This is a genomic window from Telluria mixta, assembly GCF_029223865.1.
Taxonomy (GTDB): domain Bacteria; phylum Pseudomonadota; class Gammaproteobacteria; order Burkholderiales; family Burkholderiaceae_D; genus Telluria; species Telluria mixta.
In genome coordinates this window covers 3598798-3714140 of the sequence record NZ_CP119520.1, presented here as the reverse complement: position 1 = coordinate 3714140, position 115343 = coordinate 3598798, and the positions used below count along the sequence as shown (strand labels likewise).

At 65.9% G+C, this 115343-nt stretch carries 94 protein-coding genes and 2 pseudogenes (2 of these 96 only partly in view); 47 read left to right on the top strand and 49 right to left on the bottom strand.

Translation table 11 applies throughout. The features are described from left to right. The 6 genes from P0M04_RS16515 to P0M04_RS16490 form a co-directional block, all read right to left on the bottom strand. A protein-coding gene (locus P0M04_RS16515) for a response regulator (RefSeq protein WP_259451487.1) crosses the window boundary here: on the bottom strand, positions 1 to 1768 show its 5' portion. It extends 1727 nt beyond the left edge of the window; only the first 1768 of its 3495 coding nucleotides appear in the window; it begins with the start codon at positions 1766 to 1768; its stop codon lies beyond the left edge, outside the window. A gap of 110 nt (positions 1769 to 1878) precedes the next feature. Then, positions 1879 to 4413 (bottom strand): excinuclease ABC subunit UvrA, encoded by a 2535-nt coding sequence (locus P0M04_RS16510; RefSeq protein ID WP_259451488.1) that lies wholly within the window; start codon positions 4411 to 4413, stop codon positions 1879 to 1881. Between the two features lie 49 nt (positions 4414 to 4462). Then, positions 4463 to 5551, bottom strand: coding sequence for an SDR family oxidoreductase (locus tag P0M04_RS16505; RefSeq protein WP_259451489.1), 1089 nt, complete (start codon positions 5549 to 5551; stop codon positions 4463 to 4465). Positions 5552 to 5619: 68 nt separating this feature from the next. After that, positions 5620 to 6543, bottom strand: a complete 924-nt coding sequence (locus P0M04_RS16500; protein ID WP_259451490.1) for an ABC transporter permease — start codon at positions 6541 to 6543, stop codon at positions 5620 to 5622. Further along, positions 6540 to 7637 (bottom strand): ABC transporter permease, encoded by a 1098-nt coding sequence (locus P0M04_RS16495; RefSeq protein ID WP_259451491.1) that lies wholly within the window; start codon positions 7635 to 7637, stop codon positions 6540 to 6542. The genes P0M04_RS16500 and P0M04_RS16495 overlap by 4 nt, the downstream gene beginning before the upstream one ends. Next, positions 7624 to 9177 carry an ABC transporter ATP-binding protein gene (locus tag P0M04_RS16490; protein ID WP_259451492.1) on the bottom strand — a complete coding sequence of 518 codons (1554 nt, stop codon included), beginning with the start codon at positions 9175 to 9177 and terminating at the stop codon, positions 7624 to 7626. The genes P0M04_RS16495 and P0M04_RS16490 overlap by 14 nt, the downstream gene beginning before the upstream one ends. Positions 9178 to 9406: 229 nt before the next feature. Between P0M04_RS16490 and P0M04_RS16485 the strand changes: the two genes are divergently transcribed. The 4 genes from P0M04_RS16485 to P0M04_RS16470 all read left to right on the top strand — a co-directional run bounded on the left by P0M04_RS16485 (position 9407) and on the right by P0M04_RS16470 (position 12653). Next, the gene (locus P0M04_RS16485) at positions 9407 to 10117 is read left to right on the top strand and encodes a GntR family transcriptional regulator (protein ID WP_259451493.1); all 711 of its coding nucleotides are present in this window, start codon (positions 9407 to 9409) and stop codon (positions 10115 to 10117) included. Between the two features lie 109 nt (positions 10118 to 10226). Beyond that, the gene (locus P0M04_RS16480) at positions 10227 to 11072 is read left to right on the top strand and encodes an outer envelope protein (protein WP_259451494.1); all 846 of its coding nucleotides are present in this window, start codon (positions 10227 to 10229) and stop codon (positions 11070 to 11072) included. A gap of 31 nt (positions 11073 to 11103) precedes the next feature. After that, positions 11104 to 12174: a BMP family ABC transporter substrate-binding protein gene (locus P0M04_RS16475; protein WP_259451495.1), complete on the top strand. Its 1071-nt coding sequence runs from the start codon at positions 11104 to 11106 to the stop codon at positions 12172 to 12174. Further along, complete coding sequence (locus tag P0M04_RS16470; RefSeq protein WP_259451496.1) at positions 12171 to 12653, top strand: nucleoside deaminase; 483 nt, start codon at positions 12171 to 12173, stop codon at positions 12651 to 12653. The genes P0M04_RS16475 and P0M04_RS16470 overlap by 4 nt, the downstream gene beginning before the upstream one ends. On the opposite strand, the gene P0M04_RS16465 is transcribed toward P0M04_RS16470, so the two are convergent. Continuing rightward, entirely contained in the window at positions 12601 to 13818 is a 1218-nt protein-coding gene (locus P0M04_RS16465) for a glycosyltransferase (protein ID WP_281042455.1), read from the bottom strand. The two genes, P0M04_RS16470 and P0M04_RS16465, sit on opposite strands and share 53 nt — an antisense overlap. A 192-nt stretch (positions 13819 to 14010) precedes the next feature. Here P0M04_RS16465 and P0M04_RS16460 point away from each other — a divergent pair, with 192 nt between their 5' ends. Further along, entirely contained in the window at positions 14011 to 15633 is a 1623-nt protein-coding gene (locus tag P0M04_RS16460; RefSeq protein WP_259451497.1) for an ABC-F family ATP-binding cassette domain-containing protein, read from the top strand. A gap of 47 nt (positions 15634 to 15680) precedes the next feature. Next, positions 15681 to 17660 (top strand): alpha/beta fold hydrolase, encoded by a 1980-nt coding sequence (locus P0M04_RS16455; protein WP_259451498.1) that lies wholly within the window; start codon positions 15681 to 15683, stop codon positions 17658 to 17660. Between the two features lie 16 nt (positions 17661 to 17676). Here the strand turns inward: P0M04_RS16455 and P0M04_RS16450 are convergent, their stop codons facing one another. Further along, on the bottom strand, positions 17677 to 18141 hold the full coding sequence (locus P0M04_RS16450) for a cyanophycin metabolism-associated DUF1854 family protein (RefSeq protein WP_259451499.1): 465 nt from the start codon (positions 18139 to 18141) through the stop codon (positions 17677 to 17679). A gap of 3 nt (positions 18142 to 18144) precedes the next feature. Continuing rightward, positions 18145 to 20433, bottom strand: coding sequence for a cyanophycin metabolism-associated ABC transporter (locus P0M04_RS16445; RefSeq protein ID WP_259451500.1), 2289 nt, complete (start codon positions 20431 to 20433; stop codon positions 18145 to 18147). A 340-nt stretch (positions 20434 to 20773) separates the two neighbouring features. On the opposite strand from P0M04_RS16445, the gene P0M04_RS16440 reads away from it, so the two are divergent. From P0M04_RS16440 to P0M04_RS16420, 5 genes are all read left to right on the top strand, one after another. After that, a complete protein-coding gene (locus tag P0M04_RS16440) occupies positions 20774 to 22951 on the top strand; it encodes a cyanophycin synthetase (protein WP_259451501.1) in 2178 nt (725 codons plus the stop codon). A gap of 58 nt (positions 22952 to 23009) precedes the next feature. Then, positions 23010 to 25580 carry a cyanophycin synthetase gene (gene cphA, locus P0M04_RS16435; protein ID WP_259451502.1) on the top strand — a complete coding sequence of 857 codons (2571 nt, stop codon included), beginning with the start codon at positions 23010 to 23012 and terminating at the stop codon, positions 25578 to 25580. Positions 25581 to 25746: 166 nt separating this feature from the next. Continuing rightward, complete coding sequence (locus P0M04_RS16430; RefSeq protein WP_056136654.1) at positions 25747 to 26115, top strand: hypothetical protein; 369 nt, start codon at positions 25747 to 25749, stop codon at positions 26113 to 26115. Between the two features lie 71 nt (positions 26116 to 26186). Next, positions 26187 to 26393 (top strand): hypothetical protein, encoded by a 207-nt coding sequence (locus P0M04_RS16425; protein ID WP_259451503.1) that lies wholly within the window; start codon positions 26187 to 26189, stop codon positions 26391 to 26393. 229 nt (positions 26394 to 26622) lie between these two features. Further along, complete coding sequence (locus P0M04_RS16420) at positions 26623 to 27657, top strand: acyltransferase family protein (protein WP_259451504.1); 1035 nt, start codon at positions 26623 to 26625, stop codon at positions 27655 to 27657. A gap of 582 nt (positions 27658 to 28239) precedes the next feature. Here the strand turns inward: P0M04_RS16420 and P0M04_RS16415 are convergent. Next, positions 28240 to 29318: pseudogene (locus tag P0M04_RS16415) on the bottom strand (acetyltransferase domain-containing protein). Between the two features lie 435 nt (positions 29319 to 29753). Here P0M04_RS16415 and P0M04_RS16410 point away from each other — a divergent pair. Then, a complete protein-coding gene (locus P0M04_RS16410; RefSeq protein WP_259451506.1) occupies positions 29754 to 30455 on the top strand; it encodes a HupE/UreJ family protein in 702 nt (233 codons plus the stop codon). Between the two features lie 10 nt (positions 30456 to 30465). Next, positions 30466 to 31050 (top strand): transmembrane anchor protein, encoded by a 585-nt coding sequence (locus P0M04_RS16405; RefSeq protein WP_259451507.1) that lies wholly within the window; start codon positions 30466 to 30468, stop codon positions 31048 to 31050. A 64-nt stretch (positions 31051 to 31114) separates the two neighbouring features. On the opposite strand, the gene P0M04_RS16400 is transcribed toward P0M04_RS16405, so the two are convergent. The 3 genes from P0M04_RS16400 to P0M04_RS16390 are packed head-to-tail and all read right to left on the bottom strand — an operon-like array spanning position 31115 to position 34442. Then, entirely contained in the window at positions 31115 to 31489 is a 375-nt protein-coding gene (locus P0M04_RS16400; RefSeq protein WP_259451508.1) for a hypothetical protein, read from the bottom strand. A 27-nt stretch (positions 31490 to 31516) separates the two neighbouring features. Continuing rightward, complete coding sequence (locus P0M04_RS16395) at positions 31517 to 32260, bottom strand: DUF4198 domain-containing protein (protein ID WP_259451509.1); 744 nt, start codon at positions 32258 to 32260, stop codon at positions 31517 to 31519. A 31-nt stretch (positions 32261 to 32291) separates the two neighbouring features. Continuing rightward, entirely contained in the window at positions 32292 to 34442 is a 2151-nt protein-coding gene (locus P0M04_RS16390; protein ID WP_259451510.1) for a TonB-dependent siderophore receptor, read from the bottom strand. A 927-nt stretch (positions 34443 to 35369) separates the two neighbouring features. Between P0M04_RS16390 and P0M04_RS16385 the strand changes: the two genes are divergently transcribed. From P0M04_RS16385 to P0M04_RS16355, 8 genes are all read left to right on the top strand, one after another. Continuing rightward, positions 35370 to 35627 (top strand): hypothetical protein, encoded by a 258-nt coding sequence (locus P0M04_RS16385; protein WP_259451511.1) that lies wholly within the window; start codon positions 35370 to 35372, stop codon positions 35625 to 35627. Then, positions 35624 to 37003, top strand: a complete 1380-nt coding sequence (locus P0M04_RS16380; protein ID WP_259451512.1) for a TolC family protein — start codon at positions 35624 to 35626, stop codon at positions 37001 to 37003. The genes P0M04_RS16385 and P0M04_RS16380 overlap by 4 nt, the downstream gene beginning before the upstream one ends. Continuing rightward, positions 37000 to 38391, top strand: coding sequence for a copper oxidase (locus tag P0M04_RS16375; RefSeq protein ID WP_259451513.1), 1392 nt, complete (start codon positions 37000 to 37002; stop codon positions 38389 to 38391). Before P0M04_RS16380 ends, P0M04_RS16375 begins: the two co-directional genes overlap by 4 nt. A 46-nt stretch (positions 38392 to 38437) precedes the next feature. After that, positions 38438 to 38788, top strand: a complete 351-nt coding sequence (locus tag P0M04_RS16370; protein ID WP_259451514.1) for a copper-binding protein — start codon at positions 38438 to 38440, stop codon at positions 38786 to 38788. 27 nt (positions 38789 to 38815) lie between these two features. Beyond that, positions 38816 to 39130 carry a copper resistance CopC family protein gene (locus P0M04_RS16365; RefSeq protein WP_281042443.1) on the top strand — a complete coding sequence of 105 codons (315 nt, stop codon included), beginning with the start codon at positions 38816 to 38818 and terminating at the stop codon, positions 39128 to 39130. Beyond that, on the top strand, positions 39127 to 39180 hold the full coding sequence (locus P0M04_RS32880) for a hypothetical protein (RefSeq protein WP_371877891.1): 54 nt from the start codon (positions 39127 to 39129) through the stop codon (positions 39178 to 39180). The genes P0M04_RS16365 and P0M04_RS32880 overlap by 4 nt, the downstream gene beginning before the upstream one ends. Next, the gene (locus P0M04_RS16360; protein ID WP_259451516.1) at positions 39180 to 40112 is read left to right on the top strand and encodes a CopD family protein; all 933 of its coding nucleotides are present in this window, start codon (positions 39180 to 39182) and stop codon (positions 40110 to 40112) included. The genes P0M04_RS32880 and P0M04_RS16360 overlap by 1 nt, the downstream gene beginning before the upstream one ends. Before the next feature lie 170 nt (positions 40113 to 40282). After that, positions 40283 to 42721 (top strand): TonB-dependent receptor plug domain-containing protein, encoded by a 2439-nt coding sequence (locus P0M04_RS16355; RefSeq protein ID WP_259451517.1) that lies wholly within the window; start codon positions 40283 to 40285, stop codon positions 42719 to 42721. 50 nt (positions 42722 to 42771) lie between these two features. On the opposite strand, the gene P0M04_RS16350 is transcribed toward P0M04_RS16355, so the two are convergent. From P0M04_RS16350 to P0M04_RS16270, 17 genes are all read right to left on the bottom strand, one after another. Next, positions 42772 to 43455 (bottom strand): hypothetical protein, encoded by a 684-nt coding sequence (locus tag P0M04_RS16350; protein ID WP_259451518.1) that lies wholly within the window; start codon positions 43453 to 43455, stop codon positions 42772 to 42774. Positions 43456 to 43589: 134 nt separating this feature from the next. Then, positions 43590 to 44516 carry a 2-hydroxyacid dehydrogenase gene (locus P0M04_RS16345; RefSeq protein ID WP_259451519.1) on the bottom strand — a complete coding sequence of 309 codons (927 nt, stop codon included), beginning with the start codon at positions 44514 to 44516 and terminating at the stop codon, positions 43590 to 43592. 5 nt (positions 44517 to 44521) lie between these two features. Then, on the bottom strand, positions 44522 to 45265 hold the full coding sequence (locus tag P0M04_RS16340; protein ID WP_259451520.1) for a cupin domain-containing protein: 744 nt from the start codon (positions 45263 to 45265) through the stop codon (positions 44522 to 44524). Between the two features lie 144 nt (positions 45266 to 45409). Then, positions 45410 to 47002, bottom strand: a complete 1593-nt coding sequence (locus tag P0M04_RS16335) for an ABC transporter substrate-binding protein (RefSeq protein WP_259451521.1) — start codon at positions 47000 to 47002, stop codon at positions 45410 to 45412. A 135-nt stretch (positions 47003 to 47137) separates the two neighbouring features. Continuing rightward, entirely contained in the window at positions 47138 to 47641 is a 504-nt protein-coding gene (locus tag P0M04_RS16330; protein WP_259451522.1) for an Lrp/AsnC family transcriptional regulator, read from the bottom strand. A gap of 16 nt (positions 47642 to 47657) precedes the next feature. After that, on the bottom strand, positions 47658 to 48998 hold the full coding sequence (locus P0M04_RS16325) for an aspartate aminotransferase family protein (RefSeq protein ID WP_259451523.1): 1341 nt from the start codon (positions 48996 to 48998) through the stop codon (positions 47658 to 47660). Beyond that, positions 48995 to 50059 carry a phosphotransferase gene (locus P0M04_RS16320; protein WP_259451524.1) on the bottom strand — a complete coding sequence of 355 codons (1065 nt, stop codon included), beginning with the start codon at positions 50057 to 50059 and terminating at the stop codon, positions 48995 to 48997. The genes P0M04_RS16325 and P0M04_RS16320 overlap by 4 nt, the downstream gene beginning before the upstream one ends. Continuing rightward, positions 50059 to 50748: a haloacid dehalogenase type II gene (locus P0M04_RS16315; protein WP_259451525.1), complete on the bottom strand. Its 690-nt coding sequence runs from the start codon at positions 50746 to 50748 to the stop codon at positions 50059 to 50061. The genes P0M04_RS16320 and P0M04_RS16315 overlap by 1 nt, the downstream gene beginning before the upstream one ends. Before the next feature lie 235 nt (positions 50749 to 50983). Next, positions 50984 to 52120: an NAD(P)/FAD-dependent oxidoreductase gene (locus P0M04_RS16310; RefSeq protein WP_259451526.1), complete on the bottom strand. Its 1137-nt coding sequence runs from the start codon at positions 52118 to 52120 to the stop codon at positions 50984 to 50986. Next, positions 52117 to 53493, bottom strand: coding sequence for an FAD/NAD(P)-dependent oxidoreductase (locus P0M04_RS16305; RefSeq protein WP_259451527.1), 1377 nt, complete (start codon positions 53491 to 53493; stop codon positions 52117 to 52119). The genes P0M04_RS16310 and P0M04_RS16305 overlap by 4 nt, the downstream gene beginning before the upstream one ends. Beyond that, positions 53475 to 53783, bottom strand: a complete 309-nt coding sequence (locus tag P0M04_RS16300) for a (2Fe-2S)-binding protein (protein WP_259451528.1) — start codon at positions 53781 to 53783, stop codon at positions 53475 to 53477. Before P0M04_RS16300 ends, P0M04_RS16305 begins: the two co-directional genes overlap by 19 nt. Continuing rightward, a complete protein-coding gene (locus tag P0M04_RS16295) occupies positions 53780 to 55624 on the bottom strand; it encodes an ABC transporter ATP-binding protein (RefSeq protein WP_259451529.1) in 1845 nt (614 codons plus the stop codon). The genes P0M04_RS16300 and P0M04_RS16295 overlap by 4 nt, the downstream gene beginning before the upstream one ends. A 1-nt stretch (position 55625) precedes the next feature. Continuing rightward, entirely contained in the window at positions 55626 to 56486 is an 861-nt protein-coding gene (locus P0M04_RS16290) for an ABC transporter permease (protein WP_371877368.1), read from the bottom strand. After that, the gene (locus tag P0M04_RS16285; protein WP_259451716.1) at positions 56483 to 57436 is read right to left on the bottom strand and encodes an ABC transporter permease; all 954 of its coding nucleotides are present in this window, start codon (positions 57434 to 57436) and stop codon (positions 56483 to 56485) included. Before P0M04_RS16285 ends, P0M04_RS16290 begins: the two co-directional genes overlap by 4 nt. A 19-nt stretch (positions 57437 to 57455) precedes the next feature. Continuing rightward, on the bottom strand, positions 57456 to 58733 hold the full coding sequence (locus tag P0M04_RS16280; RefSeq protein WP_259451530.1) for an NAD(P)/FAD-dependent oxidoreductase: 1278 nt from the start codon (positions 58731 to 58733) through the stop codon (positions 57456 to 57458). Positions 58734 to 58758: 25 nt separating this feature from the next. Continuing rightward, positions 58759 to 59430 (bottom strand): haloacid dehalogenase type II, encoded by a 672-nt coding sequence (locus P0M04_RS16275; RefSeq protein ID WP_259451531.1) that lies wholly within the window; start codon positions 59428 to 59430, stop codon positions 58759 to 58761. A 185-nt stretch (positions 59431 to 59615) separates the two neighbouring features. Then, positions 59616 to 61091, bottom strand: coding sequence for an aldehyde dehydrogenase family protein (locus P0M04_RS16270; RefSeq protein ID WP_259451532.1), 1476 nt, complete (start codon positions 61089 to 61091; stop codon positions 59616 to 59618). Positions 61092 to 61332: 241 nt separating this feature from the next. Between P0M04_RS16270 and P0M04_RS16265 the strand changes: the two genes are divergently transcribed. The 10 genes and pseudogenes from P0M04_RS16265 to P0M04_RS16220 all read left to right on the top strand — a co-directional run bounded on the left by P0M04_RS16265 (position 61333) and on the right by P0M04_RS16220 (position 75282). Then, positions 61333 to 62196 (top strand): GNAT family N-acetyltransferase, encoded by an 864-nt coding sequence (locus P0M04_RS16265; protein WP_259451533.1) that lies wholly within the window; start codon positions 61333 to 61335, stop codon positions 62194 to 62196. A gap of 107 nt (positions 62197 to 62303) precedes the next feature. After that, positions 62304 to 63164, top strand: a complete 861-nt coding sequence (locus tag P0M04_RS16260; RefSeq protein ID WP_259451534.1) for a GNAT family N-acetyltransferase — start codon at positions 62304 to 62306, stop codon at positions 63162 to 63164. A gap of 137 nt (positions 63165 to 63301) precedes the next feature. Then, positions 63302 to 64686, top strand: a pseudogene (locus P0M04_RS16255) (aspartate aminotransferase family protein). A gap of 98 nt (positions 64687 to 64784) precedes the next feature. Next, the gene (locus tag P0M04_RS16250) at positions 64785 to 65282 is read left to right on the top strand and encodes an Lrp/AsnC family transcriptional regulator (protein WP_259451536.1); all 498 of its coding nucleotides are present in this window, start codon (positions 64785 to 64787) and stop codon (positions 65280 to 65282) included. Positions 65283 to 65482: 200 nt separating this feature from the next. Beyond that, a complete protein-coding gene (locus tag P0M04_RS16245) occupies positions 65483 to 66598 on the top strand; it encodes a tartrate dehydrogenase (RefSeq protein ID WP_259451537.1) in 1116 nt (371 codons plus the stop codon). Between the two features lie 14 nt (positions 66599 to 66612). After that, positions 66613 to 68094: an NAD-dependent succinate-semialdehyde dehydrogenase gene (locus tag P0M04_RS16240; RefSeq protein ID WP_259451538.1), complete on the top strand. Its 1482-nt coding sequence runs from the start codon at positions 66613 to 66615 to the stop codon at positions 68092 to 68094. Continuing rightward, entirely contained in the window at positions 68091 to 69056 is a 966-nt protein-coding gene (locus P0M04_RS16235) for a M14 family metallopeptidase (protein ID WP_259451539.1), read from the top strand. The genes P0M04_RS16240 and P0M04_RS16235 overlap by 4 nt, the downstream gene beginning before the upstream one ends. Positions 69057 to 69071: 15 nt before the next feature. Continuing rightward, positions 69072 to 71018, top strand: a complete 1947-nt coding sequence (locus P0M04_RS16230; RefSeq protein WP_259451540.1) for a PepSY domain-containing protein — start codon at positions 69072 to 69074, stop codon at positions 71016 to 71018. Positions 71019 to 71564: 546 nt separating this feature from the next. Then, positions 71565 to 74117 (top strand): sensor domain-containing protein, encoded by a 2553-nt coding sequence (locus tag P0M04_RS16225; RefSeq protein ID WP_259451541.1) that lies wholly within the window; start codon positions 71565 to 71567, stop codon positions 74115 to 74117. 496 nt (positions 74118 to 74613) lie between these two features. Then, positions 74614 to 75282: a LuxR C-terminal-related transcriptional regulator gene (locus P0M04_RS16220; protein ID WP_259451542.1), complete on the top strand. Its 669-nt coding sequence runs from the start codon at positions 74614 to 74616 to the stop codon at positions 75280 to 75282. A 697-nt stretch (positions 75283 to 75979) separates the two neighbouring features. Here the strand turns inward: P0M04_RS16220 and P0M04_RS16215 are convergent. Continuing rightward, on the bottom strand, positions 75980 to 78136 hold the full coding sequence (locus tag P0M04_RS16215) for a TonB-dependent receptor (protein WP_259451543.1): 2157 nt from the start codon (positions 78134 to 78136) through the stop codon (positions 75980 to 75982). A gap of 539 nt (positions 78137 to 78675) precedes the next feature. Between P0M04_RS16215 and mutS the strand changes: the two genes are divergently transcribed. Both mutS and P0M04_RS16205 read left to right on the top strand, forming a co-directional pair. Further along, positions 78676 to 81285 carry a DNA mismatch repair protein MutS gene (gene mutS, locus P0M04_RS16210; protein WP_259451544.1) on the top strand — a complete coding sequence of 870 codons (2610 nt, stop codon included), beginning with the start codon at positions 78676 to 78678 and terminating at the stop codon, positions 81283 to 81285. Next, the gene (locus P0M04_RS16205; RefSeq protein ID WP_259451545.1) at positions 81285 to 82247 is read left to right on the top strand and encodes a hypothetical protein; all 963 of its coding nucleotides are present in this window, start codon (positions 81285 to 81287) and stop codon (positions 82245 to 82247) included. Before mutS ends, P0M04_RS16205 begins: the two co-directional genes overlap by 1 nt. A 45-nt stretch (positions 82248 to 82292) precedes the next feature. Here P0M04_RS16205 and P0M04_RS16200 read toward each other — a convergent pair whose 3' ends face one another. Then, positions 82293 to 82835 (bottom strand): FKBP-type peptidyl-prolyl cis-trans isomerase, encoded by a 543-nt coding sequence (locus P0M04_RS16200; protein ID WP_259451546.1) that lies wholly within the window; start codon positions 82833 to 82835, stop codon positions 82293 to 82295. An 80-nt stretch (positions 82836 to 82915) separates the two neighbouring features. On the opposite strand from P0M04_RS16200, the gene P0M04_RS16195 reads away from it, so the two are divergent. From P0M04_RS16195 to P0M04_RS16185, 3 genes are all read left to right on the top strand, one after another. Further along, complete coding sequence (locus P0M04_RS16195; RefSeq protein ID WP_259451547.1) at positions 82916 to 84052, top strand: cupin domain-containing protein; 1137 nt, start codon at positions 82916 to 82918, stop codon at positions 84050 to 84052. 2 nt (positions 84053 to 84054) lie between these two features. After that, positions 84055 to 84534, top strand: a complete 480-nt coding sequence (locus P0M04_RS16190) for a DUF7931 domain-containing protein (RefSeq protein WP_307727294.1) — start codon at positions 84055 to 84057, stop codon at positions 84532 to 84534. 276 nt (positions 84535 to 84810) lie between these two features. Next, positions 84811 to 85083, top strand: a complete 273-nt coding sequence (locus tag P0M04_RS16185; RefSeq protein ID WP_082439717.1) for a hypothetical protein — start codon at positions 84811 to 84813, stop codon at positions 85081 to 85083. 126 nt (positions 85084 to 85209) lie between these two features. On the opposite strand, the gene bamC is transcribed toward P0M04_RS16185, so the two are convergent. From bamC to P0M04_RS16140, 9 genes are all read right to left on the bottom strand, one after another. Next, a complete protein-coding gene (bamC, locus tag P0M04_RS16180) occupies positions 85210 to 86325 on the bottom strand; it encodes an NlpB/DapX family lipoprotein (RefSeq protein WP_259451548.1) in 1116 nt (371 codons plus the stop codon). 32 nt (positions 86326 to 86357) lie between these two features. Further along, positions 86358 to 87254 carry a 4-hydroxy-tetrahydrodipicolinate synthase gene (dapA, locus tag P0M04_RS16175; RefSeq protein ID WP_259451549.1) on the bottom strand — a complete coding sequence of 299 codons (897 nt, stop codon included), beginning with the start codon at positions 87252 to 87254 and terminating at the stop codon, positions 86358 to 86360. A gap of 101 nt (positions 87255 to 87355) precedes the next feature. Beyond that, the gene (locus P0M04_RS16170) at positions 87356 to 87910 is read right to left on the bottom strand and encodes a class I SAM-dependent methyltransferase (RefSeq protein ID WP_259451550.1); all 555 of its coding nucleotides are present in this window, start codon (positions 87908 to 87910) and stop codon (positions 87356 to 87358) included. Beyond that, positions 87910 to 89112, bottom strand: a complete 1203-nt coding sequence (locus tag P0M04_RS16165; RefSeq protein WP_259451551.1) for a tryptophan--tRNA ligase — start codon at positions 89110 to 89112, stop codon at positions 87910 to 87912. The genes P0M04_RS16170 and P0M04_RS16165 overlap by 1 nt, the downstream gene beginning before the upstream one ends. 7 nt (positions 89113 to 89119) lie before the next feature. Beyond that, positions 89120 to 89713 (bottom strand): site-2 protease family protein, encoded by a 594-nt coding sequence (locus P0M04_RS16160; protein ID WP_307727295.1) that lies wholly within the window; start codon positions 89711 to 89713, stop codon positions 89120 to 89122. A gap of 103 nt (positions 89714 to 89816) precedes the next feature. After that, entirely contained in the window at positions 89817 to 90440 is a 624-nt protein-coding gene (locus P0M04_RS16155; protein ID WP_036232849.1) for an L-threonylcarbamoyladenylate synthase, read from the bottom strand. After that, entirely contained in the window at positions 90437 to 91336 is a 900-nt protein-coding gene (gene htpX, locus P0M04_RS16150; protein ID WP_259451553.1) for a protease HtpX, read from the bottom strand. Before htpX ends, P0M04_RS16155 begins: the two co-directional genes overlap by 4 nt. Positions 91337 to 91546: 210 nt before the next feature. After that, the gene (locus tag P0M04_RS16145) at positions 91547 to 92377 is read right to left on the bottom strand and encodes a 3',5'-nucleoside bisphosphate phosphatase (RefSeq protein ID WP_259451554.1); all 831 of its coding nucleotides are present in this window, start codon (positions 92375 to 92377) and stop codon (positions 91547 to 91549) included. A gap of 57 nt (positions 92378 to 92434) precedes the next feature. Beyond that, positions 92435 to 93313 (bottom strand): alpha/beta fold hydrolase, encoded by an 879-nt coding sequence (locus P0M04_RS16140; RefSeq protein WP_259451555.1) that lies wholly within the window; start codon positions 93311 to 93313, stop codon positions 92435 to 92437. A gap of 143 nt (positions 93314 to 93456) precedes the next feature. Here P0M04_RS16140 and P0M04_RS16135 point away from each other — a divergent pair, with 143 nt between their 5' ends. The 4 genes from P0M04_RS16135 (at position 93457) to P0M04_RS16120 (ending at position 96202) form a co-directional block, all read left to right on the top strand. Beyond that, positions 93457 to 93981, top strand: a complete 525-nt coding sequence (locus P0M04_RS16135; RefSeq protein WP_259451556.1) for a gamma carbonic anhydrase family protein — start codon at positions 93457 to 93459, stop codon at positions 93979 to 93981. Between the two features lie 3 nt (positions 93982 to 93984). Beyond that, entirely contained in the window at positions 93985 to 94941 is a 957-nt protein-coding gene (hslO, locus tag P0M04_RS16130; RefSeq protein WP_259451557.1) for an Hsp33 family molecular chaperone HslO, read from the top strand. 111 nt (positions 94942 to 95052) lie between these two features. After that, positions 95053 to 95541, top strand: coding sequence for a Dps family protein (locus P0M04_RS16125; RefSeq protein ID WP_281042434.1), 489 nt, complete (start codon positions 95053 to 95055; stop codon positions 95539 to 95541). Positions 95542 to 95791: 250 nt separating this feature from the next. After that, positions 95792 to 96202 (top strand): PAAR domain-containing protein, encoded by a 411-nt coding sequence (locus P0M04_RS16120; protein ID WP_259451559.1) that lies wholly within the window; start codon positions 95792 to 95794, stop codon positions 96200 to 96202. A 72-nt stretch (positions 96203 to 96274) separates the two neighbouring features. Here P0M04_RS16120 and P0M04_RS16115 read toward each other — a convergent pair whose 3' ends face one another. From P0M04_RS16115 to pyrG, 5 genes are all read right to left on the bottom strand, one after another. Next, positions 96275 to 96553: a helix-turn-helix domain-containing transcriptional regulator gene (locus tag P0M04_RS16115; protein ID WP_259451560.1), complete on the bottom strand. Its 279-nt coding sequence runs from the start codon at positions 96551 to 96553 to the stop codon at positions 96275 to 96277. After that, positions 96550 to 96894, bottom strand: a complete 345-nt coding sequence (ftsB, locus tag P0M04_RS16110) for a cell division protein FtsB (protein WP_036232829.1) — start codon at positions 96892 to 96894, stop codon at positions 96550 to 96552. The genes P0M04_RS16115 and ftsB overlap by 4 nt, the downstream gene beginning before the upstream one ends. Positions 96895 to 96960: 66 nt before the next feature. Beyond that, positions 96961 to 98247: a phosphopyruvate hydratase gene (eno, locus tag P0M04_RS16105; RefSeq protein ID WP_105378336.1), complete on the bottom strand. Its 1287-nt coding sequence runs from the start codon at positions 98245 to 98247 to the stop codon at positions 96961 to 96963. 124 nt (positions 98248 to 98371) lie between these two features. Then, entirely contained in the window at positions 98372 to 99223 is an 852-nt protein-coding gene (gene kdsA, locus P0M04_RS16100) for a 3-deoxy-8-phosphooctulonate synthase (protein WP_105378337.1), read from the bottom strand. Then, a complete protein-coding gene (gene pyrG / locus P0M04_RS16095) occupies positions 99220 to 100899 on the bottom strand; it encodes a CTP synthase (protein WP_259451561.1) in 1680 nt (559 codons plus the stop codon). The genes kdsA and pyrG overlap by 4 nt, the downstream gene beginning before the upstream one ends. 156 nt (positions 100900 to 101055) lie before the next feature. On the opposite strand from pyrG, the gene P0M04_RS16090 reads away from it, so the two are divergent. From P0M04_RS16090 to P0M04_RS16075, 4 genes are all read left to right on the top strand, one after another. Then, complete coding sequence (locus P0M04_RS16090) at positions 101056 to 102174, top strand: YjgN family protein (RefSeq protein WP_259451562.1); 1119 nt, start codon at positions 101056 to 101058, stop codon at positions 102172 to 102174. Positions 102175 to 102184: 10 nt separating this feature from the next. After that, the gene (locus P0M04_RS16085; RefSeq protein WP_259451563.1) at positions 102185 to 103228 is read left to right on the top strand and encodes a M48 family metallopeptidase; all 1044 of its coding nucleotides are present in this window, start codon (positions 102185 to 102187) and stop codon (positions 103226 to 103228) included. A 206-nt stretch (positions 103229 to 103434) separates the two neighbouring features. After that, positions 103435 to 105129: a methyl-accepting chemotaxis protein gene (locus tag P0M04_RS16080; RefSeq protein WP_259451564.1), complete on the top strand. Its 1695-nt coding sequence runs from the start codon at positions 103435 to 103437 to the stop codon at positions 105127 to 105129. Between the two features lie 88 nt (positions 105130 to 105217). After that, positions 105218 to 105619 (top strand): PRC-barrel domain-containing protein, encoded by a 402-nt coding sequence (locus tag P0M04_RS16075; protein WP_259451565.1) that lies wholly within the window; start codon positions 105218 to 105220, stop codon positions 105617 to 105619. Here P0M04_RS16075 and P0M04_RS16070 read toward each other — a convergent pair whose 3' ends face one another. Further along, complete coding sequence (locus P0M04_RS16070) at positions 105620 to 106945, bottom strand: amidohydrolase (protein ID WP_259451566.1); 1326 nt, start codon at positions 106943 to 106945, stop codon at positions 105620 to 105622. It abuts the gene before it with no gap. A gap of 221 nt (positions 106946 to 107166) precedes the next feature. On the opposite strand from P0M04_RS16070, the gene P0M04_RS16065 reads away from it, so the two are divergent. Continuing rightward, a complete protein-coding gene (locus P0M04_RS16065; RefSeq protein ID WP_259451567.1) occupies positions 107167 to 108846 on the top strand; it encodes a methyl-accepting chemotaxis protein in 1680 nt (559 codons plus the stop codon). Here P0M04_RS16065 and leuA read toward each other — a convergent pair. Further along, on the bottom strand, positions 108843 to 110501 hold the full coding sequence (gene leuA, locus P0M04_RS16060) for a 2-isopropylmalate synthase (protein WP_259451568.1): 1659 nt from the start codon (positions 110499 to 110501) through the stop codon (positions 108843 to 108845). The genes P0M04_RS16065 and leuA overlap by 4 nt on opposite strands. Positions 110502 to 110854: 353 nt before the next feature. Continuing rightward, a complete protein-coding gene (locus P0M04_RS16055) occupies positions 110855 to 114043 on the bottom strand; it encodes an error-prone DNA polymerase (RefSeq protein ID WP_259451569.1) in 3189 nt (1062 codons plus the stop codon). 105 nt (positions 114044 to 114148) lie between these two features. Here P0M04_RS16055 and P0M04_RS16050 point away from each other — a divergent pair, with 105 nt between their 5' ends. Continuing rightward, a complete protein-coding gene (locus P0M04_RS16050; protein ID WP_259451570.1) occupies positions 114149 to 114931 on the top strand; it encodes a PhzF family phenazine biosynthesis protein in 783 nt (260 codons plus the stop codon). Between the two features lie 58 nt (positions 114932 to 114989). Beyond that, positions 114990 to 115343 carry the 5' portion of a VOC family protein gene (locus P0M04_RS16045; RefSeq protein ID WP_259451571.1) on the top strand. It continues 30 nt past the right edge of the window, so only the first 354 of its 384 coding nucleotides appear in the window; it begins with the start codon at positions 114990 to 114992; its stop codon lies off the right edge, out of view.

Sequence of the window (115343 nt, the reverse complement as noted above, 5' to 3'; positions counted from 1 at the left end):
TGAAGTCCAGGTGCTTCTGGCGCGCCAGCGGTTCGAACACGCGGGCCAGGCCCTCGATGACGCGGCGCAGGGGCAAGTCTTCCGGCACGAGTTCCAGCTTGCCGGCCTCGACCTTGGAAATGTCGAGGATGTCGTTGATCAGATTGAGCAGGTCATTACCGGCCGAATAGATCGTCTGGGCAAAGCGCACCTGCTCCTCGTTCAAGTTGCCGCCTGCATTGTCGGCCAGCAGCTTGGCAAGGATCAGCGACGAGTTCAATGGCGTGCGCAGTTCGTGCGACATGTTCGCAAGGAACTCGGACTTGTAGCGGCTCGCGCGCTCCAGTTCCAGCGCCCGCTCGCGCAACTGCTCCTGGGCTTGTACGAGCGCGCTGTTCTTGGTGTCGAGGTGGGCGGCCTGCTCGGCCAGCTGTTCGTTCGTCTGCTCCAGCTCGGCCTGCTGGTTTTCCAGCGCCGACTGCGATTCCTCCAGCGCGCGCGACTGTTCTTCCAGTTCCTCGTTGGCCGTGCGCAGCTCTTCCTGCTGCACCTGCAATTCCTCGTTCAGGGCCTGCTGCTCTTCCAGCGCGGCCTGCAGGCGCTGGCGGTGCAGCACGTTGGCAACGGCCGCGCCGACCGACGCGGCAATGGTTTCCATGAACTGGACGTCGCGCTCGCGCACGCCGTGCAGGAAGCCGATCTCGATGACGCCCTTGATCTTGCCGAAGTTCGACACGGGCGCGATCAGGAGTTCGCGCGGCGCCGTCTCGCCCAGCGCCGAGCCGACCTTGATGTAGTCCGGCGGCAGGTCGCGCAGGGTGACGATGCGGTTCTGTTCGGCGGCCTGCGCGGCCAGCGACTCGTTCGGCTGCATGATGCGGGCGCGGTCCGTGTCCGCATGCGCGAACCCGTAGGTGCCGATGCGGGTCAGCGTACCGTCCTCGGCGCGCACGTACATCGCGGCCACGACGCCGTTCAGGTAGTGCGCCACGTAATTCAGCACGGCATCGGCCAGCGGTTCCAGGCTGATGATGCCTGTCGTCTTCGCGATCATTTCCGCCTGGCCCGAGCGCAGCCACGCCTGTTGCATCAACTGCGTATTGTGGTCTTCCTCGTGCTGCAGGATGTCGCCGTACGACTTGGACAGCGCTTGCAGGTCGCGCCGGCCGAACACGGCCAGCAGGCCGGCGACGATCAGGCTGAACGCGAGGAAGGCGGCGACGGACCACGCGATGACGGAGCGCGACGTGGCATTCCGTTCCTGCAGGATCCGCTGCTCTTCCTGGATGAAATCGAGAAACTCGCGCCGGACCTGGTCGGTCAGGATCTTGCCGCGGCCGGTCTTGATGGTCTGGACGATCTCGACGAAGTCGGCCTTCCTGCCGCGCAGCGCGATCATCTCTTCGGCGAACGCCTGCCACTGGGCCTGCGCCGCGCGCACCCGCTCGATGCGGTCGAGCTGCGCCCGGTTGTCATCGACGAGCCGCTCGAGATTCTTCAACTCGGCATCCATGCGCGGCTTGGCCGCCAGGTAAGGCGCCAGGAAGTCGTCGTCGCCGGACAGCACGTAGCCGCGCATGCCGGCCTCCATGTCGGACGACAGACGGCTGACCTCGTTGGCGCGGCCGATCACGTGCTCGGAATGCTCGACCCAGCTCAGGACGTTGATGAGGTAGGCGATGATACCGACGAAGACGAGCGCGCTGAGCACGCCCATGCCCAGCGGCATGGCGACGTTGCGCGACAGGATGCGTCGGAATTGGTCACTATCGATACTCGAACCGGCCATGCTGTGTGGTTACTCTTGTGAAAAAAATATCCCAAGTGTAACGCAAGCAAAGGAACAGAGGCGTTCGCTTGAACGTGACTTTTTATCAAGTCGAAGACGTTGCGACGTATTTACGACAGGAATCGCCGAAGATACGGCGCCGTGCGGCTCCCCCTGGCCTTGGCGACTTGCGCCGGCGGTCCCTCCGCCATCACCTTGCCGCCGGCCTCGCCTGCGCCCGGACCGATGTCGATCATCCAGTCGCACGCGGCCACCACGCGCATCGTGTGCTCGACCATGATCACGGTGTTGCCCGCCTCGACGAGACGGTCGAGCTGGGCCAGCAGGCGGTCGGCGTCGAGCGGGTGCAGGCCCGTCGTCGGCTCGTCCAATACATAGAGTGTCCCGCCGCGGCCGGCACGCTGCAGTTCCGTCGCCAGCTTGATGCGCTGCGCCTCGCCGCCCGAGAGCTCCGTCGCACTTTGCCCCAGCCGCAGATAACCGAGCCCGACTTCGCGCAGCACCGACAGCGGCCGCGCGACGGCTTCTTCGTCCGCGAAGAACGCGTGCGCCTCGTCGACCGTCATGCCCAGCACGTCCGCGATGTTGCGGTCGTTGTAGCGGATCGCCAGCGTGTCGGCGTTGTAGCGCGCGCCACCGCACGTGGGGCAAGGCGCGTACACGCTCGGCAGGAACAACAGCTCGACCATGACGAAGCCCTCGCCCGCGCAATGCTCGCAACGGCCCTTGGCCACGTTGAACGAGAACCGTCCCGCGTCATAGCGGCGCTTCTTCGCGGCCGGCGTCGCCGCGAACAGCTTGCGCACCTGGTCGAACAGGCCCGTGTACGTGGCGAGGTTCGACCGCGGCGTGCGGCCGATCGGCTTCTGGTCCACGCGCACGAGGCGGCGGATGCCGTGCATGGGTCCCGCGATGTGGCCGACGGTCGGAATGTCGGCCTCGCGCTCCAGGTCCATGCCTTCCTCGGTCTCCTCGTCGGCCCCACCCTGGCCCAGCGCCGCGCCGACGAGGTCGACGAGCACCTGGCTCACGAGCGTCGACTTGCCGGAGCCGGAGACGCCCGTCACGCCCGTCATCACGCCGAGCGGGAAGCAGACGGCCAGGTCGTGCAGGTTGTTGCGCGTGACGCCTTCCAGCCGCAGCCAGCCGGCCGGCTCGCGCGGGGTCCGCTCCGGCGGGCGCACGGCGTCCTGCGCATCGGTGAACAGGTAACGCCGCGTGTGCGAGCCCGCCACGTCGCGCAGGCCGTCGGGTGGGCCGCTATATAAAATCTGCCCGCCCTTCTCGCCCGCCTGCGGGCCGACATCGACGATCCAGTCCGCGTGCCGGATCACATCGAGCGCGTGCTCGACGACGAACAGCGAATTACCGGCCGCCTTCAGGCGCGCGAGCGCGTCCAGCAGCGCTTCCGTGTCGGCCGGGTGCAGGCCGGCCGACGGCTCGTCCAGCACGTACACGACGCCGAACAGGTTCGATCGCACCTGCGTGGCCAGGCGCAGGCGCTGCAGCTCGCCCGGCGACAGGGTCGGCGTGCTGCGCTCCAGCGCGAGGTAGCCCAGGCCCAGCGCGAGCATCGTGTCGAGCCGCGCGCACAGGTCCGCCGCGATGCGCTGCGTGACGATCAGCTGCTCGGGATGTTTATCGGCACGCGCCTTGCCCTTGGGCGCCGTGCCCTCCGCGTAGGGCCGCAGCAGCGCCGCGAGCCGTTCGAGCGGAACGCGCGACAGGGTCATGATGTCCATGCCGGCAAATGTCACCGATAACGCTTCCTGGCGCAGGCGGCGGCCCTGGCACAGCGGGCATTCCTTGCTCACCATGTAGCGCATCACGCGCTTTTTCATCGACGCGCTTTCCGTGTTCGCGAACGTCTGCAGCACATAGCGGCGCGCGCCGCTGAACGTGCCCTGGTAGCTGGGCGTCTCCTTGCGCTTCAGGGCGCGGCGCGTTTCCTCGGGCGTGAGGCCCGCGTACACGGGCACGGTGGGCGTCTCGTCCGTGTACAGGATCCAGTCGCGGTCCTTCTTCGGCAAATCCCGCCACGGGGTGTCGACGTCGTAGCCCATCGTGACGAGGATGTCGCGCAGGTTCTGGCCATGCCACGCGGGCGGCCACGCGGCGACGGCGCGCTCGCGGATGGTAAGGCTGTCGTCCGGCACCATCGACTGCTCGGTCGCGTCGTACACGCGGCCCAGGCCCGAGCACTGCGGGCATGCGCCTTCGGCCGTGTTCGGGGAAAACGATTCGGCGTACAGCAGCTCCTGGCCGGGCGGGTAATCGCCGGCACGCGAATACAGCATGCGCAGGGAGTTCGACAGGGTCGACACGCTGCCGACGGACGAGCGCGTGGTCGGCGTGCCCCGCTGCTGCTGCAGGGCGACGGCGGGCGGCAGGCCGTCGATGTCGTCCACTTCCGGCACGGGCATCTGGTGGAACAGCCGGCGCGCGTACGGCGACACGGATTCCAGGTAGCGCCGCTGCGCTTCCGCGTACAGCGTGCCGAACGCGAGCGACGACTTGCCCGAGCCGGACACGCCCGTGAACACGACGAGCGCGTCGCGCGGGATGTCGAGGTCGACGTTCTTCAGGTTGTGCTCGCGCGCACCGCGGACGCGCACGTGGCCTGTCTTCGTTAATGGATCGCGCATGCCTCATTCAAGCATAGACAAACCTGGCGGTCCGTGCGCTGGCCCACCATCAGGGAATGAGCATCCGCGCCCGCAACTCGGCAAACAGGTCGTAGAACGAATCCTCGGTCGACTGCCACGCCGCGAAGCCGAGCCGGCGGCTGTTCGCCATGTCCGTCATCACTTCGATGGGACGGCCGAGATCGAGGTCCGTGTGCCACGGCGACACGAGCCGGTTCAGGTCCGCCTCGACGAGCTTGTGGCGCGTCGCGATCTCGCGCCAGACGGCGTGGTCGTTGGCCATCTCGGCTTCCAAAGGCCGCGTCTCGCCTTCGAAGCCGGCCGCCTGCACGCCGAACCATGCGGCCAGCCGGCGCCACAGCCAGCTCCAGCGGAAATAATCGCCATTCGTGATGTTGAAGGCTTCGTTGCGCGCGGCGTCGTGATCGGCGGCCCAGCGTAACTGCTGCGCGAGCATGCGCGCGTCGGTCACGTCGGACAGGCCTTCCCATTGCGCCCGCGAGCCGGGGAAGCGGAACGGCCGGCCCGTTTCCTTGCAGATCGACGCGTACACGGCCAGGGTCGTGCCCAGGTTCATCGCATTGCCGACCGCCATGCCGATGACCGTGTGCGGCCGGTGCACGGTCCAGGTAAAACGGTCGCGCGCGGCCGCCGCGTAGACTTCGTCCTCTTGCGCGTAATAAAAATTGTCGAGCGGCAGGCGCGGCTGGGATTCGCGCAGCGGCGTGTCGGGCAAGGTGCGCGAACTGGCATACGCCTCGAACGGGCCGAGATAATGCTTCAGGCCCGTCACGAGGGCCACGTGACGCAGCGTCTTGCGGCTGCTCAGCGCATCCAGCAGGTTGCGCACGAGGACGGCGTTGACGCGGATGTTTTCCGCCTCGCTGTCCTGCCGCATCCACGTCGTGATGAATACGTGGGTCGGGCCCGAATTGTCACCTCCGCCGAACGCGGTTGCCAGCGCTTCCCCGAGCCGCTCCGTATCCATCAGGTCGGCCGGCACGGGGATCAGGCCCGGCAGGTCGGCGGGTGGACGGCGCGCAAGACCGTACACGGTCCAGCCGTGGGCCAGCAGTTCCCGTGCCGTGGCATGGCCGCCGATGCCGCTGGCGCCCACGACGAGTGCGCTTCTTTGCATGTCCGCTTCTCCTCAATGATGGCAACCGCCATTCTTGCCTGCCCTGGAAAATCGCGGCGCGCCGTTGGCTAGTCGGCCTTGAAGTTCTGGCCCAGCGATACCGGCTTGTTCAGCAGGATCGTGCGCGGATCGCGGCAGATGACGACGAGGACGACGATCGTGGCCAGGTAGGGCAGCATCGACAGGAACTCGGACGGGATCGGGACGCCGAGGCCCTGGCCGTGGAATTGCAGCACCGTCACGCCGCCGAACAGATAAGCCCCGAGCAACAGCCCGCGCGGCTTCCACGTCGCGAACACGACCTGGGCCAGTGCGATCCAGCCGCGGCCGGCCGTCATGCCTTCGACCCACATCGGCGTCAGCGCCAGCGACAGGTAGGCGCCGCCGAGTCCCGCCAGCGCCCCGCCGGCCAGCACGGTCGCGTAGCGCAGCTTCACCACCGGCATGCCGATCGCATGGGCGCTGTGCGGCGCCTCGCCGACGGCGCGGATCAGCAGGCCCAGGCGCGTGCGCGCCAGCATCCAGCCCGTGAGCAGCACGAGCGCCAGCGATGCGTAGACCATCGCATCGAACGAGAACAGCAGCGGCCCGACGAACGGCAGGTCGGACAGCACGGGCAGGTGCAGTCGAGGCAGCGGCGCCACGGTCTGGCCGACGAGGTCGCGCCCGACAAACGCCGAGAGGCCGATGCCGAACAGCGTCAGCGCGAGGCCCGTCGCGACCTGGTTCGTCTGCAAGGTGAGCACGAGCACGCCGAACAGCAGCGCCATCGCCATGCCGGCGAGCAGCGCGGCGGCCAGGCCCAGGCCGGCGGAACCCGTGTGCAGCGTGACGGAAAAGCCGGCCACGGCGCCCACGAGCATGATGCCTTCCAGGCCCAGGTTGAGGACGCCGGAACGCTCGGCCACGAGCTCGCCCGTCGAAGCGAGGACGAGTGGGGTCGCGGCGCCCGCCGTGCTGGCGAGGAAGGCGACGAGGTATTCGGAATTCATGCAGTCTCCTTCGCGACGACGGGCACGGCCACCAGCGCGGGCGTGCGGGGCTTGATGCGGTAATGGATGAACAGGTCGGCCGCCAGCAGGTAGAACAGCAGCAGGCCCTGGAACAGGCCGGTGATGGCGGACGGCAGCTGGAGCTCGATCTGCGCCGTCTCGCCGCCGATATACAGCAGCGACATCAGCAGGCCCGCCAGCAGTACGCCGACCGGATGCAGGCGCCCGACGTAGGCGACGATGATGGCGGCGAAGCCGTAGCCGGGCGACACCGAGGCCTGCAGCTGGCCCAGCGGCCCCGCCACCTCGCCCACGCCCGCCACGCCGGCCAGCGCGCCGCTCGCCAGGAACGCGATCCACACGTTCTTCGGTTCGGAAAACCCGGCATACAGCGCGGCGGCCGGCGCCATGCCCGACACCTGCATGCGGTAGCCCGCGAAGCTGTGGCGGCAAAAGAACCACGCGCCCGCCACGGCCACGAGCGACAGCAGGAACGCCGCGTTCACGCGCAGGCCTTCCTTCAGCAGCGGCAGCATGGCGGCGTCGCCGAACATCTTCGATTGCGGGAAGTTGTAGCCGGCCGGATCGCGCACGGGGCCGTGCACGAGATAGCCGAGGAACAGGTACGCGACGTACACGAGCATCAGCGACACGAGGATCTCGCTCGTATTGAAGCGCGTGCGCAGCAGCGCGGGCACGGCCGCCCACGCGGCACCGCCTACGGCGCCGGCGAGGACCATCAGCGGCAGCAGCCACGGGCCCTCGGCACCGTCGAAGTACAGCGCGACGCAGCCGGCGGCCACGGCCCCCATCGTCAGCTGGCCGTCCGCGCCGATGTTGTGGACGTTGGCGCGAAAGCCGATGGCGAGGCCCACGCCGCACAGGGTCAAGGGAGTGGCCTTGAGCAGCAGTTCGCCGATGCCGTACCACGACGTGAGCGGTTGGACGAAGTACACGTAGAACGCATGCAGCGGCGCCTGGCCGAGGAACAGGAACAGCAGCGAGCCCGAGACGAGCATCGCGGCGGCGGCAATGAGCGGCGACGACAGCATCATCGCGCGCGATGGTTCGGGACGGGCTTCAAGCCGGGACATGGGACTCTCCTTCAACAGCGAAATCGCCGCCCATCCAGCGGCCGATCCGATCGACGGTGGTGGCGCTGGTAGCAACGGCGGGCGACAGGCGGCCCTTCGCCAGCACGGCGATGCGGTCGCACATCATGAACAGTTCGTCGAGTTCTTCCGACACGACAAGGACGGCCACACCCGCGTCGCGCAGGTCGATGATCGCCTGGCGGATCAGCATGGCGGCGCCGACGTCGACGCCCCACGTGGGCTGGGCGACGACCATCACCCTGGGTGCCAGGCGGATTTCGCGCCCGACGATGAATTTCTGCAGGTTGCCGCCCGAGAGGCTCGCGGCCGCGGACGACGGGCCGCCGCACTTGACCTTGAAGCGCTCGATGACGGCGGCGGCGAACGCGCGCACGGCGCTGCGCCGGATCACGCCGCCCGTCGCCATGCCGGCGTCCGGATTCAGGTAGCCGGTCAGCAGCGCATTGTCGGCCAGCGACAGCGCGGGCACGGCGCCACGGCCCAATCTCTCTTCCGGTACAAAGCCGAGCCCCAGCCGGCGGCGCGCGGCGGCATCCAGGCGGCCGGCGTCGTGGCCCAGCAGCCGGATCGACGCGGCGACGGGCGCCGGCCGCTCGCCCGAGATGGCCTTTAGAAGCTCCTGCTGGCCGTTGCCGGAGACGCCGGCCAGGCCGACGATCTCGCCGGCGCGCACGTCGAGGGAGATACCGCGCAAGGTGGTGCCGAACGGGTCCGCACTCGGCAGGTCGAGCGCGGCCAGTGCCAGCGCGACCTCGCCCGGCGCGCGCGGGGCCAGGGTGCAAGTGGGCAGGTCGCCGCCGATCATCAGTTCGGCCAGCGAGTGCGCCGTTTCCTCGCGCGGGACGGCGGTACCGGCCACACGGCCCGCGCGCAGCACAGTGGCGCGGTCGCACAGGGCCTGGATCTCATCGAGCTTGTGGCTGATGTAGAGGATGCTGACGCCTTCGTCGCGCAGGCGGCGCAGCGACACGAACAGCGTCTGCACGGCGTCCGGCGTGAGCACCGACGTCGGTTCGTCCATGATCAGGAGACGCGGCGACTGCAGCAGGCAGCGCACGATCTCCACGCGCTGGCGCTCGCCGACCGACATGCTGTGCACGAGCCGGTCCGGGTCGAGCGGCAGGCCGTATTGTTCGGAGACTGCGCGGATGCGCGGCGCAAGCAGCCGAGGCGTCGTCTTCTCGTCCAGCGCAAGCGCGATGTTCTCGGCGACCGTCAGGGTCTCGAACAGCGCGAAATGCTGGAACACCATGCCGATGCCGAGGCGGCGCGCGGCCGACGGCGAATCGATGCGTACCTGCCGGCCCTCCCACATGATCTCGCCGGCGTCCGGCTTCGTGACGCCGTAGATCATCTTCATGAGGGTGCTCTTGCCGGCCCCGTTCTCGCCCAGCACGGCGTGGATCTCGCCGGGCATGACCGTCAGGTTCACGTCCGCGTTGGCCACGACGGACGGGTAGATCTTCGAGATCCCGAGGAGCCGCAGGCGCGGCTCGTTTCGTTCGTGGGGATCGCTCATTCTGACTCCAATCGTTGTATACAAAACGTGGTTGTCGTTTGCAAGTTGCGTGCCCACCGCCCTTCGGGCCCATGGCGCACGATTTGTATACAAACCGCACCGCCGCGGCTCATCGCCTCACCGAAACCGGGCACGCGCCTGCCGCCGGTGCGGCGGATGCGTACGGACGCGCGTGTGCACGATTCCTGCTTTATATGTCGCCAATCGCATCCCTGATATGGAGACAAGCATGACTCACGCCGCCCCTTCCACACCGGCCCGCAAGCGCGGACTCACGGCCGTCGACGAGCGCATCTACCGCGCCGTCGTCAACGCCGTGATGAGCCACCGCCTGCCGCCCGGCACCCGCCTGGGCGAAGCGGACTTCTGCGCGCTGTACGACGTGAGCCGCACCACCGTGCGCAAGGCCCTGCAGCGCCTCGCGCACGACCACATCATCGAACTGCGCCCGAACCGCGGCGCCGTCGTGGCGTCGCCCACGCCGAAGGAGGCGCGCGACGTGTTCGCCGCGCGGCGCGCGCTCGAGCGCGAGATCGTGCCGCTGGTCGTACGGCGCGCGACGCCGGCGTCGCTGGGTGCGATCCGCACCGCCATCGAGGCCGAGGAAGCGGCACGCCATGGCGCCGACCGCGCCGCGTGGATCCGCCTGGGCGGCGAGTTCCACCTGCTGCTGGCGGAGCTGGCAGGGAACGCCGTGCTGCAGCGCTTCATGGCGGAGCTGGTGTCGCGCTGCTCGCTGATCATCGCGCTGTACGAAAACCCCGGTGTGCCCATGTGCGGCAACCACGACCACCACGACCTGCTCGCGCTGATCGAACGGGGCGACACCGACAAGGCCGTCGACCTGATCGAACACCACCTGCTCGACATCGAGGCGCGCCTGCACCTGGACGAACAGGACCGCAAGGTCAACCTCGCGGAAGCGCTGGGCGAGCGTTGAGCGGCCTGGCCCGCTACTTGCATAAGGATGAGATCGGGATTGCACCCAATCCCGTTCGTGATCGGATGCAATCTGTAATAGCCCCACCCCACCATAACAAGGAAACCGAATGAAGACGTCCGCCTGTTTCGCCCTTCTCGCCGCCTTCTGCACCACCGCCGCCCACGCCGCCGACTGGAGCGACACGTCGCTCAGCTGGCGCTACGGCACCAAGTTCTCCGAACCGTACAACGGCGAGGACATCAACAAGCACGTCATCAACTTCTCCAACGTCAGCGGCTACAAGTACGGCAAGAACTTCTTCAGCGTCGACTTCCTGCTCTCCGACTCGCACGATCCGTCCGCCGTGGGCGCATCGAGCGGCGCGCACGAAGCCTATGCGCTGTACCGCCACACGCTCGACCTGGGCAAGGTGACGGGCGCGAACCTGGCCTTCGGTCCGGTGCGCGGCGTCGGCGTGACCGGCGGCTTCGACGTCAACAGCAAGACGGACGCCGGCTACAACTCCAAGAAGCGCATGCTGGTGCTGGGCCCGACCCTGATGTTCGACGTCCCGGGCTTCCTCGACGTCAGCCTGCTCGCCCTGCGCGAGAGCAATGCGCCGTTCAACGGCTTCACGAGCATCTCCACCCCGCGCTACACGTACAAGACGCACGCGATGTTGACGGCCGCGTGGGGAATCCCGTTCACGCTGGGCGTGCCGCTGTCGTTCGAGGGCTTCGCCAACTACATCGGCACCAAGGGCCGCAACGAGTTCGGCGGCCCGACGGCCGTCGAGATCAACGTCGACATGCAGGTCATGTACGACCTGAGCCCGGCCATCGGCGCGGCGAAGAACACGCTGAAGGTCGGCCTCGAATACCAGTACTGGAAGAACAAGTTCGGCAACCCGGAAAGCGTCGCACCGGGCGCCACCGCGAAAACGCCGATGGTCCGCGCCGAATACCACTTCTGATCCGTCCACCATTCACTGAAAGAGGAACACCATGAACCGTCGCACACTGCTCGCCGCCGCTCTTCTCGCTTCCCTCACTGCCCTGAACGCGCACGCGGCCGATCCGCTGAAGGTCGCCTTCGTCTACGTCGGCCCCGTCGGCGACGCGGGCTGGACCTATGCCCACGAACAGGGCCGCCTCGCCATGGAAAAGGCGCTGGGCGGCAAGGTGGCCACCACCTATGTCGAGAACGTACCGGAAGGCGCGGACGCCGAACGCGTCATCCGCAAGCTCGCCGCCGACGGCAACAAGCTCGTCTTCACGACGTCGTTCGGCTTCATGAACCCGACGGAGAAAGTGGCGAAGGCCTTCCCGAACGTCGTGTTCGAGCATGCCACCGGCTTCAAGGTGGCGAAGAACCTCGGCGTGTACGAGACGCGCCAGTACGAAGGCACCTACCTGCAGGGCGTCATCGCCGCGAAGATGAGCAAGTCGGGCACGATCGGCTTCGTCGGCTCCTTCCCGGTGCCGGAAGTGATCCGCAACATCAACGCGTACACGCTCGGCGCGCAGAGCGTGAACCCGGCCATCAAGACGAAAGTCGTGTGGATCAACAGCTGGTACGACCCCGCCAAGGAGCGCCAGGCCGCCGAGACCCTGATCGCGCAGGGTGCCGACGTGCTCACGCAGAACACGGATTCGCCGGCCACCTTGCAGGTGGCGCAGGAAAAAGGCAAGTACGCGTTCGGCTGGGACTCCGACATGGCCCGCTTCGCACCGAAAGCGCACCTGACGGCGACGACGAATTCGTGGGGCGATTTCTACACCCGCACCGCGCAGTCCGTGATCGCGGGCACGTGGAAGAGCGCCGAAGTGCACGGCGGCCTGATGGAAGGCATGGTCAAGATGTCGCCGCTGAACGCCGTCATCCCCGCCGACACGGCCAAGCTGTTCGAGACGAAGAAGGCGGCGATCATCGGCGGCAAGCTCAAGCCGTTCCAGGGACCGCTGAAGGACCAGTCGGGTGCGGTCAAGGTCGCCGCCGGTTCGGAGATGTCGCTGGCGGACCTGAAAGGCATGAACTGGTACGTGCAGGGCGTGGAAGGCACCATTCCAAAATGAGCGTGCCGACCCCGCAGGACCAGGCGTTCCTGACCCGCGTGTTCGCGCTGGCGCAGCGCTCGCGCGACGAAGGCCATCATCCGTTCGCAGCGATGGTGGTCGGCGCCGACGGCACCGTCATCGCGGAGGCGATGAACGATTCGTCCACGGACCGCACGGCGCACGCGGAGATGAATGCCCTGCGCGCCGCCTCGCGCAAGTTCGGCCCGGCCGAACTGGCCGGTGCCACGCTGTACAGCAATGCGGAGCCGTGTGCGATGTGCGCGGGCGGCACCTACTGGAGCGGCGTGGGACGCGTCGTCTACGGCATGTCGGAAACGAGCCTGCTGGCGCTGACCGGCAGCGATCCGGAGAACCCGACGCTGTCCCTGCCCTGCCGCGACGTATTCGCGCGCGGGCAGAGGACGACGGAGGTGATCGGGCCGCTCAGGGAAAACGAGGCGCGGGAGGCGCATCGGGGGTTCTGGAACGCGACGTGAGAACGTCGCACATCCGGTCGATGCCAGCTCCGGGCTGGAATCGACCGGCCACCGCACGGGTCCGTTCCGCCAGTCCGGGCGCTCCCAGCAGATCGCCCAGCGCACGCACGAGCCGCCGTTCGTTCAACCGGGTTGCGGGCAGGCTCGCGGCGACACCCAGCGCCGTCACGCGCGCGCCATTGTCGAACTGGTCGTGCGCCAGCGGAACGACGAGTTGCGGCGCCCCCGCGCGCAGCGCCTCCGCGGTCGTGCCGATGCCGCCGTGGTGGACGAGCGCCGCCGCATGCGGCAGGAGTGCCCGCAGCGGCACATAGTCCTGCCACAGCATCGAGGGCGGCAGGTCGGCCGGCACCTGTTCGCGGTGCGGCGTGAGGAAGACCGCACGCCGGCCCAGGCGCGTGGCCGCCGCGAACGCGTCGCGGAAGTACGCGGCCGCCTGCGTGTTGCCGGTGCCGTGCGTGAACACGAGCGGCGGCGGGCCGGCCTGCAGGAACGCCTGTAAGTCGGCAGATAGCGTTGCATCCGCGTTCGGGTCGAACAAAGGAAAATCGCCGCGCACCAGCGGTTGCGGCCAGTCCGGCTGCGTGGGCGCGAACCAGTCGGGGAACAAGGTCAGCGACACATCGGGCACGGCCGCGATCCAGTCCATCAGCGACGGCACCGGTGGCAAGCCGTGCGCCGTGCGCGCCGCATTCACGTCCGCCAGCGCGACGGGGTCGATGAAACGCCTGCCTACCCAGCGCCAGAACGCCCGGCGCGCGGACAACGGCACCCAGGCCGGCACGCGCCACGGGCCCACCATCAATGGATCGTGCACGGTCATGAGGTTGGCCGGCGCGAGGTAGGCGGCCGCGATCTTCACACCCGGATGCGCCACGCGGCACAGGTCCGCCTCGGGCAGCGCGAGCGGATGCACGAGCAGTGTGCAGGGTTCCTCCCGCGGCAGCGCTTCGATGAAGGGAACGATGCGCGCCATCGCGGGCCGCGTCGCACGCCACACGACGCCGAAGCCGCGCGTGGGATGCCACAGGTCGGGGTCGCGCAGCACGGCCTCGTCGGCGGGCAGGCCCGTGAACGGCAATCCGGTCGGGCGCACCCACGGGCCATGCTGTTCGGGCGCGAGGAAACTCACGCGGTGGCCGCGTGCACGCAACGCGAGCGCCAGCGCGAGGAACGGGAACAGGTCGCCCGCCGAGCCGATCGTGACGACGACGTAGTGTTGGGTTTCGATGCGGATCTCCTGCTAGAATATGGAATCGATTCAAGGAGGATTCTACCCATGCGCCTGTAATGCCCGCCGTTCGTACGCAACGGCCTCGAAACCATCCCGGCTTTCATTGGCATTCAGGAGTCTCTCATGGCGCATCCTTACTTCGCGGCCCTGCACGGGGTCGACATCATCCTGCCCGACGGGCGCATCCTCTTCACGAACCTGCACGAATCGTTCGGTGCCGAGACGGTCGGCCTGATCGGCCATAACGGCAGCGGCAAGTCCACGCTCGGGCGCGTGCTCGCGGGCGACCTGCTGCCTTCCGCCGGACGCATCGAGCGGCCGGGGCGCATCCGTTACGTGGCACAGCAGACCGGGGCCACCTCCGCGTCTTCCCTGGCCGAAGTCGCGGGCCTGGACGCGCCGCTGGCCGCGCTGCGCCGGCTGGCGGATGGAGACGCACGCGACGAGGACTTCGACATCATCGGCGACCGCTGGGACCTGGAAGCGCGCTGGGAGGCGATGCTGGACGCGGCCGGACTTTCAGCAGCCGTGACACCAGCCGCGTTGTCCGGCGGCCAGCACACGCTGCTCGCGCTGATCGGCGCGTTTTGCTCGGACGCCGACCTGCTCGTGCTGGACGAACCGGGCAACCATCTCGACCTTGGCAACCGCGCCTTCCTCCTCGACCAGATGCGCGTGTGGCGCCAGTCCGGCCGCGGCCTGCTGCTCATCAGCCACGATCGCGAGTTGCTGGAGCACGTCGAGCGCACGCTGGAAGTCCACGCGGGCGACCTGCGGCGCTACGGCGGCGGATGGTCGCTCGTGGCCGAACAGCGCGAGGCGGAATTGGCCACAGCAGGTTCGAGGCTGGAACGGGCCCGCACGGAGCGGCGCCAGGGCGAGCAAAAGATGCGCGACCAGGCCGAGCGCGCCGCGCGCAAGAGCGCCCGCGGCGCGCGCGCCAAGGCGGATGGCGGCATGCCGAGGATCGTCCTGAACGCCCTGCCCCAGCGCGCCGAAAAGACGGACGGCGCGCGGCTTGAGCGCCATGCGCGCGAGCGGCAGGCGTTGCAGGATGACGTGGCGGACGCGTTCGCGACCTTCGATGCGCTGCACCAGCAGCCGGTCTTTCCGCAGCTGGACATTGCAATCCCGCCCGGCCAGACGGCGCTCGCATTCGATGGACTGGTCGCGCGGCACGGTCCCCGCCAGTCGCTGGACTGGCGCGTGCAAGGCGCCGCGCGGATCGCGATCACAGGGCCGAACGGCTGCGGCAAATCCACGCTGCTGCGCACGATTGCCGGAGAGATCACTCCGCAGTCCGGCACCGTGCACGGGTTGCCCGGCGTGCTGCTGGACCAGCATCTGGCCATGCTCGATCCGGCGCGCAGCCTGCTGGATCATTTCCCAACCTCGCACGACGCAGGCCGCCTGCGCCAGATGCTCGCGCTCGCGGGGCTGGGTCCGTCACGCATCCTGCGTCTCAGCGGAGAACTGAGCGGCGGCGAACGCATGCGCGGCGCGCTGCTGCAGGCCGTGCTGCGCGAACCGACGCCGAAACTGCTGATGCTGGACGAGCCGACGAACCACCTCGACCTCGCGAGCGTGGAGGCGCTGGAAGCGATGCTGAAATCGTGGCCGGGGGCGCTGGTGGTCGTATCGCATGACGGGCGCTTCCTGGAGAGACTGGCACTCACTCATCGCCTCGACTGGACGCCGGACGGGTGGCTCGGTGGCGACGCGGTTAAAAATGTTGTCGATAAATAACTGATCTTCTGGCAAGATCATGTCAATACCTCTACAAAGGAAAAGACATGCGGCCAGGGTGGAGCATCGCGCTGTTGGTGGTCGCTTCCGTGCGGATCTGTGCACCCGCTTGGGCACAGGGTTCGACGCTCCCACCGGTCGACGCCTTTTTCGGGAACAACGCGTTCGGCGGCGCCCAGTTGTCGCCCAGCGGGCGTTATCTGGCGATGCGCACGAATCGTGACGGCCTCCGCGATTTCCTCGCCGTGATCGATCTGGAGACGAAGGAGGCCAAGGCGGTCGCGTCCTTCACCGACCTCGATGTCGATAATTTCCGTTGGGTGAACGACAGCCGCCTCGTGTTCGATGTGCGCGATTCGGAATACGCCAGCGCCGACCAGGAGGGTGCACCCGGCCTGTTCGCCGTCGACCGTGACGGCGGTAACTACCTCCAGCTGGCGCAACGCAGCATCCGGCAACGCTCGCCGCAGCCGTGGAACACGTTCCTCCTCGCCCAGTCCGGCAGCCAGGATTCGGAATGGATCTACGTCGCGCGTCCCATGTTCGACAAGAACGACAAGTACTTCGGCACCCGGCTGCGCCGCCTCAACACGTTGACCGGAAAAGCCGAGGTAGGTCCCGAGCCGGATGTGGAAGTCAGCACCTTCATGCTCGATGCCAAAGGTGAGCCGCGGCTGGCCATGCTCTATGGCGACATCAAGACCGTCATGCATTATCGCGATCCGGCGACGGGAAAGTGGCGCGAAGTGGCCAGTTTCGACACCTACCGCGGCGCCAGGGATGCGATCAAGCCGCTCGGCTTCGGTCCCGACGGCACATTGTACGTGGTGGCCAACGCCGGGGAGGACACGGCATCCCTGCGCACTTTCGATTTCGCCGCCGGTACGGTGAACAAGGAGGCGGTCGTCGTCACGCGCGGCTACGACTTCGACGGCAGCCTGCTCGGCAACGGCAAGCTGCTGGGCGTGCGCGTCACCACCGATGCCGAGGCCGACGTCTGGTTCGACCCGGCGATGAAAGCACTCCAGGCGGCAGTGGACAAGGCCCTGCCCGGTGCGATCAACATGATCGACGCTCCGGCAAGGACCAGCGTGCCCTGGGTACTCGTGAAATCCTATTCCGACCGTCAGCCGCTGCGCTACCTCCTGTTCTACACCCAAACCGGCAAGCTGGAGCTGGTCGGCAATACCTATCCAAAGATCGACCCCACCCTTATGGGCCGGCAGGAAACGGTCCGGTTCAAGGCGCGCGACGGCCTCGACATCCCCGGACTGCTGACGCTGCCGCCCGGCGGCACGCGCAAGAACCTGCCGATGGTGGTGCTGGTGCACGGCGGGCCCTGGGTTCGCGGTGCCAGCTGGGGCTGGAATCCCGAGTCGCAATTCCTGGCGTCGCGCGGCTATGCCGTGCTGGAGGTGGAGTTCCGCGGCAGCACCGGTTTCGGCATGCATCATGTCGAGGCTGGCCTGAAGCAGTGGGGCCTGGCAATGCAGAACGACATCGCCGACGGCACGCGCTGGGCCATCGACCAGGGGATCGCCGATCCGAAGCGGATCTGCATCGCCGGCGCCAGCTACGGCGGCTACGCGACGCTGATGGGTCTCGTCAACGACCCCGACCTGTACCGTTGCGGTATCGACTGGATCGGGGTGACCGACATCGAACTGATGTACACCGGCACATGGTTTTCCAAACCCGAATTTTCGGAGGGTTACATGCGCTACGGCATGCCGTACCTGATCGGCGATCCGGTCAAGGATGCCGACCAGTTGAAGGCCACCTCGCCAATCCAGCAAGCCTCACGCATTCGCCAGCCCTTGCTGCTGGCCTATGGTGACGAGGACAAGCGAGTGCCCCTGTATCACGGCAAGAAATTCTATGCCGCCGTCAAACGCAACAACAAGCTGGTCGAATGGGTGACATACGCGGGCGAAGGTCATGGATGGTCGCTGGCGAAGAACCGGATCGATTTCTGGCAGCGCGTCGAGCGCTTCCTCGACCGCCACATCGGACCCGGCCGGCAGTAGCGGCGCGGTCCGGCACTTACAGGAACCGGTCGAGAATCTTCCGGCTCCCCTTGTCGATGCCGAACATGTCGCGGATGAGGAAGTGAATCCCGTGACTGTCCGCGATGAGCAGCGAGTACGTGCCCAGCCGGCGGATGTCTTCCTCGCCCTTGAGCACGAATTCCGTGTCGCCGCGGTCCGTCTTGACGGTCCACGTGCACGGCGTGGCATAGCTGGACACGCCCTTGATCGACAGGATCTCGGGCATGAACTCGCGGCCGTCGAGTTCTTCCGTGACGAGTGCACGGATGTCGGCCGGCATGGTCTCGAGGTCGTCAATCCACGCGGCTTCCTTCCCGCCGTCGCGCACGAGCGAGATGCCTTTCGACGGCGCCTGCACAGGGAACGAGCGCACGGGCACCACGCCGACGAATTCCTCGCCCTCGCCATTCGTCAGTACCAGCTTGCCGAACGCATCCCGGCGTAAAGTAAAAGTCGTCATCGTTCAGTCTTCCTTGCTGCCATCGTCGTCCGGGTCCTGGTCCACGTTGCGCGCCTGCGCCTCGTACAGGCGGAAATACGCGCCTTCGCGCGCCATCAGCTCGTCGTGGCTGCCCTCTTCCACCACCTGGCCGCGGTCCAGCACGACGAGGCGGTCGGCACGGTGCAGCGTGGACAGACGGTGCGCGATGGCGATCGTCGTGCGGCCCTGCACGAGGTTGTCCAGCGCCTTCTGGATTTCCTTTTCCGTTTCCGAGTCGACGGAAGACGTCGCTTCGTCCAGGATCAGGATCGGCGGGTCGATGAGGAGTGCGCGCGCGATCGAGATGCGCTGGCGCTCGCCGCCGGACAGGCCCTGGCCCCGCTCCCCGACCATCGAGTCATAGCCCTGCGGCAGGCGCAGGATGAATTCGTGGGCGTGCGCGGCGCGGGCGGCGGCGATGATCTCTTCGCGCGTCGCATCCGGCTTGCCGTAGGCGATGTTTTCCGCGATGGTGCCGAAGAACAGGAACGGCTCCTGTAGCACGAGGCCGATGTGGCGGCGGTAATCCGCGACGGCGAAGCTGCGGATGTCGCGGCCGTCCAGCAGGATCGCACCTTCCGCCACGTCGTAGAAGCGGCAGATCAGGTTCACGAGCGTGCTCTTGCCCGACCCCGAGTGGCCCACGAGGCCCACCATTTCGCCGGCCTTGATGTTCAGCGAGATGCCGCGATTGACGGCGCGATTGCCGTAGCGGAAGCCCACTTCGCGCAGCGCGATGTTGCCTTCGACCTTGTCCAGTTTCACCGGGTTGACGGGATCGGGAACGCTCGACACGTGGTCGAGGATGTCGAAGATGCGCTTGGCGGCCGACGCGGATTTCTGCGTGACGGACACGATGCGGCTCATCGAATCGAGGCGGACGTAGAAGCGGCCGCTGTACGCGATGAACGCGGACAGCACGCCGACCGTGATTTCCTGCTGGCTCACCTGCCAGATGCCGAAGCACCAGATGACGAGCAGGCCCAGCTCCGTCAGGAACGAGACGGTCGGCGAAAACAGCGACCACACCTTGTTCAATTTGTCGTTGACGGCCAGGTTGTGCTTGTTCGCTTCGCGGAAACGCCACGCCTCGCGGTGTTCCTGCGCGAACGCCTTCACGACGCGGATGCCGGGAATGGTATCGGCCAGCACGTTCGTGACCTCGCCCCACACGCGGTCGATCTTTTCGAAACCGGTACGCAGCTTGTCGCGCACGACGTGGATCATCCACGCGATGAACGGCAGCGGCACCAGCGTGATCAACGCCAGTTTCATGTTGATGCTGAACAGGATCACGCCCGTCATGATGATCATGAGGACGTCGGACAAAAAGTCCAGCAGGTGCAGCGACAGGAACACGCAGATGCGGTCCGAGCCGCTGCCGATGCGCGACATGAGGTCACCCGTGCGCTTGCCGCCGAAGAATTCCAGCGACAATCTCAGCAGGTGCTCATAGGTTTCGGAACGCATGTCCGCCCCCATCCGCTCGGACACGAGGGCGAGAATGTACGTGCGGCCCCAGCCCAGCGCCCACGCGAGGATCGCGGACGCGAACAGGCCGCCCATGTACATGTAGACGAGGTGCGTGTCGATGTGCTTGCCGTTCTGGTACGGGATCAGCACGTTGTCCATCAGCGGCATCGTCAGATACGGCGGAATCATGTGTGCGCCGGTACTTGCCAACATGAGCAAGAATCCGAGGAGCAACTGACCCTTGTACGGCCGGGCGAAGCGCCACAAACGGAACAGGGTCCAGGTCGACGGCGGCGTATGCAGCACCTTGGTGCAGATCGGGCAGTCTTCCTGGTCCGGTTCCAGCGGCGCCTTGCAGCTCGGACACGTATGTTGTTCGGGCGGTTGCACGGCGACGCCGCTCACGTAGCTTTCGACCTGGTCCTGGAACTGGTCGACGACGCGGATGGCTTGCAGGTTCTGGCCCAACGTAAAACGCCAGGCCGCCAGCAAGCCGTTCTGGTCGACGAGTTCGAGATGGCCGACGCCCGCGTGGTCGTGGTGGCGCATTGTCAAACCGGCACGATATGGCCAGTCGCGCCACATCGTGTCGCCGGGTGCGCGGGTGAGCAGGCGATAATTCGTGACGACGAGAATACCTTTGGTGAAACGTAATTTCGCATCGAGGTCAACCTCGACGCTGTTTAAAACGTTTTCCCCTGGCGCAAGCTTCTTCGCGACGTCCGCCTGCCAGTGCTCAGGCAGGAAACCGGCACTCGATGCCGGCGGAACGGAGGGAATAAGTTGTTGAGTTGTCATGTGATGCCGCCGGTAAAGGCAAAGTTTCCGGTTCTATTTAGGAGTGGAGCAGCCGAAGGCTGGCAGATCTGTACGATGGAACGTTGTGAGCGGTGTTGCCGTTGACACGCGCACCTTCCGAAACGCGGTGCGCCGGAGTGTACGGTATTCTATCGGAGGGGCCAGACTGGCAGAAATCAGTTCGGCACGGTAAGCTTCGTTCCGGCAAGTATACAACATGTGCATTATGGAAAGAGAGGAAGGCGGGGCCGCGATCCGGCAGCGTCTTTGAACCATCGATGTGCAAACTTAGGCAACGCCATGCGATGAGAGAGCGGTCGTCGCGTGGCAGGATATTTTCATGACAAATAAGAAAGACATTGCAATTCTTCGTGTAAACCACCTGCGTGGACCGAACATCTGGACGTACCGCCCTGTCATCGAAGCGTGGCTCGACATCGGCGAACTCGAAGAATGTCCTTCGAATAAACTTCCCGGCCTGTATGAACGCCTGACCGCCTGGCTGCCGGGCCTGATCGAACACCGCTGCGGCGTCGGCGAACGGGGCGGCTTCCTGGAACGCCTGCACGACGGCACCTGGTCCGGCCACATCCTCGAACACGTTGTCCTCGAATTGCAGAACCTGGCCGGCATGAAGACTGGCTTCGGCAAGACCCGCTCCACCGCCGACCACGGCATTTATAAAATGGCATTCCGCACGCGCGACGAAACCGTCGGCCGTGCCGCCCTGCAAGCCGGCCACGCCCTGCTGATGGCGGCCATCAACGACACCCCGTTCGACCTGCAAGGGAAAGTCGCGGAACTGACCGAACTGGTCGACCGCTACTGCCTGGGCCCCTCGACCGGCCACATCGTCGACGCCGCCACCGACCGCCGCATCCCCTCGATCCGCCTGACCGAAGGCAATCTCGTGCAACTGGGCCACGGCAGCGCGCAGCGCCGCATCTGGACGGCCGAGACGGACCGCACGAGCGCGATCGGCGAATCCATCGCCAGCGACAAGGATCTCACCAAGACTCTGCTCGCCTCCTGCGGCGTGCCGGTGCCGGAAGGCTCGGTCGTCCGCAGCGCGCAAGCGGCGTGGGAAGAAGCACAGGACATCGGCCTGCCCGTCGCCGTGAAACCCGTCGACGGCAACCATGGTCGCGGCGTGTCGCTGAACCTGATGTCGGAAGCGGACGTGCATGCCGCCTACGCCATCGCGTCCGAGGAAGGCGATTCCACCGCCGTCCTCGTCGAGCGCTTCATTCCCGGCAACGAACACCGCCTGCTCGTCGTCGGCTCGAAAGTCGTCGCGGCCGCGAAAGGCGAATCGCTGTGGGTCGTCGGCGACGGACAATCCACCGTCACGCAGCTGTGCGACAGCCAGATCAACATCGATCCGCGCCGCGGCAATTCCGAAGAGTTTCCGCTCAGCCTCGTGGAGCCGGCAACGAGCGATGAAGTCATGCTGGACCTCAAGCGCCAGGGCCTCACGCCCGATTCGATTCCGCAGGCCGGCCAGAAAGTGCTGATCCAGCTGAACGGCAACGTGGCCGACGACGTCACGGACGACATCCACCCGGACGTGGCGCATGTCGCCGCGCTGGCCGCGCGCGTCGTGGGCCTGGACATCGCCGGCATCGACCTCGTGTGCGAAGACATCTCGCGTCCCCTGGAAGAACAGCGCGGCGCCATCATCGAAGTCAATTCCAGCCCGGGCCTGCTCGCGCACATCAAGCCCGCCAAGGGCGAGCCGCGCAACGTCGGCAAGGCCATCGTCGAGCACCTGTTCGCGGAAGGCGAGACGGGCCGCATCCCGCTCGTGGGCGTCACCGGCACGCTTGACGCGGCACTGGCCGCGCGCCTCGTCGGCACCGTGCTGAACCTGGCCGGCAAGCACGTGGGCGTGGCCAACCGCGAGGGCCTGTTCCTCGACGGCCGCCAGGTCACGGCGCAGGACGGTACCCGCTTCGACGCCGGCCAGCGCCTGCTGATCAACCGCACCGTGCAGGCCGCCGTGTTCGAATCGAACGCGCGCACGATCCTGACCGAGGGCCTGCCGTACGACCGCTGCCTCGTCGGCGTCGTGACGGACATGGGCAACGCGGCCGACGTGGCCGACCTGTACGTGCGCGACGACGATGCGCTGTACAACGTCGTGCGCAGCCAGGTCGACGTCGTGCTGTCCGATGGCGCGGCCGTGCTGAACGCGGCCGATGAACGCGTCGTGGCCCTCGCCGAACTGTGCGACGGCGCCGTGCTGTTCTACGCACAGGACGAAGCCAACGCCACCCTCGCCGCGCACCGCGCCGCCGGCGGCCGGGTCGCGTTCGTGCGCAACGGCCACATCGTCCTGGCGCAGGGCGGCGAGGAAATGCCGCTGCTGGGCATCGACAAAGTCAAGCCCGCGACCGCCGCCCAGCCCAACGCGCTGCTCGCGGCCGCATTGGCCGGGTGGGCGCTGGACGTGCCGACGGATCTGATCTGCGCCGGCCTGCGCACCTTCGACCCGGCCGGCAAGAAGAAAAAGGCCTGATAACGATACGTGCCCGGCGCGACCGGGCCGATGCCGCAAGACCCTAAAGGAAAGACTTATGGAAGTATCACGCGTACGGGCCCTGCGCGGTCCCAACCTCTGGAGCCACCACACGTCGATCGAGGCGATCGTCTCCTGCACGCCGGAGGAGGAATCGATCGACGCCCTGCCCGGCTTCGAGACGCGCCTGCGCGCCCTGTTCCCGGAAATCTGGCCGCTGCAGCCGACCGGCCATGACGACACGATCCCGCTGGCCCAGGTACTGGAAGTCGCCGCGCTGGCCCTGCAGGCGCAGGCCGGCTGCCCCGTCACGTTCAGCCGCACGACCGCCACCCTGGAGCGCGGCATTTATCAGGTCGTCGTCGAGTACAGCGAAGAGGATGTCGGCCGCCTCGCGATGGAACTGGCGGAACATCTGTGCACCGCCGCCCGCAACGACCAGCCGTTCGACCTCGAAGCGGCACTGAAGCAGCTGCGCGACCTGGACGAAGACGTGCGCCTCGGCCCGTCGACGGGTTCCATCGTGCATGCCGCCGTCGCGCGCGGTATCCCGTTCCGCCGCCTGACCGAGGGCAGCCTCGTGCAGTTCGGCTGGGGCAGCCGCCAGCGCCGCATCCAGGCCGCCGAGATCGACGCCACGGGCGCCATCGCGGAATCCATCGCGCAGGACAAGGAACTCACCAAGACACTGCTGAACGCGGCCGGCGTGCCGGTGCCGCTGGGCCGCAGCGTGAGCGACCCGGACGACGCGTGGGCCGCCGCGCAGGACATCGGCCTGCCGGTCGTGATCAAGCCGAAGGACGGCAACCAGGGCAAGGGCGTGACCGTGAACGTCACCACGCGCGAACAGCTGGACGCCGGCTTTGCCGCCGCGTCCGAATTCCGCGACGACATCATGGTCGAAAAATACCTGCCGGGCCATGACTACCGCCTGCTCGTCGTCGGCAACCGCCTCGTCGCCGCCGCGCGCCGCGACCCGCCGCACGTCGTCGGTGACGGCACGCACACCGTGCGCCAGCTCGTCGACATCGTCAACAAGGACCCGCGCCGCGGCGACGGCCACGCGACGTCGCTGACCAAGATCCGCTTCGACGACATCGCCCTCGCCTCGCTGGCGAAACAAGGCTACGACGCGGAATCGATCCCGCCGAAGGGCAAGCGCGTCACCTTGCGCAACAACGCGAACCTGTCGACGGGCGGCTCCGCCACCGACGTCACGGACGACGTGCATCCGGAAGTGGCGGCGCGCGCCATCGCAGCCGCGCACATGGTCGGCCTGGACATCTGCGGCGTCGACCTCGTGTGCGACAGCGTGCTGAAACCCATCGAAGACCAGGGCGGCGGCATCGTCGAAGTGAACGCCGCGCCGGGCCTGCGCATGCACATCTCGCCGTCGTTCGGCAAGGGCCGCGCCGTCGGCGAAGCCATCATGGACACGCTGTACGGTCCGGGCGACGACGGCCGCATCCCGGTCGTCGCCGTGACGGGCACGAACGGCAAGACGACGACCGTGCGCCTGATCGCGCACCTGCTCGCGAGCTCGGGCCTGCGTACCGGCATGACGAACACGGACGGCGTGTATATTCAAGGCCGCCGCATCGACAGCGGCGACTGCAGCGGCCCGCGCAGCGCGCGCAACGTGCTGCTGCACCCGGACGTCGACGCGGCCGTGTTCGAGACCGCGCGCGGCGGCATCCTGCGCGAGGGTCTCGCGTACGACCGCTGCCAGGTCGGCGTCGTCACCAACATCGGTTCGGGCGACCACCTGGGCCTGAACTACATCACGACCCTGGAAGACCTCGCGGTACTGAAGCGCGTGATCGTCCAGAACGTCGCGCCGAACGGCATGGCGGTGCTGAACGCGGCCGACCCGATCGTGGCCGGCATGGCCGAGAACACGAAGGGCGACATCACCTACTTCGCTCTGGATGCCTCGCTGCCCGTCATGCAGAAGCACCGCGCGCAGGGCCGCCGCATCGTCTATGTCGACAAGGGCCACCTCGTCGCGGCGCAGGGCAAGAACGAAGAGCGCGTGCCGCTGGCCGAGGTGCCGATCACCCGCGGCGGCGTGATCGGCTTCCAGGTCGAGAACGTGATGGCGTCCGTGGCCGCGGCCTGGGCCGTCGGCATCTCGTGGGATGCGATCCGCGTAGGCCTGAAGACGTTCGTCGGCGAAAGCGACAACGCGCCGGGCCGCTTCAACGTGTTCGACTACCGCGGCGCGACGGTCATCGCCGACTACGGCCACAACCCGGACGCGATCCAGGCCCTGGTGAACGCCGTCGAATCGATGCCGGCCAAGCGCCGCTCGGTGGTGATCTCCGGCGCGGGCGACCGCCGCGACGAGGACATCCGCGACCAGACCCGTATCCTCGGCAAGGCGTTCGACGACGTGCTGCTGTACGAAGACCAGTGCCAGCGCGGCCGCCTTGAGGGTGAAGTCGTCGGCCTGCTGCGCGAGGGTCTCGCCGGCGCGCCGCGGACGACGCACATCGACGAGATCAAGGGCGAGTTCGTCGCCATCGACAAGGCGCTCGAACGCCTGCAGCCGGGCGACCTGTCGCTGATCCTGATCGACCAGGTGGACGAGGCGCTGGCGCACATCGCCAAGCGGGTGAAGGCAGGCTGATGCTTTATTTGCGTTGCTGACCGACGGGCGCCGCGTGCGCCCGTTTTGCTTTTTGTTGGTGCTGCTCAGAAACGTCAGGCGCCGCGCACGCTACGTTAGACAACGAACGTGGCCCGGAGCGTCACCTGACATACCATGAATGCGTATTCGAGCGAGCGGTGCAACCATGACGATCGACAAGCAGCCCCATCCCGTTGCAGACAACGACCCGGCCCCGGAAATGCCATTCCGGCGGCTCCTGTACCGCTTCCTGTTCTTCGACTGGCTGTTCCGCGACGTCAGCGCCGCGCGCGACCGCATCGAACGCCACGCTGCCCACCAGCACAACCGCAAGATGAGCCGCTACCTGCCCGTCTACCTGCGGCGCTGGTCCTTCCTCACCGCGTTCGATTTCGCGCTCGGCATCCTGTTCGAAAAGGTGCTGCAGGCCGGGATCGTGTCGGCCTGGTTCTTCACCTGGTCGTGCGTCACGTTCACCGGCATGGTCGTCATCACGGTCGCCTGGCTCATCCTCAATCACGCGCGGCTATCCTGAACTTGATGCTTGGTAAGTTGCCGTATTGCAATTTACGCGAAACTGATGTCCTCAACTACAAGGAGGACGTCATGACTTACCGATGGATCGACGACCAGGGCTTGCTGAAGAAAATGCTCGGCGAACGGCGGATCGACCGCTGGACCGCCGAGAACGTGCAGGATGCCTTGCGCGCGCGGGGCGTGCATGCGGCGGCGCGGGCGATGGAGTACCGGCGCGTGCGGCTGGAGACGGCGCTCAGGGTGCTGGCGGTACCGGGACGGCGCAGACCCACCTGACCAAAGTACCGACGAGATCCCCAGGGTAGAGCCGTACTGTGACAACAGCCCGTCCGGGACGCCTGTCGTACAGTGCGGCTCCCCGGAGAATCGTATAAAAATATAACCACATGTGACCAATCGACAACGATTCTTGAAAAAATCCGTCCAAAAATTTCTTTTACTTCACATTTATTGATCTGACGTCAAGACCTGTACATACTGATTGCTCTACTAAATGGAGCGGTTTATGCGCACGGTTGTCCGGCAAAATAATTTCAATCTCATCAGGCTAATCCTGGCCTTGCTGGTTCTTCTCAGCCACGCTTTCGAGCTCATCGATGGCGACCGGAGACGCGAATTATTGACGCAGATGTTTGGCTCTATGTCGTTCGGTGAATTGGCCGTGGATGGCTTTTTTCTGCTCAGCGGCTATCTCATCATGCAAAGCTGGTCAGCGCAGCCACAAGCTTGGCCATTCCTCAGGAAGCGCCTGTTACGTATCTACCCCGGCTTTCTTGTCGCAACGTTGGTTTGCGCATTTATAGTCGGACCACTCGCCGCCGAACCGGCGACTTACTTCGACGCGCTGGATATCCAGGCACTCGTCGTCCACATGCTGTTTCTCCAAAAGCCCGCTGTACCTGACGTGTTCGCTGGCCTGCATCACGAAGGCATCAATAACTCGATGTGGTCAATTTCGGCCGAGTTTCTCTGCTATCTGAGTGTCCTAGTCCTCGGTGTTTCGGGATCGCTGCGGAACCGCCGGAAATGGTTTGCCCTGACAATGCTGATCCTGACCGTCGGCGTGGCGGCCAGGATGGTAAACCTGACGATACCGGGCATGCGCCTGGCGATGCTCTTCCTTTGTGGCGGCACGTACTACCTCTACCGCGACAAGATTCGTATGGATGGCAGGGTCGCTCTCGGCGCTGTCGTCATCGTCCTGCTGTGCATGTTCTCGTGGCGACTTTCGGAGCTGGCAGTCACCACGGTCGGTGGTTACGCATTGCTTTATGTGGCTAGCAAACGGTCCGCCTTGCTCAGTCAGTTCAACCGACTCCCTGACGTGTCGTACGGTGCATATCTGTACGGGTGGCCGATTCAAAAGTTACTGATCTGGTACGTGCCGACCATCTCACCTTGGAGCCTGTTCGTTTTGTCTACGCTGTGCGCACTGCTGGCCGGCGCGGTCAGCTGGTGCGTAATCGAGGAGCCTGCTCTGCGTTTCAAGGGACCGCATATTCGCGTGCCCGAAGCAACCGCCGAGCCGCTTACGCAGTGAGCCGGCCAGCGGGGCTGCACCTACGCCGCTCCGCTTCATCACGTCATACCGTTCTGTCCTATCGGTTAACGATCGCGGTAAAATGGCGGTCCTGGCAAGTTCCTTGCCCCGCTGTCCCCGATCTTGACCACATGAACGTTCCACGCGAAATCAACGCCGACGCGGCCAAACACCTCGCGACCGAAAAGCACACCCCGATGATGCATGGGTGTGTTCTGCTATGGGCAAGAGCTGTAGGCAGAGAAAACTACGGCAAAACCTACGCCGGTTGAGTTGGGCAAATCGGAGGTGGCACGCAAGTACTCATCCGCGCCACACAACGTCCTACCCTGTTAATGGATTCTCTGGCGCGCTGGCGATGTGCAGCTGCATGGCCGAGGTGACTGTCGGGTCCTGGCGTGGCGCGATCTGCGCGTCGTAGAACCGCAACGACATCTGTTCTGATGGTCAGGCAGCAGCACATCGCGATCCTGGATAAGACACATCAGGGCAGTGATGCGGGCGCTCGAGGCGCCTCCCACGCGGGTTCCCGCATCGGATATCTGGGGCGGCTCCGCCGGCAGCGCGCGACGTACGAGCGGCTCAGAAGTATCGGACCCATGCCTGCTTCGAGGTTCGCTTGTAGCGCGCGAAGGCGCGGCACGGGAAATACAACATCGGCATCAGCCCCAGCGCCACCAGCCAGACCAGCCAGACGTGGTCGACGCCGTAGCGCGCGCCGTGGTTGGCACCAAACGTCGCCACCAGCAGGCGCTGCAACCCGAGCAGCACGTACAGGTGCAGCAGGTAATAGAACATCGGCGCGCCGCCGAAGGTGGCGCAGGCTCGCGTCAACCAGTTGTCGCGCGGCTCCAGCGCCGCCAGCGCCAGCGCGCCAATGCCCAGCGTCAGCAGCAGGTAGTCGAGCGACGGCGGGTATTTGGTGAGGGCCAGGAATGACATCACGGTGCGGATGGCGCTGTCCTGTACGGTCCATGGCAATTCTTCGCCGTAGATGTTAAAGCCGCGCAGCAGTGCCAGCAGCAGCAAGGCGCCGACGCCGGCGGCAATCAGGATGCGGCGACGGCGTTCCGGGGCCATGGTAGCGGCGTACACGGGTCCCGCCGCGTAACCGGCCAGGATCACGCCGATCCAGGGCAGCAGCGGATACGCGACCTTCACCTTGACCGCGCCATCGGCGACCAGGTAGCCGCGGTGCAGCAGGAGCGTCCACGCGTCGTAGGCCACGGTGCCCGGGGCGAACGACATCCAGGTGAGCGCGTTGTGGCCGAAGATGATGGCGAGGCCGATCGCGCCCAGCAGCGCGGTCGGCAGCTTGTGCACCAGGCCCAGGACGATCATGGCCAGCCCGATCACCCAGATCACCTGCAGATACAGGGTCTGGGCGGAAACACGCCGTACCAGGCGAAGTTGACGACCACCAGTTCCAGGAACACCAACAGCAGGCCGCGCTTGACCAGGAAGCCGGTCGCCGAGCGCGGGCCCGAGGCGGGATGCGCGTACAGCCAGGCCCCCAGCCCCGTGAGGAACACGAACAGCGGCGCGCAAAAATGCGTCGCGATGCGCGTGAAGAACAGCGCCGGGTCGGTATGGACCGCGTCCAACGGATCACTCAAGGGGACGTGCACATAAATCGCTTCGCGCACGTGATCGAACAGCATGATCAGCATGATGAGTCCGCGCAGGACGTCGATGACGGCGATGCGCGAACGCGCCGGCTGCACCGCGGCGTGTGCGGCGACCGGCGCCTTCGGGCCAGCCCAGGCGGCGGCATTGTACAAATTAGTCTGGTCCATCTGTCTGCCTTCGTGTCGGATTGATCGTGGACTGCTGCCGCACTCTGCTTGGCGCGACAAATTCATTGTAAGGAGACGGGTCCGAATATTGTGCTTAGTTCCCGCTGCACGACAGCGCGAAGCACCGAAAATGGACGCGAGACAGCATTTCGTACGGCATTCGCGCCGTCCCGGGCTGGCGGCATTCCATATCGAATGACGGCCCAAAAACCATTTATTCTGTTTTCGGAACGGCCTGAAACAGGCCGATTCCACCTGACGCCTATGTTGTAATGAGTGATCATCACTACGGAGAACATCGTGCCCAGGACCTCATCGACCCTTCGCATCGGCCGCCTGCTCCTGCCGCTCCTGCTCGTCCTTGCCGCCGGCGCGGCCTGCGCCCACGGTGTCGCCGAGGAGGACAAGGCGTATTTCGAGCAGGCCAGCGGGACCCACATCCTGCCCTTCATCTACCTGGGCGCCAAGCACATGGTAACCGGCTACGACCACCTGCTGTTCCTGTTCGGCGTGATCTTCTTCCTGTATCGCCTGAAGGACGTCGGCGCCTACGTGACCCTGTTCGCGCTCGGGCACAGCATCACCCTGTTGAGCGGGGTGCTGAGCGAAACCCGGATCAATCCCTACATCATCGACGCCATCATCGGCTTTTCGGTGGTCTACAAGGCGCTCGACAACATGGGGGCGCTGCGGCGCGTCCTCGGATTCCAGCCCAACACCAAGGCCGCGGTGCTGGTGTTCGGCCTGTTCCACGGTTTCGGCCTCGCCACCAAGCTGCAGGAGCTGGCGCTGTCGAAGGATGGGCTGGTGCCGAACATCCTGTCGTTCAATGTCGGCGTCGAGATCGGCCAGATGCTGGCGCTGTCCGCGATCCTGATCGCGATGGGCTACTGGCGCCGCAGCGCCACCTTCGGCCGCCAGGCCTTCAATGCGAACGTCGTGCTGATGATCGCCGGCTTCGTCCTCATGGGTTACCAACTTACCGGCTTTGCCGTCACTTGACGAGGAAAACATGACTACCTACGACACCAATCTGCTCCCCACCCTGCCCCAGCTGGGCAAGGCCACCGCGGTCGCGCTTGCGGTGGCCGGCGCGATCCTGGTCGGCGCCGTGCTGCCTGCCGAATACGGCATCGACCCGAGTGGCCTCGGCAAGGCCCTCGGACTGACGCAACTGAGCGGCGGCGCCCGCCCGGCCGCGGAGGTGACGCCGGCCGCCGGCACCGCCGGCGCCGCAACCGTCACCAAGACCACGCGCGCATTCCGCAGCGACGCGATGAACATCACCCTGCAGCCGGGCGAAGGCGCCGAGGTCAAGGCCGCGATCGCCAAGGGCGAGCAGTTCGTGTTCAGCTGGTCGTCGGAAGGCGGACCGGTCAAGTCCGACATGCACGGCGAACCGTTCAACGCGGGCCCGCGCGAATTCAGCACCTACTGGAAGGTGGCCCAGCAGGAATCGGGACGCGGCACCTTCACGGCGCCGTTCGACGGCATCCATGGCTGGTACTGGCGCAACAAGGGCACGGGGCCGGTGACGATCCACGTTCAGGTCAGCGGGTTTCACGACAAGCTGTTCCGCCCCACTCCCGAAGCCTGACGCGCAGCGGAATGTAAAAAAGGAAGGCCGCGGCCTTCCTTTTTTGCGTTGCTCGAATCGCCGCTTACTTGACGACGAAGGTCGCGGGCACCTTGGACTTGTCGGCCAGGACCAGCACCGCAATCACCTTGGCACCCTTGGGCGCGCGCGCGCCGACCGCTTCGAGCTTGTTGCCGCCGGCCGGCTTGAGGACAAAGTCGGTCTTGGCGCCGCCGTTCTCGACGCTCACATGGCCGGTGAGGCCCGCGCTCGGCATCGGGTCCCCGTCGTCCTCGACATACAGTTCGATCTTGCCGCCGGCGGGCACCAGTTCGAGCCAGGTGTCGCCCACCGCCTGCACGATGCCGCCGTGATTCGGCGTGGGCGTGCCGTGGCCGTGGGCGGTCGACAGCACCAGTGCGGTGGACATCGCCAGCAACAGAGATACGGATTTCTTCATGATCTAGTCTCCAAAAATGAACGGTGGTTATTCCGGTGCGTGCGGCAGCACGAAGGACAGCGAAGCCAGGTGTTCCGAGTGATCGTATTTCTTCGGCTCCTCGGAAGGCGAGTTGAAGATCGCCACGATCACGTTCAGGCCCTGGTTGCGCACCGGGATCGTGACCGTGCCGTCGGCGCCGGTCAGTACCGGCTTGCCGTCCGGGTCATTGAGCCAGTCGTGCATGACCTTGGCGCCGGCGATCGGCTTGCCCTTGTAGTACACGCGCAGCTTGATCGGCTGGCCCATCAGCGCCGGCAGTTTCGCGTCCACCGGGACGATCTGCAAGGTCTGTTCCGGCAGCAGCGGCAGCGGCCTGGCGAGCTGGCCGATGATGTGCACGGCGTACTTGGTGTTCTTTTCGCTGACGGTGGCGGTGGGCTGTTCGTCGCGGCCCTGCTTGTGCCACTTGCCGTCCGGCGTGCGGCTCCAGGTGCCGTTGTCGAGAATCGCGGACACGATGGCCGGCTGGTTTTCCAGGTCGGCCAGCACCAGGCGGCCGTCGACGTGCAGCGACGTCGGCACCGCTTTGCCGTCGGCATCGTACCCCTTCATGCTGGTCACCTGCGAAAAGCGCTTTACGATATCGAGGTCGTCGGCGCCGACGCCGTACAGCAACGCCAGTTGGGTGGCGCGCTGGGCGAACCAAATGCCGTGCGACTGGGCCACGCCGCTCGCGGCCAGGCTGGCGACCAGCGCGGCCGCCGTGAGTGCTTTGTTCAGACGTTTCATGATCTTGCCTCTCTTTGACGTAAAAACGGATTCAGAAGGAATGGCGCACATTCAGCGATACGGTGCGCGTGGCGCCCGGCATCACCCAGACCTGGCTGTACGAGCTGGCGTAATAGCTCTTGTTGAACAGGTTGTCGATGTTCAGGGAGATCCGCGTCTTTTTGGACGGGGCATACGACGAAATCAGGCGGAACACGGTGTAGGCCGGCAGCGTGAAGTCGCTGGAAGTCGCGACATCGCCCAGCCGGTCGCCGACGTAGTTCACGGCACCGCCGAGCGACGCCATCCCCGAGCCGAAGGCGAAGTTCTGCGTCAGCACAATCGAGGCGCTGTTCTTCGGGACGTTCGGGAAGCGGCTGCCGGTGAGGATCGTGCTGTCGCCCTTGGTGACGCGGGCATCCGTGTACGCATACGAGACGGACAGCTTCAGGTTGCGGGCCAGCTCGCCCGCGATGTCGAGTTCCACGCCCTTGCTGGCGACTTCGCCCGCCGGCAGCGAGAAGTCGGTGTTGATCGGATTGGTGGTCAGCACGTTCTGCTTGGTGATGCGGTACAGCGCCAGCGTGCCGCTCAGGCGGTCGTTGTCGTACTTGGCGCCGACCTCGTACGACTTGCTCTTCTCGGGCGCGAAGGCCTGGTTCTCGATGCTCACGCCGTCGTTCGGGCGGAAGGCGCGTCCGGCGGTGGCGTACAGCGAGAGCTGCTTGCTCGGCTGGTAGACCAGGCCCGCGCGCGGGCTGGTGGCTTCCGGACTTTGCGTGCTGGTCACGTTCACCCGGTAATTGGTGACCGACTGGTCGGCGCTGTCGCGGCGCACGCCCAGCAGCATCTTCCACTGTTCGCTCAGGTCGATCTGGTCCTGCGCGTACACGCCGTGGGCACGCTGCTCGGACTTGGTATTGATCGACAGCGTCATCGGATCGGCCACGCCGCCGTACACCGGGTTGTAGATATCGATCGCGTACGGATTGGTGGCGTTCGGATTGCGGCGGTACTGGATACGGCGGTCGTCGAACTTGAAGGCGTCCACGCCGACCAGCAGGTTGTGGCGGAACGGCCCGGTCGTGACCTTGCCGAGGATCTCCAGGCGGCCGGAGCGGTCGAGCGCCTTGTTGTCGTTCAGGCGGTGCTGGCGGCGCAGCGTGCGGCCATCCGCGAGCAGGTTGTTGGCCTGACTCGACACGCCGTACAGCGAGCTGCTGCGATAGGCCACGCCGGTCTGCAGCGACCAGTCGTCGTTGAACGGATGCTGGATGAAGACCTGCTGGCCGGTCGAGCGGATGGTCACCGGGCCGTCGGCCGGCTCGCCCAGGAAGCGCGACACCGGAATCAGGCCGAGCACCCCATTGACGGCGACGACGCCACGGTCGAAGGGCGCACGCTGCTCGACGGCCTCGACTTCGTACGACACGGTGGTGGCTTCGCCGACGAGCCAGATGAACGACGGCGATATGAATTTGCGATCGTGCGTGAGCCGGTCGCGGAAGCTGTCGCCCTTTTCCCAGGCCGCGTTCAGGCGGTAAGCGAGCGTTTCGCTGATCGGACCGGTAAAGTCGACCGCACCGCGCCGCGTCCTGTGACTGGCGAGCGTGCCCTCGATCGTGTACTCGGGCTGGAAGCGCGGTTTCTTGGTGGTGATGTTGACGGTGCCGCCCGGCTCGCCGCGGCCGTAGAGCGCGGCCGCCGGCCCCTTCAGGATTTCCACCGACTGCGTGTTCACGCCGTCGCGCAGGCCATTGTAGCCGCGGCTGGAGCTGAAGCCGTTGATCATATAGTCGGAACCGAAGTTCGGATCGCCGGTGAAGCCGCGCATGGCATAGCTGTCCCACAGGCCGCCAAAGTTACTGGCGCGCGAGATACCGCTGGACAGATCGAGCGCGCCGGCCAGGTCGGTCACGCCGACGTCCTTCAGCAGGTCGGCGGTAATCACACGCACGCTCTGCGGCAGGTCCTGCAGCGGGGTGTCGGTCTTGGTCGCGCCGGTGGCCGACAGGCTGCGGTAGTTCTGGCGCTTGGCGGTGATGACCACCTTCTTGGCAGATTCCGCTTCCGCGGCCGGCGCTGCGTCCACGGGCGCCGCCTCGGCGGCGACGGCAGGTGCTTCAGGTTCGGCGGCCAATGCCGCGATCGGATACGTGGCGGCCAGGAACAGGGCCAGTGTGTGATGCCGGGACGGATACATGCGAACTCCTGGTATTGAGGTGTGATGTTGAACTTTGCGAAGTCTCTTCTATCTTGTGATTCCCGGCCGATCCCGTCGGCCGTCTATGCCACAGCCTTCACCTGCTTCTTCCCGGGTCCGTCGGCGGCTTCGATACAGATGATTACAACACGCCAAAACCGCCGGTTTATCGTGTAATCGTGCCGTCACAAAACAGAAACGGTTGTTTTCTGCGCGCTAATCAGCACAGCTTGCTGCCCGCCGGTTCGCTGCACACCGGCAGTGCGGCGCGTACATCGGCGCCCCTCGATGGCGCACGCGCTTGCACCGGAATGCGCCACGAGCCGGATCCGCCGCAGCAATCCATGCTGTCGGCTACCGCGAAAACCGTCGTTTCTCTTTTAATCACCCAGGTCAACGCGATAATGTAGGGGGGACAGTATGGTCTAATGACATGCCGTGCCCTGATGCCCGTTCCCTATTTGCGCTACCATCGAAACATGACGCGTCTGTTCCTCCGGTTGTTTATGTGGCTCTCGTTCACGGTGCTGTCCCTCCAGGGCGGCGCTGCGATGGCCATCGGACAAGCTGAAGTGCCCGCGCACGCAACGATGGCCATGGCGGGCCATGCACATCATCAGATGGCTTCGCAAGACCGCGCAGACCACTGCGGTGGCTCCCGCGCCAGGGCGGCGGCAGCGTCCCACGCAAAGTGCCCTGCCTGCGCAAGCTGCTGCGTCGGCAGCGCGGCGCCTCCGGCCCGGCTGCCGGACTTCCATGTGCCGTCGACGCCTTCCTCGCCGAACGCCGGCGTGGAAGCCGCCATGACGTCCTTCGTTCCCGCCACCCTCGAGCGGCCACCGCGGGGTTGGTTCGTTTGATGTTCCAGGCGCGCTGACCAGGCGCATCGGGCCGCACCTCGGCCCTCAATCAACACGAACCAACAACATGAAACTTTCATACCTGCTGCTGTTTGCGGCCGGCATGCCGTTGCTCGCTTGCGCGCAAGCGGACCAGGCGATGCCCGCCGCGGCCGACCCGGACGCACCTGTCGCGCCCCTGCAGTACCGCTCCGTCTTCGAGGACCACGTCGCGGCGAAGGAACCGGCAAGGTCGCCCGACAAAGCCTGGGTGGCCGCCAATCGCGCAGTCGCGGGCGCGGACGGCGAGGCCGACAAGCACGAACACGGAGGCGCGCGCCAATGAATTCACTGACAAAATCCGGCCTCGGTCGACTGGCGGTGGCGGCAAGCGCCGCGCTCCTCGCAGGCTGCGCCAGCTTTTCGCGGGACGGCGGCATCGACGACGTTGCGCGCATGACGCAGGAGCGCATCGCGCAGCCGGCGCCACTGAAGCGGGACCAGGACACCCAAGCCGTCCAGTCCGAAATCAGGACCCTGCTGTCCAAACCTGTCGGCGCCGATGCGGCGGTGCGCATCGCCCTGCTCAACAACCAGGGCCTGCAAGCGACACTGGCCGACCTGGCGATCTCCGAGGCGGACTTCGTGCAGGCAGGCCGCCTGCCCAACCCGGGCTTCGGCTTCGGCCGGGTGCGCGGCGGCGGCGAAACCGAAATCGACCGCAGCCTGACATTCAACCTGGCCGCGCTCCTGACGCTGCCGGCGCGCAGCCGCATCGAGGGCCGGCGCTTCGAGCAGGCCAAGCTCCAGGCAGCCATGCAGTCGGTGAAGCTGGCGGCGGACACGCGCAAGGCCTGGTACGGCGCCGTCGCCGCCGCGCAGGCCGCGACCTTCGCGGACCAGGTGCGCGGCTCGGCCGAGGCGGCCGCCGAACTCGCCGCGCGCATGCGGGCTGCCGGCAACTGGAGCGCACTGGACGCGGCGCGCGAGCGTGCCTTCTACCAGGACGCCCTGACCCAGCAGGCGCAGGCGCGCCTGCAGGCCACCACGGCGCGCGAGGAACTGGTCCGGCTGCTGGGCCTGTGGGGACCATCCATTGACTTCACCCTGCCGGACCGGCTCCCCGACCTCCCGGCCCAACCACGGCTGGCGGCGAATGCCGAGGCGGATGCGCTGTCGCAGCGGCTCGACGTCCTCATCGCGCGCCAGGATGCGCAGGCCACGGCGCAGGCGCTCGGCCTGACGCAGACGACGCGCTTCATCAACGTCTTCGATGCCGGCTATGTCAACAAGAGCACGACCGGTGCGCCGCGCGAGAACGGGTATGAAGTCTCCCTCGAGCTGCCGCTGTTCGACTGGGGCGGCGCACGCGTGGCGCGGGCGCAGGCCTCGTACATGGCGGCGGTCCACCGTACCGGCGATGTCGCCGTGAAGGCGCGCTCCGAGGTGCGCCAGGCATACGCCAGCTACCGCACCGCCTACGACATCGCCCGCCATTATCGCGACGACATCGTCCCGCTGCGCAGGCAGATCGCAGACGAAGTCCTGCTGCGCTACAACGGCATGCTCGCCAGTACCTTCGAGCTGCTCGCCGAGTCGCGCGAACAACTCACGGCCGTCAACGCCGCGATCGCCGCGCAACGCGATTTCTGGATCGCCGACACCAACCTCCAGTTCGCCATGAATGCGGGCGGCACTACCGATTCGAGGACAGCACAATGATTTCACGTCGAGATTTCTTCAAAGGCGCGGGCGCCGTTGCCGTGAGCACGGCGGCCGTGAGCCGCGTGGGCGCGGCATCGCTGCCTGAAGCAGTGGTCATGGACAATGCGAAAACCCATGTGCCGCCGCTCCCCTCCACCGGGCTGCCATTCAATCCCGTCGTGACGCTGAACGGCTGGTCCCTTCCCTGGCGGATGAACAATGGCGTCAAGGAGTTCCATCTGGTGGCCGAGCCCGTCGTGCGCGAGTTCGCGCCGGGGATGAAGGTCAACCTGTGGGGTTACAACGGCCAATCGCCCGGCCCGACGATCGAAGTGGTCGAAGGCGACCGGGTACGCATCTTCGTGACGAACAGACTGCCCGAGCACACCAGTGTGCACTGGCATGGCCAACGCCTGCCCAACGGCATGGATGGCGTGACCGGCCTGACCCAGCCTGGTATCGCGCCGGGGAAAACGTTCGTCTACGAATTCGTGGCGCGGCGTCCCGGCACCTTCATGTACCACCCGCACGCCGACGAGATGACGCAGATGGCGATGGGCATGATGGGCTTCTGGGTGACCCACCCGAAGGACCGGGCGAAGTTTGCCGTCGACCGCGACTTCGTATTCCTGTTGAGCAGCTATGACATCGACCCGGGCAGTTATACGCCGAAGGTCAACACCATGCTGGACCAGAACCTCTGGACGTTCAACAGCCGGGTCTTCCCGGGCATCGACTCGCTGCCGGTGCGCCAGGGCGACCGGGTGCGCATCCGCGTCGGCAACCTGACCATGACGAACCACCCGATCCACCTGCACGGCCACGAGTTCGAAGTCACCGGCACCGACGGCGGCTGGACGCATCCGGCCAGCCGCTGGCCCGAGGTGACGACCGACGTCGGGGTGGGCCAGATGCGGGCGATCGAATTCGTCGCCAACGAACCCGGCGACTGGGCCCTGCACTGCCACAAGTCCCACCACACGATGAACGCGATGGGCCACAACGTGCCGACCCTGATCGGCGTCGACCACCGCGGCATCGCCGAGAAGATCGGCAGGATCGTCCCGGACTACATGGTCATGGGCGACAAGGGCGGCTCGATGGGCGGCATGGAGATGCCGATCCCGGAAAACACCCTGCCGATGATGACCGGCGACGGTCCGTTCGGCGGCGTCGAGATGGGCGGCATGTTCACCGTGCTGAAGGTGCGCCACGACCAGAAGCGCGGCGACTACACCGATCCGGGCTGGTACAAGCACCCGGCAGGTACGCTCGCCTACGAGTGGACGGGCCGATTGGCCGAACCCGCACGCAGCGCCGACGCGGGCCGCAGCCTGATGCCGGCGACGAGCAGGCCCGACGTGAAGCTGCAGGTGCGCAAGCCGAGCGGGCACGGCGAACACTGACGGCGTACGTCCACACTTTCACTCACAATCTACCCTGGAGCTTTCCATGACCCGTTCATTTTCCCTGTTTGGCACCCTGTTCGTCGCCGCCGGCCTGACTCTGGCGAGCGCCGGGGCATCGGCGCAGATGCACGACCACGACCAGCACGCCGCCGCTGCCCCCGACAATCCGGACGTCCTCGCCGAGGGCGGCGTCCAGAAGGTCGACAAGGACACCGGCAAGCTGACGATCAAGCACGGCCCGCTGAACAACCTCGGCATGCCCGCCATGACGATGGCGTTCAAGGTACGGGACCCCGCCATGCTCGACCAGGTCAAGGCCGGCGAGCAGGTCCGGTTCCGGGCGGAGCGCGCCAATGGCAGCCTCGTCATCACCCAGCTCGAAGTGTCCAAATAATCCAGTCCATCCATCCGAGGAACCAACATGTCCATCCAACGCCTTCTCGCCGTCGCCGCCTTCGCCCTCGCCAGCGTCGTGACCTCGTCCGCTTTCGCGCACGCGAAACTGCAATCGTCCGATCCGCAAGCCGGCAGCGCGCTCGCCGTCGCACCGAAGCAGGTCCGCCTCAAGTTCAACGAAGCCCTCGAGCCCGCGTTCAGCAAGATCACGCTGGCGGGGGCCGACAACAAGGAGATCCCGGTCACCGCGGTCGCCGTCGACAAGGACGATCCGTCGGTCATGACGGCCCAGCTGCCGGCGCTGCCCCCGGCGCGTATCGCATCCTGTGGTCGGCGATGACCCACGACAGCCACAAGATGAAGGGAGAAGTCCCGTTCACGGTCAAGTGATGGCACTCGACCTGCAGGCCGCGCTGCGGCTGGTGACGGCGCTCCTGAACCTGGCGGTGGCCGTGCTGACCGGAGCGAGCGTGTCGCGCCTGTGGCTCGGCCGCGACGCGTCCCGCTGGGCCGGGGCGCGCCGCCAGCCCGTGCGCCTGGCCGCGCTGGCCGCCGCGCTCGTCGCGCTGGCGGCCGACGTCGCCTGGCTGTGGCTCGAGTCGGCGGCGATGGCCGAGGTGCCGGTCGCCGCGGCGGCGGGCGCCACGTGGTCGATGCTGGTCTCTTCGCACCTCGGACTCGCGTGCGGCATCGGGATGGCCGCCCTGGTCGTCGCGGGCGCCGGCGCCGGCATGCGCGGCGGCGGCCCGGCGCCGGCGCTGCTGACCCTGGCCGCCCTCGCCGTGTTCTGGTACGCGCGCGGCATGGTCAGCCATGCGTCGAGCGACGGCGACGCCAGCGTACGCCTGCTGGCGGACTGGGCGCACCTGGGCCTCGTCAGCCTGTGGGTCGGCGAAGTCATGGTGGCCGGCGCCATCACGCTGAAAGCGTCCGCGCAGATGGACGGGAGCGACCGGCGCGCCCGGGCGGCGTACGTCGCGTCGCTGTCCAGTTCGGCGACTTTCGCACTGACCGGCATCTTCGTCACCGGCCTGTATGCGGTGTGGCGCGGCGCCGACGGGTGGGCGAACCTGCTCGGCAACCCCTGGGGCAACACCCTGGCGGTCAAGGTGCTGCTGGTGGGCGTCGCCGCGGCGCTGGGCGGATTCAACCGCTTCGTCGTGATGCCGCCATGGCTCGCGCGCGAGTCCGCCGGCGACGCGGCGGCGGCGTTCCCGGCGCGCTTCAGGCGTATCGTCCGGATCGAGGCCGTCGTCCTGCTGGCGGTCGTCGCGCTGGCCGCCTGGCTGGCGTCGACGTCGCCCCCGGGCGAATCGATGTGAGCCGGCCGGGCCGGCGGCATTTGTGCTGTCGGATCCGGCCCAAACAGTGTTTTGTCGCGTTTGGCATGGCCAATTAGACGTCTTTACATGGGATGCCCGTGATGTAATTTCATGGACCGCATGCCGTCCTGCGCGTCGCGACAACAACATGACATTACCTCGAGGATCCCATGCCCAAGACGCATCGCGCACCAGCGCGCCACCACCCGTTACCCCTTCCGCGCGCCATTCACGTCGCCGTCGCCACCTTGCTGGCTGCGCCATCCGCGGCCGTCCTTGCACAAAGCGCGGTGACGGCCGACGGCGCCGCCGCGCCGGCGGAAACCGTGATCGTGACCGGAACGCGGAGCATCGGCACCAAAATGCGCGACAGCGCCGCGCCGGTGGCGGTGCTGACCGCCGACGCGCTGCGCGAAACGGGCGCGTCGAACCTGTTCGACGCGATGACCACGCTGATGCCGTCGTATAACTCGCAGTCGGTCGGCGGCGACATCGGCAACATGATCCGCTCGGTGCAGCTGCGCGGTCTCGGCCCGAACCACGTGCTGGTACTGGTCAACGGCAAGCGCCGCCACAACACGGCCAGCATCGCGGCCGACGCCGGTCCCAACCAGTATTCCTCGCCCGCCGACCTCGACCTGATTCCCGTCTCGGCGGTCGACCACATCGAAGTCCTGCAGGACGGCGCCGCCGCGCAATACGGCTCGGATGCGATCGCCGGCGTCATCAACATCATCCTCAAATCCTCGCCGAACGCGGGCGAAGTCAGCCTGACGGTCGGCAGCTACGGCGACAGCAAGGTCAACCCGCACCACGACCACAACGGCCTGACACGCGACCTGCTGATCGACAAGGGCTTCGCGTTCGCACCCGGCGGCTTTGCCCACCTGTCGGCACAACTGCGCGACCACGACTTCACCAACCAGACCGGCGCCGACCTGGTGACCACCAACGGTTTCGGCACGCCCCTGGTGCCGCGTTCGCCGTCGTCGGACCCGTTCCCCAGCAAGGTCAGCGGCGATTCGAAGAGCCAGGTCGGCGGCGCGGCGGTGAACGCCGGCTACCGCCTGGCGGGCGGCGCCGACGTCTACGGGAATGCCACCTATGCCCACCGCAACGCCTGGAGCTACCAGAACTGGCGCACGCCGACCAAGGCGCCGACCTTCTACCCCAATGGCTTCGAACCGGTCGAAACGGCGCGGGAAGACGACTACGGGGTCAGCGTCGGCATCAAGGGTACATCCGGCGACGGCTGGCATTGGGACCTGAGCACCACCTATGGCCGCGACGACATCGCGATCGGCGTCGAGGACACCGTCAACCGGCCGCTGCTGAGCAAGACGGGCAGTTCGCCGACCCGCTTCTACGACGGCCAGTACACGTTCTCGCAGTGGACCAGCAACGCCGACTTCAGCAAGTCGTTCGACATCGGCTGGCGGGCCCCGCTGACCCTGGCGTTCGGCCTGGAAGCGCGCCACGAATCCTACAGCCTGGGCGCCGGCGACGAGGCGTCGCGCTACGACTTCGGCCCCGACGGTTTTCCCGGCTACGCGCTGGCCGACGCGGGCACGCACACGCGCCGCAACTTCGCCGGCTATGTCGACATCGGCGTGCGCCCGCTGCCGCAGTGGCAGGTCAACGTGGCAGGCCGCCAGGAGCACTACAGCGACTTCGGCAACACCTTCAATGCGAAGCTGACCACCCGTTACGACTTCTCGCCCGCCTTCGCCTTGCGCGGCACGGTGAGCAACGGTTTCCGGGCGCCGACGCTGCAGGAAGAATTCTATTCCGCCACCAACGTGGGCCCGACCTACGCCGACGTGGTCCTGCCGGCCAATTCGCCCTCCGCCGCGTTCGCCGGGGCCAGGCCGCTCGCGCCCGAAAAATCGAACAACCTGAGTCTCGGCCTGGTGGCGACCGTCGCGCCGCGCCTCAACGTCACGCTCGACGCGTACCGGATCGAGGTCCGGCATCGCATCGTCGGCTCCGGCACGATCAGCGGCGCCGGCGCCGATGCGGCAATCGTCGCCCATGGCAGCGTGCTCGACCCCAGCATCACCGACGCCACCGTCAGCTACCTGACCAATGGCGTCGACACCCGCACCCATGGCCTGGACGCGACCGCCGACTACCCGATGGACCTCGGCGACTACGGCAAGGTGAAGTGGACCGCCGGCCTGAACCTGAACCATAACCGCGTGACCGGCACCAACCTGGCACACGGCGTGAGTCCGGCGGCGATTTCGCCCGTCATCGATGCGACGCCGAAAAGCAAGCTGATCTTGGGCGGCAAATACTTCTACGAGGACTGGAACGTCAATCTGCGCGCGACCCGCTACGGCGACACGCAGCTGACGGTGGCCGATCCGGACACCGACGGCGCGCCGTTCCATACCAACCGCATCAAGCCGACCACGATCGTCGACCTGGAGGCAGGCTATGACTTCACCGGCAAACTGAGCCTGAGCGCCGGCGTGAAGAACCTGTTCAACCACTTCCCCGAGCGTGCGATCTCGCAGGGCTACACGCATGCCTACGTGCTGCCGAGCTTCTCGCCCTTCGGCATCAACGGCGCGTACTACTACGTCAAGCTGGCGTATTCGCTGTAAGCGATGAGCCGGCCGCGTCAGCCACATGCTGACGCGGCCGGCGATGTCTGTCACAGCAACAGCTGGATGCCGAACATGAATGCGACCTGGCGCTTGTCGTCGCGCGCCGGGCCGATGTCGCGGCCAACGCTGCCCTGCAGGATGAGGTGTTCGGCCACTCGCCATTTGAACCCGACGCTCGCCAGCGTCTGGCTGCCCTCCCGCGCGACCCGCGTGTGGTCGACTTCGACGCGGCACTCGACCGTCGCCATGCACTGGCGCGTCAGCCTGACGCCGGCGAACCACTCGTCCGCCCCCGCCTGTACCAGGTTGCGGCCGGCCTCGACGAACAAGGCGTTGTCGCCGCGGTGGACCCCGAGCACCAGCGGCAGCAGCAGGCTGTGGCCTGGATCGCTCAAACCGCGTTCGACCGCGCTGGCCGACGGATTCCAGCTATAGGCAGGAAACATGGCGAGGGCGACGCCAGCCGGCTCCAGGTCGACGAAGCGCCATTTGAGCCCGACCGTCGCCGACCCCAGACCCGACCGTGTATCCGTTCCAGGCTGGCGCAGCATCAGATGCGGGATCGCCAGCACGAGCTGGGTCCGCTCGCTCAGTCCGTAATTGACGTCCACGGCGGGCACCGCATATTCGCGGCTGCCGGCCGTGCGCTCGCCGCTGGCAACGATGTTGATCTCCCAGTTGCGTGCGCCGGGCGTATCGGTGTCCTCGGTCGCCTGCGCAGTGGGCAGCAACCCCGCCAGCAACAGGGCGGCGAACCCTGCCTTGACCGGCCACCGCACCGGCAACGACGCCATCGGCAAGAGCCCATGGCCGCCTGTCCCCTTCGTGCGAATCCACTGCGTTTGCATTGCCTGTCCTTCGACAATCAGTAACCGGTCACCCGGTCGACCAGACCGATCATCGGCAAGCCTTGCCGGTGGCGGCGGATATTCCCGATAACCGCTTCGACCGCGGTTTCCGGCTGGGTCATGCTGGCGATGTGCGGCGTCAAGGTCACCCGCGGATGGGTCCAGAACGGATGGCCCGGCGGCAGGGGTTCCGGTTCGCACACATCGAGGATGGCGCTGCCCAGTTGCCCTTCCTCCAGCGCCTGCAGCAAGTCCTCCTGGACCAGGTGGCCGCCGCGGCCGACATTGATCAGGGTGGCGCCGCGCGGCAACTGGTCGAACAGCGGCCTGCAGAGGATGCCGCGTGTGCTGTCCGTCAAGGGCAACAGACAGATCAGGATGTCCGTGCGCTTCAGGAATGCCTGCAATTGCTCCGGGCCGGCATGGCATGCCACGCCCTCGATGTGTTGCGGCGAACGGCTCCAGCCCGCGCAGGAAAAGCCGAAGCCGGACAGGCGCTCCAGCACGGCGCGCCCCAGCATGCCGAGGCCGAGCACGCCGACGCGGCGCGACGCGGCAGGGTGCACGCGATGGGGCTGCCAGTTCCCGTTGCGCTGCTGCTCCAGGTAGGTGCGCCAGTCGCGATGGATGGACAGCGCGGCCAGGCTCACGTACTCGACCATCCCGGCGATGATGCCGGACTCCACCATACGCACCACCGGCAGCGCCGCGGGAATGGCGGAGAGATCGACGTGATCGGTGCCCGCCCCCGTTGAAAACAGGATTTCCAGGTTGGGAAATCGGGCCGCGATGTCGTCCGGCGGCTGCCACGCCGCCAGGTAGCGCACGTCGCGCGGGTCGCCAATGTCGGGCCAGATGCGAAACGGCAGTTCCGGCATCTGGCGGGCAAACAGTTCGGCCCAGACGGCGCCGCGCACCGGGTCGGCTTTGTAGACGAAGCTCATGGCGCTCACACCGGCCGATAAATTACATACACCTTCGCCACCTGGTCGCGGCTCTCCCAGCTGCACGTTGCGCCCTGCTCGACGAGGAAGATGTCGCCTGCCGAGAACGTGCCCTCGCGGCCCGTCCCGTCGACGAACGTCACGCTGCCCTGCAGCAGGTACATCAGTTCGAAATGGCGGTACAGCATCGCGCGGCGGTGGTACGGTGTCGAATCCCAGGTACCGCACATGAACTCGCCGTCGGCGGAGCGGTAGTCGGTGTAGTTGCGGCACGCCGGCGTCGGCGTCAGCAGCAGTTCGGCCAGCGGCGCGCCGGATGGTTCGAGTTGCGGGTCCTGCTTGATCGGCACGATGGCGCGCTGGCCGGGCTGGCTGCCGTTGTAGCGCACGAAGATCAACGATGCCGGACGGTCGGCGGACCAGGAGAACGCCGCGCCCTGCTGGATCACCGCACTCTGGCCGGCTTCGAGTGTCAGGATGGTGTCCGGGTACGACAGGGTCAGGCGTCCCTCGTCGACGATGATGAATTCGTCGGCCGGCATGGACGGCACCGCGCCGCCGCCGGCCCCGAGGGTGATGACGCCCGCGGTCACCGGCCCCGGTACCCGGTCCAGGCAGCGGCGGCCGGCAAGAAAACGGTCTGCGCCGGGCACCGCCGCCATGGCATTGCCCTGGTTCGGGTCGCGCGCAAACTGGCGCAGGTCGACGAAGGATGGCGGCGTGGCCGCGGCGGGAAGAGAGGTCGGCATGGTCTGGGCTTTCGATGGTCGTGGCGTGATTGACTCATGCAGTAGACCATGGAAGGCATGCTCGACAAGGCCGTTTTCGCACCCCCGCTCCATAGAATCATTGGTATTCGGGGGCGTGCGCGGCATAATCGGCCGCGGTCAGCTCTAGCTCTCCAGCCACACCTGGTCGGCAAAGGCGTACCCCATCAGGCCGCCTAGCGGGTGCGATGCATAGCCTTGCAGCTTGTTGGTGAAGCCGTCCAGCGAGTGGTTGAAGATCGGGATGCCGACGCCGCACTGGTCGCGCACCAGCACTTGCATGTCCGCATACATCTGCTTGCGCTTGCCCTCGTCGGTCTCGCCACGCGCGAGTTCCAGCAGCTGGTCGAACTGCGCGTTCTTCCAGCCCGAGACGTTCGTCGGCGCCGTCGATTTGAAGAACATCGTGAACAGCAGGTCGACCGTGGGACGCGGATTGATGTTGCCGAACGTTATAGGATGCTTGGCCCAGTGGTTCGACCAATAGCCGTCGGGCGGCATGCGCTTGATCTCCAGATGCATGCCGATCTTTTGCCCGGTCAGCTGCAAGACCTGCGCCGTATCGACCGAACCGGTCGCGGGCGTGGATGCGACGATCGGCAGCTTTCTGCCGGCCATACCCGACTTGCGCAAGTGATACCTTGCCTTGTCCAGGTCCAGCGCACGCTGCGGCAGGCCCTCGAAATAATATTTGCTGGTGCGCTGGACCGGCTGGTCGTTGCCGATGTCCGCATAGCCCCGCATCGCCACCTTGCGGATGAGTTCCCGGTCCATCATGTATTTCATCGCCAGCACGAAGTCCGGATTCTTCACCGGACCCAGGTAGTCACGCAGGATGAGATCGGTGTAATTGCCCGTATTTGATTCGAACAGGGTGTAGCCGTCCGCCCCCTTCACGGCCCGCGCCGAGCGCGGATTGACGCCATTGATCAGGTCGACGTCACCCGACAGCAGCGCGTTCACGCGCGCCGCTTCGTCGGGAATCGCGAAGTATTCGATCTCGTCGAGGTAGGGCTTGCCCGGTTTCCAGTAGGTCTTGTTGGCGACGCCGACCGAACGTATGCCCGGACGAAACTCTTTGCATCGATACGGGCCCGTCCCGTTGGCGGTGGTGAAATCCCGCGTGCCGTCCCGGACGATGAGGAAATTCGAGGTGCCCAACAAGAGCGGCAGGTCGATATTGGGCGTGTTCAGCACGATCGTCACTTCGTTCGGACCCGCCGCCTTGACGTCAGCAAATCCGTCCGCGATGGCCTTGGCCTTGGACGCGGTGGCCGGGTCCTTCTGGCGCAGCAACGAGTACACCACGTCGGCCGCGGTCAAGGCCTGGCCATCGTGGAAGACCACATCCTTGCGCAGCTTGACCGACCACGTCACCGCATCCGTGGTATCCATCGACTCGGCCAGTTCCATCCGGGGATTCAGGCCGGCGTCGATCGCGGTCAGGCCGTTGTAGAACATGAAATGACGCACGAAGTCGGCGATGGTGCCGCCCTTGGCGGGATCCAGCGTATCGGAGGTCGAACTGGCGGCTGCGGCCACGCGGAGACGCCCGCCCTTCTTCGGCGTCTGCGCCAGCGCGGCGCCGGCGTGCGTCAGCAGGGCGCCCGCGGTGCCGGTCATCATGCCTCCAGCTACCAGGCTGCGCAGGACGTCGCGGCGCGAAAAACCGCACCGGAGGTCGGCGGACGGCGGAAGGATGATGTCGGAATCGCGCATGGAGGTGTCCTTGAGGTTCTGGTGAATGGCCTACCGGCGAGCCATTGCAATATTGTAAGTTCGTTCAAGAAGTATTTTCTGCGGTCGGGCTCCGGACCCGTAGCAGATGCTTGCATACTTCGGCAGAGAATCAGCTCATTCCCAACTGTTCTTCGCGCCGAGGATGACTCTCAGCGGCACCTCGCGCCGGGCGAGCGGCTCACGCAAGACGATACGGCTGGAGAATTTTGCGATGCCGAGTTCGTCGTCCAGCAGGCGCTCCATCAGCGCCTGAAAATGCGCCACGCCGGGCGCGACGATTTTCAGCAGGTAATCGTAGCCGCCGCAGATGTTGTAGCATTCGACGATTTCCCCATACCTGGCGGCGCCCGCTTCGAATTTGCGCAAGTCCTGCGAGCGATGGCTGGCGAGCGTCACTTCGCAAAACACGATGACATGGGCACCCAGCTTGTCCAGCGCGACCTCGGCGCCGTAGCCCTGGATCACACCGGTTTCCTGCAATTGCCTGGTCCTGGCCAGGCATGGGCTTTCGCTGAGTCCGACACGCCTGGCGAGATCGACGTTCGAACAGCGCCCCTCGCGCTGCAGGTGCTCGATGATCTTGACGTCGAACTGGTCTAGGGAAGCCGGGTTGTCCATGATTCGATTCCGATGATTACGCTTGCGCCGTCGTCAACGCGTCATCCAGCGCGGCGATGACCATGCCCGCCTGTTCAGCCGTCAGGACCAGCGGGGGGCGGATCTTGAGCACATTATGACCCATCGCGCAGGCGCTGAGCAGGACGCCCTGGTCGCGCATGCGGTTGACGACGCGGGTCGTGAGCTCGCGGTCCGGCGTGCGCGCCGCGCGGTCGGAGACCAGTTCGACCCCGACGAACATGCCCACGCCGCGCACGTCGCCGATGGCTGCATGGCGGCCGGCCAGCTCGGCGATCCCCTCGCGCAGGATCTTGCCGACCTCGGCGGCATGCCGCACCAGCCCCTCTTTCTCGATCGTGTCCAGCACGGCCAGTGCGGCCGCGCACGAGACGGTATTCCCGGCGAAGGTGTTGAAGTAGCGCGAATTCTTGCCGAACTGCGCCACCGCATCGGTGGTGGCCATCAAGCCCGCGATCGGCTGCCCGTTGCCCATCGGCTTGCCCACCGTGACGATGTCCGGCAGCACGCCGTAGCGCTGGAAGCCCCACATGTGCTCGCCGGTACGGCCGAAGCCCGGCTGCACTTCGTCGGCGATGAACAGGCCCCCGGCGCGCTGGATCGCCTCGACCGCGCCCTTCAGCAAGTCCGCCGGTCCGGGCAGGATGCCGTCGCTGGTGAATACGGAATCCACGATGAGGGCCGCCGGCTTGATGCCGTGGCGCCGCAGGTCGTGGATCGCCGCCTCGACGTCGCGGGTAAAACGGTCGGCGACGTCGGCGTCGCGCGCATGGTACTGGCGCGGCGCCGGCACCATGCGAACGTGCGCGCCCAGGTCGACCGACACGCCCAGCGACGGCGAGAATTTCGCGACGGCGTCGGTGAAGCCGTGGTACGCGGTCTCGGTCACGATCACGCCGGTCCCACCGGTGCGGACCTGGGCGATACGGTAGGCCAGATCATTGGCCTCGCTGCCGGAACAGGTGAGCATCAGATGCGCCAGCCCGGTGTCCGGCACCGTCGCGAGCAGGCGTTCGGCCAGCTCCAGGATCGTGTCGTGCAGGTAGCGGGTATTGGTTGCGAGCGTGCCGGCCTGGCGGCAGATCGCCTCGACCACGGCCGGATGGCAATGCCCGAGCGAGGCGACGTTGTTGTAGACGTCGAGGTAACGGCGGCCGTCCGGATCGATCAGCCATGCGCCTTCGCCCCGCACGATGTGCAGGGGATGCTCGTACATCAGGCGGTAGGCCGGCCCGAGCAACGCATCGCGCCGCGCGATCATGGCGGCGGTGGCGGGTCCCACGTCGACGCGGCCCGGGATGTACGCGTTGACCATGTTGAGGTCGATGGTGCTGTTCATTGGTTTCCTTTGCGTTGAATGTCGGCCAGCAAGCGGTCGCGCGCCTCGTTGCGCGAGATGTCGGCGAATTGCGACAAGGCTTCCCACGCCGCGGGGTTGTGGCGCATGATGTAGGCGCGGTTTTCCGGGTAGCGCACGGCGCGCCATTCCGAGATGAGTGCAGTGACGAGGTGGCGCGTCACCATCAGGTCGGCCACGATCTCCTGCTCGACCGGCGTCAGCGGCAACACCGCGTGGTATGCGCCGACGAACTGCGCCGGCCCTTCGAACGGGTCGGCATTGCCGGTCATGTGGAATGCCGCGGCGGTCGCCACTTCGCCGACCAGCGGCGCGTGCAGCATGTCGCCGAAGTCGATCACGCCGGCGATCCGTTCATGGTCGTCAGGGGCGACCAGGACGTTGTAGAGGTGGAAGTCGTTGTGAATGACCTGAGCCCTGACCTTCGCCAGGCGCGGCAGGACGTGCTCGACGAAGCGCTGCATGAAGGCTTCGGCGAGCGCGCGGCGCGGCGGATCGGCGATGCCTTCGAGCTTCGCACTCAGGCGGTGCGCCGCTGACACGTTCCACAACAGGTCGTGCGTCGCGCCGGGATGGGTGAAATCGCGCAGCGCGAGATCCAGCGCCGCCAGCGTCGCGCCCATGGCGCGGCGTTGCGACGCGGTGCGCGGCGTCTCGCGGATCTGGACGCCATCGAGATAGGTGAGCATGCGTACGAACGCGCTCCCCCCGCCGGCCAGTGTGGCCACGCCGCGGGTGTCGCCTTCGAGCGTGCGCACCACGCGCGGCACCGGCAGGCCCGGCGCCACGCGGGCGATATGCTCGAGCGCGGCGATCTGGAAATCGACCACGGACACGGGCTCGGACAGATTGCTGATCTTGAGCACGTAACGAGCGCCATCCACCGTCTCGATGGTGCAGTTCTGGTCGCGCTCCCCGCCCAGCGGCGTGGCCGTGCCATGGATGCCGTACAGGCGGCCGGCCAGGTCTGCCGCCTCGCTCATGGCAAGGCTGGGCGCGGCGGTACTCAACGCGGCCGCCGCCATGGCTCCGTTGTCGTTCATCATCCGGCCCGCTGCGCCGGGAGCGCCACGCCGACCATCTCGGCGAGCTGGCGGAAGTCGGCCAGGCGCTGCACGCCATAGCCTTCGCACCATGACTCGTGGCCGCGGTCGATGAACGCCTGGCCCTTGAAGCCGAGGTCGAACGCCGTCATGTGGTCGTAGCGGAAGCTCGACGACACGTGCACCATCTGCTCCGGGCCGCAGCCGAGCCGGTCGAACATGTATTCGAACGCCTGGGCGCGCGGCTTGTACGCGTCCGCTTCTTCCGCGGTATAGACGGCGTGGAACGGCGCCTTGAGGTGGGCCACGCTGTGCGGGATCAGGTCGACCATCGAATTCGACAGGATCACCAGCGGAATCTGCTGCGCGATCGCCTGCAGCGTCTCGACGACGTGCGGATGCGGCTGCCAGGTCTTGACCGCGTCGTAGATCGCGGTCGCATCGGACGGGCGGTATTCGACGCCGTGCGCATGGCAGGTGCGCTGGATCGAATTGGCGACCACGTCGAAGAACGGCTTGAACGCACCCAGCACTTCATCGAGACGATAAAACCTGAAACTGTGCAGGAAGGCCGGCATCCGGTCGGCCGGCACGCGGTCTTCGAACAGCCGCCTCGCGGTCGGGCCCATTTCGAAATTGATGAGCGTGCCATAGCAGTCGAAGCTGATGAATTTGGGTTTGAACGACATGGTTCTTGATCTCCTCGGGTGACGGGACAGTGACGGGGCAACAGCCTATGATCGTACGGATTTCCGGGGCGTCGATATGCTGTTTTGCAAGGAGACCGCAGCAGATTCTTTGGAATTGAGTGGGGCCCGGCATATCGCCTGCGCCGCCACGCGACGTGGCCGGACAGCGCCGCAAAAAAAAGCGGCGCGGTCCATGAAAGACCGCGCCGCCATGCGGACGATTGCCGGTACGCGCTTACGCGAGAACCTTCTCGAAGCGCCGGATATCGAAGTAGTCGATCGGCGTGCTGGTAGCACCGGTGGCGATCAGTTCCGCCATCACGTCGCCCACGCCCGGCCCGAGCTGGAAACCTTCGCCGGAAAAACCGAACGCGTAGTACAGGCCGGGCACGCGTGCGCTCGGCCCCATCACACCCCGGCTGTCGTCCATATAACCTTCGATGCCGGCCCAGACGCGGATGATGCTCAGGTGCCTGAACGCGGGGACCACGCGCGGCGCCTGCGCGAGCTTCATCAGCGTGCGCATCGGATTCACGTAGGCGCGCCGGTTCACCATGTCCACCGGTTCATGGCCGCCGCCGCCGATCACGATGTTGCCGCGCGCGACCTGGCGGAAGTAGACCCCCGGCGCCGGCGTGTCCGAGATCGCGCCGGTGGTCGGTCCGATGGCGTAGGGCACCGGTTCCGTCACGGCCATCTGCGGCGCCTTGACGATCATCGGCACCGGCTCGCCGAAACCGGCGCTGATGCGGTCGCCCCAGGCGCCGGCCGTGATCAGCGCCACGGGCGCGCGGAACACGCGGCCGTCGGCCGCGCTCACGCGAAACTCGCCGCCATCCTTCTCGACGTGCAGGACCTCGGTATTTTCCAGCACCTGCGCGCCAGCGCGCGCGGCCGCGCGCCCGATGGCCGGCGCCGCCAGCCGCGGGTTGGCATGGCCATCGTTGGGCGCCAGGCAACCGGCGACGACGTCCGGTCCCAGATAGGGAAAGCGCTCGTGCAGCGCTTTCGCGCTCATCATCTGCATCCCGATGCCATAGTCGCGGGCATCCTGCGCATAGCGCTGCATGCGCTCCTCGTGCTCCGCAAGGAAACCGACACGCAAGTGGCCGTTCAACAGCAGCTCGGCATCCTCGCCGAACAGCTGGGGGAATTTCAGCCAGATCTCGCGCGAGCGGTTGGACAGGGGCAGTTCGCCGAGCGCGCGGCCCATGCGGCGCGTGTTGCCGAAGTTGACGCCGCTGGCCTGCTGGCCTATCAGCCCGCGTTCGAGCAGGATGACCGAGCGGCCGCGCTGGCGCAGGAAGAATGCGGCGGAGGCACCCATGATCCCGCCGCCGACAATCACGACATCGGCCGAGTGCTGGCTCATACGGTCTCCTTCTGGATCGCGATCGGAAGCGGCTTGACGGGCGCCTGGCCGCGCAGGCGCCCGACCACTTCCACCGGCACGCCGGCGGCGGCGGCAATCACTTCCGCACCCGCGTGGCCGCAATATCGTCCCTGGCAACGTCCCATGCCGACGCGGCTGAACGCCTTGGCGCGGTTGGCTTCGCGCGCGCCCATCTCGCACACCACGCGGCGCAGTTCGCCGGCCGTGATCGCTTCGCAACGGCAGACGATGGCGTCGTCCGGCAACTGCGCCGCCTGCTCCACCGGCCACGGAAATGCCTGCGCCAGTCCCTGGCGGAAGCGTTCCATGCGGGCCTGTTCGGCACGCAAGCGCCGCAGCGCGTCGTCCTGCACCGCCAGCCCGAAATCCTTCAGTACCGCCATCGCGGCCAGCTTGCCACCGATCTCGGCCGCGTCGGCACCCAGCACGCGCATGCCGTCGCCGGCGAGGTAGACGCCCGCCACCGACGTGCGACCGTCTTCCCTCACTTCGGGCAGCCATTGGTGCGTTTCCTGGTCGAAGCGGAATGCGCAGCGCGCCAGGTCGGCCAGCTGCGTTTCCGGGCGCAGGTGGTAGCCCATGGCGACCGCATCGCATGCCAGCGTGCGGGTCCGACCCTGCGCATCCTTGTACGTCACGCCGTGCACGCCCGTGTCGGGCGAACCTTCGATTTCCACCGGCGTAATCCCGGTCAGCACCGGCACGCCCGCCCGCTTGAGACCGGCCATCAGGACGAAGCCGTTGCGCAGCAGGCGTGGGCGCGCCAGCAATTTCGGCAGCGCCGCGACGCGCCGCATCAGCGGCGAGGTATCGAGCACCGCGGCCACCGTGGCCCCGGCTTTCACATATTGGGAGGCCACGAGGTACAGCAGCGGTCCCGTACCCATGAACACGATCCGGCTGCCGATCGCGCAGGCCTGCGCCTTCAGGGCGATCTGCGAGGCCCCCAGGCTGTAGGTGCCGGCGTAATGCCAGCCCTTGACCGGCATGAGGCGGTCGGTGGCGCCGGAACAGATCACCAGCGCGTCGTAGGGAAGACTGCGCGTGTGCCCGTCGTGCGCCACGTGCACCTCGCCTTCGAAAATATTCCAGGCCAGGGTCTCCGGCAGATAATCGATGCGGCCGCGCAGCGCATCGAAGCTCTCGTGCAGCGCCTGCGCGCGCCCGGCCTCGGTGCCATACAGCTTGGCGTACGGGCGCGTAAAATTGTCCGGCTGGCGGCGGTAGATCTGGCCGCCGTCGCGGCGGTTTTCATCGATCACCGTCGGGCGCAGGCCGGCGGCCACCAGGGTTTCGGCGCAGCGCACCCCGGCGGGGCCGGCGCCGATCACGATTACGCGAGGTTGGGCCATGTCGCCTCCGGTTGTGTCGTTACGATATGCATTCCCTCTTCCACCACGGTAGTGCAGGCGCGCAGGCGCGCGCCGTCGGCAGTCCACACCCAGCAATCCTGGCAGGCGCCCATCAGGCAAAAGCCGGCGCGCTTGCCGTCGCCGAATTCCGACTCGCGCAACTGGCCGACGTTGCCGAGTACCGCCACCAGCAGCGTGTCGCCCTCGAGGGCGTCGGCCGGACGCCCGTCGATCTTGATCCGTACCTGCCTCCGGTTCGTTTCGCCCAGGCGGACAAATCGTTGACTCATGCGACTTCCCCTTCGATCACGCCCAGCGGCGTTTGCAATGCGCGCAGCGTGGCCGCGCCGTGGTGGCACAGGATGCTGCCGCCGTCGTCGAGCTCGCGGCGCGGCGGCGGCAGGCGGTTGCACACGCCCTCCATCCGCAGCGCGCAGCGGTCGATGAAGGCGCACATGTCCGGCACCGGGCTGGCCGCAAGCAGCGGCGGCAACGCCGCCGGCGTGCGCCCTTCCACGTCCTCCAGCCAGCCGCGCCGCAGCACCGGCACCGACGAGATCAGCAGGTGCGAATACGGGTGGAACGGCGGCGCCGCCAGCGCCTCGCGCCTGCGCGACTCGACCTTGCGCCCCGCATACAGCACCACGATCTCGTCGCAGATGGACCGCACCGTGTTGATGTCGTGGCTGATGAACATGTACGAGACGTTCAGTTCCCTGCGCAGTTCGGCCATCAGTTCCAGGATCGCCGCGCCCACCACGGTGTCGAGCGCCGACGTGACTTCGTCGCACAGGATCAGGTCCGGCTGCGCCGCCAGCGCGCGCGCCAGGTTGATGCGCTGCTTCTGGCCCCCCGACAGTTCGCCCGGCAGGCGCCCGGCCACGGCCGCCGGCAGCTTCACCAGGTCGAGCAATTGCAGCACGCGCCGGCGCCGCGCATCGCCAGTCATGCCGTGGTAGAACTCGAGCGGGCGGCCCAGGATGCGCTCGATCGAATGGCGCGGGTTGAGCGCGGTGTCGGCGTTCTGGAACACGAACTGGATGCGCCGGCACTGTTCGCGCGTGCGCCCTTCCAGCGTCGGCGCCAGCGCGTCCCCGTCCAGCAGGATCTGGCCCTGCGATGGCGCCACCATGCCGGCCAGCGCGCGCGCCAGCGTGGTCTTGCCGCAACCGGATTCGCCGATGACGCCGATGGTGGCGCCGCGCGGGATCGCCAGGTCGATGTCCTCCAGCACGCGCTTGACCGGCGCCCCGCCCTTGCCCGTGCCGTAGCGCGCCGCCAGGCCGCGCACTTCCAGCAGCGGCCGCGCCTGCGGCGCCTTGACCTGCACGGCGGCCTGTCGCGCCGCCGGCGCGATCGCCGCCAGCAGGCTGCGCGTGTAGGGGTGCGCGGGCGCGGACAGGATCTGCGCCGTCGCGCCGTTTTCCTGGATCTCGCCGTGGCGCAGCACCACGATGCGGTCCGCCATCTGCGCCACCACCGCCAGGTCGTGCGAGACGTACACCGCCGTGCTGCCGCGCTCCTGCACGACCTTCTTGAAGGCGCGCAGCACCTCGATCTGCGTGGTCACGTCCAGCGCCGTGGTCGGCTCGTCCAGGATCACCAGTTCGGGATCGGTGATCAGCGCCATCGCCGCCATCAGGCGTTGCAGCTGGCCGCCCGACACCTGGTGCGGGTAGCGCTGCCCGATGTTCTCCGGGTCGGGCAAGGCCAGCTCGCGGAACAGTTCGACCGCCTTGGCCTCGGCCGCCGCGCGCGGCATCAGGCGGTGGATCAGCGCGCTCTCGATCACCTGGTCCATGATGCGCCTGGACGGGTTGAACGACGCCGCGGCGCTTTGCGCGATATAGGCCACGGTGCGCCCGCGCAGCGCGGCCAGCTGGCGCTCGCCGAGCGCGAGCATCTCGTGCCCGGCCACGCTGACCGTACCGCCGGCCAGGCGGCAGCCGCCACGCGCATAGCCCATCAGCGCCAGCGCGATGGTGCTCTTGCCCGAGCCGGATTCGCCGATCAGCGCCAGCACCTCGCCCTTGTTGATCGAAAACGCGGCGTCGTGGACGATCGTGACTTCCTCATCCAGGTCGTTGCGCGCCGTGACCCGCAGGCCGGATACCTTGACCAGTTCGTTCATGTCACGCTCCACGGCGCTTGCGGCCGGCAAACCCGTCGATGGCCATGTTCACGCCGATGGTCAGGGTGGCGATCGCGATGGCCGGCACGATCACGGCCGGCGACCCTTCGCTCAGGCCGATGATGTTTTCCCGCACCAGCGAACCCCAGTCGGCGTCCGGCGGCTGCACGCCCAGGCCCAGGAAGCTCAGGCCGCTCAGCAGCAGGACGATGAACAGGAAGCGCAGGCCGAAGTCGGCCAGCACCGGGCGCAGCATGTTGGGCAGCATCTCGTGGAACGTGATGTAGGCCAGGCCCTCGCCGCGCGCGCGGGCGGCCTGCACGTATTCCATGGCCTGCACGTTCACGGCCAGCGAGCGCGCGATGCGAAACGATCCGGGCAGGTAGCCGATGCCGATCGTCAGGACCAGCACCGGCACCGACGAGCCGAACGCGGCGACCATGATCAGCGCCAGCAGCTTGGTCGGGATGCTGAGCTGGATGTCGACGATGCGGCTGACGACGCTGTCGAACCAGCCGCCGCGCGCCGCGGCGAACAGGGCCAGCGCGGTGCCGCCGATGCAGGCCACCAGCACCGCCGCCAGCGCCACGCCGACGGTGTAGGGCGCGCCCTGCAGGATCCGCGACAGCATGTCACGTCCGAGGAAGTCGGCCCCCAGGGGATATTGCGCACTGATGGGCGCGAACACCGCGTCGCCGTTCATGTTGCCGGCGTCATCCGGTGCAAGCCAGGGGCCGAGCACGGCCATCAGCAGCCAGAACCCCACCACGGTGGCGCCGGCCATGCCGGCGATGGAGAGGCGCCGGCGCGGCTTGCGCCTGGCCTCGGCGGGAACGATGGAAGGCGGTACGGAAGTCGTCATTTGCGCAGTCTCGGATTGGACAGGATGGCGGCCAGGTCGGCCGCGGTGAGCAACACCAGGTAACCGGCGCAAAACAGCATGGCGCAGGCTTGCACGACCGGCATGTCGCGCACGGTCACGGAGTCGACCATGAGGCTGGCGATGCCCGGGTAGTTGAAAATCGATTCGACGATGATGACCCCGCCGATCAGGTACGACAGGGACAGCGCCACCGCGTTGGCGATCGGTCCCACGGCGTTCGGCAAGGCATGGGTCAGCACCATGCGCACCGGCCGCACGCCCTTCAGGCGCGCCATCTCGATATAGGACGACGTCAGCTGGTCGATCACGGCGGCGCGGGTCATGCGCGCCATCTGCGCCACGATCACGCAGCACAGGGTCAGCACCGGCATGGCGTACACGCGGATGAACTGGCCCAGGGTCGCGATGTCGTCCGGGCGCGACAGGGCGGCCAGCCAGTGCAGCTTGACGGCGAAGACAAGCACCGCCACCGTGGCGATCAGGAATTCCGGCACCGAGACCACCCACACGGTGGCCATGTTCACCACACGGTCGTACAACGAACCGCGGAACATGGCGCTGGTCACGCCGACGATCAGCGCCAGCGGCACCGAGACTGCCGTCGTGGCCGCCGCCAGCATCAGCGAATTGGGCAGCCGCGCGCCGATCAGTTGGGCCACCGGCAGGCCGTTGGCCAGCGCATGGCCGGGGTCGCCCAGCAGCATGCCGCCCAGCCAGCGGGCATAGCGCACGTAGCCGGGCTGGTCCAGGCCGAACCTGGCACGCAGCGCCGCCAGCAGTTCCGGCGTCGACTCCTGCCCCAGCATGGCCTGGGCCGCGTCGCCCGGCAGCAAACTGGTGATGGCGAACACCACCACCGACACCGCAAGCAGCGTCAGCAGCCCGACGCCGATCCGGTTCGCGATCAGGCGCATCGCATCGCTTTTCAGGATCATGACCATTCTCTCCTCAATGCCGCCAGTCCTGGAACCGGTAGTAGGCGCCGACGAACGGCAGGAACCACGGCGAGCCGAAGTGGCCGGTGATGGCCGGCCATTCCAGCGTGCGCCACGGATTACGCTCGGGCTTGCCGGCCATGACATCGGCCATCACCTGCCCCATGTGGACCGACATCTGCACGCCATGGCCACTGTAGCCGGTGGCGAAATACATGCCCTGATGCTCGCCTGCGCGCGGCAGGCGGTCCGCCGTCATGTCGACGAGGCCACCCCAGCAATAGTCGATGCCGATCCCTGCCAGTTGGGGGAACATGTCCTCCATGGCGGCACGCAGGACCGCGCCGCTCTTCGCGTCGGACCGGGGATTGGACATGGCGAAGCGCGCGCGCCCGCCGAACACCAGGCGGTTATCCGGCGACAGGCGGAAGTAATTGCCGATGATCCTCGAGGTGACGTAGTTGCGGCGATGCGGCAGCAGGCGCCGGATCGTCTCCGCCGGCAGCGGCTCGGTGGCGATGATGAAGCTGCCGACGGAAATCATCCGGCGGCGGAAATGGGAGAACGGACCGGTTCGGGAATTCCCCGTCGCCAGCAGCACTTGCCCGGCTTCGATCACGCCGCGCGCACTGGTGACGCGGAACCCGCCGTCGGGCAGGCGTTCGAGGCGCGTGACGGGCGCCTGCTCGAACACGCGCGCGCCCGCGCGCACGGCGGCCTGCGCCAGGCCGACGCCGAACTTCCCCATGTGCATCTGCGCACTGTTCGCCTGCAGCATCCCGCCGTAAAACTTGTCCGACCCGATTTCCGAGCCGATGTGCGCCGGCTCCACCATGCGCACGTCCGCCTCGCCCTCGCGTCGCAGCAGCTCGCAGGCGCGCGCCAGCTTGTCGTAATGCTCGGGCTTGGCGGCGAGTTTCAGTTTGCCGACGACGGCAAAATCGCAGTCGATGCCTTCGTCGCGGACGATGCCCGCCACCGTATGGAAGGCCGCGCAATACGCGCGGTGGAAGTCGCGCGCCTTGTCCACGCCCAGGCGCGCCGCCAGCGCGCCGAAATCGTGCGCGAGGCCGCTGCTGCAATGGCCGCCGTTGCGGCCGGAGGCTTCCCCGATCACGCGCCCGGCTTCCAGCACCGTTACCGACGCGCCGCGGCGGGCCAGCGCCAGTGCGGCGGACAAGCCGGTAAAGCCGCCGCCGACCACCACCACGTCGGCACGTCCGGCAACGGCCCCCTGGTCGCCCGCGCCGAAGACGGGGGCGGTATCGAGCCAATAGGATTCAAGCTTCATCGCAGCGTCCCGTGATGGTCATCGTTTACAGCCCGACCAAACCCGGCAGGCCGCTCAGGTCCTTGATTTCGTGGTAGTCGTAACCGGGCGTGCCCGGTTCGTGGCCGCGGTTGACGAAGACCTTGTTCTTGATGCCCATGTCATGCGCGGACATCAGGTCGTAGCGCGGGCTCGACGACACGTGCAGGATGTCGTCCGGGCTGCAGCCCAACTGGTCGAGCATGTATTCGAACGCCTGCAGGCGCGGCTTGTAGGCGCCGGCCTGCTGCGCCGTGTAGACGCGGTGGAACGGGGCGCCCAGTTTTTCGATGCTGTGCGGAAGCTGCTCGTCCATCGCGTTCGACAGGATCACCAGCTTGTATTCCGTAGCCAGCCTGGCCAGCGCGCCTGGTACATCCGCGTGCGGGTTCCAGGTCGGCACAGCGTCGTAGAACGTCATGCCTTCGTTGTCGCGGTATTCGATCCCCCAGTGCTTGCAGGTGCGCTGCACGGCGTTGCACAGGATCTCGTCATACGGCTTCCAGTCACCCATGACTTCGTCCAGGCGATACGCGGAAAAATCCCGGGTGAACTGCTGCATCTGTTCGGGCCCGATGCGGTCGGCGAAGAGTTCGCGCGCCACGTCCGACATGCGGAAATTGATCAGCGTGCCGTAGCAGTCGAACGAAATGTATTTGGGCCGCAGGTGCGTAGTCATGTTGATGGTTCCTTTAGTCGATGTTCAATCCGGGTCCGAAAGCACGTCCGAGAACGCTGCCGGCTGACTACGATTTAATCATTGCGGACGTCGGTGAATCTCTTGTATTGGCGCGCTCAAAACACAGAATGCATGGTATTTCCCGACCACGGCAGCATATATTGCCGCGCCAATATCGGCCCCCTTCAGGCCGCGAAATCCACCAGCACGCTCTTGAAATGCAGGTTCGCTTCGTAGGCCTGGCGCCCCAGGTCCTTGCCGATGCCGGAGCGCTTGTAGCCACCGGTGGGAATGACGTAGTCGGCGCTGCGCCCATAGCGGTTGATCCACACCGTCCCCGCTTCGATGCCGCGCGCCAGTCGCATGGCGCGGCCGATATCGGCCGTATGGATGCCGGCGGCCAGGCCGTAGTCCGGGTGGTCGGCCAGGGCCAGGGCCTGGTCCTCGTCGTCGAACACCTGCACGGTGATGACCGGGCCGAAGATCTCGTTCTGCACCGCGTCCATCGCGCTGTCGACCCGGGTCAGGATCGTGGGCTGGTAATAGGCACCATCGCCGCCGACCTGGATGGCGCGGCCGCCCGCCACGATCTCGGCGCCGGCCGCCACGCCACGTTGCACGATGCCGTCGATGCGCTGCATTTCGCGCAGGTTGATGATCGGGCTCAGGGATGCGCCGGCATCCCAGGTCGGCCCGGCCTGGAGTTCGGCGAACACGGCGGCGAGGCGCTCGATGAAGCGTTCGGCGACGGCGCGCTGCACGATCAGGCGCGAACCGGCCACGCACACCTGGCCGGCATTCAGCGTGATCGCGCGCGCCACGGTGCGCACGGTCTTTTCCAGGTCGGGCGCATCGGCGAACACGATTTGCGGACTCTTGCCACCCAGTTCCAGCGTCACCGGCTTGGTGCCGCTCTCCGCGCATGCCGCCATGATGGCCGCGCCGGTGCGGGTCGAACCCGTGAAGGTCATCTTGGCCACCTGCGGATGGCGGCACAGGGCGTCGCCCGTGGTGCGGCCGTCGCCCTGCACGATATTGAAAATCCCCGCCGGCACGCCGGCGGCAACCGCCAGTTCCGCCAGGCGCAGGACGCTGAACGGCGTGAGCTCGGACGGTTTCAATACCACCGCGTTACCGGCAGCCAGCGCCGGCGCCACCTTCCAGGATGCCATCACCAGCGGCAGGTTCCAGGGCGCGATGGCGCCGACCACGCCATAGGGCTCGGCGATCGTCATGCCGAGGTTGTCGCTACGGGTCGCTGCGACATCGCCGCCGATCTTGTCGGCCCACTCGGCGAAGAAGCGGATGCCGTCGGCGGTGAAGGGCACATCCCAGGATGCCGCATCCTTGACGGGACGGGTCGAACCGACGGCTTCCAGGCGCGCCAGCGTTTGCACATCGGCCTCGATCAGGTCGGCCCAGCGGCGCAGGATGCGCGCCCGTTCGCGCGGTGCGCAACGGCTCCAGTCGCTGGTCTTGAACGCCCGCGACGCGTCCTGCACGGCCTGGTCGACGAGATCCGCTCCGGCGACCGGCAGCGCGGCATAGATCCGGCCATCGGAAGGCCGCTGCACCGGCAACTCGCCGGCCCCCTCCACCAAGCGTCCATGGATAAAATGCGCCATGCGCACGTCAACCTCATTCGGGTCGAAGCCTTCCATTCACTGCCCCTTTCTCTCGTGCGAACAGGGCCGCCCGGCCGATGCGGGCAACCCACCTGTATGCGAAGATTATAGGGTGCCCCCCGAAGCATTTTGTGCGGTTGAGGACCGACGAGCCAGCACAAAGCACGCTTTCGCCGCCGCCCATGGCCGAATGTTTGGATTTGCATTCCCCCGTCGCCAGCGCCATCCGGGTGTGGCAATATGGCCGTCACTGAAGAGCCAAGCGGGAGCAAATCGCATGAAAAATCGCACGACCGATAGCGCCGTCCAGTATCGCCGCATGACCGCCGACGACCTGCCGGCAGCGCATAAACTGTCGCTGTCGGTGCTGTGGCCGCACCGGCTCGAAGACTGGAAGTTCGTCCACGGCCTGGGCGAAGGCATCGTCGCGGAAGACGAGACCGGCGTGATCGGCACGGTGATGTGCTGGCTGTACGGCCAGGACTACGCGTCGGTGGGCATGGTGATCGTCGCCCCCGAGCGCCAGAAGGCCGGCATCGGCCGCGCACTGATGGCGCGCATCATGCGCGAAACGGGCGAGCGCAATGTCCTGCTCCATGCCACCGCCGAACACCATGCGTTTTGCGAGAGCCTCGGCTTCGTGCGGATCGGCTGCGTCCACCAGCACCAGGGCAGCGTGTTCCGCACGCCGTTCGTGCTGCTGGGTGAAGGGGAGCGGATCCGCCCCATCGGCCCGCGCGACGAACCCGCGCTGGCCGCCCTGTCCCGGCGCGCGCTCGGCAGGTCGAGCACCGTCTCGCTCAAGCACCTGATGGGCGTCGCGAGCCTGGTCGCCATCGACCGCTATGGGGAGTTGATCGGCTACGCCGCGCTGCGCAAGTTCGGGCTCGGCCATGTGATCGGCCCGGTGGTCGCACCGGACGCCGAACGCGCCAAGGCGCTGATCGCGCACTGGGCCGGTTCGCGTGCCGGTTCGTTCATGCGCCTCGATGTTCCCGACGCCAGCGGCCTGAGTCCCTGGCTGACGGACATGGGTCTGGTGCAAGTGGACGCAACCGTACCGGTGCTCGTGCGCGGCGAGGCGCCCCGCCCCGACCCATCCATGACGCGCTTCGCACTGCTCAGCCAGTCGCTGGGCTGACGCGACAAGCGATGGCGGGTTGTGCCCGCCGCGGATTCAGACATTGCCGGCCGTGGGCAGCAACGCGCCTGCCCGCCGACGGCGCCTTCATCCACGAGGAAACCGACATGCTTACCCAGACCAACAGTACCGCCGTCGCCTATCGCCGCATGAACGAAGACGATATCTCCGCCGCTCACGCGCTGTCGCAGGCCGTGCGCTGGCCACATCGCACCGAAGACTGGCAGTTCGTGCTGCGCGTGGGCACGGGTTATGTCGCCGAGCAGGAGGGCACCGTGATCGGCACCGGACTGTGCTGGAAACAGGGCGACGGCCATGCGTCGCTCGGCATGATCATCGTGTCGCCGGACCACCAGGGCAAGGGCATCGGCCGCGAACTGATGCGGCTCGTGCTGGAAGAACTCGGCGATCGCTGCGTCCTGCTCAACGCCACCGCCGCTGGCCAGCCGCTGTACGAACGCATGGGATTCGCGGCGATCGGCACGCTGTACCAGCACCAGGGTATATTGGCGGCGATTCCTTCGGTCGCTCTGGACGGCGGCGCGCGCGTGCGTCCGGCCGCGCCGGAAGACCTGCCGGCAATCATCGCCCTGGCCGACCGCGCCACGGGCATGGCGCGCGATACGCTCGTGCGCGAATTGGCCGCCATGGGCGAGGTGGCGGTGCTGGAGCGCAACGGTGCCCCGGTCGGGTTTGCCATCTTGCGGCAGTTCGGACGCGGCCGCGTGATCGGCCCGCTTGTGGCACCCGACACGGACAGTGCCAAGGCGCTGATCGCGCAGTGGTCGGGGGCGTATGCGGGCACCTTCGTCCGCATCGACATCGACGGTGCCGGCGGCCTCGGCCCGTGGCTGGAACAGGCTGGCCTGGCCCGGGTCGACACCGCGGTGATCATGGCGCGCAACGGCGTACCGCGCCGCGATGGCAGCGTGACGCAATTCGCGATCATCAACCAGGCCTTGTGCTAGGCCGGAAACAGAAAATGCCGAATCCGCACTCAAAACGCAATTTCCGTTGATTTGGCGCCCTCTTTCTGCAAGCTATCGCTGCGGGGGTCTGGCTACCATAAGCGGGCGACATTCGCTCCCCCTACCCGGACCCCAACATGCACAACAACGAACTTACCGAGCTCACTTCGCTGGACCGCGCCCACCTCATCCATCCGGTCGTGGATTACCGCAGCCATGAGCGGCGCGGCGCCACGATTCTCGCGTCCGGCCATGGCGCCTACCTGACCGATGCCCAGGGCAACGAACTGCTGGACGCGTTTTCCGGCCTGTGGTGCGTCAACGTCGGCTACGGCCAGGAAAGCATCGTGCGCGCAGCGACCGAGCAGATGCGCCAGCTCCCGTACGCGACCAGCTATTTCCACTTCGCGTCCGAGCCCGCGATCCGCCTGGCCGCGCGCCTGGTGGAGCTGGCGCCTGCATCGCTGCGCCACGTGTACTTCACGCTGGGCGGTTCGGACGCGGTCGACGCGGCAATCCGCTTCATCACGCATTACTACAATTCGACCGGCCGCCCGCACAAGAAGCACTTCATCTCGCTCGAGCGCGGCTACCATGGCTCGTCGTCGCAGGGTTCCGGCCTGACCGCCATCGCGGCCTTCCACCAGAACTTCGACGTGCCGCTGCCGCACCAGCACAAGATCCCGTCGCCCTACCCCTACCGCAACGAGGCCGGGCAGGATCCGCAAGCCATCATCGGCGCGTCGGTGGCAGCGCTGCGCGCGAAGGTCGATGCGCTGGGCGCGGACAACGTCGCCGCGTTCTTCTGCGAGCCCGTGCAAGGCTCGGGCGGCGTGATCGTGCCCCGAAAGGCTGGCTCAAGGCCATGCGCGAAGCCTGCCGCGAACTGGACATCCTGTTCGTCGTGGACGAGGTCATCACGGGCTTCGGCCGCACCGGTCCGCTGTTTGCGTGCGAAGCCGAAGACGTGCAGCCGGACCTGATGACGGTCGCCAAGGGCCTGACGGCGGGCTATGCGCCGATGGGCGCCGTGCTGATGTCGGACGCGGTGTATTGCGCCATCGCCGACGGATCGCCGGGCATGCCGGTCGGACATGGCCACACCTATTCCGCGCACCCGGTCAGCGCCGCGGTCGGCCTGGAAGTACTGCGTCTGTACGAGGAAGGCGGCCTGCTTGCCAACGGTGTTGCGCAAACGCCGCATTTCGAGGCGGGCTTGCGCGAGATGCTGTCCCATCCGCTGGTGGGCGAGGCGCGCAACCGCGGCTTGCTGGGGGCTCTGGAACTGGTCGCGGACAAGGCCGCCAAGACGCGCTTCGACCCGGCGCTCAGGCTCAGCGAACGGATCTCCGCCGCGGCCTACCGCAACGGCGTCATATTCCGCGCTTTCGGCGACAACATCCTGGGCTTCGCACCTGCGCTGTGCTACACGGCCAGCGAGTTCGAACTGCTGTTTGCGCGCCTGAAGCAGACGCTGGACGAGGTGCTGGACGAGCCGGATGTACGCCGAGCCGTCAAATAAGCCCGGCGTCCTCGGCAGAACTACTTATTTACTGTCAGCACCGCGCCTGTTAGCATGCTTATCAACTATTGCAAGACGATCAGGAGCGGCGAAGCACGATGTTACCGGAAGCGTTAAAACTCGACCGTATCGACATCCGTATCCTCGGCCACCTGCAGGCCAATGGCCGGATCACGAACGTCGACCTCGCCGATGCGGTCGGCCTTTCGCCCAGCCCTTGCCTGATTCGTGTCAAGCGGCTGGAAAAGGCCGGCTACATCACCGGCTACGGGGCCATGATCCAGCTGGAAAAGCTCGGCACCTTGCAGGTCGTGTTCACCCAGGTGACGCTGTCGGACCACCGGCGCGAGGATTTCGTGAAGTTCGAGTCCGCCATCCGCATGATCGACGAAGTGGTCGAATGCCACCTGGTCAGCGGCGGCTTCGACTACCTGCTCAAATTCGTCACGCGCAGCGTCGGGCATTACCAGACGATCATGGAAGACGTGCTGGAGCGCAGCGTCAACATCGAAAAATACTTCAGCTACATCGTCATCAAGTCGCCCTTCGTCAAGACCCACTATCCGATCGAGAAGCTGTTCTCGCCCCACGAGTAGGCCGGTCGCCACACCGGAGAGCCGCCGCCCTGGCGGTTCCTCCTTCGCTTTTTCCTTCCCTCCTGCGCGCGCCGCATAACATGCCAAAGCCGCGCAAAAAAACATTGTTTGTGCCGGTTTCGCCCCACGCTACGGATACTTCGATCCCGGGACCGACGCTAAGATCAGGCCATCATTCACTGATTTCCAGGAACGGACTCATGGCCAAGCACTCATTCAATATCGCCGTCATCGCCGGAGATGGCATCGGCAAGGAAGTCATGCCGGAAGGCTTGCGCGTGCTCGATGCCGCCGCCCGGCGCTTCGGCATCGCGCTGCACTACAAACACATCGAATGGTCCAGCTGCGACTACCATGCGGTCCACGGCAAGATGATGCCGGACGACTGGAAAGCACAGCTGGCCGGCGTGGATGCGATCTATTTCGGCGCCGTGGGCTGGCCGGACGCCGTGCCCGACCATATCTCGTTGTGGGGCTCGATCCTCAAATTCCGTCGTGAGTTCGACCAGTACATCAACCTGCGTCCGGCCCGCCTGTTCGAAGGCGTGCCCTGCCCGCTGGCCAACCGCAAGCCGGGCGACATCGACTTCATGATCGTGCGCGAAAATACGGAGGGCGAATACAGCTCGGTCGGTGGCGTCATGTACGAAGGGACCGAGCGTGAAGTCGTCATGCAGCAATCGGTGTTCTCCCGTCATGGCACCGACAGGTTATTGAAATTCGCGTTCGAGCTCGCGCGCAAGCGCGAGCGCAAGCACTTGACGGTGGCCACCAAAAGCAATGGCATCGCCGTCAGCATGCCATGGTGGGACGGGCGCGCGGCGGAGATCGCGGCGGGCTATCCGGACGTGCGCTGGGACAAGCAGCACATCGACATCCTCTCGGCCCGCTTCGTACTGCAGCCGCAACGCTTCGACGTGGTCGCTGCTTCCAATCTGTTCGGCGACATCCTGTCCGACCTCGGCCCCGCCTGCACCGGCACCCTGGGCCTCGCGCCGTCGGCCAACCTGAACCCGGAACGCCGCTTCCCGTCGCTGTTCGAGCCGGTCCATGGCTCGGCGCCCGACATCTACGGCAAGAACATCGCCAATCCGGTCGGCATGATCTGGTCCGGCGCCCTGATGCTCGACTTCATCGATCAGAGCGGTACCGTGGGCCGCCAGGCGCATGACGCGATCCTGGCCGCCATCGAGCAGGTATTGGCGGAAGGCCCGCGTACGCCGGACCTGGGCGGCTCGGCCTCGACGACGGAGATGGGCAAAGCCATCGCCGCCGCGGTGGAACGGGCTACGTCTTCCACCCGCGACTTCACCTGACCAGGAATCCGATCATGTCCCTGACACTGACCCGCCCCGACCTGCTCGAGCAGCACAACTTCATCGCTGGCGAATGGTGCGACAGCATCGCCGCGCGCCGCTACGACGTCGCCGATCCGGCCACCGGCACTGTCTTCGCCAGCGTCCCGGACAGCACCGCGGAGGATGCCCGCCGGGCCACGGTCGCCGCGCACGATGCGTTCGAGAGCTGGCGCACCATGCCCGCGCGCGACCGCGCCCGCATCCTCAAGCGCTGGCACGCGCTGATCCTCGCTCATGCGGAAGACCTGGCCAGAATCATTTCGCGCGAACAGGGCAAGCCGCTGGCCGAAGGCCGCGGTGAAGTCGCGTACGGCGCATCCTACGTCGAATGGTTTGCCGAGGAAGCCGTGCGCACGTACGGCGACATGATTCCGGAACAGGTGCGCGGCCGTAAGCTGATGGTGGTGAAGGAAGCCGTGGGCGTGGTCGCGGCGATCACGCCGTGGAACTTCCCGCTGGCGATGATCGCCCGCAAGATCGCGCCGGCCCTGGCCGCCGGCTGCACCGTGGTGGCCAAGCCGGCGGAGGACACGCCGCTCACCGCGCTGGCGCTGGTGAAGCTGGCGCAGGAAGCCGGCGTACCGCCCGGCGTATTGAACATCGTGACGTCGTCACGCGAGCAGGTAGCGGACGTGGTCGGCGCCTGGCTGGTCGATTCGCGCGTGCGCAAGCTCACGTTCACGGGTTCGACCGCGGTCGGCAAGTACCTGGCGCGCGAATCGGCCACCACGCTCAAGCGGCTCTCGCTCGAACTGGGCGGCAACGCGCCTTTCATCGTGTTCGACGATGCCGACCTCGATGCGGCCGTGAATGGCTTGATGGCGGCGAAGTTCCGCAACGGCGGCCAGACCTGCGTCTCGCCCAATCGGATCTACGTGCAGGACGCGGTCTATGACCGTTTCGCGGAAAAGCTGGTCGCGCGCGTGGCGGCGCTGCGGGTCGGCCCCGCCACGCGTGAAGAGTCGCAGATCGGCCCGATGATCAATGCGCGCGCCGTCGACAAGATCGACAGCCACGTGCGGGATGCGGTCGCACACGGCGCCCGTGCGCTGGTCGGCGGCGCGCGCGTGCGCAACGAGATCGCGGACGGTCCGAATTATTACGCGCCCACGGTACTGGCCGACGCCACGCCCGAGATGGAACTGGCGCACGAGGAAACCTTCGGCCCGGTGGCGCCGCTGTTCCGCTTCCGCGACGAGGACGAGGTGGTGCGCCTCGCCAACGACACACCGTTCGGCCTGGCGACGTATTTCTATACCCGCGACATCGCGCGCGCATGGCGCGTGGGCGAGCGGCTGCAGTCCGGCCTGGTCGGTGTCAACGAAGGCGTGCTGGCCTCGGAAGCCGCGCCGTTCGGCGGCGTCAAGGAATCGGGCTACGGGCGCGAGGGCTCGCGCCATGGCCTGGACGACTACATGCAGACCAAGTACCTGTGCCAGGGAGGTGCGGCATGATGGCCACTCCGGAAACCTACCCGATCGAGATCGCCTTCCCGGACATCCGGCCTTATGCAAAGGGCAATACCGGGATCCCTTATGTGTTCACCTTCGACAGCGGCCTGCCCGGGCCGCACGTCATGATCAACGCCCTCACCCATGGCAATGAGGTATGCGGCGCGATCGCGGTAAAGGAGTTGCTCGACCTCGGTGTCAGGCCCCGACGGGGCAGGCTGACCGTGGCCTTTGCCAACGTGGCGGCCTATCTCACCTTCGATCCGGCCAGACCGGACGCGTCACGCTTCGTGGACCAGGACTTCAACCGCGTCTGGTCGCCCGCGATCCTGGACGACTTGTCGCGCGATTCGTCCGAATTGCGCCGCGCCAGGGAACTGCGCCCGTTGATCGATACGGTCGACTTCCTGCTCGACCTGCATTCGATGCACGAACGCAGCGCGCCCTTGAGTGTGAGCGGACCGCTCGACAAGGGCATCGAGTTGGCCCGACGCCTCGGCGTGCCCCCCACCATCGTCAGCGACGCCGGCCACGCCGAAGGACGGCGCCTGCGCGACTACGGCGATTTCGGCGCCGCCAATAGCGAACGCAACGCCCTGTTGGTCGAATGCGGCCAGCACTGGGAGGCGGGCGCGGTCGACGTGGCGCGCGACTGCTGCGCACGCTGGCTGCTCCTGTTCGACACCATCGAGTGGAGCGACCTGCCCGAGCGCTGGCTCAAGCCCCGGGACGAGCGGCCGCGCGTGGTGCGCGTGACGGACGCGGTGGTCGCCGCCGGAATGGACTTCCGCTTCGCCGCGCCCTACACCGGCCTCGAAACCTTCGCCGAAGCCGGCACGGTGATCGCGTGGAACGAAGGGCGCGAAGTGCGCACCCCCTATCCGAACTGCGTGCTCGTCATGCCGTCCCTGCGCCAGCTGAGGCCGGGAACCACGGTGGTGCGGCTGGGCCAACTGCTGGAATAGCGGCCAGGCGAACGCATGAACCACGCAACGACGCGGCGCGCCGCCGGCGTGCCCGCCCTGGTCGTCACCCTGCACCGCTGGATCGGCCTGGGCGCGGGGCTGCTGCTGCTCGTCGTTGCGCTGAGCGGTGCCGCCATGGTCTTCCGGCCCCAGCTCGAGCCGGCCGTCAGCGCCCGGCTGTGGCGCGCGTCCGCCTGCAACGCTGCCCGGCCGCCGTCGGCGCTGGTCGCTGCGGCCCGTGCCGCCAACCCTGGTGCCGGGACACTGACCGCGATCCGGATGCCGGGCGAGCGCGGGACCAGCGTGCGTATCAAATTCAGCGATGGACGCTGGGTGTTCGTCGATGCGTGCAGTGGCCGCGTGCTCGGGATCCAGCATGCCTACGGCGGGCCCTTTGGTACGCTCGAATGGATTCATACCTTCGGCACCGGGTCGATCGGTGCCGTCGTCGCCGGCATCGTCGCCGGCGCTGCGCTGGTGCTGGCGCTGGCCGGCCTGCTGGCCTGGCGGCCCTCCCCTCGGCGGCGCGCCGGCCTTGCCGCGGGAGCCCGGCGCCTCGCGTTGCATCGCCGGATCGCACCGTGGGTCGCGCCGGTGCTGATCGTCGCGGCGTTGACCGGCCTGCCGCAGGCACTGCCCGCACCACCCCAGGGGCCCGCCGTCGCGGTCGGCGGCCCCGCCCTGGACCAGGCGTGGTCGCAGGTGGCGGCCACACCGTGGCAACAGCTGCAATGGCGGATGCCGCGCCGCGCCGGCGCCCCGATCGAGATCGACGTGGCCGCAAACGATGCGCCCCATCCCTATGCCACGGGTGTGCTGCGCCTGGACGCTGCCAGCGGCGCGCGCATCGGCTACACGCCGTACGCCGCCACCGGCATCGGCCACCGCGCCTACGGCTGGGCCCTGGCCCTGCACTACGGCCTCGCCGGCGGGGTCCCGCAGCAGGCGGTGCTGTTCCTGGCCATGCTGGCGCTGCCCGTCCTGGCCTGGTCGGGCCTGGCCAGCTTCCTGGCGCGGCGGCGCGGCGCGTTGACGCTGCGGCTGCGCCGCACGTATCCGGTGGCCGACGGGATCCTGGCGTTCGAATTCACCCATCCGCTCGGACTGCGCCTGCCCGCATGGACCGCCGGGGCGCACGTGGACGTTTTCATCGCGCCCGGCCTGGTGCGCCAATATTCCCTGTGCGGCGATCCGCGTGACCGGTGCCGCTACACCATCGCCGTCCTGCGCTGCCGGCCTTCGCGCGGCGGCTCGCAGGCGATGCACGAGACGCTGCGACAAGGAAGCCTGGTCAGGGTCGGCATGCCGCGCAACCAGTTTGCGCTGGCGCCGCAAGCACGCCACAGCGTCCTGGTGGCGGGCGGCATCGGCGTTACCCCGATCCTGGCGATGGCCGACGCATTGGCCGCGCGCGGGGCGTCCTTCGAGCTGCACTACGCCTGCCGCAGCCGCGCGCACGCGGCCTTTCGCGAACGCATGGCGCATCTGGGCGAGGTGCATATGTACTGCAACGACGAGGGACGAACGCTGGCCCCTGGCGTTTTGCTGGCCGCACGCCAGGAGGGCACCCATCTGTACGTGTGCGGACCGACAGGGCTGACGCAAGCGGTGCTGTCCGAAGCCGCGCGGCGTGGCTGGCCGGACGAGTGCGTGCATACAGAGCGGTTCAGTCCGGCGGACGACGTGGCGCGGGGTCGCCCCTTCACGCTGCGCATTGCCAGCAGCGGTCGCCTGGTCGACGTCCCGGCCGATCGCAGCGCCCTGGCCGCCCTGGCCGATGCCGGCATCATCATCCCGTCCTCGTGCGGCCAGGGCTTGTGCGGCAGCTGCATCACCGGTGTGCTCGACGGGGAACCCGACCACCGCGACCACTGCCTCACGCCGGAAGCGCACGCCGCCAACGACTGCTTCACGCCCTGCTGCTCGCGCGCGCGGGGTGCGGGTCTGGTGCTTGATCTCTGACGATCTGCATGAAGCCGACGTAGAAGAACAGGAAAGCTATGCCAAAAGCTGCGCCGGTTGAGTTCGGCAATCGGAGGGGTACGCGACTACTCATCCTCGAAGCAAGCGCCACCCTGCAAAAGATTTCACTGACGCTCACAGGCATCCAGTGATCCATAAACGATTTATATTATTTACTTCGTTTTTCCAAACGCAGGACCAGCTTTGACAATTACCTACTCGCTCTTGTGGTCAGGACGAGTGAGTGAATTTCAAAATCTGCTAATGCATGACTCCGCCTGTGCGTGGTCGACGCAAGCGCGTCACGACGGCGGGTGCGCGGTATGTTCGCAAAAGACGTTAAGCTTCTTCGACAGCGTCTCGTATTCCACGCCCGAATCGATAATCATGTGCCCTGGAACACCTTCTGTTTCGCAAACCAGTCCAGTTGGACGAGACCGGGCGTCCTCCGCACCTGTCGAAGGTCCGACGCGGGGTGACGCCGATGTGGAATCGTCGGCGGTCCATAGCGCGACCTCGTCGATCGCGTTCGCGAATATTTCGGACGTGATCTACCACCTCAAGGTTGAGGGCGACGACGAATACCGTTTTGTTTATGTGAATCCGGCGTTCTATGCCGCGACGATGCTGGAGCCCTGCCAGGTGATCGGCAACCGGGTGGAGGATGTGATCCCATCCCCCTCACTATTGATGGTCAAGGATGCTTATCGCCGCGCCATCCGGACCGGCATGACCCAACGCTGGGAGGAAGTCAGCACCTATCCTGCAGGCCGCAAGGTTGGCCAAGTCACGGTTACGCCTGTTTTCGACGAGAAGGGACGCTGCACGGACCTGGTCGGCACCGTCCACGACGTTTCGCGTCTTGCCGATCGGGAAGATGAACTTCGTTCGACACAAATCAAGCTGCAATCGGCGCTGGGCGAGCAACGCACGCTGGCACATGCGCTGCGTGTGAGTGAAGAACGCCTGAACCTGGCATTGAGCAGCGCGCGCGAGGGCGTCTGGGACTGGAAGGTCGACGACGACACGATCTTCTATTCCGACCAGTGCAAGAAGATTCTCGGACTGCCACTGAATTGGACAGCCGCAAGCTCGACTACATACATCAAATGGATCCATCCCGAGGACCGTGCAGCCGTGCTGGACCGGGTCAGGTACTGCTTGCAGGTGTCGGAGCCGGGTGCTCCAGAATCATTCTTCAGCTGCGAGTATCGACTGCGCCATGCAAGCGGAAAATGGATCTGGGTTCGCTCGCAGGGCTGCGTTGTCGAGCGTTCCAGCGCCGGAACCGCGGTGCGGATGGTCGGTACCATGGCGGATATCACGGAAACGGTCGGCCTGAGGCAGCAGGTCGAGGCCAGCCAGGCTCGCATCCTGAGCCTGACGCAACAACTGCCGGGCGCCGTGTTCGAACTGCGGATGGACACACGGGGCTCGCTTTGCTGCGACTATGTCAGCGACCAGGCGGAGAATCTGTTCGGTTTGACACCGCGCCAGATTCGCGCTGGCTGGGAGACGCTGGTACATCGGATTCACGCCGCAGACAGGGATCGGATGTATCGCCGGCTGCAGCGCTCGGCGGCGACGCTCAAGCCCTTCCGTTTCGAGTTCCGGGTTGACGTTCCTCGCGCCGGCGAAGGCTGGCGCGAGGTCAACGCCACGCCAACCCGCGCACCGGAGAGACAAGTCGTATGGTGCGGCTTCGTGAACGACATTTCCGAACGCAAACGTAACGAGATAACGATCCGAGAATTCAACGAAGTTCTCGAGCGGCGCGCGCACTACGACGCATTGACCGGCCTGCCCAACCGGACGCTGTTCCGCGATCGCCTGGAACAGGGCATTCGTCAGGCTGGCGCCGCCGGTGGCCAGTTGGCTCTCCTGTTCGTCGACCTCGACCGCTTCAAGGAGGTCAACGACCTGCTCGGCCATGATGCAGGCGACATGTTGCTGGTCGAAGCTGCACGAAGAATCGAGCGCTGCGTGCGCGCCGGCGACACGGTCGCGCGTCTCGGCGGCGACGAATTCACTGTGATCCTGACTGAAGCGCATGAGCTGGAACATGTCGAACAGACAGGCCAGCAGATACTCGAGGCATTGTCGACGGCGTTCTCGCTCAAGTCGGAACAGGTCTACGTTGCTGGCAGTATCGGCATCGCTCTGTATCCACGCGATGCGGGAAATTCGGAAGAATTGATGCGTAACGCCGACCATGCAATGTATCGCTCAAAAGCGGGTGGCCGCAATTGCATGACGTTCTACGAGGCATCCATGCAATCGAGCGCCATGCAGCGCCTGACTTTGATCGCCGATCTGCGTCGGGCGCTGCCCGAGCGGCAGTTCGTTCTCTACTTCCAGCCCATCGTATGCCTGTCAGACGGTGCGATCGCCAAGGCGGAGGCCCTGCTGCGCTGGCACAGGCCAGGAACAGGACTGACCTTGCCGGATCAGTTCATCGTTGTTGCCGAGGACTCCGGAATCATCCATGAACTCGGCGATTGGGTGTTCGATCAGGCCGCCTCCATGGCGGTGCGCTGGACGGCAATGCTGGGGCAGGACTTCCAGGTCACGATCAACCGCTCGCCGATCCAGTTCCAGCCGAACGCGCCCGGCCTGGACTGGGTCGCCCATCTGCGCGCGCGTGGGCTGGACCCGGCATGCATCAACGTCGAAATCACCGAAGGCGTGTTGTTGAACCTGTCGGACGACGTGCAGACGCAATTGGACACGTTAAGTGCGGCTGGCGTCGACTTGGCCATCGATGATTTCGGCACCGGATACTCGTCGATGAGCTACCTGAAACGACTCGATATCGATTACCTGAAGATCGACAAGTCGTTCATTGCCGGACTCGGCACGGATGTAACCAGCACGACGATCACGGAGACGATCATCGTGATGGCGCACAAGCTCGGACTGAAGGTCATCGCCGAGGGCGTCGAATCGGCGGTCCAGCGCGACTGGCTCGTAAAGCACGGCTGCGATTTCGCTCAAGGGTTCCTGTTCTCCTACCCCTTGCCGGCCAAGGATTTCGAGGCGAGGCTCACGGGCGAGGTGCCCTGGTCCGAGCGGCTTTTCGAAAATTCCGGCGAGACCTAGCCGTACCTCACCTGAGCGCTTGGCGGTTGCCGCACGTCAGGTCTTCTTGCGCATCATTATGAGCGGTACGCCGAGCGCGTTGAGTATTCGCGAAATAATGCACATAATCACATTTTGAGTCCCCACCATTTTAACTGGCTTCTATTTCCCAATAATCGATTGATGAAATTCCTATAGGAAACCAAGAAAAGTAAAAATACAAAATATGCAAGTCACATTGCTTTGATCGCGGCGAAAATATATTCTTCATCCTTTTGGTAATCACATAGACCACAAATTTTGCACCGCAGCGACAAATAATAAACTACATGTCATCATATAAATGATGCGTGTGCACGTTTGGCAAAAATCCTTGTTCTCATCGACTCATAACGCTAAAATTTTCTGAATTGATCTAGATTTCATATCGAATATCTCATCGTTTCCTAGTCTTAAGGGTATTCCATCAGAACATCCGTCTGACGGTTTACTGTAGGAAAATATTGGAGAAGTATTGATGCAGTTGCTAATGGCAGATTGCGACGATTTGGCTCGAGAAGGAATTCATTCAGTAGTAAGCCGTATCAGTGCGAATGTTTCGATCAACGAAGCAAGAACTTTCATTAAACTCATTGAAGCTCTTTCGTTGCGAAAATATGATCTCGTCATTGTGGAACCGTTGGCTATCGGAAAAAATGTCGCTGAAGTCATCAAGCACATTCGCGCGGTCGCTCCGGAATCAAAAATTCTGATATTTAGCCAACTGAACGAAATGACACACGGGGCCCTTTCCATAGCCTATGGAGCGAAGGGATTTCTTATGAAAAACTGCTCGATTGAGGAATTCGTGACCGCTGTGCGACGGATAGAAATGGGGCGAGTCTATGTTGGTGCTGCTTTGGCAAGTCAACTTGCGACTTCCAGCCCCCATCGATCAGGATATTTGCCGCACGACAGCTTGACTGAAAAAGAAAAGCTTGTCTATTCAATGCTGGTTTGCGGCATGCGGGTAGTTGAAGTTTCCAAAACACTGAATCTGAGCCAAAAAACGATCAGCACCCACAAATCGCGGATATTGTCGAAATTTCGCCTTCAAAGTTTTGCTGATTTACTTAATTATACGATCGCATACGGTTTGATCGACGAGTGCCGTTTACGGGTGAAAAATTTTAACAATAAAACCTAGAGTGAGCTGAGAAATGCCCACGATTCAGGGCTATTTTAACCCCTGCGATTCCTCACGCCTGCTGGCGACGCCACCGTCCAGCCATATTGTTCCTCAAGCAAATTAGCATGATTGTCTCCGATTGGCGCCGCGACTGCGGCGCACGCGTTCGCGCGCCGGTAATCCGTCATACATTTCCAAGCAAGTCGGCATAGTGAGTACTGGGTTGTGATCTTGCCGAATTTCCAAACAGTAAAATGCACTACGCGTGGATTGAGCGCTGAGGCCGCATAGTCATGCTCACTGCCGCAAACTAAATGTTTCGGCCGCGGGTATGGCTGGGAAATACGGGTATGCTAGGCGCTAGACTCGCCTGTCAAATTTGAGCTCCTTGCGTTCATGGATCAGTACTGGCCCAATCCACCCACAAGCGCCGATACGCCCGAGCTGGCACTTAACCGCCAGACGCTTGTGAACAGGTTCAATGTCGTTGTGGGGCCGCGTACGCCCCAAGAGCTGGAATTTCAGGCAACGTTTGTTTTAGGAAACGTCTCGTACGACGATGCGGTCTCTTTCGTGAGGTTTGCCGAATATGTGATATGGGCGGGCCGCCGCTGGAAAACCTACCCTACTTGCTGACGCGAACATAGGCAGAAAAAAGCCCGCCGTCCCGATGAGAGCGGCGGATTCCCGACCTGCCCGGATGGCAGGCCGTCCGCTAGAATTGCGTCCCTGCCCGCACACCGTACGTCCGCGGCGCACCGACGCCGAAGCCGCCCGGCACCAGGCTGTCGAGCGTGATGCTGTTCTCGATGTTGCGCACATACGCCTGCGCGTAGTAGTTCTGCGCCGGCGCCGTATAGGTCACGGCCACGTCGCTCTTGCGATAGGCCGGCTGCCGGTAACGAACGCCTGCGGACGGGTCGCTGATGAAGTAGGCGCCGTTCAAGCGCGTCCCGACGCGGACCTGCACCGTCGCGCCGTTCTCCAGCCCGAACGTGTGCGCATAGCTCAGACTCGTGTTGTAGGTTGGCGCCCGGTCGATCTGGCTGCCGGACCAGTCGTCGTTGACGTTCGGGCGGTAGCGCTTGAACTTGCCGTCGGCGGTGCCGAGCGACAGATTGAACTTGTCGTCCGGCGTCGCGTTGAAGGTGGCTTCCGCTTCGACGCCCTTGACGGTGGCGTTCGACGCGTTGGTCGTCAGCACGCCGCAGTCGGACCCGGTCGCGGTGCCGCTGCACACGACGGACGTCAGCTGCATGTCCTTGTAGTCGTAATGGAAGACGGCCGCGCTCATGCGCAACCGGTTCGCGAGGAAGCGTCCCTTGATCCCGGCTTCCACCGAGGTCAGATTCTCTGGCTTGTAGGGCGAGCCACTGGTGTCGTTGAAGCCGCCCGCCTTGTAGCCGGTGGACAGGCTGCCGTACGCCATCACCGCCGGCGCCAGGTCGTAGTCGACGGCCAGGCGGAAGTTGGACTTCGCGCTGTGCACATGGGCGGTGTAGCCCGGCCCGGTCGTGCTGCCGCTGAGCGGATCGTGGCCGGACTTGTCGTCGCGCGTCGTGCGCGCGCCCGCCGTCAGGCGTAGCCGGTCGTCGAGGCGATAGGTCAGCTGCCCGAACGCCGCTCTGGATTCGTTGACGACGGTGGGCGTGAACAGCAGCGTGATCACCGGCCCGGGCGTGACCGTGTTGTACGACGAGGCGCGATAGATGTCTTCGTCGAAGCGATAGACGCCCGCCACCCAGCTCAGTGCCGTGGGGCCGGACGAGTTCAGGCGGATCTCATGGCTGCGTTGCGTCGATTCGCCGTTGATCCGGTTATACATCGGAAATCCGAAGTATGTCCCGTTGTTCAACTGGTCGACGTCGGCGTGCAGCCGAGCAAACTGGTACGTCAGGTCCGCCGCGTCACCGAGGCGCGTCTTGAATTCCGAGCGCAGCGTCGTCGCCACGTTGTTCCGGTGCGAGCCTACGTCCGCGTAACGGGCCGCAGCGGTCAGCTGCGTATTGGCCCCGCGGTCCACATACACGGGATTCGCCAGGTTGTTGCCGCCGAGGAGCGGCGTGCCGGTGAAGAAGTTCGTCAGGGGCACGGTGCTGGCGCCGTTGCCGCCGTTCTTGGCGCGCTCCGCCGTCAGCAGCCACGACGTCTGCGGCGTGAAGATCAGCAGCGCATGCACGCGGCCGGCGGTGTCGTCGCGGTCGTCCAGGCCGATCGTGTTCGGGCCGGGGCGCAGGTATGTGTCGTGGCGGATCTTCGCCGCGGCCGCGCGCAGCGCGAGCACGTCGTTGACCGGAATGTTGATCGCGCCTTCGACGCGCCGCGTCGCGTAATCCCCGATCTCGACATCCACGCGTCCCTCCAGCTTGCGGGTCGGCTTGTTGGTGATCAGGTTGATCGCACCCGCAGTGGCGTTGCGTCCATACAGCGTGCCTTGCGGGCCCCGCAGCACCTCGATGCGCTCCAGGTCGAGAAAGCTGCCCAGCTGCGCCTCGGTGCGTCCGACGTAGGCGCCGTCGACGTTGAAGGCGGTGGACGAATCGCCCTTCTCGGTCGTGTCCAGGCTCACCACGCCCCGTATCGCGACTTGCAGCATGCCTGTATCGGTTGTGATTTGCACGTTCGGCGCCAGCTCCGTCAACGCCACCGGATTCGTCGCGCCGGCCTGGCGCAGGTCGTCCCCGCCAAGCACCGACAGGGCGAGCGGGGTCTTCGACGCAGGCTGCGCGGTCTTCTGCGCGGTGACGATGACTTCCTGGATGACGTCCTGGGCGGCCGCATGGCCTCCCCAGAGTCCCGCAAGAATCAGGGAGTGACGCGGCAACGCGCGCAGCGCGCGCAGATGGCGGCTCGATACGGTTTGTTCTGGCAAATCTGTCTCCGATGATTTGAATGATGTCGACTGTCCCACGCGAGCCTCGGCATCGGCGATCGCGCAAAAAGAAGCCTGTCGGCTGCCCGACAGGCCCAAGGAGACGATGAGGTGCACCTGTCCGGGCGCCGCAGCGCCGGCCAGGGCCGCTCTCATGGGAAGCAGTCTAATCAAGGAGTTCGGAATGCGCAAAAACGAAAATATGGATTGCAGCTATCCAGATCATCGATAGCGTCACGGTGGAAACGCGCCTCGACTTTGCCGCCGCTGCGCGGCGCGAACTCGATCACGGTCAATCGGGTAGCCACGTGGTGCTCCCAGCGCCGGCCGACGAAGGCGGGCGCGCGCTGGCCTTAGCGGTACAATAACGGACTTGTCCTGGTTGGCGCCTTGCCTGGCCGATACTATTCTGAACTATGACCGTCCCACACGAAATTCTCGCTTCCGCGGCGCAGAGCATGGCTGCACAGCCGCCTGCCGAAAAACACACGCCTATCAATTCGCAGGGTGTGAAGCCTGGGAAAAGCGCCGTCACTCCAATGATGCAGCAGTACCTGAGCATCAAGGCCGACTACCCCACGATGCTCGTCTTCTACCGGATGGGCGACTTCTACGAGCTGTTCTTCGAGGACGCCGAGAAGGCCGCGCGCATCCTGGGCATCACCCTGACGGCGCGCGGCAGCTCGGGCGGGAATCCGATCAAGATGGCGGGCGTGCCCTTCCACTCGCTCGATCCCTACCTCGCCAAGCTCGTCAAGCTGGGCGAGTCGTGCGCGATCTGCGAGCAGATCGGCGACCCGGCGCTGAGCAAAGGCCCCGTGGAGCGCAAGGTCGTGCGCGTCGTCACGCCGGGGACGCTGACGGATGCCGACCTGCTGCCCGAGAAAGCCGAGCGTCCCCTGCTCGCCGTGTGCACGGTCGCGAACCGCAAGGTGGTCACGACGGGTCTCGCGTGGATGTCGCTCGCGAGCGGGGGACTCCGGCTGATGGAATTCGCGGGCGACGCCCGCGCGGCCGCCGTGCGGCTCGTGCAGGAACTGGAACGCATCGCGCCGGCCGAAGTGCTGCGTGCCGACGGCGGCGCCGACCTGTTCGAAGAATCGCCGGTCGGTCACACGGCACGCGTGCCGGACTGGCATTTCGACGTCGTGCATGGCCACAAGGCGCTGCTCGATCAACTCGGTGTCGCGACACTGTCCGGCTTCGGCGCGGACGGTCTCGGCGCCGCGTTCGGCGCGGCCGGCGCGCTGCTGCGCTATGCCCAGGCGACGCAGGGCCGCGGCCTGCAGCACGTGAAGAGTCTCGCGGTCGAATCGGAGAGCGAATTCATCGGCCTCGACGCGTCCACGCGCCGCAACCTGGAGCTGACGGAGACGATCCGCGGCCACGAATCGCCCACCTTGTTCTCGCTGCTGGACGGCTGCCGGACGGCGATGGGTTCGCGCCTGCTGCGCTACTGGCTGCACCACGCGAAGCGCGACCAGCGCGTGGCCCGTTCGCGCCACGAAGCCATCGAGGCGCTGGCCCAGCGCGAGGCGATGCACGACCTGTCCGCGACGCTCGCGCATGTGCCCGACATCGAGCGCATCACGACGCGCATCGCGCTGCTGACGGCGCGTCCGCGCGATCTCGCGAGCCTGCGCGACGGCCTGAAACAACTGCCCGCGCTGCGCGAGCAGGTGGCACGCTGCTTCATCCCCGGCGACTCGTGCCTGCTGCGCGACATCCACGACGCCATCGCGGTGCCCGAGGCGTGCGCGGACCTCCTGCAACGCGCCATCGCGACGGAGCCGGCCGCCATGGTGCGCGACGGCGGCGTGTTCGCACGCGGCTTCGATGCGGAGCTCGACGAGCTGCGCGCGCTGTCCGAGAACGCGGGCCAGTTCCTCGTCGACCTGGAAGCGCGCGAGCGTGCGCGCACCGGCATCGCCAACCTGCGTGTCGAGTACAACCGCGTGCACGGCTTCTATATCGAAGTCACGAACGGCCAGGCCGACAAGGTGCCCGACGATTACCGCCGCCGCCAGACCCTGAAGAACTGCGAGCGCTACATCACGCCGGAACTGAAGGCGTTCGAGGACAAGGCCCTGTCCGCGCAGGACCGCGCCCTCGCGCGCGAAAAGCTGCTGTACGAGCTGCTGCTGGCCGACCTCGCGCCGCACATCGTGTGCCTGCAGCGCATCGCGTCCGGCATCGCGCAGCTCGATACGATCACCGCCCTCGCCGACCACGCCGTGCGCAACCACTGGTGCATGCCGCAGCTGGTCGAGGAGCCGTTTCTGACGATCGTCGAAGGCCGTCACCCGGTCGTCGAGAACCAGATCGAGCGCTTCATCGCGAACGACTGCAAGCTGTCCAACGACCGCCGCCTGCTGTTGATCACGGGCCCGAACATGGGCGGTAAATCGACGTTCATGCGACAGGTCGCGCTCATTACGCTGCTCGCTTACGTGGGCAGCTACGTGCCCGCGACGAGTGCGACGATCGGTCCCATCGACCGCATCTTCACGCGTATCGGCGCGTCGGACGACCTGGCCAACGGCCGCTCGACGTTCATGGTGGAGATGACGGAATCGGCCACGATCCTGAACGGCGCGACCGAGCACTCGCTCGTGCTGATGGACGAAGTGGGCCGCGGCACGTCGACGTTCGACGGCCTCGCGCTCGCGTGGGCCATCGCGCGCCACCTGATCGAGACGAGCCGCAGCTTTACGCTGTTCGCCACGCACTACTTCGAACTGACGCAGCTGCCGGAACAGCATCCGAGCGCGGTCAACGTGCACCTGTCGGCCGTCGAGCACAAGGACAGCATCGTGTTCCTGCACGCCGTGCAGGACGGCCCGGCGTCGCAGAGCTACGGCCTGCAGGTCGCGCAACTGGCGGGCGTGCCCCCTGCCGTAATTCGCGCGGCGCGCAAGCATCTGGCGCGGCTGGAAGCCCAGGCGCTCGATGCGACGCCGCAGCTCGACCTGTTCGCGCCGGCGCCGTGTGACGAGGGCGACGCCGAGGCCGCGCCCGTGGCCACGCCGGCGCCCGCACCCGCCGAATCGCCCGCGCTGACGCTGCTGGACGCCATCGATCCGGATGCCCTGAGCCCGCGTGAAGCGCTCGAGCGCCTGTACGAGCTCAAGCGCCTGGCCTCGGCCTGATGATGCCGCGACACCGCTCGCTTCTCCTGTTCGTCCTCGCCTGCGCGCTCGCGGGCGGCGCCCGCGCGGACGCACGTGACGACGACGCGCACCGCTTCGCCATCATCGGCCATGGTTTTACCGACGGCGGCGAAAAGCGCCTCAAGCAGGCGCTCGCCGACAACGACGACAACGACGTCGCCTTCGTGGTCGTCACAGGCATCAAGGGCGCGAACGAACCGTGCACGGACAAGCTGTACCAGAAGCGGCGCGAGCTGATCGACGACGCGCGCCGGCCCGTCATCGTGCTGCCGGCCGGCAGCGACTGGACGGAATGCCGCAACACCGCCGGCCGCACGAATGCGATCGAGCGCATGAACCGCATCCGCGAACTGTTCTACGGCGAGCCGTCCACGCTGGGCGCGCGCAAGCTGCCGCTGACGCGCCTGTCGATGAGCCCGCGCTTTCGCAGCTATGCGGAGAATGCGCACTGGTCGGTCGGCAAGGTGCTGTATGCAACCGTCAACATGCCGGCCAATAACAACCACTACCTGACCGAAGCGGGCCGCAACAGCGAGTACGAGGACCGGCTCGTCGCGAACCGGTTCTGGCTGAACCGCCTGTTCGCCATCGCCAGGCGCGACAAGCTGGAAGCGATCGTGCTGTTTTCCGAAGGCGATGTGAAGGCGCTGTCGCAGCCGACGGGCCTGCGCGCGCTGCTGCGCAGCGCCGTGCCGGACAACGACGGCTTCGCGGAGCCGCGCCGGCTGATCCTGTCTCTGGCGCAGAAATTCCGGGGCAAGGTCTTGCTCGTCGACGGCACGCGCGTGCGTACAAAACCCGTCATCGAATGGCGCGGCAATGTCGGCCATCTGGCGGCCGGTGCGGATGCATTGGAGGTGGTGGTGAATCCGGAGACGAAGACCCTGTTCAGGGTGGATCCCCGCAAGGTCGAGACGGCGAACGGCGCAAAGAAGGACTGACGACCCGGCCGCAGCCGGGTCGACGCGCACCGTGTGGGCGGGTGATTACTGCAGCGGCTGGCTGCGGAAGTGGTCGCCCTCTTCGCTGTCGTCGATCTCGCCGTGGCCGTGGTCATGGCCGTGGGCGCCGTGCACGTGGCCGTGTGCAATCTCTTCCTCCGTGGCGGCACGCACGTCGATCACGGACAGGTCGAAGCGCAGGGCCATGCCGGCCAGCGGGTGATTGCCGTCCAGGACGACCTTGTCGTCGGCGACTTCGGTGACGGTGAAGATGACCGGCTCTTCGTCGCTGCCCTCGGCCATGCCTTCGAACTGCATGCCGACTTCGATCGGTTCCGGCAGGCGGTTACGGTCCTCGACCTTGACCAGGTTCGGATCGTAGTCGCCGAACGCGTCTTCCGGCTCGATCTGGATGGTCGACGTGTAACCCACGTCCTTGCCGTCCAGCTCTTCTTCGATCTTCGGCAGCGTGTTTTCGTAGCCACCGTGCAGGTAGACCATCGGCTGGGCGCCGTCTTCGATCAGGTTGTTCTGGGCGTCGGACAGTTTATAGTTGACCGACACAACCGTGTTCTGGGCAATCTTCATTGCACTTCCTTTCGTGGGTAAGGTTGCGATTATAACCCTACCACCGGTTTGGTCCGGCCGGCGCTGGTTATAATGGACCCATGCAAAAATTACAGCTCCTCGGGAACATCACACCCGCCCAGTTCCTCCGCGATTACTGGCACAAGAAACCCCTCCTGATCCGTCAGGCCATCCCCAATTTCAAGCCGCTGCTCAAGGTCGACAAGCTGGCCGAGCTGGCGAAGCTGAACCACGTCGAGTCGCGCCTGGTGACCCTGACCGAGGGCCACGGTGGCGACCGCCGATGGGACATGCAGCACGGCCCGCTGGCCGAGCTGCCGCCGACAACCCAGCGCGAATGGACCATGCTCGTGCAGGGCGTCAACCTGCACGACCCGAAGGCGGACGACCTGCTGCGCCAGTTCCGCTTCGTGCCGGACGCGCGCCTGGACGACCTGATGGTCAGCTATGCGACGGACGGCGGCGGCGTCGGCCCGCATTTCGATTCCTACGACGTGTTCCTGCTGCAGGCGCAGGGCAAGCGCCGCTGGCGCATCGGCGCGCAGCAGGATCTCACGCTCGTCGAGGGCCTGCCGCTGAAGATCCTCGCCAACTTCGAGCCGGAAGAAGAATTCGTGCTGGAACCGGGCGACATGCTGTACCTGCCCCCGCACTATGCGCACGACGGCGTGGCCGAGGGCGAATGCATGACGTATTCGATCGGCTTCCGCTCGCCGTCGTTCCAGGAGCTGGGCGAAGCCTTCCTGCAGTTCATGGCCGACTCGATCGACCTGCCGGGCCGCTACGCCGACCCGGGCCTGCAGCCCGCGAAGAACCCGGCCGAGATCCCGCGCGACATGCTGGCCACCGTCACCGAAGAACTCAACAAGGTGCGCTGGGACGAGGAAGACGTCACGATCTTCATGGGCGAATACCTGTCCGAGCCGAAGCACAACGCGTTCTTCACGCCGGTGGCGAAGCCGCTGACGGTGGGCCGCTTCATGGAACAGGCCGCCAAAAAGGGCCTCAAACTGTCGCCCAAGACCCTGATGCTCTACCGCGGCAAGCACGTGTTCATCAATGGCGAATCGTTCGCCGTCGGACGCGCGGACAAGGTCGTGCTGGACGTGCTCGCCAACGAGCGGGCCCTGGCAGGCAATCTGGTCGGCCAAGCGTCGGACGACGTGCTGGAGGCGCTGTACACCTGGTACCAGGACGGCTGGCTCGAGCTGGGCTGATCATGATGGAAAACGCGCCCCTGCCCTTCGATACCCGCGCCGCGTTCCAGCAGCATCTGGGCGAGGTACTGGTGCGGGCAAGCGCGTCGCTCATCATGTTCGATCCGGACTTCGCTTTGTTCCGGCTGGGCGCGCCGGACGTGGACGCGGCCCTGCGCCGCTTCCTGCACGCCGGCGGCCGCCTGCGCCTGGCGCTGCACGATCCGGCGTACCTGGAGCGGGAGGCGCCGCGCTTCCTGCGCCTGCTGAGGGATTATGCCCACGGCATCGAATGCCGGCGCACGCCGCGCTCGCTGCGCGAGCTCGCGGATTCGTTCTGCATCGCGGATAATGTGCACATCGTGCGGCGCTTCCACAGCGATCATCTGCGCGGCGAGGCAGCCTTTGACGCACCGCAACAAACTGAGCTGTCGCGTCTGCGTTTCGACGCAGTTTGGGCAGAATCACAGCCTGGTCTGCAGGCCAGTGTTACCGGGCTGTAAATACTTGTTTTAGTTTGGTTTTCTCTATGAGAACTAGCGCACGGACAGGGCGTATCATGTTGCTCGAAGATGAACCTTGCCCGATCTGGCAACTGTTACGTCTTGACACGACTTTTCTATTGCGATTCAGTAAATTTGGCTATAATATCGGGTTAGGAAGGTTCCGTTGTCTGTAGGCACTTTTTCCAAAGTATACAAACAAGAGAATTCCTGACGAGCGATAATTACCGGTAATTATTCATCGCACCACCCTTTTGAATTAATTAAGGAAAAACCATGAAAAAATCTCTGCTGATCGTTTCCCTGCTGGCTGTTGCTCTGGCTGCCTGCTCGAAGAAAGAAGAAACCACCGTGACCCCGGCGGCTCCGGCTGCTGAGACCACCGCTCCGGCTGCTGCTCCGGCCGCTCCGGCTGCTGACGCTGCCGCTACCCCGGCTGCTCCGGCCGCTGCTGACGCTGCCGCTTCGGCTGCTTCGGCTGCTGCTTCGGCTGCTTCGGCTGCTGCTGACGCCGCTTCGGCTGCTGCTGCTCCGGCTGCTTCGAAGTAATTCGAATCGCGCTAAAGAAACCGGCCTGCGGGCCGGTTTTTTTACGTCCATGGGTTTTGCGTCATTTACGCGGACCCATAAAAAAACCGGCCACGCAGGCCGGTTTTTCGTTCAGGCAAAACGAGGTTATTTCAACTCGTCCGCCAGCAGCTTGAGGATCTTGGCGCCGGTCGGCGACGTTTCCGGCTTGCCGTCGTTCGTCTGGACGGTCACGTCGGTGCTGGTCGCGCCCTGTGCCGTCGACACGATCACGCGGTATTTCTGCGCTTCCTTGTTCTTGTCCTCGCCACCGAACAGTTTGCTGAAGAAACCTTCTTTCTTGACTGCGTCCGGATCGACGTAGCGCACGAAATAGATGCCCTGCACGCGGTCGCGGTCTTCCACCGTGAAGCCGACGCGGTCCAGCGCCAGGCCCACGCGGCGCCATGCGCGGTCGAAGCCTTCGTCGACGACGACCTTGTTGCCTTCCAGCTTGGCGTGCTGCGCCTCCAGCGGGGCGTTGGTCACGAACGCGGTCGCTTCCTTGACCTTGGTGCCGGTCAGTTGGGCCATCAGGCGGCTCAGGAATTCCGCTTCCAGTTCCGGATCGTTCGGACGCGCGGTCCAGGTGGCCTGCTCCTTCTGCGGACCGGTCAGCACTTCTTCCGCGCCGCGGTGGCTGATGTAGATCTCGGTCGCGCCGTCCGGACGGCGTTCCAGGCGGGTGCGGAACTTGTCGCGCTCGCCCGTCGAATACGCGGAATCGAAGACCTTGCCGATGGTGCGACGGATGAAGTCTTGCGGGATCTTGGCGCGGTTCTCGGCCCAGTTCGTTTCCATGATGCCGGTCTGCGGCGACTCGGTCTCGACGGTGAAGCCCGCGCCATGCCAGAACTCCAGCAGTTGCGGCCACAGCTGTTCCGGGGTTGCCTTGATCACGAGCCAGCGCTGGTTACCGTTGCGCTCGATGCGGATCGTGTCGCTGGGCAGCTGGCCGATCTGTTCGCCGGAGGCGGCCGCGACGGCCGGTGCGGCGCCGCGCTGCTGCTGGAAGCCCGAGGCGGTGGCGACGCCGCGGCCATCCGGCACGGCGTAGCGGTTGTCCTTCTGCAGCTGGGTCAGGTCGGGCGGAACGTCCAGCGGTGCCGCTTTCTTGGAAGCCTTGTAGTCCACCTTGTCCGATTCGAACACGGTCGTGCACGCGGCCAGGCTGAACGCGATGGCGGTCAGCGCCACGGTGCGGGCTGCGGTGGAGGTCATCATCTTGCGATTCGTCATATCGTTAATGCTGGTAATCAAAGGACGCCGGAAGCGCGCAGCGCGGTGCGGACGGTGTCGTGGTATTGCGCGGACAGCGGCGCGAGCGGCAGGCGCAGGCCGGCCGGCATCTTGCCCATTTCAGCCAGCGCCCATTTCACCGGCACCGGGTTCGGCTCGACGAACAGCTTGCTGTGCAGTTCGAGGACGCTGTTGTTGATCTCGATGGCGCGGGCAGCTTCGCCGTTCAGCGCGGCCTTGCACATCTCGGCCATCGCGCGCGGTGCCACGTTCGCGGTCACGGAGATGTTGCCGGCGCCGCCGCACAGCATCAGCGCCAGTGCGCTCGCGTCGTCGCCCGAGAACACGCCGAACGATTTGCCCTTGCCGGCGAACGAACGGTCGATGTCGCGCAGCAGTTCGATGCCGCGGGCCAGGTTGCCGGTCGCGTCCTTGATGCCGATGATGTTGTCGATGGCGGCCAGGCGCAGCACGGTCTCGTTGCTCATGTCGGCCACGGTACGGCCCGGCACGTTGTACAGGATCACCGGCAGGTCGGTCGATTCGGCGATCGCCTTGAAGTGGCGATACATGCCTTCCTGCGACGGACGGTTGTAGTACGGGACGACCTGCAGCGACGCGTCGGCGCCGACTTCTTTCGCATGACGGGTGAGCGCGATCGCTTCGACCGTCGAATTGCCGCCCGTGCCGGCGATGACCGGAATGCGGCCGGCGATGTGGTCGACGGCCAGCTTGATCAGTTCGCAGTGTTCGTCCGGGCTCACGGTGGCCGACTCGCCGGTCGTGCCGACGATGCAGATTGCGTCCGTACCTTCCGCCACATGCCAGTCGAGGAGTTGGCGCAGGCTGTCCCTGTCCAGACTTCCATCCTCGAACATCGGTGTGACGATTGCTACTATGCTGCCCTTAATCATAATCAGTGGACCGTGCCGTTAATAAATAAATGTCGATTGTAGCGGATAGCCTGGCGTTATGGTTCATTCCACACCATATAAATGGCATGGTTACAGCTTGGTTACATATCGAGCCTGATTGCTCCCGGATCCACGTCCGGACCCGCCGCGCACAGCCTTTGTACGCGGGCCGGACGGGGCGCATCGATGACGCCATCCTCGTACGCGAGCACCCGCAAGCCGTGGCGTGACGCGACGTCCAGCAGTTCGCCGGACGCCAGCAGGAACGCCGGGTTGGATGGTTTACCGAAGCGTTCGTTCCCGAGCGCGAAGGTTTCGTAGACAAGGATCCCGTTCGGCGCCAGCGCGCCCGCGAGATGCGCGAACAGCGGCCGGTGCAGGTAGTTCGTCACGACGATGCCGGTAAAACGTCCCGGCGCGAACGGCCATGCCGCACCTTCTTCTTCCAGGTCGTATTGAAACGTCGTGATGCCAGGTCCGGCCGCCTGCTCGAGAGACGCGGCGTCGCGATCGACGGCCAGCACGGGATGGCCGAGCGCCGCCAGCAGGCGCGCATGGCGGCCGCCGCCACATGCGAGATCGAGCGTCTCGCCGGGCGGGATCGCCTTCGCCCAGCGCGCGACCCAGGCAGATGGATTGTCGCCGGCGCCGTGCATCACGTGTACGAGAGACCCATGACTTCGCGCACGTCGCGCATGGTTTCCTGCGCCAGCTTGCGCGCCTTCTCGCAGCCGTCGGCGACGATCGCACGCACGAGCGACGGATCGTCGATGTACTGCTGCGCGCGCTCGTGCATCGGCTCCTGCTCGGCCAGCACGGCTTCCACGACGGGCTGCTTGCATTCGAGGCAGCCGATGCCGGCGCTCGTGCAGCCTTTCATGACCCAGTCCTTCGTGGTCGCGTCGGAATAGACTTCGTGCAGCTGCCACACGGGGCACTTCAGCGGATCGCCCGCGTCGCTGCGGCGCACGCGCGCGGGATCGGTCGGCATCGTGCGGATCTTCTTCGTGACGGAGGCCGGATCTTCGCGCAGCGAGATCGAGTTGCCGTAGCTCTTGGACATCTTGCGGCCATCGAGGCCCGGCAGGCGCGATGCTTCCGTCAGTTTCACCTGCGGCTCGACGAGGATGATCTTGCGGCTGCCTTCCAGGTAGCCGAACAGGCGCTCGCGATCGATGTTCGACAGGCTGCCCGCCTCGTCCAGCATGGCCTGCGCCTGCTCCAGCGCGGCCGCGTCGCCGTCCTGCTGGTAGGCGGTGCGCAGTTCCGCATACAGCTTGGCGCGCTTGCTGCCCAGCTTCTTCACGGCATCCAGCGCCTTCTGCTCGAAGCCCGGCTCCTTGCCGTACAGGTGGTTAAAGCGCCGCGCAATTTCTCGCATCATCTCGATGTGCGGCACCTGGTCCTCGCCCACCGGCACCTGCGTGGCGCGGTAGATCAGCACGTCGGCCGCCTGCAGCAGCGGGTAACCGAGGAAGCCATAGGTGGTGAGGTCGCGGTTCGCGAGGTTCTCGATCTGGTCCTTGTACGTCGGCACGCGCTCGAGCCAGCCGAGCGGCGTGGCCATCGACAGCAGCAAATGCAGTTCCGCGTGCTCCGGCACTTTCGACTGGATGAAGATCGTGGCCTGGGCCGGATCGATGCCGGCCGCCAGCCAGTCGATGACCATGTCCCACGTGCTTTTCTCGATGATCGCCGGGTCGTCGTAATGCGTGGTCAACGCGTGCCAGTCGGCCACGAAGAACAGGCAAGGCAGTTCGGACTGCATGCGGATCCAGTTCTTCAGGGCCCCGTGGTAGTGGCCAAGGTGCATCAGCCCGGTCGGGCGCATGCCGGAAACGACACGGTCGGGAAACATGGCGGTATCAGGTCAGGAGAAAATTCAGGGGATAGACGATCAGGTGCAGCAGCAGGTTCGCGATCACGCCCACCCAGAACAGCCAGTGCTCGATCACGTGCAGGAAGATCAGCGCGAGCAGGATGATGAAACCGTACGGTTCCAGGCGCGCGAACTGGAATGCGGCCTTGTGCGGCAGCAGGCTGAACAGTACGCGGCCGCCATCCATCGACGGGATCGGCAACAGGTTGAACGCCATCAGCCACAGGTTCGTCTTCAGGCCGGCGTCCGCCACGAGGTGCGGGAACGACTCCTGCACGCTGAAGTAGTCGAGGAAAATCCCCAGCAGGAGCCAGATCAGCGCCATCAGGAAGTTCGCACCCGGACCGGCCAGGGCGACCCACGCCATGTCGCGCTTCGGATTGCGCATCTGCCCGTAGTTGATCGGCAGCGGTTTCGCGTAGCCGAACACGAAGTGCACCGTCAGGTACATCACCACCGGAATGACGATGGTGCCGATCGGATCGATGTGAGCCAGCGGATTGAAAGTGGTACGCCCGGCGGCGTGTGCGGTGTTGTCTCCGAAGCGTTTCGCGACGAACGCCTGGGCGGCGTCGTGCATCGTCAGCGCAAAGAGGACAGGCAGTGCATATACTGCCAGATTGCGTATGAGTTCATCCATAACCTGCGATTCTATCAGAGCGCGCGGGAGCGGCGGCCTCGGCCTACAGGCCGAACGCGGCCGGATCGCCCCGGCCCTCGCGTACGAGCTCGGCGTCGGGACCCGTGAGGTCGACGATGGTGGTGGGTTCGAGCGTGCCGGCACCGCCGTCGATCACGAGTTCGATCTGCCTGTCGAGGCGCTCGCGCACCTCGTCCGGATCGGACAGCATGTTGTCGTCGCCCGGCAGTTGCAACGTGGTGCCGATCAGCGGTTCGCCCAGCTCTTCCAGCAGCGCCAGCAGGATCGTGTTTTCCGGCACGCGGATGCCGATCGTCTTGCGCGACGGGTGCGACAGCCTGCGCGGCACTTCCTTCGTCGCTTCCAGGATCACCGTGTACGGGCCCGGCGTGACGGCTTTCAGTTGCCGGTACTGGCGGTTGTCGACGCGCGCATACGTGGCGATCTCGGACAGGTCGCGCACGAGCAGCGTGAGATGATGCTTCTCGTCGACGCCGCGGATGCGCCGCAGTTTTTCGACGGCCGCCTTGTCGTCGAGGCGGCACACGAGCGCATACGCGGAATCGGTCGGCGCGGCGACGATGCCGCCGCCCTGGATGATCTGCGCGGCCTGGCGGATCAGGCGCGCCTGCGGATTCTGGGGGTGAACTTCGAAGTATTGGGTCATCGCGCCAGCCCCGTCTGGCGCAGCGCCTGAAGTGCGGCGATGCGTTCTTCCATGGGCGGGTGCGACGCGAACAGCGCGCCCCAGCCGCTGCCGTGGCCGGAAATGCCCGACGCGGCCATCGACTGCGGCAGCGCGCCCGGGTGCATGCCGGACAGGCGCGCCAGCGCATGCTGCATCGGCAGCGGGCTGCCCAGCAACTGGGCCGATCCGGCGTCGGCGCGGAATTCGCGCTGGCGCGAGAACCACGCGACGATGATCGACGCGACGATGCCGAACAGGATCTCGCACACGAACACGGTGATCGCATAACCGAAGCCCGGCCCGCGCTCGTCGCTGCCGCGGCGGAACACGAGGTTGTCGACGAAGAAGCCGACCACGCGCGCGAGGAACACGACGAACGTGTTCACCACGCCCTGGATCAGGGTGAGCGTGACCATGTCGCCGTTGGCCACGTGCGCGATCTCGTGGCCCAGCACGGCCTCGACTTCCTCGCGGTTCATGTTGGCGAGCAAGCCCGTCGACACGGCAACCAGCGCGGAATTTTTAAAGGCACCCGTCGCGAACGCATTCGGTTCGCCGTCGTACACGGCCACTTCCGGCATGGCGATGCCCGCGCGCTGCGCGAGATTGCCCACCGTGCTCATCAGCCACGCCTCGGTGGCATTGCCCGGCTGTTCGATGACGCGCGCGCCGGTGGACATCTTCGCCATCGGCTTGCTCATCAGCAGGGAAATGATGGAGCCCGTGAAGCCCACGACGAGCGAGAACACGAGCAGCGCCCCGACGTTGATGCCCTGCCCGCCGACGGGGCGGCCCACGCCGAGGACGTTCAGCACGATCGACAGCACGAGCACGACGGCGAGGTTGGTGGCGAGGAACAGCAGTATGCGCTTCATGGGACGGGTCTCCGGCCGGGTTCAATATCAGTCCGACAAGATAAGGGTGGGATGACGATTTTTCAAGCCCAATCCGTCGTTCCCGCGGAAGCGGGAACCCATACTGAGTTACCGAAATCGATCAATTTGCGGACCACTGACGATCGCGACGTCGGAAGTTCAGTATGGGTCCCCGCCTTCGCGGGGACGACGGCTCATCGGCCGCGGGCGTTAGAACCAATCATGCCAAACCGGCGTGACGCCACTCGGCAATGGCGGCAACTGGTCGAACTCGACGCGCGACTCCCCCGGCGCGTGGAAATCCGTCCCGCGCGACGCGAGGAAGCCGTAGCGCCGCGCCACCTCGGCATACGTCGCGTACTGGTCCGGCGTATGGCTGCCCGTGACGACCTCGATCGCATTGCCGCCCAGCTGCTTGAACTCGTCGAACAGCGCGCCCTCGGCCGTCGCGTCGAAGCGGTAGCGGCCCGGGTGCGCGATCACGGGGACGCCGCCGGCCGCGCGGATCCAGCCCATCGCGTCGGCCAGCGTGGCCCAGCGGTGCGGCACGTAGCCCGGCTTGCCTTCCGTGAGATAGCGGCGGAACACTTCCGACGTGGTCGAACACGCGCCGACCTCGCACAGATAGCGCGCGAAGTGGGTGCGCGACAGCAGGTCCGGGTTGCCGACGTATTTCAGCGCGCCTTCGTAGGCATTCGGGATGCCGGCCTGGTCGAGCTGCGCCGCGATCTCGCGCCCGCGCGCGTCGCGCCCGTGGCGCGTGGCTGCCAGGCCTTGCACGAGGGTTGGATTGTCTTCATCGACCTGCAGACCGACGACGTGGATGGTCTCGCCGGCCCACGTCACGGAAATCTCCACGCCCGGCACGAAGCGCATGCCCAGTTCCTGCGCCTTGGCGCGCGCGGCCTTGATGCCCCCGATCTCGTCGTGATCCGTCAGCGCCCATGCGTCGACACCGCCCTTGCGGGCATACGCGGCCACGGCGGCGGGTGCGAGCACGCCGTCGGAGACGTTGGAGTGGCAGTGGAGGTCGACTTTCATGGCAGGTCCGGGCACAGGTATCTTTTCGAAATACCATTGTACGCGGTTCGGGTTCGATCACGCCGCCAGGAATTCCTCGATCATGCGCGCCAGCACTTCCGGTTGATCGTGATGCAGCATGTGGCCCGCGTCCGGCATCATGCGCGGCGTGACCTTCGCCAGTTGCGCGAGCCGGCGGTCGACTTCGTGGCGGGCCTCTTCCTTCGGACCCATCCAGCGCCACATGTCCGTGTGCTCGGCCTCGACCCACAGCACGGGCGCCGTGATGCGGCGCCAGCACGCGAGCACCTCTTCCACCTGGTACAGCAGCGGCCCCGGCATCTTGTGCGCCGGGTCGCCCAGGATTTCCCATTCGCCTTGCGCATTCCGTGCGGCCCAGTGCTGCGCGAGGAAGGCGGCGCGAGCGGCGGGCAGGCGCGGGTTCGTCTTCTGCAGGCGCGTCGCCACCTCGTCCAGGCTGGCGTAGCCGCGCATGGTGGGCGGCGCCTTCACTTCGTCGAGCCACTTGGCGTAGCGGCCGGGCGCCTGTTCGGGGCGCGTCGCAGGCAACCCGAAACCTTCCAGGTTGATCAGCTTCGCAATGCGCTCCGGCCGCACGCCCGCATACACGCTCACGATGTTGCCACCCATGCTGTGGCCCAGCAGGTTCACGGGCTCGCCGGGCGAATAATGGTCGAGGATCGCTTCCAGGTCGGCGAAGTAGTCGGGAAACCAGTACGTGTCGTTGCCGGAGCGCTCGGTGAGGCCGAAGCCGCGCCAGTCGTGGGCGATCACGTGCCAGTCGCCGGCCAGCGCGTCGACGACGAACTGGAACGACGCCGACATGTCCATCCAGCCATGTGCCATGAACAGCTTGGGCGCGCCCTCGCGGCCCCAGTGGCGGACGTGGGTGCGCAGGCCGCGGATGGTGAGGAATTCGGAGCGGGACGGTGTCATGGCATTTCCTGTTCAGGAGTTAAATAAGTACGACCGTTCGCATTATAAGCACGAAGCTTGTAATCCTGCTGGCCGGCCCCATCTGGGCCGCTTAAGTGCGCAACGGCGTAAAATACGGCATCTCAACCTTCCGCGAGCACTCCATGGCGATTTACCAGCTGGGCGAAGATGCGCCCGAGATCGATCCTTCGGCCTATATCGCCGATTCCGCCAACCTGATCGGCAAAGTGACGGTCGAGGCGGATGCCTCGGTATGGTCCGGCGTAACGATCCGCGGCGACAACGAGCGCATCACGATCGGCACCGGCAGCAATGTCCAGGAAGGCACGGTGATGCACACGGACATGGGCTTTCCGCTCGTGCTCGGCAAGAACGTCACCGTCGGCCACCAGGCGATGCTGCACGGCTGCACTGTCGGCGACGGCGCGCTGATCGGCATCCAGGCCGTGGTGCTGAACGGCGCGAAGATCGGCAAGGGCTGCCTCGTGGGAGCCGGCGCTGTGGTCACCGAAGGCAAGGAATTCCCGGACGGTTCGCTGATCCTGGGCGCCCCGGCCAAGGTGGTACGCACGCTTACGGAAGACGACCTGCTCCGCCTGCAGCGCAGCGCCGAAAGCTATATCGAGCGCGGCAAACGCTTCAAGGCGGAGCTCAAGAAAATCGGATAAAGAATGACGACTGATACCAGCAAGGACACCCTCCAGAAATTTATCTTCGACAACGCAGCCGTGCGCGGCGAGCTCGTCGAGATCTCCAATGCGTGGCGCGAGATCCAGTCGCGCCACGTCTACCCGAAGGCGGTGCGCGCCTTGCTGGGCGAAATGGTCGCCGCGGCGGCGCTGTTGTCCGCCAACCTCAAGTTCAACGGCTCGATCGTCATGCAGATCCATGGCGACGGCCTGGTGAAGCTGCTCGTCGTCGAGTGCGACGCGAACCTGCGCATGCGCGCCACCGCCAAGCTGAGCGAAGGCGCCGAGGTGCCGGACGACGCGTCCGTCGCCCAGTTGCTGAACCAGCACGGCCGCGGCCGCTTCGTGATCACGCTCGACCCGCAGGACAAGGTCCCGGGCCAGCAGCCGTACCAGGGCGTCGTACCGCTCGTCGGCGAAGACATGGCGACCGTCATCGAGAACTACATGCTGCGCTCGGAACAGATGGATACCAAGCTGTGGCTGGCGGCCGACGAGCATGTCGCACGCGGCCTGCTGCTGCAAAAGTTGCCGCGCAATTCCAATGTCGAAGGCCAGGTCAAGCAGGCCAGCGAGGAAGAAGACCTCGAGACGTGGACCCGCGCCATCATGCTGGGCCAGACCTTGAAGCAGGAAGAACTGCTCACGACCGACGTGGAAACGCTGCTCCGCCGCCTGTTCTGGGAAGAGACGATCCGCGTGTTCGACCCGCTGCATCCGGAATTCCACTGCTCGTGCTCGCGCGAAAAAGTCGGCAACATGCTCAAGATGCTGGGTAAGGAAGAAGTCGAGTCCGCCCTGCACGACCTGGGTGAGCTGGGCATCAACTGCGACTTCTGCGGCAAGCACTACGGCTTCGACGCCGTCGACTGCGCGCAATTGTTCGCCAGCGACACGACGGCCGACGGTTTGACGCCCGCGTCCAGCGTGAAGCACTGATCGCGCGGGGACGTCATTGACGCCCCCTATCATTTTGATTGGGAATATAAACTGCCGCTATTGATAGTTCCTGCTAAGCTGTCATCAATGACACTGAGACAGGAGAGCACCATGAGCAGCAACATCAATATCGGCATCAGCACCGAAGACCGCGCGAACATTGCCAATGCCCTGTCGCGCGTCCTCGCCGACAGCTACATGCTGTACCTGAAGACCCATAACTTCCACTGGAACGTGACGGGTCCGATGTTCCAGACGCTGCACATCATGTTCATGGAACAGTACACGGAACTGTGGAACGCGCTGGACAATATCGCCGAACGCATCCGCGCCCTGGGCCATTTCGCACCGGGTACTTATGCCCGCTTCGTGGAACTGTCGTCCATCAAGGAAGAAGCCGGTGTGCCGAACGCACAGGAAATGATCCGCCAACTGGTCGATGGCCAGGAAGCGCTGATCCGCACCGTGCGCGAAGCGTTCAAGATCGCCGACGAGGCCAATGACCAGCCGAGCGCCGGCATGCTGAGCGACCGCATGGAGATCCACGAAAAAAATGCGTGGATGCTGCGTTCCTTCCTCGAGAACGGCCAGTCTGCCTGACACCGCTTTTGCCGCAGACGACCTGTCGCTACAGGTCGATGCGGCATCGTCTTTATTGCCGGTCGGAAGTCAACCGCCAACCCTGTCGGAATTGCCTGATTCCGGATGTCCGGCCGGTTCGACTTGCGCTGCATCAATTGGCATACATCAACGACACGTTTCAATGGCCTCCAGTGTACGAACCCGTGCACTTATCACCGGGAATGTGTCGCCTTTTCGCGTCCCGTTTTGCAAACTTTTGGAGAACCGGATGAAATCAGTACGTGCCAATGATGCAGCGTCCAACGCCAACACAGCCGCGCCCCGTAGTAAAGTCATCGCCCGCTACCCCATCGCCACGATCGGCTCGCGCACCCGCCGCGGCGGTGAAGTCGTGCTCGCGTCGCGGGGCGAGCCTGCCGACGATTACCGCATCGCCTGCGTCGGCGACCGGGTGCGCTATCCGGACGGCAGCGAGAGCGTGATCGTGTCGGGTGCCGGGCATGCGTCGACGTATGCGAACCGGCCGATCGCCCTCGTGGGCAGCCATATCGCGAACGGCGACCGCATCGTCGCGCGCGCGGAGAGCATCGGCGAGATCGTCGTCATGGAAGGAGAACCGATTCCCGGCCTGCTGGAGCCGGGTTATGCGCCGCCGGCCGCCGTCGGGGCCAGCGCCTGACGGGCGGCCCGTCGGCGTGCGCGGCTGCAATCAGTCAGCGGCAGCGAACGCCGGCGGGCGCGAGAAGTTTGATCAGTTGGGCGCGCCGTCGGCCGGACGGTGCAAGTCGATGACCTTCATGATCGCCAGCAGACTGTCGAGGCCCATCTCGCCGCGATTCATGGCGGCGGCGAGCAGGTCGCGCTGCAGGCCGGCCGCGGCGGCCAGGTGCGTGAGGCCCGCGGAGCGCGCGACGAGCTTCAGCGCCTCCGTCATGGTCTCGGGATCGCCGGCATCGAACGCGGCGGCGAGATAGCCTGCGACGGCCTCGAGCGTATCGAGCGCCGGCGGGGAAGCATCCGTGGGGGTCATGGCGTGCCCTTCTTGACCTTCGGCGGCGGTGGCGGCGGCGGTTCCGTCATCATGACGGCCGGCTTCTCGTCCTTGCGCAATACCTGCACGAAGATCTCGTTCGACTTGATCATGCCCAGTTCGTAGCGCGCGCGTTCCTCGACGGCGCCGAGGCCATCCTTCAGGTCGCGCACTTCCGATTCCAGCTTGGCATTGCGGGCTTTCAGCTGTTCGGTCTTGGCACGGGAGGCCGCCACCTGGGATTCCAGGTCGGCCACGGTAAGCCAGCCGCCCTTCCCCAACCACAGGGGATACTGGATCAGCAGCAGCAGGGCTGCCAGGGCAAGGGTGATGAGACGCATGGATGAATACGGCTGGCGGGATAACGACACGGGCCCGGCGAACGAACCCGTGTCCATACTACAGCATTACTTCAGGTTATAGAAAGCATCGCGGCCCGGGTAGCTGGCGATGTCGCCCAGGTCTTCCTCGATGCGCAGCAGCTGGTTGTACTTGGCCATGCGGTCCGAACGCGACAGCGAGCCCGTCTTGATCTGCAGGGCGTTCATGCCGACGGCGATGTCGGCGATGGTCGAGTCTTCGGTCTCGCCCGAACGGTGCGAGATCACGGCCGTGTAGCCAGCGCGCTTGGCCATCTCGATGGCGGCGAAGGTCTCGGTCAGGGTGCCGATCTGGTTGATCTTGATCAGGATCGAGTTGCCGATGCCCTTCTGGATGCCTTCTTTCAGGATCTTGGTGTTGGTGACGAACAGGTCGTCGCCCACCAGTTGCACCTTCTTGCCCAGGGCGGCGGTCAGCGTTGCCCAGCCTTCCCAGTCGCCTTCGGCCATGGCGTCCTCGATCGAGACGATCGGGTACTTGTCGCACCAGGTGGCCAGCATGTTGGTGAAGTCCTGGGCCGACAGCTGCAGGCCGCCTTCGCCTTCCAGCACGTACTTGCCGTCCTTGTAGAACTCGCTGGCGGCGCAGTCCAGGCCGATGGCGATGTCCTGGCCGGCCACGTAGCCTGCCTGCTCGATCGCTTGCATGATCAGCTTGATGGCTTCTTCATGGTTCGCGACGGACGGAGCAAAGCCGCCTTCGTCGCCGACGGCCGTGTTCAGGCCCTTGCTGTGCAGGATCTTCTTCAGGGTGTGGAACACCTCGGCGCCGTAGCGCACGGCTTCCTTGAACGACGGAGCGCCGACCGGGATGATCATGAATTCCTGGATGTCCAGGTTGTTGTCGGCGTGCGCGCCGCCGTTGATGACGTTCATCATCGGCACCGGCATCTGCATCGCGCCCGAACCGCCGAAGTAGCGGTACAGCGGCAGGCCGGCTTCTTCAGCGGCGGCCTTGGCGACGGCCATGGAGACGGCCAGCATCGCGTTCGCGCCCAGGCGGCTCTTGTTCTCGGTGCCGTCCAGGTCGATCAGGGTGCGGTCCAGGAATGCCTGTTCGTTGGCGTCCAGGCCCATGATGGCTTCGCTGATCTCGGTGTTGATGTTCTCGCAGGCCTGCAGCACGCCCTTGCCGAAGTAACGCTTCGGATCGCCGTCGCGCAGCTCGATGGCTTCGCGCGAACCGGTCGATGCGCCCGACGGGACGGCGGCACGGCCCATCACGCCGGATTCCAGCAGCACATCGCACTCGACGGTCGGATTGCCGCGCGAGTCGATGATTTCGCGGCCGATGATATCAACGATAGCACTCATGGTAGTTCAATCTCCAGAAAGTAAAAAAAGCCAAAGCGAGAAACGGGCGCCGAGCCGCATGGCGCGCCGCTGCTTGATCAGTCCGGGCAGCGCTCAACGGGTAATTCTCGCGCCGCCCCACATATCATTGAAAATCGGATTCGATAAAACCCGCCTTCTTGACGATGCGGTCGATATCGACCAGGGTGGTCAGCAAATCCTTCATGCGGGCGAGCGGCACGGCATTGGGGCCGTCCGACAGCGCGCACGCGGGATTCGGGTGTGTTTCCATGAACAGGCCCGACACGCCCGCCGCGACGGCGGCGCGCGCCAGCACGGGCACGTGCTCGCGCTGGCCGCCGGACGACGTCCCCTGCCCGCCTGGCAGCTGCACCGAGTGGGTGGCGTCGAACACGATCGGGCAGTTCGACTCGCGCATGATGGCGAGCGAACGCATGTCGGAAACCAGGTTGTTGTAGCCGAACGAGACGCCGCGCTCGCATGCCATGAACTGGTCGGGCAGGCCCGCTTCCGCAGCTGCGGCGCGTGCCTTGTCGATCACGTTCTTCATGTCGCCCGGGGCCAGGAACTGGCCCTTCTTGATGTTCACGGGCTTGCCGGAACGGGCGCAGGCGTTGATGAAGTCGGTCTGGCGGCACAGGAAGGCCGGCGTCTGCAGCACGTCGACGACGCTCGCGACGACCGGGATCTCTTCTTCCGTATGCACGTCGGTCAGCACGGGCACGCCGATTTCCTTGCGCACGTCGGCCAGGATCTCCAGGCCTTTTTCCATGCCGGGACCGCGGAACGATTTGCCGGACGAACGGTTCGCCTTGTCGAACGACGATTTATAGATGAACGGGATGCCCAGCGCCGAGGTGATTTCCTTCAGCTGGCCGGCGACGTCCATCGCCATCTGGCGCGACTCGATCACGCAGGTGCCGGCGATCAGGAAGATCGGCTGGTCGAGGCCGACGTCGAATCCGCACAGTTTCATGCTGCATCTCCTTGCAGTGCAGGGGTGTTGGCCGCCTGCGGGTTGGCATTCGCGGCCTGGTGGGCCAGCGCGGCCTGGATGAACGACGAGAACAGCGGGTGGCCGTTACGCGGCGTCGACTTGAACTCGGGGTGGAATTGCACGCCCATGTACCACGGGTGCACGCTGCGCGGCAGTTCCATGATCTCGCACAGGTCTTCGTTCGGCGTACGCGCCGCGACGACGAGGCCCGCAGCTTCGACCTTCGGCAGGTAGTAATTGTTCGCCTCGTAGCGGTGGCGATGGCGCTCCGTCACGACGTTGCCGTAGATCTCGGCAGCCAGCGTGCCCGGGTTCACGGCACAGGTCTGCGCGCCCAGGCGCATGGTGCCGCCCAGGTCGGAATTGACGTCGCGCTTCTCGACCTTGCCGTCGTGGTTCTGCCACTCGTTGATCAGGGCGACGACCGGCTGGTCGGTCTCCGGATCGAATTCCGTCGAGTTGGCGTTCGGCAGACCGGCCATGTGGCGCGCGTATTCGATCAGCGCGACCTGCATGCCCAGGCAGATGCCCAGGTACGGGATCTGGTTTTCGCGGGCATAGCGGGCGGCCATGATCTTGCCTTCCACGCCGCGCTTGCCGAAGCCGCCCGGCACGAGGATGGCGTCGTACTTGGCCAGGTTGGCGCAGCCCGTCGACTCGATCTCTTCCGAGTCGATGTATTCGATGTTGACGCGGCTTTCCGTGTGGATGCCGGCGTGGCGCAGCGCTTCCGTCAGCGATTTATAGGACTCGATCAGGTCGACGTACTTGCCGACCATGCCGATCGTGACTTCGTGCTTCGGGTTCTCCAGCGTGTGGATCAGCTTCGTCCACATCGACAGGTCGGCCTTGGGCGCCTCGAGGCCGAGGGCGTCCAGGATGATGTCGTCCAGGCCCTGGTCGCACAGCACCTGCGGCACTTTATAGATCGTGTCGACGTCCCACACGGAGATGACGGCCTGCTCTTCGACGTTGGCGAACAGCGAGATCTTGGCGCGCTCGTCGTCCGGGATGCGGCGGTCGGCGCGGCACAGCAGCGCGTTCGGCGAAATGCCGATCTCGCGCAGCTTCTGCACCGAGTGCTGGGTGGGCTTGGTCTTCAGTTCGCCGGCGGACGAGATGTACGGCACCAGGGTCAGGTGCACGAACGCTGCGCCCTTGCGGCCCTGGCGCAGCGACAGCTGGCGCGCGGCTTCGAGGAACGGCAGCGACTCGATGTCGCCGACCGTGCCGCCGATCTCGACGAGCGCGACGTCCACGCCTTCGGCGCCGCGGCGGATGTAGTCCTGGATCTCGTTGGTGATGTGCGGGATCACCTGCACGGTCTTGCCGAGGTACTCGCCGCGGCGTTCCTTGCGGATCACCGATTCATAGATCTGGCCGGTCGTGAAGTTGTTCACCTTCTTCATCCGCGTGCTGATGAAGCGCTCGTAGTGGCCCAGGTCCAGGTCGGTCTCGGCGCCGTCGTCGGTGACGAACACTTCGCCGTGCTGGGTGGGGCTCATCGTGCCCGGGTCCACGTTGATATACGGGTCGAGCTTGAGCATGGTGACTTTGAGACCGCGCGATTCGAGGATCGCGGCGAGGGAGGCGGCCGCGATCCCTTTACCCAGGGAAGACACGACGCCGCCAGTGACGAATACGAATTTGGTCATTGTGCAGAAGGTGCCGAACGGCACGCGCGGGAAATAGAAATTATACCTTAAACCTGCAAATACTTCCTCATTCCATCTTGGCAACATATCCCATTGCCAACGATGAGGAACTATGGATACACTGGTGATCTTTCTTCCATGTCAAGAAAATCGGCCATGCACTTACCTGACGACGGTCCTTTCGATGAGCAGACTTCGCATGGCCTGTCGTTCTCCGGCAGCGGCGCCGAATACTTCCGCATCTGGATCGTCAACCTGCTGCTGACGGTGGCCACGCTGGGCATCTACTCGGCCTGGGCCAAGACACGCCGGCTGCAGTATTTTTACCGGAACACCCAGCTCGCCGGCGCGAGCTTCGACTTCCGCGGCGACCCGAAGGCGATCCTGCGCGGACGCATCCTCGCCGTGACCCTGCTGGCCACCTATCACTACGCGTTCGGCTTTTCGCTGAAGGTGGGCGTCGTCACCGTCGCGCTGCTGCTGGCCGGCCTGCCCTTCATGATGCGGTCGGCGCTGCGCTTCCGCCTGTCGAACACGGTCTACCGCGGCCTGCCGTTCGGCTTCGCGGGCGGTATCAAGGAAGCCTATATCGTGTACGTCGTGCCGGTGGCGATCTTCGTGCTGCCCGGCGCCCTCGTCGCCCTGATGCCGGGAAGTCCCCTCGTCGGCATCATCTTCCTGCTGTACCTGTGCTGGCCGCTGATGCATGGTGCAATGAAGGCCTACCAGCACAAACACCTGATGGCGGGCGACCAGAACGCCACGTTCACGCTCGACACGGCGAGCCTGGCCAAGCCCTACGTGCGCGCGTTCCTGATCGGCCTCGGCCTGATGGTGGTCGTCGGCCTGGCCTTCGGTCTCTCGGTGTTCCTGGCGCGCGGGCAGAAGTCGACGGCGGCGTTCGCGGCCTTCCTCCCGGCCATCCTCGCCGTCGTGGCCATGTATCTGTACGTGCTGCTGATGGGTCCGTACATCCTCGTACGCATGAACAACCTGGCCTGGTCGGCGACGTCCTTCCCCGGCGTGCGCATCACGTGCGCGATGCGGGTATGGCCCTATCTGCGCCTGCAGACGGTCAATGTGCTGCTGACCTTGCTGACCTTCGGCCTGTTCCGCCCGTTCGCCGCCGTGCGCACGTGGAAATATCGCGTGGCCCACATCACCATCGACGCGCCGGACGGCTTCGAGCAGGCCGTGCTGGCGGCGCGGCGTCCACCCGCGGCGGCGGCCGGCGACGGCATCGCCGACTTCCTCGGCGTCGACCTGTCGTGGTAAGGAGCCGAACATGATCACCGCACACTTTTTCGATGGCCACGACGCCCGCCTGCAACCGGTGGGGCTGGACGTGCGCAACGACCACCTGCACGTCGATGCGCCGGGATTCGCGCGCAGCTATCCGTTGACGGATGTCGCGCTGGCCGAACCGTTCGAACAGGCGCCGCTGGTGCTGCGCCTCGGCGACGCCACCTGCGAGGTGCCGTATGGGCCCGGACGCCAGGCGCTGCTGGCCGCGCTCGGCTACCGCAAGAGCGCCGTCGAGCGCTGGCAGGCGCGCTGGCCCGCCGCCCTGGCCGCCCTCGTCCTGCTGCTGGCGCTGCTCGGCGCCGGCTTCGTGTGGGGTGTGCCGGCCGCCGCAGGATTCATCGCCGCGCGCCTGCCGGCCTCGGTCGACATCAAGCTCGGCCGCGCCGCGCTGGCAGGACTGGAAGCGCAGGGCATGCTGGCGCCGTCGCGCCTCTCGGACGACCGCATCGCCGACGTCGAGGCGCTGCTGCCGCGTGCCCTCCCCGCCCATCCGCGCGTGCCCGTGCGCCTGCTCGTGCGCTCGTCCGATGCGCTGGGCGCCAATGCGCTTGCGCTGCCGGACGGCACGATCATCGTCACCGACAAGATGGTGCGCCTCGCGCTGGACAAGCGCAACGAACTCGACGACATTGGCCAGGCCGAGCTGCTGGGCGTGATCGGCCACGAAGTGGGCCACATCGAACGGCGCCACGCCACGCGCGCGATGACGGGATCGTCGCTGACGGCCGCCCTGTCGGCCACGCTGTTCGGCGACTTCAGCGCGGTCGCCGCCGGTCTGCCCGCCGTGCTGACGCAGATGCAGTATTCGCGCGCGATGGAGCTGGAAGCCGACGATTACGCGATCGACGTCCTGCGCCGCAACGGCCGAGAGCCGGACGACCTCGCGGATATCCTGGAAGCGCTGGAACGCCAGCACCCGGGCGAAGGCGACGTCCCTCGCTGGCTCAGGCGTTCGATGGCCTATTTGTCCACGCACCCGGACACCGCCGAGCGCATCGAGCGCCTCTACAAGGCGGGGCCTTGACGCGCGTTATCAACCTCACCACGCCTCTTAACCTGCATGCATGAACGTGTCACCTGACGGCAACATTATGGTGCTCATATGCACACTTTTCGGGCGCAGAGTTCCATAAGGCAACAAAAATTTTCTTCCCATACGTAGAATCGTGCCAGGAACCGTTTGTTACCGCGTTCCATATAACAATCACGCTTGGAGTAAGGAAGAATCATATGGGCTTTCTCGCCAACATGAACATCGCGAAACGTCTCGCCGTGGGCTTCGCCCTCGTGCTGGGCCTGACCCTCGTCATCGCGGCCGCCGCCGTCTGGCGCCTGAATACGATCGCGGATTCCACGCGCGCGATGATGGCCGTGCCGCTGGCCAAGGAGCGCATGATGGAGGAATGGCACATGCAGACGTTCGCCGCCGTGCGCCGCACCGCCGCCATCGTCAAGAGCTCGGACCCCAGCCTCGTCGAATTCTTCAAGGCCGACGGCGTCAAGACCGCCGCCCGCTCGACCGAACTGCTCAAGCAGATCGAAGCGCTGCTCGACGGCGACGAGGAACGCGCGCTGTTCACCCGCATCACGGAACTGCGCAAGGCCTATACGTCGGCCAAGGAACGCGCCATCAAGGCCAAGGCCGGCGGCGACACCGAAGCGGCTGAACGCATCCTGACCCAGGAATACATGCCGACGTCGGAAGCCTACGAAGGCAAGCAGGCTGAACTCGTCAAGATGCAGCAGGCACACATCGACGCCATCGCGAAGGACATCGACAACGCCAGCCGCAACAGCGCGCGTGCGATCATGATCGTGGCCGGCCTGGCCGTGCTGTTCGGCGCCGTCTGCGCCTGGGTGCTGGCGAACGCCATCGTCCGTCCGATCCGCCAGGCCGTGGACGTGGCCGAAAAAGTGGCCGGCGGCGACCTCACCCAGCACATCGACGCGAGCGGCACCTGCGAAACGGGCGCCCTGCTGCGCGCGCTGCGCCACATGAACGACGGCCTCGTCGCCATCGTCGCCCAGGTGCGCAGCGGCACCGATACCATCGCCACCGCGTCGGCGGAAATCTCGGCCGGCAACATGGACCTGTCCTCGCGCACCGAACAGCAGGCCGGCTCGCTCGGCACGACGGCCAGCACCGTCGAAGAACTGACGGGCACCGTGCGCCAGAACGCCGACAACGCGCGCCAGGCGAGCCAGCTGTCCATCGCCGCATCGGAAATCGCCACGCAAGGCGGCGCCGTCGTCGACCAGGTCGTGCAGACCATGGGCGCGATCAACGATTCGTCCAAGAAGATCGTGGACATCATCAGCGTCATCGACGGCATCGCGTTCCAGACCAACATCCTCGCGCTGAACGCGGCCGTCGAAGCGGCGCGCGCCGGCGAACAGGGCCGCGGCTTCGCCGTCGTGGCGGGCGAGGTGCGCACGCTGGCCCAGCGCTCGGCCGCCGCGGCGAAAGAGATCAAGGCCCTGATCGTCGATTCCGTCAGCAAGGTCGAGGACGGCACGAAGCTGGTCGACCAGGCCGGCATGACGATGAGCGAAGTGGTCGACAGCATCCGCAAGGTGAGCGACATCGTGGCCGAGATCGCCAGCGCCAGCGGCGAGCAGAGCACCGGCATCGAACAGGTCAACAAGGCCATCGCCGACATGGATTCGTCCACGCAGCACAATGCCGCCCTCGTCGAGGAATCGGCGGCGGCCGCCACCGCGCTGCGCGACCAGGCCGACAAGCTGGCCGAAGTGGTCGCGCTGTTCCACATCGATGGGAACGCCATGACGGCACCGAAGGCGGCGCCTGCACCAGTCAGCACGCAAGTGCGCGCCGTCGTGCCCGTGAAGACCAGCGTCAGGAAGCCGGCACAGAAAGCCAAGGCGGCCGCAGCGGCCCCGACGGAGGAGTGGGAAACGTTCTGATCGCGTCCGGGCGTGCGCGCCCGAGCCGGCGCGCCGGACTCGGGTTATTCTTCTGCTTCCGGACTGAAATGAGGCGAGGAGACGGAAAATGTCCTACGAGGAACGCGACGACTACGGCATGTACAAGAACAAGCACGGCAAGGGACCGGGCCCGGAACTGATGGGCGCGAACACCCTGATCGGCGACCACGTCCACAACCTGCAGAACGAGCACCTGGGCGTCATCAAGGAATTCATGGTGGACATGCGCACGGGTGCCATCGTCTACGCCGTGATGTCGTCCAGCCGCTTCCTCGGGCTGGGCGAAAAACTCTTCGCCGTGCCCTGGCAGGCGCTGACCCTGGACCCGCAGCACAAGCGCTTCACGATGGACGTCCCCAAGGAACGCATCGCCGGCGCGCCCGGCTTCGATACCGACCACTGGCCGGACATGGCCGATACGCGCTGGATGGGCGAGGTGCACGCGTATTACGGCACCTCGCCGGCCTGATTACTTCTTCGGCATCAGGTCGAGCAAAATCGCCGTCTCGGCCTTGATGGTGTTGACGACCGTCGGCTTGAAGTCCGGCGCCCATTGCGGCGAGTGCGTACCCGGCAGCGGTTGGCCGGCCTTCTTCGCGGCATCCAGGCGGGCCGCATCGACGGCACCCACGTGCAGCAGGATCGCCTTCACGCCCGGCTGCTGGCCATACTGCGAAAAGTCCTCCGACGTCATCTTCGGCGGCATCTCCTTCACGAACTCGGGGCCCACCGCGCCCTGCGCGGCCTTCACCATGCGGGCCAGCGTGTCCGGATCGTTGTACACCGAATCCGTACCCGGCTTCACTTCCACCAGCGGTTCCTTCGGCGCGCCCGCTGCGATGGCTTCGCCCTTCGCTTCGCGCGCGATGCTGGCCAGCACGCGCTTGCGCACTTCCGGCTTGAACGTGCGGACGGACAGTTGCAGGGTCACCTGGTCGGGGATGATGTTCGCCTGCGTGCCGCCGTGGATGCTGCCCACGGTGATCACGACCGGGTCGATCGGGTTGTTCTCGCGCGAGACGAGCGTCTGCAGCGCCAGCACGATGCGCGACGCCATCACGATCGGGTCGCGCGCCTCGTGCGGCACGGCGCCGTGGCCGCCCTGGCCGAACACGGTGATGCTGACGACGTCGGACGACGCGCGGAACGGCCCCGCGTGGTACATGATCGTACCGGACGGCATGGACGCGTCGTCATGGAACGACAGCGCGTAATCCGGCTTCGGGAAGCGCGTGAACAGGCCATCCTTCAGCATCGCGCTGGCGCCGTTCACCGGTTCCTCGGACGGCTGGCCGACCAGCATCAAGGTGCCGCTCCAGGCCTTGCGGTTCTCGGCCATCAGCTTCGCCGTGCCGTACCACGCCGACATGTGCAGGTCGTGGCCGCAGGCGTGCATCACGGAGATGGTGTCGCCGGCGGCGTTCTTCGTCGTGACCTTGCTGGCGAACGGCAGGCTCGTTTTTTCCTGGACCGGCAGCGCGTCCAGTTCGGTGCGCAGCATCACGGTCGGGCCGGGGCCGTTGCGCAGGATCGCGACGACACCGGTGCCGCCGACGCCGGTCGTGACGTCGAAGCCCAGCGCCTTGGCGCGCTCGGCCAGCTTGGCCGCGGTCTGGTGCTCGTTGAACCCGAGCTCGGGGTTGCGGTGCAGGTCCTGGTACAGCGTTTCGATGGCCGGGTAGCTGGCGTTCAGCTGTTCGACGAACGGCGCGGGCAGCGCCGCGGCGCCGGCGACATGGGTGCCGATGACGCCCGCCAGGAACAGGGTAGTGCGGAGAATGCGGGAAGATTTCATGGGTATCCGTGGACAAAAAAAACGGGTGGACGATCCCGCCACCCTTTTTTACGCTAACAGATGCGTCCAAATGCGACAATGGATCGTTTTACAATTCCCGTAGGAGACTTGTGGAAACTACGTAGTGGAGTGTTGCGTAAAAGTTTCTTTACAGAATTTATTTATTCCAAGTGGAAAATATGATGCGTACAATACGCGCCTTCGTTTCACAAGGAATAACGATGGGACTCATTGCAAACATGAAGATCGGCCGACGCCTCGGCCTGGGCTTCGCCCTCATCCTCGCGATGACGGTGGCCATCGCCGCGGTCGGCGCGTGGCGCCTCACAGAAGTCGCCGACTCGACCAAGGCCATGATGGCCGTGCCGCTCACGAAGGAACGCCTAATCACGGACTGGTACAGCCTGAACTACGCATCGATCCGCCGCACCGCCGCCATCGTCAAGAGCACCGACCCGTCGCTCGGCCCCTACTTCAAGGAAGACTCGGCCGCCTCGGTGAAGCGCGCCGCCGAGCTGCTCAAGCAGATCGAACCGCTGATCGCGGCCAGCGGTCCGGAACATGACCTGTTCGCGCAGATCCTCGAACAGCGCAAGGCGTATAGCGCCTCGCGCGACGGCGCCGTCAAGGCCAAGGCCGACGGCAACGCGGACGAAGCGGCGCGCATCCTCGACCAGCAGTTCACCCCGGCCGCCCAGAAATACCAGGGCCTGCTGCAGAACCTGGTCGCGATGCAGCGCGCCAGCATGGACGCCACCGCCGCCGCGATCGACGCCAACGCGACCCTCAGCACCCGGCTGATCGTCATCTTCAGCAGCTGCGCGCTGGCGCTGGGCGCCATCGTGTCGTGGCTGCTCACGCGCGGCATCGTGCTGCCGATCCGCGCCGCCGTGGCGGTGGCCGAGACGGTGGCCGCCGGCGACCTGACACATACGATCGAAGCCCATACGCAGGACGAGACGGGCGCCCTGCTGCGCGCCCTGCGCCACATGAACGACAGCCTGGTGGGCATCGTCAGCCAGGTGCGTGGCGGGACCGACACCATCGCGACGGCCTCGCGCGAGATCAGCGCCGGCAACCTGGACCTCTCGGCCCGCACGGAGCAGCAGGCCGGCGCACTGGAAGAGACGGCCGCGTCGATGGAAGAACTGACGACGACCGTGCGCCAGAACGCGGACAACGCACGCCAGGCCAACCAGCTTGCCATCGCGGCGTCGGCAATCGCCACGCAGGGCGGCGCCGTGGTCGGCGAAGTCGTCACGACGATGGGCGCGATCAATGCGTCGGCCAGCCGCATCGCCGACATCATCGGCGTCATCGACGGCATCGCCTTCCAGACCAACATCCTCGCGCTGAACGCGGCCGTGGAAGCGGCGCGCGCCGGCGAACAGGGCCGCGGCTTCGCGGTCGTGGCCTCGGAAGTGCGCAGCCTCGCGCAGCGCTCGGCCGCCGCGGCCAAGGAGATCAAGGACCTGATCGCCGCGTCGACGGCCAACGTGGACGCGGGCACGAAGCTCGTCGACCAGGCCGGCACGACGATGGGGCAAGTCGTCGACAGCATCCGCCGCGTGACCGACATCATGGGCGAGATCACGAGCGCCACCCAGGAACAGACGGGCGGCATCGAGCAGGTCAACCAGGCCATCGGGCAGATGGACCAGGTGACCCAGCAGAATGCGGCGCTCGTCGAGGAAGCGGCGGCTGCCGCGGCGTCGATGCAGGAGCAGGCCGCGACGCTGGCCGAGGTGGTCGGCGTGTTCAAGGTCGAGCGCGGGTTCAGCCTCGCGACCAAACCTGCTGCACGCCCCGCCCTGCCCCGTGTCACGGCACCGGTCCCCGCGCCAAAGCGTGCCGTCAAGCGCGCGGAGCCGGTCGCCGCCGGGGACTGGGAAGAGTTTTAAGCCGCTTGCATGGCCGCGAAGTGACGGTCGATCCCGCTGAGGATCGCCCGGAACGACGCGGTCATGATGCTGCCGTCCACCCCCGCGCCGAACAGCGAACCGCCGCTGCCGACGCGCAGCTCGACGTAGCACGCCGCCTGCGCATCGGCACCGCGGCCGAGCGCGTGCTCCTGGTAATCCATCACCTTGACGTCGAGACCCAATGCATTCACAAACGCGTCGATCGGGCCGTTGCCGATGCCGTGGCGGGTCGTGCGCACGCCGTCGATCTCGATGTCCACCTCCAGCCGCGTGCCCTGTCCTCCTTCATTCGACATGGCGTGACCGCGATAGACATGGCGGCCCGGCTCCAGGTACTCCCTGCGGAAGATCGCGTGGATGTCGGCGGCGCCGACTTCGCGTCCGCTGCTGTCGGTCGCGTGCTGCACGGCGCGGCTGAATTCGATCTGCAGCCGGCGCGGCAACACATAACCGTATTCCTGCTCGAGCAGGTACGCGATACCACCCTTCCCCGACTGGCTGTTCACGCGGATCACGGCATCGTAGTTGCGTCCCAGGTCCGCGGGATCGATGGGCAGGTATGGCACTTCCCAGATCGCGTCCGCCTGCTGCTGCGCGAAGCCTTTCCTGATCGCATCCTGGTGCGAGCCGGAGAACGCCGTGAACACGAGGTCGCCCGCATACGGATGGCGCGGGTGGACGGGCAGCTGGTTGCAGTCCTCCACGCACTGGCGCACCGCATCGATGTCGGAAAAATCGAGTCCCGGGTGAATGCCCTGCGTGTACAGGTTCAGCGCCAGGGTGACGATGTCCACGTTGCCGGTGCGTTCGCCGTTCCCGAACAGGCAGCCCTCGACGCGGTCGGCGCCCGCCATCACCGCCAGTTCCGCCGACGCGACGGCCGTGCCGCGGTCGTTATGCGGATGCACCGACAGGACGATGGCATCGCGGCGCTCCAGATGGCGGTGCATCCATTCGATCTGGTCGGCATATACGTTCGGCGTGCTGCACTCGACCGTCGACGGCAGGTTGACGATCATCCTGCGCTCCGGCGTCGGCTGCCAGACCGCCGAGACGGCATCGCACACCTCCTTCGCGAAATCCAGCTCCGTCATGCTGAACGTCTCCGGCGAGTACTCGAACACCCATTCGGTGCCGGGCCGCACGTCGGTCAATTCCTTGATCAGGCGGGTGCCGTTCAACGCGATCTGCTTGACGTCCGCGCGGGTCGCGCCGAACACGATGCGGCGGAAGGCCGGCGCGATCGGATTGTAGAGGTGGACGATGGCGCGCCGCGCGCCTTCCAGCGAATCCACGGTGCGGCGGATCAGGTCCTCGCGCGACTGGGTCAGCACTTCGATCGTCACGTCGTCCGGAATGCGGTCTTCCTCGATCAGCTTGCGCACGAAATCGAAATCGGTCTGCGACGCGGACGGGAATGCCACTTCGATTTCCTTGAAGCCGATCCGTACGAGCTGCTCGAACATGCGCAGCTTGCGCTCCACGCTCATCGGCTCGATCAGGGCCTGGTTTCCGTCGCGCAGGTCGGTGCTCATCCAGATGGGCGGGTGTTCGATAGTGCGGTCCGGCCAGGCACGGGACGTGGTGGGGACGGTCGGGAAACGGCGATATTTTGCTGCGGGGTTCGACAACATGGACGACTCCTTTTCAGGGCTGTGGGAAAACGCGGACGTGACGGGTCCCGCCGCATGGCGCGAGCATGCGGTGTGAAGAACCCGAACGAAATCAGAGGTGGCGGAAAGGCTGCCCGGCTGCCACGGTGCACGTGGCCAGGCAACCGGACGCTAGTCGAAAGACGGGAGTGAGCATGGATTGGCGAACCCTATTCTGAAACTTCGGTGTACGGCACTGCAGACGAGCTGCGGGGATGGCGATTCAAGCCAGGTGCGGTAGCACTAGCGGTAGCGCTAGGGAAGTCAGAAAGGTGGAGTTCGCGGTGAGCATTCTTTTAATATAAAAAGTTTATGCCGATTGTGTCAAGCAAAAGCTAGCAAAAGTCACGACTGCGCGCGTCGAGCTTCCCGAGCAGGTGCGACATGTCGACAAGGCGCTTGGCCACGAGGTGCCTGACTTCTCCTTCGCGCTGCCACACGCCGTACACGCCCAGCAGCGACGCATTCAGCACTTCGCGCCGCTGCTGCTCGACGAGCTGGGGCCAGACGATCACGTTGATGTTGCCCGTCTCGTCCTCGATGGTCAGGAACAGCACGCCCTTCGCCGTGCCGGGGCGCTGGCGCACGGTGACGATGCCGCAGGCGCGCGCCAGCTGGCCATTCTGGAAATCGTGCAGCACGTCGGCCGGCAGGAAGCGCTGCGCCAGCAGCCGGTCGCGCAGCAGCGCCAGCGGATGGCGGCCGAGCGTGAGGCCCTGCGCGCGGTAGTCGCCGACGATCTCCTCGCCCTCCTGCGGCGCGGGCAGTTCGGGCACATCCTCGACGGGCGCCGTGGGCTTCAATAAATCCTTGTCCGGCACGGCGCCCGCTGCTTCCCATAACGCCTGGCGGCGATGGCCCGCGAGCGGCCCGAGCGCATTGCCGGCGGCGAGCACCTGCAGGTCGCCGCGATCGAGTCCCGCGCGGCGCGCGAGGTCGGACACGCCCGCGAACGGCCGCAGCGCGCGCGCGAGCTCGATGCGCTCGGCCGCTTCCTGCCCCATCCCGCGCAGCATGCGCAGGCCGAGGCGCACGGCGGGCTGGCCACGCGCCTGGTCGTCGAGATCTTCCAGCGTGGACTCCCAGGAACTGATCGTGATGTCGACGGGCCGCACCTCGATGCCGTGCCGGCGCGCGTCCTGCACGAGCTGCGACGGGCTGTAGAAGCCCATCGGCTGGCTGTTCAACAGCGCGCACAGGAACGCGGCGGGTTCGTGGCACTTGAGCCAGGAACTGGCATACGCGAGCAGCGCGAAGCTGGCCGCGTGCGATTCGGGAAAGCCGTATTCGCCGAAGCCCTGGATCTGGCTGAAGATCTGTTCCGCGAACGACTGGTCGTAGCCCTTCGCCAGCATGCCGCCGACGATGCGCTGGTAGTATTTTTCGAGCCCGCCCTTTCGCTTCCACGCGGCCATCGCGCGGCGCAGCTGGTCCGCCTCGCCTGGGGTGAAACCGGCCGCGAGAATCGCGACCTGCATCACCTGCTCCTGGAAGATCGGCACGCCCAGCGTGCGTTCCAGCGCGACCTTCATGTCCGGGCTGGGGTACACGACGGGCTCCTTCTGCTCGCGCCGCTGCAGGTAAGGATGGACCATGCCGCCCTGGATCGGGCCGGGGCGCACGATCGCGACCTGGATCACGAGGTCGTAGAACGTCTTCGGCTTCATCCGCGGCAGCATGCTCATTTGCGCGCGCGATTCGATCTGGAAGACGCCGACCGTGTCCGCGCGGCGGATCATCGCGTAGGTGGCCGGGTCCTCGTGCGGGATGTCCTGCATCTCGAACGTCGTGCCGTGGCGCAGGCCGACCAGTTCGAACCCGCGGCGCAGCATCGACAGCATGCCGAGCGCCAGCACGTCGACCTTCATGAGGCCCAGTTCCTCGAGGTCGTCCTTGTCCCACTGGATCACGCTGCGGTCCTCCATCGTCGCGTTCTCGATGGGGACGAGGCGCGACAACTGCCCGCGCGCCATCACGAACCCGCCCGGATGCTGCGACAGATGGCGCGGAAAGCCGAGCAGGCGCTGCGCCAGCGATGCCCATTGCTGCGACAGCGGCGCCTCCCGATCGAGCCCGCTCTCGGCCAGGCGGTTCAGGAGGTCGGCCTTGCTGTCGAACCAGTGGTGCTGCTTGCAGACCTTGTCGACGATGGCGAGGTCCACGCCGAGCGCGCGGCCGCTGTCGCGCAGCGCGCTTTTCGGCCGGTAGCTGATGACGACGGCCGCCAGCGCCGCCCGCGTGCGCCCGTATTTGCGGTAGATGTACTGGATGACTTCCTCGCGGCGCTGGTGCTCGAAGTCGACGTCGATGTCGGGCGGCTCGTTCCGCTCCTTGGAGATGAAACGCTCGAACAGCAGGTTGCCCCGCGCCGGATCGACTTCCGTGATGCCCAGGCAGTAGCACACGGCGGAATTGGCCGCCGACCCGCGGCCCTGGCACAGGATCTGTTGCGAGCGCGCGTAGCGCACGATGTCATACACGGTGAGGAAGTAGTGCTCGTAGCGCATCTCGGCGATCAGCGCGAGTTCGTATTCGATCTGCGCCTGGACCTTCGCGGGGATGCCTTCCGTGAAGCGCCGGTGCGCGCCGATCCACGTCTGTTCGCGCAGGTAGCTCGCGGCCGTGTGGCCGGCCGGGACGACTTCGTCCGGGTATTCGTAGCGCAGCTCTTCCAGCGAGAACGTGCACAGGCGCGCGATGCGCACCGTCTCGTCCAGTGCCGCGCGCGGATAGATGTTCGCGAGGCGCACGCGCGAGCGCAGGTGCTGCTCCGCGTTCGGCGCGAGCTGGTAGCCGCATTGCGCCACGGGCTTGCCGGCGCGGATGGCCGTCATCGTGTCCTGCAGCGGCTTGCGCGAGCGGACGTGCATCGTCACGTGGCCGCACGCGACGATGCGCATGCCGTGCTGCCACGCCACTTCCTCGATGGTGGCGCGGTGCGCGTCGTCGAACGCGCGATGCAACAGCGTCAGGCCGAGCCACGCGCGGCCGGGAAACGTCTGCGCCAGCCACGCGGCCTGCCGGTGCAGGCGGTCGACGTCGTCCGGCATATGGCCCGGGTACGCGGGCAGCAGGATCGCCAGGCAGTCCGGCATGCCGCGCAGGTGCTCGAGACCTTCGGGCGGCGCGTCGAAGTCGGACGGATGCAGCCGGTACGTGCCCTTCTCGCTGCGCGTGCGGCCCAGCGTGATCATCTCCGACAGGTTGCCGTAGCCGTTGCGGTTCTGGGCCAGCAGCAACAACGACAACGCCCTGCTGCCATCCGGATGCTGCAAATGAAAATGCGCGCCGACGATGAACGGCAGCCTGGCCCGCTTCGCTTCCGCATGCGCGCGCACGACGCCGGCCAGCGAGCACTCGTCCGTCAGCGCCAGCGCCGTGTAGCCCAGCTGTACGGCGCGGTCCACCAGTTCTTCCGCATGCGACGCGCCTTGCAGGAACGAAAAGTTCGACAGGCAAAACAATTCCGCGTACGCCGGCAACCCCGCCGCCGCGCCGAGATGAGGATCAAACGTAGGCGGCATCAAGCGGGTTGGCGGAAGATCTGACATGGTTTTTTAGTCAAAATAGTGTATTATGAAATACTGTATATAAACCCAGTATAGCTGACGACCCCGTCCTTGCCAAATATGCACATCCATTCCCTGCGCTGCTTCGGTGCCCGCCCGGGTACCGGCAACCCGGCCCTCGTCATCGAGGACGGCGACCACGATCCCGACGCCCGCCTGGCGCTTGCCCGCGCGCGCGACACGACCTGCGTCTTCATCGATGCCGGTGCGGACGGTGCGCTATCAGTCGATTACTACTACCCGCACAAGCGCAGCCCGCTGTGCCTTCACGCGACGCTGGCCGTGGCGGCCGTGCTGTTCGCGCGCGCGCCGCATGCGGGCCCGATCGCCGTGCGCACGGCGATCGAGGGACAACCACTGGAACTGGTGCGCGGCGGCGATGATTATTTCGTGCGGCTGTCCCCGCAGCAGGTGGCAGCGCAAGACATCACGGTCGGCACGGCTGCCGAACTGCTGGGCGTGCCGGTGGCGTCGCTGGCCACGCCGCCGCGCGTGGCGTCGGTCGGGAGTCCCAAGCTGCTCGTCAAGGTGGCCGATACGGACGCGTTGTATGGCCTCGCGCCCGACCTCGCGCGCATCGCCGCGTGGAGCAAGGACGCCGGCATCAACGGCATCTACGCGTGGTGCCGCCGGGACGACGGCACGTTCGAGGGCCGCAACTTCAACCACCTCGACCCGCGGCTGGAAGACAGCGCGACGGGCGTCGCGGCCGGTGCGCTGACGGCACTGCTCGGCCTCGGCATCCGGCTGCGCCAGGGCCGCGCGACGGGCGGCGAATGCCTGATCCGCACGCGCAGGGAAGGCGGCGCCATCCTCGTCGGCGGCGCAGTGGAAACGTCTTGAATGACAGGTATTAACTGCAGGTGTTGTACCCCCAACCCACTTCATCAAGGAGACCGAAATGGAACGGAACGTCGTAGGCTGGTTCGAAATCTATGTGGACGACATGAAGCGCGCCCGCGCTTTCTATGAAGCCGTGTTCGAAGCAAAACTGGACAACCTCGCGCCGGAAGGCGATGCCTCCGGCCTGGAGATGTGGGCCTTCACGGGCGACCCGAATGCCGGCGGCGCGGCCGGATCTATCGTCAAGATGGAAGGCTGCAAGGCGGGCGGCAACAGCACGATCGTCTATTTCAGCTGTGCCGACTGCGCCGTCGAAGCGGCGCGCGCCGCCGCGAACGGCGGGCGCATCTTCAAGGACAAGTTCTCGATCGGGCAGTACGGCCACATCGCCCTCGTCGAAGATACCGAGGGC

Coding starts and splice junctions, on each gene's coding strand:
- P0M04_RS16450 (WP_259451499.1), bottom strand. CDS start 18,141: ATGACGACTTTTACTTTACGCCGGGATGCGTTCGGCAAGCTGGTACTG.
- P0M04_RS16340 (WP_259451520.1), bottom strand. CDS start 45,265: ATGCCGACCTCTCTTCCCGCCGCGGCCACGCCGCCATCCTTCGTCGAC.
- P0M04_RS16370 (WP_259451514.1), top strand. CDS start 38,438: ATGACCCGTTCATTTTCCCTGTTTGGCACCCTGTTCGTCGCCGCCGGC.
- P0M04_RS16195 (WP_259451547.1), top strand. CDS start 82,916: ATGCAAAAATTACAGCTCCTCGGGAACATCACACCCGCCCAGTTCCTC.
- kdsA (WP_105378337.1), bottom strand. CDS start 99,223: ATGAAACTGTGCGGATTCGACGTCGGCCTCGACCAGCCGATCTTCCTG.
- P0M04_RS16050 (WP_259451570.1), top strand. CDS start 114,149: ATGCACATCCATTCCCTGCGCTGCTTCGGTGCCCGCCCGGGTACCGGC.
- bamC (WP_259451548.1), bottom strand. CDS start 86,325: ATGATGACCTCCACCGCAGCCCGCACCGTGGCGCTGACCGCCATCGCG.
- P0M04_RS16070 (WP_259451566.1), bottom strand. CDS start 106,945: ATGAAATCTTCCCGCATTCTCCGCACTACCCTGTTCCTGGCGGGCGTC.
- P0M04_RS16425 (WP_259451503.1), top strand. CDS start 26,187: ATGACTTACCGATGGATCGACGACCAGGGCTTGCTGAAGAAAATGCTC.
- mutS (WP_259451544.1), top strand. CDS start 78,676: ATGATGCAGCAGTACCTGAGCATCAAGGCCGACTACCCCACGATGCTC.
- P0M04_RS16330 (WP_259451522.1), bottom strand. CDS start 47,641: ATGGACAACCCGGCTTCCCTAGACCAGTTCGACGTCAAGATCATCGAG.
- P0M04_RS16140 (WP_259451555.1), bottom strand. CDS start 93,313: ATGACACCGTCCCGCTCCGAATTCCTCACCATCCGCGGCCTGCGCACC.
- P0M04_RS16270 (WP_259451532.1), bottom strand. CDS start 61,091: ATGGAAGGCTTCGACCCGAATGAGGTTGACGTGCGCATGGCGCATTTT.
- P0M04_RS16200 (WP_259451546.1), bottom strand. CDS start 82,835: ATGAAGATTGCCCAGAACACGGTTGTGTCGGTCAACTATAAACTGTCC.
- P0M04_RS16355 (WP_259451517.1), top strand. CDS start 40,283: ATGCCCAAGACGCATCGCGCACCAGCGCGCCACCACCCGTTACCCCTT.
- htpX (WP_259451553.1), bottom strand. CDS start 91,336: ATGAAGCGCATACTGCTGTTCCTCGCCACCAACCTCGCCGTCGTGCTC.
- hslO (WP_259451557.1), top strand. CDS start 93,985: ATGACGACTGATACCAGCAAGGACACCCTCCAGAAATTTATCTTCGAC.
- P0M04_RS16245 (WP_259451537.1), top strand. CDS start 65,483: ATGGCCAAGCACTCATTCAATATCGCCGTCATCGCCGGAGATGGCATC.
- P0M04_RS16460 (WP_259451497.1), top strand. CDS start 14,011: ATGGCGCATCCTTACTTCGCGGCCCTGCACGGGGTCGACATCATCCTG.
- P0M04_RS16470 (WP_259451496.1), top strand. CDS start 12,171: ATGAGCGTGCCGACCCCGCAGGACCAGGCGTTCCTGACCCGCGTGTTC.
- P0M04_RS16220 (WP_259451542.1), top strand. CDS start 74,614: ATGCAGTTGCTAATGGCAGATTGCGACGATTTGGCTCGAGAAGGAATT.
- eno (WP_105378336.1), bottom strand. CDS start 98,247: ATGAGTGCTATCGTTGATATCATCGGCCGCGAAATCATCGACTCGCGC.
- P0M04_RS16145 (WP_259451554.1), bottom strand. CDS start 92,377: ATGAAAGTCGACCTCCACTGCCACTCCAACGTCTCCGACGGCGTGCTC.
- P0M04_RS16075 (WP_259451565.1), top strand. CDS start 105,218: ATGTCCTACGAGGAACGCGACGACTACGGCATGTACAAGAACAAGCAC.
- P0M04_RS16230 (WP_259451540.1), top strand. CDS start 69,072: ATGAACCACGCAACGACGCGGCGCGCCGCCGGCGTGCCCGCCCTGGTC.
- P0M04_RS16485 (WP_259451493.1), top strand. CDS start 9,407: ATGACTCACGCCGCCCCTTCCACACCGGCCCGCAAGCGCGGACTCACG.
- P0M04_RS16300 (WP_259451528.1), bottom strand. CDS start 53,783: ATGAGTCAACGATTTGTCCGCCTGGGCGAAACGAACCGGAGGCAGGTA.
- P0M04_RS16275 (WP_259451531.1), bottom strand. CDS start 59,430: ATGACTACGCACCTGCGGCCCAAATACATTTCGTTCGACTGCTACGGC.
- P0M04_RS16505 (WP_259451489.1), bottom strand. CDS start 5,551: ATGCAAAGAAGCGCACTCGTCGTGGGCGCCAGCGGCATCGGCGGCCAT.
- P0M04_RS16250 (WP_259451536.1), top strand. CDS start 64,785: ATGTTACCGGAAGCGTTAAAACTCGACCGTATCGACATCCGTATCCTC.
- P0M04_RS16345 (WP_259451519.1), bottom strand. CDS start 44,516: ATGAGCTTCGTCTACAAAGCCGACCCGGTGCGCGGCGCCGTCTGGGCC.
- P0M04_RS16115 (WP_259451560.1), bottom strand. CDS start 96,553: ATGACCCCCACGGATGCTTCCCCGCCGGCGCTCGATACGCTCGAGGCC.
- P0M04_RS16320 (WP_259451524.1), bottom strand. CDS start 50,059: ATGAACGACAACGGAGCCATGGCGGCGGCCGCGTTGAGTACCGCCGCG.
- cphA (WP_259451502.1), top strand. CDS start 23,010: ATGGAAGTATCACGCGTACGGGCCCTGCGCGGTCCCAACCTCTGGAGC.
- P0M04_RS16365 (WP_281042443.1), top strand. CDS start 38,816: ATGTCCATCCAACGCCTTCTCGCCGTCGCCGCCTTCGCCCTCGCCAGC.
- P0M04_RS16510 (WP_259451488.1), bottom strand. CDS start 4,413: ATGCGCGATCCATTAACGAAGACAGGCCACGTGCGCGTCCGCGGTGCG.
- P0M04_RS16495 (WP_259451491.1), bottom strand. CDS start 7,637: ATGTCCCGGCTTGAAGCCCGTCCCGAACCATCGCGCGCGATGATGCTG.
- P0M04_RS16445 (WP_259451500.1), bottom strand. CDS start 20,433: ATGACAACTCAACAACTTATTCCCTCCGTTCCGCCGGCATCGAGTGCC.
- P0M04_RS16475 (WP_259451495.1), top strand. CDS start 11,104: ATGAACCGTCGCACACTGCTCGCCGCCGCTCTTCTCGCTTCCCTCACT.
- P0M04_RS16490 (WP_259451492.1), bottom strand. CDS start 9,177: ATGAGCGATCCCCACGAACGAAACGAGCCGCGCCTGCGGCTCCTCGGG.
- pyrG (WP_259451561.1), bottom strand. CDS start 100,899: ATGACCAAATTCGTATTCGTCACTGGCGGCGTCGTGTCTTCCCTGGGT.
- P0M04_RS16170 (WP_259451550.1), bottom strand. CDS start 87,910: ATGCACGGCGCCGGCGACAATCCATCTGCCTGGGTCGCGCGCTGGGCG.
- P0M04_RS16400 (WP_259451508.1), bottom strand. CDS start 31,489: ATGAAGAAATCCGTATCTCTGTTGCTGGCGATGTCCACCGCACTGGTG.
- P0M04_RS16265 (WP_259451533.1), top strand. CDS start 61,333: ATGAAAAATCGCACGACCGATAGCGCCGTCCAGTATCGCCGCATGACC.
- P0M04_RS16205 (WP_259451545.1), top strand. CDS start 81,285: ATGATGCCGCGACACCGCTCGCTTCTCCTGTTCGTCCTCGCCTGCGCG.
- P0M04_RS16055 (WP_259451569.1), bottom strand. CDS start 114,043: ATGCCGCCTACGTTTGATCCTCATCTCGGCGCGGCGGCGGGGTTGCCG.
- P0M04_RS16420 (WP_259451504.1), top strand. CDS start 26,623: ATGCGCACGGTTGTCCGGCAAAATAATTTCAATCTCATCAGGCTAATC.
- P0M04_RS16455 (WP_259451498.1), top strand. CDS start 15,681: ATGCGGCCAGGGTGGAGCATCGCGCTGTTGGTGGTCGCTTCCGTGCGG.
- P0M04_RS16125 (WP_281042434.1), top strand. CDS start 95,053: ATGAGCAGCAACATCAATATCGGCATCAGCACCGAAGACCGCGCGAAC.
- P0M04_RS16235 (WP_259451539.1), top strand. CDS start 68,091: ATGATGGCCACTCCGGAAACCTACCCGATCGAGATCGCCTTCCCGGAC.
- P0M04_RS16085 (WP_259451563.1), top strand. CDS start 102,185: ATGATCACCGCACACTTTTTCGATGGCCACGACGCCCGCCTGCAACCG.
- P0M04_RS16065 (WP_259451567.1), top strand. CDS start 107,167: ATGGGACTCATTGCAAACATGAAGATCGGCCGACGCCTCGGCCTGGGC.
- P0M04_RS16315 (WP_259451525.1), bottom strand. CDS start 50,748: ATGTCGTTCAAACCCAAATTCATCAGCTTCGACTGCTATGGCACGCTC.
- dapA (WP_259451549.1), bottom strand. CDS start 87,254: ATGATTAAGGGCAGCATAGTAGCAATCGTCACACCGATGTTCGAGGAT.
- P0M04_RS16240 (WP_259451538.1), top strand. CDS start 66,613: ATGTCCCTGACACTGACCCGCCCCGACCTGCTCGAGCAGCACAACTTC.
- leuA (WP_259451568.1), bottom strand. CDS start 110,501: ATGTTGTCGAACCCCGCAGCAAAATATCGCCGTTTCCCGACCGTCCCC.
- P0M04_RS16360 (WP_259451516.1), top strand. CDS start 39,180: ATGGCACTCGACCTGCAGGCCGCGCTGCGGCTGGTGACGGCGCTCCTG.
- P0M04_RS16120 (WP_259451559.1), top strand. CDS start 95,792: ATGAAATCAGTACGTGCCAATGATGCAGCGTCCAACGCCAACACAGCC.
- P0M04_RS16385 (WP_259451511.1), top strand. CDS start 35,370: ATGAAACTTTCATACCTGCTGCTGTTTGCGGCCGGCATGCCGTTGCTC.
- P0M04_RS16280 (WP_259451530.1), bottom strand. CDS start 58,733: ATGAAGCTTGAATCCTATTGGCTCGATACCGCCCCCGTCTTCGGCGCG.
- P0M04_RS16335 (WP_259451521.1), bottom strand. CDS start 47,002: ATGCGCGATTCCGACATCATCCTTCCGCCGTCCGCCGACCTCCGGTGC.
- P0M04_RS16260 (WP_259451534.1), top strand. CDS start 62,304: ATGCTTACCCAGACCAACAGTACCGCCGTCGCCTATCGCCGCATGAAC.
- P0M04_RS16090 (WP_259451562.1), top strand. CDS start 101,056: ATGCACTTACCTGACGACGGTCCTTTCGATGAGCAGACTTCGCATGGC.
- P0M04_RS16430 (WP_056136654.1), top strand. CDS start 25,747: ATGACGATCGACAAGCAGCCCCATCCCGTTGCAGACAACGACCCGGCC.
- P0M04_RS16325 (WP_259451523.1), bottom strand. CDS start 48,998: ATGAACAGCACCATCGACCTCAACATGGTCAACGCGTACATCCCGGGC.
- P0M04_RS16190 (WP_307727294.1), top strand. CDS start 84,055: ATGATGGAAAACGCGCCCCTGCCCTTCGATACCCGCGCCGCGTTCCAG.
- P0M04_RS16165 (WP_259451551.1), bottom strand. CDS start 89,112: ATGTTTCCCGACCGTGTCGTTTCCGGCATGCGCCCGACCGGGCTGATG.
- P0M04_RS16440 (WP_259451501.1), top strand. CDS start 20,774: ATGACAAATAAGAAAGACATTGCAATTCTTCGTGTAAACCACCTGCGT.
- P0M04_RS16295 (WP_259451529.1), bottom strand. CDS start 55,624: ATGAACGAACTGGTCAAGGTATCCGGCCTGCGGGTCACGGCGCGCAAC.
- P0M04_RS16375 (WP_259451513.1), top strand. CDS start 37,000: ATGATTTCACGTCGAGATTTCTTCAAAGGCGCGGGCGCCGTTGCCGTG.
- P0M04_RS16390 (WP_259451510.1), bottom strand. CDS start 34,442: ATGTATCCGTCCCGGCATCACACACTGGCCCTGTTCCTGGCCGCCACG.
- P0M04_RS16500 (WP_259451490.1), bottom strand. CDS start 6,543: ATGAATTCCGAATACCTCGTCGCCTTCCTCGCCAGCACGGCGGGCGCC.
- P0M04_RS16290 (WP_371877368.1), bottom strand. CDS start 56,486: ATGACGACTTCCGTACCGCCTTCCATCGTTCCCGCCGAGGCCAGGCGC.
- P0M04_RS16155 (WP_036232849.1), bottom strand. CDS start 90,440: ATGACCCAATACTTCGAAGTTCACCCCCAGAATCCGCAGGCGCGCCTG.
- P0M04_RS16305 (WP_259451527.1), bottom strand. CDS start 53,493: ATGGCCCAACCTCGCGTAATCGTGATCGGCGCCGGCCCCGCCGGGGTG.
- P0M04_RS16080 (WP_259451564.1), top strand. CDS start 103,435: ATGGGCTTTCTCGCCAACATGAACATCGCGAAACGTCTCGCCGTGGGC.
- P0M04_RS16380 (WP_259451512.1), top strand. CDS start 35,624: ATGAATTCACTGACAAAATCCGGCCTCGGTCGACTGGCGGTGGCGGCA.
- P0M04_RS16480 (WP_259451494.1), top strand. CDS start 10,227: ATGAAGACGTCCGCCTGTTTCGCCCTTCTCGCCGCCTTCTGCACCACC.
- P0M04_RS16160 (WP_307727295.1), bottom strand. CDS start 89,713: ATGCACGACGCCGCCCAGGCGTTCGTCGCGAAACGCTTCGGAGACAAC.
- P0M04_RS16310 (WP_259451526.1), bottom strand. CDS start 52,120: ATGAGCCAGCACTCGGCCGATGTCGTGATTGTCGGCGGCGGGATCATG.
- ftsB (WP_036232829.1), bottom strand. CDS start 96,894: ATGCGTCTCATCACCCTTGCCCTGGCAGCCCTGCTGCTGCTGATCCAG.
- P0M04_RS16395 (WP_259451509.1), bottom strand. CDS start 32,260: ATGAAACGTCTGAACAAAGCACTCACGGCGGCCGCGCTGGTCGCCAGC.
- P0M04_RS16405 (WP_259451507.1), top strand. CDS start 30,466: ATGACTACCTACGACACCAATCTGCTCCCCACCCTGCCCCAGCTGGGC.
- P0M04_RS16185 (WP_082439717.1), top strand. CDS start 84,811: ATGAAAAAATCTCTGCTGATCGTTTCCCTGCTGGCTGTTGCTCTGGCT.
- P0M04_RS16135 (WP_259451556.1), top strand. CDS start 93,457: ATGGCGATTTACCAGCTGGGCGAAGATGCGCCCGAGATCGATCCTTCG.